Genomic DNA, 113,016 nt, shown 5'->3' with positions numbered 1-113,016 from the left:
AACGAACCGCGCGACGTCCTGGGCACCACGGTGTGGGCGTTGCTGGCCAACCCGGATCAGCTGGCCCAGGTGCTGGCCGATGAGACGCTGTACGCCCGGGCGTTCGAAGAATCAGTGCGCTGGGTGGCCCCCATCGGCATGTACCCGCGGGAGACCACCGCCGAGACAGTGCTCGAAGGCGTGCAACTGCCGGCCGGCGCCCGGCTCGGCATCGTGGTGGGCGCTGCCAACCGCGATCCGGCGGTCTTCGAGGATCCGGAGTCGTTCAACATCAACCGGGAGAAGAAACCGCATCTGGCCTTCGGCGGCGGCAACCACTTCTGCGCCGGCGCCTGGGTGGCCCGGGCCTCGGTGGCACAGATCGCCATGCCGCAGGTCTTCCGCGAACTGCCGAACCTCCGCTTGGACCCGGACAACGCGCCGGTAGACGCCGGCTGGGTCTTCCGCGGCATGACCAAAATGCCGGTGCTCTGGGGTTAAGGCCCGGTGCTTCTTCACTTCCCTCCCCAACCTCCCCGCCTACAGCAAGGACAATTCCCCATGGCAAAGATCAGCTTCCACCACTCCGACGGCAACGTTGATGTCCTGGACGTGGACCCCGGCACCTCGCTGATGCGGGCCGCGGTTACCAACGGCGTGGCCGGCATCGTCGGCGAATGCGGCGGCCAGGCCATGTGCGCCACGTGCCACGTCTACGTTCGGCCGGAGTACCTCGACGGGCTGCCGGAAATCGGCGACGACGAAGAGGAAATGCTCGACTGCACCGCTGGTCCGCGGGACGAGACGCGCAGCCGGCTGGGCTGCCAGATCACGGTCGGCGACGAACTGGAGCAGATCGAAGTGGACGTCCCCGACGACCAGATTTGAGCCCTGCGGGCCCGGCGGGCGCCGGCTGGCGCGAGCGACCCGCAACCTAAGCTGGCCTAATCCGCCTCTGCTACCGCCAACCGTCGCGCCATGCTGCACCTACGATCAAGGTTCAGACCCAAACAAGGAGAAGAATCTTGGCGAAGATCACCTACCACCAGGCCGACGGGAACGTCGATAGCCTGGACGCCGAGGCCGGCATGACAGTCATGATGACAGCGGTGATCAACGGTGTTGGCGGAATCATCGGCGAATGCGGTGGCCAGGCCATCTACGCCACCTGCCACGTTTACGTCCGGGACGAATGCCTCGACGGACTGCCCGCCATCAGCGCCGCCGAAGAAGAAATGCTTGAAACCACCGCTTCTCCCCGCGATCCGGCCCGCAGCCGTCTTGGCTGCCAGCTCACGGCCGGAGACCACTTCGATGACATCGAAGTCGACATTCCCGACGAACAGAGCTGACCCGGCCGCCGGCCGGCCCGCCCCTAACCGAAAGGCCCTCCATGAACGCGATGAGTACTCCCGAGAACGTGGTTGTTGTTGGCAACGGCCAGGCCGGCATCCAACTGGTGGATTCACTGCGCAAGGAAGGCTACACCGGGGCCATCACGCTGCTCGGCGAGGAAATCCACCACCCGTACCAGCGCCCGCCGCTGTCCAAGGACTACCTCGCCGCCGGCAAGGACCCGGTCCCGCTGCCGCTGCGCCCGGAAAAGTTCTTCACCACTAACGACGTCGATGCCCGCCTCGGCGTGCGTGTCACCACCATCAACCGCGCGGCCAAGACCGTCACCCTCGACGACGGCACTACGCTGGCGTACTCGACCCTGGTGTTGGCCACCGGCGCCGCCAACCGCGAACTCGCCGTACCCGGTGCCGAGCTGACCGGCATCCACGGCCTGCGCACCCTCACCGACGCCCAGGTCCTGCACGCCCGCCTCGACACGGTGCGCTCCGTCGTCGTCATCGGTGCCGGCTTCATCGGCCTGGAGTTCGCCGCCGCCGCCCGCGCCCGCGGCCTGGACGTCACCGTGCTCGAGTTCGCCGACCGGCCGATGGGACGCGCCCTGACCCCGCTGATGAGCGGCTTCTTCGCCGACGCCCACCAACGCCTCGGCGTCACCCTGCGCCTGGGCGAGGGCATCGCCTCCTTCGGCGGGGACAACGGGCACGTCACTGCCGCGGTGTCCACCGCCGGGCACCGCTACCCGGCGGATCTGGTGCTGGTCGGCGTCGGCGTCATCCCGCGTACCGAACTGGCCGCCGCCGCCGGCCTGGAGGTGGAGAACGGCATCGTCGTGGACGGCTGCCTGCGCACCTCCGACCCGGACATCTACGCGCTCGGCGACTGCGCGTCCTTCCCCAACACCCACGCCGGCACCCGCACCCGGCTCGAATCGGTGCAGAACGCCACCGACCAGGCCCGCCACGCCGCCGCCTCGATGGTCCGCTCAGGTTCCGGCAAGGCCGAGACCGGTTCCGGCGCCGGTGGCGAGTCCAATGGCTACGCCGACCTGCCCTGGTTCTGGTCCAACCAAGGACCACTGCGCCTGCAGATCGCCGGCCTGACAGCCCCCGGCGACCAGACCGTGCTCCGCGGAGACCCCGCGGAAGAGAAGTTCTCCGTCTTCTGCTTCCGCAACGGTGCCCTGGCCGCCGTCGAATCGGTCAACCAGCCCGCCGACCACATGGCCGCCCGCCGTCTGCTCGCCGCCGGACGCACTCTCACCCCCGAACAAGCCGCCGACCCCGACTTCGACCTCAAGACCTACTCCAAACAACAACCCGCCACGGTGTAACACCGCGGCGGGAACGTAGGTCAAGCGCGCACGCGGGCGTGGCCGGTCTTGCGCGGACGCGGGCGTGGCACGGTTTAGCGCGAACTCGGGCGAGGCACGGCCCAGCCCTGCCGCGGAGCCGGCATGGTCTTGTCCCGACGAGGGAACCTCGCGCGGGATTGCGTCACTCGGGCACGCTACCGCTGAGCGCCCGCACCGCATGGCCCAGCACTGCCTCCGCCCGCGGGCTGAGGACCATGGTCTCCGGCCAAATGGCACACATCGTGGTTGGGGATACCGGCGGCGACAACGGGCGGACCGCCACGTCCCTGCCTTCCACGGTCACGGCCGGAGCTTCCGGCCGTGACATCAGCAGCGCGTAGCCCAGTCCCCGGCCGACCAAGGCCTGCACCAGCACCACTTGGGGCATCGAGGACACGATGCGCGGGCGAAGTCCCCGGTCCGCGAAGACCCGATAGGTATTGGCGGTGCTGGGACTCGATTCGTACATGATCAGTGGTTCGTCGGCCAGATCTGCCAGATCCACCGTTGGCCGGGCGGCCAGTGGATGCTCCGGGGGCAGCACTGCCTGCAGCTCAGTCCGGTAGATGGTGCGCTGGTGATAACCGGCCGGGAGTTCCATGTCATAAACCATGGCCAGATCCAACTGGCCGGCATCCAGCGCAGGGAGCAGCTCGTCATGCGAACCGACCGTCACCTCCACGCTGATTCCCGGGTATTGTTCCGGCAGCTGATCGAGTACCGCAGGCAGGACTGTGCTGGCAAAGCTCGCGAAGCAGCCCAGCCGAACCGGCCCCTTGAGCTCGCCGGCGGCACCCGCCAGGTCGTTGATGAGCGCATCAGCATCTCGGAGCAGCAGTCGGGCACGCTGGGCAAAAAACTGCCCGGAAGGGGTCAGCTGTAGGCCGCGCGCTTTCCGCCGAACGCAGAGCTGTTCGCCGGCGGCACGCTCCAGCGCCGTGATGGCCTGCGAGAGCGCTGACTCGGAGATACTCAAGCTGGCTGCTGCTGAGCCCAACGTCGGATGATCCGGCAGCGCCGCAAAGAGCTCGAGCTGCCGCAGCGTGAAGTCAGCCATTGTTCTGCAGTCCGATCAAAAATGTTCATCTGTTTTCTGAAGTTTACTGATAGAAGTAGTGCGTGTCACAATGAATGATAAGTTCAATAGTTGCGCGCGTCACAGATGGAGGATCCCTTCTGCGCCGCCGCCGCCTCAAACCGTTCACGATCGGTTCCGAACACGGACCTGATCGGCGGCGACTGCCACCGGCGTCGTCGTTCCTCTTCCCCTTGCACCATCACCATGCCGATCTCCTCGGTGTGACCGTTCCTGAAGGACATCATGAGCACTGCAGTTTCAGGGCGCTCGACTGCCGCGAACCAGCGTCGCGTCGCGTTTGCCACCATCGTCGGCACCACCATTGAGTGGTACGACTTCTTCATCTACGCCACCGCGGCTGGCCTCGTGTTCGCGGAACTTTTCTTCAAACCCGCGGGTGATTCCATCGGCCTCCTGCTGGCGTTCGCGTCCGTCGGCATCAGCTTCCTCTTCCGCCCGCTGGGCGCCTTCCTGGCAGGCCACTACGGCGACAAGATTGGCCGCCGCGCCATGCTGGTGCTGACGCTGATCCTGATGGGCGGCGCCACTACCCTGATCGGCTTCCTGCCCACCTACGCGACGGCGGGCGTGCTCGCGCCGATCCTGCTGCTGCTGCTGCGCATCCTGCAGGGCATGTCCGCGGGCGGCGAATGGGGCGGCGCTGTGCTGATGGCTGTTGAGCATGCGCCCCGGAACAAGCGCGGCCTCGCCGGTTCCTACCCGCAGATCGGCGTGCCGCTGGGCATGCTGCTGGCCTCGGGCGTGATGGCGCTGATGACCGGCGTGATCTCCCCCGGCCAGGCATTCATCGAGTGGGGCTGGCGCGTACCGTTCCTGCTCAGCGTCGTGCTGATTGTGGTCGGCTACATTGTCCGCAAGACCGTCGAGGAAAGCCCGGTCTTCCAGGAGATTGCCGAGGCCAAGCAGCAGCGCAGCGTTCCCGTGGTTGAACTCTTCAAGAAGCACTGGCTGCTGGTCATCTTGGCCGCGATGGTCTTCGCGGGCAATAACGCGGCGGGCTACATGACCACCGGCGGTTACATCACCAACTACGCCACCAACCCGGACGGACCCATCGGGCTGGACCGCACCCCGGTGCTGCTGGCCATCACCGCGGCTGCCGCCGTCTGGCTGGTCTTCACGCTCGTGGGCGGCATCCTCTCCGACGCGATCGGCCGCAAGAAGACCTACCTGATCGGCTACGCAGCGCTTGCGCTGACCGTCTTCCCGCTGTTCTGGCTGGTCAACACCGGCAGCATCTGGATGCTCCTGCTGGCTCTGGTCCTCTTCAGCGTCGGCCTCGGCCTGACCTACGGACCGCAGTCGTCCTGGTACAGCGAGATCTTCCCCGCCTCCATCCGGTTCTCCGGGGTTTCGATCTCCTACGCCCTCGGCGCGATCATTGGCGGCGCCTTTGCCCCCACGATCGCCGCCGCACTGGTGCAGGCCACCGGCACCACCACCTCGGTCTCGGTCTACCTGCTGGTCATGATCGTGATCTCCGTGATCGGCGTGTCGCTCCTCCGCGACCGCAAGGGTATCGACCTGAGCATCAAGAACCAGGCCGAGCAGGAAGTCGGAGCCACCATCATGGACAAGCGGCGCGGCGTATCCACCGACGACGCCGTCAAGGTGGGTGTCTGAGCAGACATGCTGCGCTGACTCAACGCCGCTAGTCAACAGGCTGGTTGCGCTGATCCAGCGCCGCTAATCAACTCATCAGGCGGGTGCCTGGCCGGAAGCAATTCCGGCCGGGCACCCGCTCTTTTTGTCCGGTCTTTCGTTCGTTCTGCCATCCGTGCCTTTACCTGTCAGCGTCTGCTGTCCGCGCCCTGCTGTCGCTCGCGGATTCGCGTCTGTTGCTGGCTGCACGCCGTCATTGTCGCGGCAGTGATCCGGGGCCGGTCACCTACCGGCAGTTATCGGTGGCCTGGTCAGGCGGCGTCCTCTTGGCGCCATCCGCGTGCACGGAGCGCCACCGAGATTTTCTCGACCGCCCGTCTGGCGCCGTTGGCCATGTGCCGCTTGGAGATCCGCACTTCGTCCCAGTCGGCAGCCCGCGCGCGTTCTTCCCGCTCAATGTCCCGGGCGATCTGGCCGGAATCGCCGTGACCCTCGCCGTCGTACTCAATCGCGATGCGGTACTCAGGCAGCGACAGGTCCGGGCGGTGCAGGATGTCGCCGTCTTCGTTCCTGATGGGCTGGTTCACAGCGGGTTCCGGCAAACCCGCACGCGCCATGGCCAAACGCAATCTGGTTTCAGGCGGGGAGTCCGCTCCGACACGGGCCAACGACAAGGCTTCTCTGGCTTTGCGCAGGCCGCGTTTGCCAGGGTGGCGGCGCAGCATCCCCTGAAGCTCTTTCTGGGTGGCGTACGGCTCCGCCCGCCCTTCGAATGCCGGCCGTGGAATCCGGACGAGGTAGTCCGCAATCACCACCAGATCGTCCAGATCAAGGGTTTCCGCCAAGTCCAGCCATGTCCTCGTGCGCGTCGTGACGCAAATCCCATCCACATAGACGACTTCTTCTGGCAGAAGCCCGGATCGGTGGCCCATCACGCCGGGTCGCTGCATCCGCGCGCCGCCGCTTGGTCGCGAGATGTGAATGCGCCGATCGAAGCGATGTCTAACCGGCTCGGGAAAGTCCCACAGGCGTGCAGCAGTGTCATGCGACGCCGCGCTGGAATCAATGACGCGGGTGAACGGCCGGACACGGCTGGCGAGATCAAGTTCGGCCGGCTGGACGGCGCAAATCCCGCGGCTCATTCGGATGAAGCGCGGATGGCGCAACTGGCCCTCGCTAAGTCCCGATATCAGGCCGTCCTGAAACGTGAAGGCGGAGTCCTGCAAGTGTGGCGGGAGCGGCTGCGCTCGGGGAAGGCGTCCTTCGGCTCCTGACCGTCGCGCTGGGCTCATGCGGACATTATGTGCAGCAGGCGGGATTCGGTGCCGAAGCTATCCACAGGTCATCGAGTGGAGAATAGTTGCAGCGAGCGCCAGCGTGTCGCTGCAACGTTCCGCCAGCCGATTGTCAACAATGACGGCGGTGCTGATGCTGGACATAACGCCAGCTGCCATCAGGCAAAGCGCCCGGAATCGGCAAGAAGGCGGCATCCCGGACTGGGACGCCGCCTTCCTGAGTCTCTGCCGGAGGCTTAGCTTGCCTGGCGTTCGGCGGCTTCCACCACGTTCGCCAGCAGCATCGCGCGGGTCATCGGGCCGACGCCGCCGGGGTTGGGCGAGAGCCAGCTGGCCACGTTGCGGGCCTCGGGCTCCACATCGCCGGTCACCCGGGCCTTGCCGTCTTCGTCCTCGACCCGGCTCACACCCACGTCCAGCACCACGGCACCCGGCTTGAGGTCGGCAGCCTTGATCATGTGCGGCATGCCTGCGGCGGCAATGACTACGTCGGCCTCCCGCAGCTCCGCGGCCAGGTCCAGGGTTCCGGTATGGGCCAGGACCACCGTGGCGTTGATTGTCTTGCGGGTCAGCAGCAGCCCGAGCGGACGGCCCACGGTGACGCCGCGGCCCACCACCAGCACGCGCTTGCCAGCCAGTTCGATGTCGTGGCGGAGCAGCAACTCCACGCAGCCGTGCGGGGTGCAAGGTAGCGGCGAGTCCAGCGGCTCGCCCACGTTGAGCACCAACCGGCCCAGGTTCATCGGGTGCAGCCCGTCGGCGTCCTTGGCCGGATCGATCTTCTCCAGGATGCGGTTGGTGTCGATGTGCTTGGGCAGCGGCAGTTGGACAATGTAGCCGGTGCAGGCCGGATCCGCGTTCAGCTCGTCGAGGACCGCTTCCAGTTCCTCCTGCGAGATGGTGTCCGGCAGGTCGCGGCGGATGGACTCGATACCCACCTCGGCGCAGTCCTTGTGCTTGCCGCCCACGTACCACTTGCTGCCCGGGTCATCCCCGACCAGCACGGTGCCCAGACCGGGCACGATACCCTTGGCTTTGAGCGCCAAGACCCGCTCGGTGAGTTCGCTCTTGATTTGCGCGGCGGTGGCTTTGCCGTCCAACACGCGCGACGTCGGCGGGGTTGAGTACAGGTTCATATCACCACTCCTCGTGGCCCGGGTAGAGCGGGAAGTCGTCGGCCAGTTTCTTGACGCGGGCGCGCAGCGCGGCAATGTCAGCCCCGCCCTTGAGCGCGGTGGCGATGATGTCGGCAACCTCGGTGAATTCGGTGGAGCCGAAGCCGCGGGTGGCCAACGCCGGGGTACCGATCCGCAGGCCGGAAGTGACCATCGGCGGGCGCGGATCGAACGGCACGGCGTTGCGGTTGACCGTGATGCCCGCCTCGTGCAGCAGGTCTTCGGCCTGCTTGCCGTCCAGGTCGGAGTTGCGCAGGTCCACCAGGACCAGGTGCACGTCGGTGCCGCCGGTGAGCACCGAGACGCCGGCCTCGGCCACATCGGCGGCGGTCAGTCGTTCGGCCAGGATGCGGGCGCCTTCCAGCACGCGTTCCTGGCGCACTTTGAATTCCTCGCCGGCGGCAATCTTGAAAGCCACGGCCTTGGCCGCCACCACATGCATCAGCGGGCCGCCCTGCTGGCCCGGGAACACCGCGGAGTTGACCTTCTTGGCAAAGGCTTCCTTGCCCAGGATCACGCCGGAGCGCGGGCCGGCCAGGGTCTTGTGCACCGTGGAGGTGACCAGGTCCGAGTGCGGCACCGGGTTCGGATGCAGGCCGGCCGCGACCAGCCCGGCGAAATGCGCCATGTCGGTCCAGAAGTAGGCTCCGACCTCATCCGCGATGGAGCGGAAGGCTTCGAAGTCCAGCTGCCGCGGGTAGGCGGACCAGCCGGCCACGATCACATTCGGGCGCTCGGCCAGCGCCTGCTCGCGGACCTTGTCCATGTCCACCCGGAACGTCTGCGGGTCTACTTCGTAGGCGGCCACTTGGTAGAGCTTGCCGGAGAAGTTCAGCTTCATGCCGTGCGTCAGGTGTCCGCCGTGCGCCAGCGACAGGCCCATCATCTTGTCGCCCGGTTGGATGAGGGCGGAGAGGGCGGCAGCGTTGGCCTGGGCACCGGCGTGCGGCTGCACGTTGGCGAATTCCGCGCCGAAGAGCGACTTGGCCCGCTCAATCGCCAGGTTCTCGGCGACGTCCACGTGCTCACAGCCGCCATAGTAGCGGCGTCCCGGGTAACCCTCGGCGTATTTGTTGGTCAGGACCGAGCCTTGGACTTCGAGCACCGAACGCGGTGCGAAGTTCTCGGAGGCGATCATTTCAAGGGTGTCGCGCTGGCGGCCGAGTTCGGCATCGATCACAGCGGCGATTTCAGGATCAACCTGGGACAACGGCAGATCGGTCACAGAGGGCGTGGAAGTCACGGGGAGAATCTCCTGGGTGGTGGGCTTATCTCACTGCTACAGGCCAGATTACCGGGTGCACGTACCGCACGCATGACGCGTTACCAGCCCCGGACACACTCCGGCCCAAACGTGACCTTACGTCCCAGGCGTGCGATCCGTGGTCTGCATCTGCAGGAGCCGGCAACCGAGGTATCCCGTCCCTGCTGCCGCTTCCTGGTGGTGTCCCACCTAACGCCAGTCGCGGCGAGCCAATCCTAACAGCCGGTCATCCCGTGGGCCGGTCCGAAAGCGTGACCTTCACCGTGCTGGTGTCGCTGCCGCGGCGGATTTCCACGGTGACCACATCGCCCGGATCGTGCTTCCGCAGGACGGCCAGCAGGTCCTCGGCCGTTTCCAGGTCCTCTCCGTCCACGCTCACCAGCACGTCTGCGGGCTGGATTCCCGCCTTGTCGGCCGGGCCGCCGTTGGTCACATTGAGCGCCACAACGCCGCCGGCCTGCGGCATCCCCAGCTGCTGTGCGATCTCCGGCGTGATGGTGGCAGGAGCCAGCCCCATGAAAGCGTGCGTGGCGGCACCGTTTTTGAGCAGTTCCCCGGCAACTTCCTCAGCGGTTGCGGCGGGAATGGCGAAGCCCAGCGACACCGCACCGGCTTCCGGCGGAATGTAGGCCTCGCTGATACCCACCAGCTGGCCCCGGGCATTGACGACGGCGCCGCCCGAGTTGCCGGGGCTGATCGCGGCGTCGGTCTGGATTAGGTCCACCAGCGCCAGGCTGGACGAGGATGAGCCGGGGATGGAACGGTGCAGGCCGGAGATGATTCCGGCTGTGGCAGTATTCTCGAAGCCCAGCGGCGAACCGATCACCACCGCCAGTTCGCCGATCCTCGGCAGTCCCGGCGCGAACGTGACGGCCGGGAGCCCGTCGCGCCCGGTCCGCACCAAAGCCAGATCGGACACCGCGTCCGTCGCCAGCACCTGCCCAGTGCTGCGCTGTCCATCGGCAAAGGCCACTTCCACCTTGGTGCTGTCGCCGACCACATGTTCGTTGGTCAGGATCAGCCCGTCTTTGGAATAGACCACGCCGCTGCCCAAGCCGCCCTTGGTGAAAATTGTGACTACGGACGGCTGCACGCGCTGCACGATGTCCGGAATGCCGCCGGCAGCCTGCGCTCCCCCGGTTTGCCCGCCCTCGCCGCCCTGCGTCTGGGTGGCCCCACCGCTTGTAGCCGGCCCTGGACTGCCGCCGCCGGTGCAGCCGGCCAAGGCTACGACTACTGCGACGGCCAGCATGACCCGCATGGGTCTGCTGCGCAGCGGGTTTCGACGTTCCAGATGCGTCATGGCACGGCCCTCCGTCATCGCTGCTGCCACCCTAGCGCCATCGGGGCCGGGAGAGAACGGTTTCGCGGCATCAGGGACGGGCACCGGAGACGGCCCGGCTCCCGCCGCCCGCCGCGTACTCGGCCGCCAGTTCAACGCGGCACGCCTTACCTCGCCCCGCGCGCGCCCCGCCCCGCCCGGCCCGGCGAGGCGAGGCCCGGCCCGACCCGGCGAGGTGAGGCCCGGCCCGCCCCGGCGAGGCGCGGCGCGGCCCGGCCCAGCCCGGCGAGGCCCGGAATACCCTGCCGCCCGCCGCCGTTACAGCCCATAGAAGTTGAAGTGTCAACAATCTAAGGAGCACCGTGGCGGACCAGGCAACAGGCAGCGGCCATCAGCTGCAGACCGTGGTGATCGGCGCAGGCCAGGCAGGGTTGAGCGCCGCCTACCAGCTTCTCCGCCGCGGACTGGTTCCCGAACGCGACTTCGTGGTCCTGGATGCCAATGACGGCCCGGGCGGCGCCTGGCGCCACCGCTGGCCCTCGCTGACCTTCGACGCCGCGCACGGGCTGCACGACCTCCCCGGCCTGCCGCTGGGGGTTCCGGATCCGCATGAGCCGTCCTCCGCCGTCGTCCGCCGTTACTACGGTGCCTACGAGCAACAGTTCCAGCTGCCCGTACGCCGCTCCGTCCGTGTCACCTCAATTGACGACGACGGTGACTTCCTGCGGGTACGCAGCGACACCGATGGCGAGTGGCTGGCACGCACGGTGATCAGCGGCACCGGAACCTGGGACAAGCCATACTGGCCGCACTACCCCGGGCAGGAAGGCTTCCGCGGCCGCCAGTTGCACACCCGGGAATTCTGGTCGGCCGACGACTTCCGCGGGCAGCGCGTGCTGGTGGTCGGCGGCGGCACTTCCGCGCTGCAGTTCCTGCTGCAACTGGATGCCGCCGGGGCCGGCACCCTCTGGTCCACCCGCCGCGCGCCGGACTTCACCGCCACCCCGTTCGACAAGGAGTGGGGCGTTGATGTGGAGCGCCGGGTCAACGAGCGCACCCGTGCCGGCCTGCCCACCCTCAGCGTGGTTGCCGCCACCGGCCTGCCGCTGACCGAGACGTACCAACGCGGCATTGACGCCGGCATCCTCGTCTCCCGCGGGAAGCTGGAGCGCATCACCGAACACGGCGTCGAATTCGCCGACGGCTCCACCGAAGACGTGGATGTGATCCTCTGGGCCACCGGCTTCCGGCCGGCGCTGGACCACCTGGTGCCGTTGCGGCTGCGCGAACCCGGCGGCGGCATCATGATGGCCGAGGACGGCGTCTCGGTGCTGAAGGAGCCGCGCCTTTTCCTGGTCGGCTACGGGGCGTCCGCGTCCACGGTGGGCGCCACCCGCGCCGGCCGCGCTGCCGCCGTCGCGGCCACCAGGCGCCTTGCCGCCGAAGACGAACGGCAGCCGGTAGCCTAGGACTCGTGACTGACGCCGCCAATCCCACCGCTTACACCCTCACGCTCTCCTGCCCGGACCGCCCCGGCATAGTGCATGCCGTTGCCGGCGCGCTGGTGCAGGCCGGAGGAAACATCACCGAATCGCAGCAGTATGAGAGCCCGCAGTCGGGACGCTTCTTCATGCGGGTGGCGGTGGCGACCCACCAGTCCTACACAGGACTCCACGAACGGTTGCAGCCGGTGGCGCTGGAGTTCGGCATGACCTGGAAGCTGCGCCGCGAGGGCGTCAAGATGCGCACGCTGCTGATGGCGTCGAAGTCGGCCCACTGCCTCAACCACCTGTTGTTCCTGCAGCGCTCCGGCACACTGCCGATCGAGATCCCGGCCATCGTCTCCAACCACCCGGATCTGGCCGATCTCGCCGCGTTCTACGGCATCCCCTTCCACCACATTCCCGTCACGCCGGACACCAAGCCGCAGGCCGAGCAGGCGCTGCTGGACCTGGCCGCCGAACACGACGTGGAGCTGGTGGTCCTGGCCCGCTACATGCAGGTGCTCAGCAACGAACTCTGCACCGAACTGGCAGGCAAGGCGATCAACATCCACCACTCCTTCCTGCCCAGCTTCAAGGGCGCCAAGCCGTACCACCAGGCGCATGCCCGGGGCGTGAAGCTCATCGGCGCCACCGCGCACTATGTCACCGCGGACCTGGACGAGGGCCCGATCATCGACCAGGAAGTCATCCCGGTCCGCCACTCGCATACCGCCGAGCAGTTCGTGGCGCTGGGCCGCGACGTCGAAGCCCGCACGCTGGCCCGCGCGGTGCAGTGGCATGCCGAACACCGCGTGCTGCTGGACGGTAACCGCACCGTCGTCTTCAACTAGTCCGGCACCCGCCCGGGGCGTACCGTCGTGAGTCCGGCATCCGCTGACCACGACGGCGGCGCCCGCCCCTGTGCCGCGGCCCGCCCGGGGCGTACTCTCGACGGATGGGCAACCACGAGCCGGAGCTGAAGGCGTTTTATGACCGCCAAGCCCCCGCCCGCGACCGCCGCGCTCGGGATCCGAAACGGGACGCTGCCAGGCAGACGTTCATCGCGTCCCTCGTCGCGGCGCACCGGCACAGCGTGTTGGAGATCGGCTGCGGCACCGGCGCGGACGGGCTGGCGTTCAAGGCTGCGGGAATCCACTACACCGGCATCGATCTGTCCGAGGAAAACGTCCGGATCGCCCGTGCCAAGCATTTGGAGGCGGTGGTCGGCTCGGTACGCGAGTTGCCGTTCGCCAGCGGCACGTTTTCGGCCGGCTGGACCATGAGCACGCTGCTGCATATTCCAGACCGGGACCTGCCGGATGTTTTGGCCGAGACGATGCGCGTCCTGGCCGAGGGAGCTCCGCTGGCGGTCGGGCTCTGGTCCGGCGACGACGAGGAGGTCAACGTTGTCGGCGACGAAATCCAGCAGGACCGTTTCTTCAGCCGGCGCCGCGACGACACCGTCCGCCGGCTCTTCGGTGAGCACGGACTGGTCTCCGGCTTCACCACGTGGGACCGGCCGGGCACCGACCGGCACTACCAGTTCTTCGTCGTCACCAAGCCTTGACGGGGCGGCTACCGGCGCGGCACGTCCGTCACGAACCCGCTGAAGCGCCGCGCACTGGCTAGGCTGGTGCCATGGCCCACATCATCACCATCGCCGGCATGCTGCCGGCCGTCGACCTGTCCGCCTTTGTTGCGCCCACGGCCACGCTCAGCGGGGACGTGGCCCTCGCCGCCGACTCCAGCGCGTTCTATGGCGTGAGCGTGCGCGGTGACACCGCTCCGATCCGGGTCGGCGAACGCAGCAACCTGCAGGACAACGTGGTCCTGCACGCCGACCCCGGTTTTCCTTGCACGGTAGGCGCCGGCGTCAGCGTCGGCCACGCCGCAGTGGTCCACGGATGCACCGTCGAGGACAACTGCCTGATCGGCATGAGCGCCACCATCATGAACGGCGCCGTAGTGGGCGAAGGCTCGCTGGTGGCAGCCGGCGCCGTCGTGCTGGAGGGCACGCAGATTCCGCCGCGCTCCCTCGTTGCAGGTGTCCCCGCCAAGGTCCGCCGCGAGCTGACCGAGGAAGAGTACCAATCCGTCCTCGACAACGCCGCCCGCTACGTGGAGCTCGCTGCCCTGCACCGCGATGCGATCGACGACGCCAGCGAGCTGTAGGAGCTTCACCGCCGCCGGCACCCAATGACGGTGCCGGCGTCGCATTCAGGGCGAGATTGCGTTAACTTCTTGACTACAAGTCGCAGCTGACGCACTCTTTTGAGTATGTCAGCCGATCCGCCGTCCACGCTCGATGCCTCGTCGCGCTCCGTTCCGCGCGACCCACAGCTCCGGCCCGGCTCCCAGAGCGCTTTGCGCCGGCGCAACAGCCAGCGGATCCTGCAGTCGCTGATGGCCCGCGGTCCGCTGACGCAGGCGGAGCTGTCCCGGCAGACCGGGCTATCCACCGCCACCGTGTCCAACATCGTCAAGGCCATGGCCGAAGACGGATTGATCAGCACCGAGCCGACCACCAGTTCGGGCCGCCGGGCCTTGTCGGTCCGGATCGACGGCCGCGGCGCCGTCGCGGTCGGAGTGGATTTCGGCCGGCGGCACGTGCAGGTTGTGCTGGTGAGCCTGGACCACCGCGTGCTGGCCGCTGACGCCGTCGAGCTGCCGCTCGGCCACGACGCCGAGCAGGGCATCGACGCCGCAGCCCGGCTGGTCCAACGGTTGCTGGATGAAAATTCGGTTTCCCCCGGGGCGGTGCTCGGCGTCGGTGCCGGAATCCCGGGACCGATCGATCGCCGCACCGGCACCGTGATCCACGGCGCCATCCTGCCCGAATGGGTGGGCATCAACCTGCTGGCCCGGCTGCAGGAACGGTTCGGCGCGGACGTTTTCGTGGACAATGACGCTAACTTGGGCGCACTCGCGCAGGTCAGCTGGGGACCGTACCAGCACGCCCAGAATCTGGTGTTCCTGAAAATTGGATCGGGCATCGGTGCAGGCCTGGTCCTCAACGGCGAACTGTATTACGGCCATATCGGGGTCACCGGCGAGATCGGCCACGCCACCGTGGCCGAACACGGAGTCATCTGCCGCTGCGGCAACCGCGGCTGTCTGGAGACCGTCGCGTCCACGTCCACCATGATTGATTTGCTCAGCCACGGCCGCAACGCACCGATTGGCACGGAGGATATTGTCCGGATTGCCCTCGACGGCGACCCGGCCGCCCTTCGGGTGATAGACGATGCGGGCCTGGCCGTGGGGCGTGCACTGGCCAATGTCTGCAACCTGCTCAACCCCGAATTCATCGTGGTCGGCGGCCCGCTCACCGGCCTCGGCGGCATCCTGCTGGACCCGGTGCGGCGAGGGCTACTGCGCCACGTGGTCCCCGTCGTCGGCGAATCTACCGAACTGGCAATGTCCACCCTGGGCAGCCGCGCAGAGGCCTTGGGAGCCGCCACACTAGTGCTCCAACAGGCCGAACTGCCCTTCGTCTGAGCCTGCCGCCGACCGACAGTTGGGTAACGCTTTGCGTTCAACTCTTGACGACAAGCCCTGTGACGGAGTTAACTTCGTTCAAGCCACACATCCGTGTGCGGGTCATGCAGACCCCGTGGCCACAGACTGTTGATTGATGGAGGCGTTATGCGACGCATAGCTATGCTCGCCAGCGTTGCGGCTGCAGGTTTGCTCCTGTCCGCTTGCGGCGGTGGAAGCGCGGTTGAGGATGCCAATCCCTCAGAAGCGTCGGGTTCGGTGGGAGTCTTCACCTGGTGGGCGGACGGTTCCGAGAAGGTCGGACTGGATGCACTGGTGGATATCTTCTCCGAGCAGTACCCGGACCTGAAGTTCGACAACCTGGCCGTCGCCGGCGGCGCCGGCAGCCAGGCCAAGAGCGTCCTGGCCGCCAACCTGAAGTCGGGCAATCCACCGGATTCGTTCCAGGCCCATGCAGGCGCCGAGCTGCAGGACTACATCGCCGCCGACCAGCTCGAGGACCTCACCTCTTTCTACGAAGAAGCCAAGCTGAACGAGGCCTTCCCGAAGGACCTGTTGGACCGCCTCACCGTTGACGGAAAGATCTACTCCGTTCCGTCGAACATCCACCGGGCCAACGTGGTGTGGGCCAACGTGGACGTGCTCGAGAAGGCCGGCCTTGACCCGGCCAAGCCGGCGGCCGATCTGGACGCCTGGTTTGCGGACATGGACAAGATCAAGGAGTCCGGGGTCACCCCGCTGGCCGTAGCCGGCACGTGGACCCAGGTACAGCTGTTCGAGAACATCCTGCTGGCCACTCTGGGTGCCGAAGGGTACAACGGGCTCTGGGACGGCACCACCGATTGGGCCGGCGCAGACGTCACCAAGGCCATCGAGAACTACAAGAAGGCGCTCAGCTACACCAACTCTGACCGGGACACCCTCAGCGACTGGGGTCCGGCCACGCAGCTGGTGGAGGACGGAGCAGCCGCCTACAACGTGATGGGCGACTGGGCCGAAGCCAAGTTCTCCCAGGACGGCAAAAAGCCCGGCGAGGACTACGTCTACTTCCCGACCCCCGGGACCGACGGCGTCTTCGACTTCCTGGCCGATTCGTTCACACTGCCCAAGGGCGCTCCGAATCCCGACGGATCGAAGGCGTGGCTGACCACCATCTCCAGTGTTGACGGCCAGCAGGCCTTCAACGCGGCGAAGGGCTCCATCCCGGCCCGCACAGACGTGCCGGCCGACAAGTTCGGCGAGTACCAGAAGAGCGCCATCGAGGACTTCTCGTCCGACACGATCGTGTCCTCGCTGGCCCACGGAGCCGCAGTGCCCGTGGCCTGGCTGAACGAACTGAGCACCGCGGTGAGCAAGTTCGGCGGCCCGCAGGATGTTGCGGCGCTGCAGGACTCCGCGGCGTCCATCGCCGAGAAGTTCCAGCAGTAACCAGGACACCCCCCGGATGGGCGGGCGCGGCAGAACCTCCGCGCCCGCCCTTCCACGTCCCACCCGGTGTGCCGGCGGCACAAGGAGAATTCGATGTTCAAGAAAGTCAAGACCTGGGGCCCGGCGCTAGCCCTGATCTCCCCGACCCTCGTCCTGCTGGCCGTCTTTGTCTACGCTCTGATTGCGGAGAACGTCCGCATCTCGATGACGAACCAGCATACTGCCCGGCCGTCGTCGGACTTCGTCGGCTTGGAGAACTACTTCCGGCTGTTCGGGGACGCAGATTTCCAGCACGCGCTGCGCAACCTGCTCCTGCTCACCGTGGTGTTCCTGGCCGGCACGCTGATCTTCGGTTTCCTCTGGGCATGGATCCTGGAGCGGCCCGCTTTCGGCGAGGGATTCTTCCGCTCGGTCTACCTCTTCCCGATGGCAGTGTCCTTCATCGCCTCCGGCGTGGTGTGGCGCTGGCTGCTTTCCAGCCTGCAGACCGACCAGTCCGGAGGTGAGCGCACCACCGGACTGAACCGGCTGCTGGACAGCGTGGGACTCGGCTTCCTACAGAACAGCTGGTGGTCGGACCCCAACTGGGGCATCGCCGCGATCGCCGTACCCGCCATCTGGCAGCTCTCCGGTTACGTGATGGCACTGTTCCTGGCCGGCTTCCGCGGCATCCCGGAAGAATTGCGCGAGGCGGCGCGGATCGACGGCTGCAGCGAATGGAAGCTCTACCGGCACGTCATCTTCCCGCAGTTGAGCCCGGTAATGCTTTCGGCCGTGATCATCATCGGCCACATGTCGTTGAAGTTGTTCGACCTAATCCGCGCCATCGTTCCGGATGCCAACACGTACGACATCCAGGTGCCGGCCACTATGATGTGGGTCAAGTACATCGGCAGCGACTACGCCGACTCGGCGGCCATCGGCACCATCATGCTGGTGCTCGTGGCGCTGGTGGTTGTTCCGTACCTCGTCTACACCTCGCGGCAGGAGAAACGCTGATGACCACCGCAACCGTCCCGCCGCCCGTCGAGGTCGCCCGGCCCCGGCCGCCGGCACCGCGCACCGGCCGGCAGCGAATGAACCGGACGCTCAAATACGCCATCCTGCTGCTGTTCGTGTTCGTGGTGCTGATTCCGGCCTACGTCCTGTTCATCACCAGCTTCAAGGGCCCGTCCGACGCCGATCCCTCCACCGCCTGGCTCCTGCCCACCACGTGGGAAACCACGGGCTGGGAAAAGGCCTGGGACACCCTGGCGCCGGCACTGGGCCGCACCTTCGCCATGGTGATTCCGGCGTCGATCATCTCCGCCTTCCTCGGCTCGATGAACGGCTTCGTGCTCTCGCGCTGGCGATTCCCGTACGCCAACGTCGTCTTTACGCTGATCCTGTTCGGCATGTTCATCCCGTACCAGGCAGTGATGATCCCGCTGACGCAGTTGATGCAGGGCCTCGGGGTACCCAACGGCATTCCCTCGCTGCTGGTGCTGCACATCGTCTACGGCCTGCCCATCTGCACGCTGATCTTCCGCAACTACTACGAGTCGGTTCCGGGCGAGCTGATCGAAGCCGCGCGAATGGACGGCGCGGGCCTGCTGCGCACCTACGCCTCGGTGATCCTGCCGATCTCCACCCCGGGCTTCGTGGTGGTGCTGATCTGGCAGTTCACCTCCGCGTGGAACGACTACCTGTTTGCAGCGTTCTTCTCCTCCGGTTCCAACGGGCCGGTGACCATCGCGCTGAGCTTCCTGGCCGGCGGGCAGCTGACCGACTACGCCGCCTCGATGGCCGGCGCGCTGATCGCCTCGCTGCCCACGCTGCTGGTCTACATCATCCTGGGCAAGTACTTCGTCGGCGGCCTGATGAGCGGTTCGGTCAAGGGCTGACTCCGGCGCTTGAGGGGGCGGTGTCTTTGGGCCGGGGCTAAACCGCGGCGGCGGTTCATGCTGAAGAATGGGGAGCGTGACTTTGAACCGGGCGTGGCAGACGGCCGCCTCTTCCGTGCTGCTGTTCCTGGGACTTTCCGCCTGTTCCGCAGACCCCTCCCCATCCACCGCCGCACCGTCTGATGCCGTGTGCGTTGCCCGCGATGGCGCATCCTTGGCCCCGAGGTCAGGGGCGCTGGCCGGCGTGAACCTGGACTGGGAGCAAGAGACACTGCAGGAATACGGCAAAAACCTGGGCCGCAGTCCGGCCGTGGTGGTCAGCTTCGCATCCTTCCCGTTGGGCACCGATGCCAAGGCAAACCTGGAAGCGGCGTTTGAACAGGTCCGAACCGAAGGCGGGATTCTGCTCCTGACCCTCGAGCCGCGGGCCGGACTGGCAGCGGTGACCTCCCAGGTCACGGATGACCTCGCCACCACTCTTGACCGTTACAACCGGGCCGGCGTGCCCGTAATCGTCCGCTTCGCCCACGAGATGAACGGATCCTGGTACGCATGGGGCCAGCAGCCGGACGCGTACAAGGCAGCGTTCCGCCGGGTGGCGGAGTCGATCCACCGCCTTGCCCCGGGCAGCGCCACGATGTGGGCACCGAACTATGGCGGCGGTTATCCGTTCGCCGGCGGACAGCACCAGTCCGGGCCGAAGAGCCGGGACTTCCTGGACTTGGACACCAACAAGGACGGGACGATCACCGGCGATGACGATCCGTACGCCCCGTACTATCCGGGCGATGAGGCCGTCGACTGGGTAGGGATGTCGCTCTACCACTGGGGCAACACCTACCCCTGGGGCGCCAACGTTGTGCCGGAAGAAGGAAAATTCCTGCAGCAGCTGACCGGGACGTATAACGGCGCCGGCGGCAACGACCTGGCCGTGCCGGATTTTTACGCCGAGTACGGCGCGGAACGCGGCAAGCCGGTGGCCGTTCCCGAAACGGCAGCGTTGAGCATTCCCGGTACGGGCGGCGCCAAGGAACTGGCGATCAAGCAGGCCTGGTGGCGTCAACTGTTCGATCCGCGCATCCCAGAGGATTACCCGCAGCTCAAGATGGTCAATTGGTTTGAATGGAACAAGCACGAGGTAGAGGTCGACGCCGTGGTGGACTGGCGCTCCATCGGCACCTCCCCCGTTGCCGAAGCTTTCACCGCAGACCTACCGGAGTGGTTCCGGTTCGCCGACCAGCCGCAGCCTTGCGTGCCCGGATCGTGAGCCATCCAGGCTCCGCTGACTGCTGGTTTCCAAAAGGGCACCGGGCGCGGCCGCACTGATCGGATTCGTGGGCTACCGACGGTTGATCCTCGCGGCCGCCGCCGGCTGCCTGCTAAGTATCCTGCCGATGCTCAGCAAGGCCGGCCGACGGACGGCGTATGAACCGGCTTCCGCTTAGATGTTGTGGCTGCCGCCTTCGCCGCGGCGAGGGTCGTCATTGCGAGGGTCATCAGCATTCCGGGTGTCATCGGTATACCGCGTCTCGTCGATGTGGCGGCCGGTTTCGTCGCCTTCTGTGGGGTAGGCGTCCCCCTCGCGGGCGGTGTCCGTGCCCGGGTCCGTGCCGCGGGTCGTATCGGTGCCTGCCGGACGGCCGGTGCCGGCGTCGCCGTGCTGGGAGCCGTCGTCGTGGTGGCGGTCCGACCTGCTGGCACGATCCTTGGTATTGATGTCCGGGTCCAGATCGTCGGCCTTGCGCAGCGTCTCCTCGCTCTCGCGCCGGATTCCCTGCGCGTCCTGCTGCCGCCGCTCGGCGTCCTGGCGCAGGCGCTCGGCCTCAATTTTGGCCCGCTCCGCCTCGGCGTCCGCGCGCTGGGCCTCGGCCTGCGCCTGCATGGCGTCCGCCTCACGCTCCCGTGCCTCCACCGACGACGCCTGCGCGCCCTGCCGCATCTCCGCTGCCTGCCGGCGGTGCTCTTCCTGCTCTTCGAGCTTGCGCTGCGTGCTCCGCTTCCGAGCAAAGAAGACGATGACTCCGATGATGATCAGGAGTACAACTATCGCGACGATGATGCCGACAATCATTCCGGTATCCATGTGCTGCTCCTCCTCGTAGTGTCGGAAATACTGAGCCTACTTACTTTGTACCATCCATAGGTCCACACCGGTAGGGCTCAGCTGCCGCGCGGGAGCGATGGGACAAAGGTTGAGCGTCCCCATGGACGTCCCAGCCGGTAGGCGGCCAAGATGGAGCCATGACACAACTTCCCCGCATCGCGCCGCCGCCCTGCCTCGCGCCCGGTTCGCCCGGCCCGCTCCAGGCCACCGGCCGTCCGCTGCGCTGGGGCGTGGTGTCTACCGGAGCCATTGCCACCCTGGTCAGCGAAGACCTCGCCCGGTTGGCCGACGCCGTGCTGCAAGCCGTCAGCTCGCGCAATCATGCCAACGCCGCGGCCTTCCGGCGGCGCTTCGGTTTCGCTACCGCCTATTTCGACGGCGATGCCGGAGCCGGCTACGACCAACTCTTCGCCGACCCGGAGGTGGACGTGGTCTACGTGGCCACGCCGCACGGCCAGCACTACGGGATCGCCCGGCGCGCCTTGGAAGCCGGCAAGCACGTGCTGTGTGAAAAATCGCTGACCATCAATGCGCGGGAAGCCCTGGAGCTGACCGAGCTGGCGGCCGACCGCGGGCTGTTCCTGATGGAAGCGGTCTGGACGCGGTTCCTGCCCATCATCAACCGTGCGTGGGAGATCCTGGCCTCCGGCGAGCTCGGCGAGGTCCGCTGGGTGCAGGCCGACCTCGGGTTTCCTGCCGTCTACGACCCGGCAGCCCGGCTCTGGAACCCTGCCGCAGGCGGCGGTGCGCTGCTGGACCTGGGCGTCTATCCGCTGACCTGGGCGCTGGGATCGCTGGGCTTCCCGCAGACGGTCTCCGCCACCGGCCTGGTCAACGACGACGGCGTGGACGCCCAGAACGCCATGACGCTCAGCTACGGCTCGGGCGCGCAGGCGCAGTTGGCCTGTTCGTTGCAGGCGGCCTCGCCGCGCACGGCCACGGTGGCCTGCACCGGCGGCTGGCTGCGGAGCAACGCGCCGCTGCACCACCCCACCGAGGTGACCATCGAGCCGCATCTGGGCGAGGCACGGGTGGAAACCTTCCCGAAGGTCGGCCACGGCTACGTTTTTGAACTGCGGGAGGTCACCCGCTGCATCCAGGCCGGCCTGCAACAGAGCCCCACCATGCCGTGGGCGGACACCGTGGACACCATGCGGCTTTTCGACGGCGTGCGCGCCCAGCTAGGCGTGAGCTACGCCAATGACCGAGCCGTCCCGGTCACGGACTGAGCTGCTGAAGCACGACGGCGGCCGGCGCACCTTCACGCGGAAGGTGCGCCGGCCGCCGTCGTTATTCAGGGCCGTGAGCCGGGCGCAGCCGCCCGGCTCCGATGGCTACGCTTCGGTCAGCGTGGCCACAATGCGGTTCAGCGTGGCCGACGGGCGCATGACCTCGGCGGCCTTGGCCTCGTCCGGCCGGTAGTAGCCGGCCAGGTCCACCGGGGAACCCTGCACGGCGTTGAGTTCGCCGACGATGGCCTCTTCGTTCTGGGCCATCTCGGAGGCAAGGCCGGAGAAGGCCGCGGCCAGCTCGGTGTCGGCGGTCTGCTTGGCCAGCTCCTGTGCCCAGTACAGGGCCAGGTAGAAGTGGCTGCCGCGGTTGTCCAGCTCGCCGGCCTTGCGCTTGGGCGACTTGTTCTCCAGCAGGAACGTCCCGGTGGCTGCGTCCAGCGTGTCGGCCAGGATCTGGGCACGGGCATTGTCCGTGCTGGTGGCCAGATGCTCGAAGGACACCGCCAGGGCCAGGAACTCGCCCAGCGAATCCCATCGCAGGTGGTTCTCGGAGAGCAACTGCTGGACGTGCTTCGGAGCGGAGCCGCCGGCGCCGGTCTCGAACAGGCCGCCGCCGTTGATCAGCGGCACGATCGAGAGCATCTTGGCGCTGGTGCCCAGCTCCAGGATCGGGAACAGGTCGGTCAGGTAGTCGCGGAGCACGTTGCCGGACACCGAGATGGTGTCCTCGCCCTTGCGGATGCGCTCCACGGTGAAGGCGGTGGCCTCCACCGGGGACATGATCTCGATCTGCAGGCCCTCGGTGTCGTGCTCCTTGAGGTACTCGGTCACCTTGGCGATCAGGTTGGCGTCGTGCGCGCGGGTCTCGTCCAGCCAGAAAACGGCAGGGGTCTGGCTGGCGCGGGCGCGGGTCACGGCCAGCTTCACCCAGTCGCGGATGGGCAGGTCCTTGGTCTGGCAGGCGCGCCAGATATCACCCGGGAACACCTGGTGCTCGATCAGCACGGTTCCGGCCGCGTCAACAATCTGCACGGTGCCGGCGGCCTGGATCTCGAACGTCTTGTCATGGCTGCCGTATTCTTCGGCAGCCTGGGCCATCAGGCCCACGTTGGGAACGGTGCCCATGGTGGTCGGATCGTAGGCGCCGTTGGCGCGGCAGTCGTCGATCACCACTTGGTAGATTCCGGCGTAGGAGCTGTCCGGCAGCACGGCCAGCGTGTCGGCTTCCTGGCCGTCCGGTCCCCACATGTGGCCGGAGGTGCGGATCATGGCCGGCATCGACGCGTCCACAATGACGTCGGAGGGGACGTGCAGGTTGGTGATGCCCTTGTCGGAGTCCACCATGGCGATCGCGGGGCCCTGGTCCAGGCCCTTGTTGATCAGCTCCTGGACACCCTTGCGGTCCTCGGGATCCAGCGCGTCCAGCCCGTTCAGGATGGAGGCCAGGCCGTTGTTCGGGCTCAGGCCTGCTGCCGCCAGCTTGTTGCCGTAGGTCTCGAACAGCTCGGAGAAGTAGGCCTTGACCACGTGGCCGAAGATGATCGGGTCGGAGACCTTCATCATGGTGGCCTTCAGGTGCGCGGAGAAGAGCACGCCTTCTTCCTTGGCGCGGGCAACCTGGGCGGCCAGGAACTCGTCCAGGGCGGCGGCGCGCATCACGGTGCCGTCGATGACCTCGCCGGCCAGCACCGGGAAGGAGTCCTTCAGCACCGTGACCGTGCCGTCCTCGGCCACCAGCTGGATCTTGATCTTGCCGTCGGCCGGGATCACCACGGACTTCTCGTTGGAGCGGAAGTCGTCCGCGTCCATGGTGGCCACGTTGGTCTTGGAATCCGCGGTCCAGGCACCCATGCTGTGCGGGTTCTTGCGGGCGTAGTTCTTCACCGACAGCGGCGCGCGGCGGTCCGAGTTGCCCTCGCGCAGCACCGGGTTGACCGCGGAGCCCTTGATCTTGTCATAGCGGGCGCGGATGTCCTTCTCCTCGTCGGAGGAGGGATCGTCCGGGTAGTCCGGCAGCGCGTAGCCGTGGTCCTGCAGTTCCTTGATGGCCGCCTTCAGCTGCGGCACGGAGGCGCTGATGTTCGGCAGCTTGATGATGTTGGCTTCCGGCTGCTTGGCCAGTTCGCCCAGTTCGGCCAAGGCGTCGCCGATCCGCTGTTCCGCGGTGAGGTAGTCGCCGAAAACGGCGATGATCCGGCCGGCGAGCGAGATGTCGCGGGTCTCCACTTCCACACCCGCCGTGGAGGCGTAGGCCTCAACGATCGGCAAGAACGAATACGTGGCCAGCATCGGCGCTTCGTCGGTGTGGGTATAGATAATCTTGGCCATGGGTGAGGCGTCTCCCTGCAAAAAGTGGGTCTTCAGTGTTTACTCAACTCCTCCAATTTACCCGAGGAGGCTGAATCGGTCCCGGTCGAAGACGCGCACCCTTCATGCAGAACAGCGGCGGGCAGGCGCAGTGCGGCCCATCTCACCCACCTTTGGGCCGCTCCCCTGCCGCGTCCCAAGCACGACGGCGGCGCCCAACCTCCCCGAGGCGGCTTGCCTCAGAGTCCGGTGCCGGGACCAAAGACCTGCGAGCGGTGCGCGGCGTTGCCTTGTTCCAGATGGGTGTCCTTGCTGCCGCCGCCCGGCCGGGTTGCCTCGGCCTCCCGCACGGCATCATGCCGGCCGGCCGACTCATAGGAGCGCGGTTTGCGCAGTTTGGATGCCAGGAAGAAGGCCACGGCCCCGGCCACGAGGACCACCACAATCACCACGCCCAGCCAGATGTCGCCCGTTCCCGCCGCCGTGGTTTGCATCGCCAGCACAGTGTGCCTCCTTTAACCGCCGGTGCCGGACACACCGGTCCCCCTTGAACCTATGTGTCCGGCACTGTACTGGCAAGCATTCCGCCTATGGTCTTCGGATCCGTTCCCGCGCGGAAGCCGCCGGGGACGGCACTTGCTAGTGGAAGAAGTGGCGCGCTCCGGTGAAGTACATGGTGATGCCGGCCGCCTGGGCCGCCGCCACTACTTCCTCGTCCCGGACGGATCCGCCCGGCTGCACCACGGCGCGGACGCCGGCGTCGATGAGGATCTGCAGCCCGTCGGCGAACGGGAAGAAGGCATCGGAGGCAGCCACGGCACCGCGGGCCCGCTCGGGCGCTCCGGCGTCCTGCACGTTGGCCGCCCCGCCGGCAGCGTCGGCTCCGCCGCCGACCGCCACGCCCAGGGTGTTGGCCCGCTCCACGGCCAGCCGGCAGGAATCGAGCCGGTTGACCTGGCCCATCCCGATGCCCACTGCTGCACCATTGGCTGCGACCAGAATGGCGTTGGACTTGGCCGAGCGCACCGCGTGCCAGGCGAAGGCCAGATCAGCCAGCGTCGCGTCGTCTGCGGCCTCGCCGGCGGCCAGCGTCCAGTTGGCGGGGTCGTCGCCGTCTGCGTCGATCCGGTCCGATGCCTGCAGCAGCATGCCGCCGGAGACCTGCTTGTATTCGACCGTGTCCCGGGCGAAGCCCTCGGGCAGGACGAGCAGTCTGATGTTCTTTTTCTGCGCCAGGATCTCGACGGCTTCCGGATCAAAGCCCGGGGCCACGACTACCTCGGTGAAGATGTCCTTGACCGTGTTGGCCATGCCGGCCGTCACCGTTCGGTTTGCCGCGATGACGCCGCCGAACGCGGACACCGGGTCGGTCGCGTGCGCCTTGGCGTGTGCATCGGCGATCGGATCCGCGGCGCCCGGGGAGGCAACGGCGATGCCGCACGGGTTGGCGTGCTTGACCACTGCAACGGCGGGCTGGGCGAAATCGAATGCTGCCCGCACGGCGGCGTCGGCGTCCACATAGTTGTTGAAGCTCATGGCCTTGCCGTGCAACTGCACAGCCTGGGCGATGCCGGGCTCCGCGCCGGCCTCCACATACAGAGCGGCGGCCTGGTGCGGGTTTTCGCCGTAGCGCAGCGACTCCGAGCGCTCCAGCGCCAGGCCTGCGTAGGGCGGGAATTTCGGCGCCTCGGCCGCGCCGGATTCGGCAGCCTCGGCGTCATCGCCGAACTGCTCGGCGGTCCACTTGGCCACAGCGGTGTCGTAGGCGGCGGTGTGCGCAAACGCCAGCGAAGCCAGCCGGCGGCGGGTCTTCAGGTCGAAGCCACCGGATGCGGCAGCCTCCACCACATCGCCGTAGCCGGCCGGATCGACGACCACGGCCACGCTCGGATGGTTCTTCGCGGCGGCGCGCACCATCGAGGGTCCGCCGATGTCGATCTGCTCGACAACCTCGTCCTGGCTGGCGCCGGACTTCACGGTCTGCACGAACGGGTAGAGGTTGACCACCACCAGGTCGAACGGCTCGACGTCGAGCTCCTTGAGCTGCCTGATGTGGTCGTCCAGCCGGCGGTCGGCCAGGATGCCGGCGTGGACGCGCGGGTGCAAGGTCTTGACCCGCCCGTCCAGGCATTCCGGGAACCCGGTGACCTCGGAGACTTCGGTGACCGGAACGCCGGCGGCGGCAATCTTCTTCGCCGTCGAGCCGGTGGACACGATGCTGACCCCGGCGGTGTGCAGGCCCTGCGCCAGCTCCTCCAGCCCGGTCTTGTCGTACACCGAGATCAACGCACGGCGGATGGGAACACGGTCAAGCTGCTTCAAGCTCACGCAAATCTCCAAGGATGGATGGCTTCGGGGATGGTCCAAGTCTAGCGTCGGGCCCCTCTCCGGCACCGACTGTGAAGCCGGTCCGCGGTGTGGGTAACCTCATGAAGGGCAGCAGAAGGAGAACAGAAGAACATGTCAGCACCGGCGGCGGAGGACGCGGCACTGCGGATCGGCCGCTTTTCACTGGCGGTGTGGCTTGTCGGGCTGCTGATCCTCGGCGGAGCGCTGGCCTTTGCCGCGCCGCGGCTGCTGCCGCACCTGTTCAGCGCCGACTGGGACCAAGGTTCCGCCGCACAGTCGGCGGCGGAACCCGAGCCGGCAGGGGGCGACGCGGGTGCCGCACCTTTCCCCGGCGACGCAAGCAGCGGGGGCGACGGCGGCAGCGGGACTGCTGCGAGCGCCGGGCCGGCGCCGGAGGACGAAACTCCGGTGCAATCCGACCGGGCCGGCAGCTACTCGGGCTCCGGCAACGCCGCCATCGATTACCAGCGCCCGGCCGGCTACGACGGGCCGTTCGAGATCGTGGTCAACAGCGGCGTCGATGTCAGCGTGGCGGTGGACGACCCGGACAATCCGGAGTGGCCAGTCCACTTTCTCTACAGCTCCGCCGACCGGGCCGAACCGGCCGCCGGGCTCCTGGCCCCGGCACGGGATGAGTTCACCCTCACCATCGAGGCTGAAGGCGACTGGCAGCTGGAGGTCCGGCCGGTCCCCTATGCCGAGTTGGAAGACGGAACGGTCTCCGGCAACGGACCGGCACTGGTGCGCTATGAGGGCGAGGAAGTGCTGGCCGAATTCACCTACAAGGGTGAATCCAACATCGCCGTCTACACCTGGCAGGAATCGCGCCGGAACCTGGTGGTCAACAAGATCGGCAGCAACTCCACCAGGTTCTCCTGGCAGCCATACCCGGTGACCTATTTCCTGGTGGACACCACCGACGGCAGATGGAGCTTCCGTGTTGGCCACTGAGGACCGCGCCTGAAGTGTGCCTAAAGTAGAGCCAAATCCCGATTCAGTTCCTTCAAAGGGAGACCACCATGTCGTTTGCCGAAACGCTTGACCAAGCGTTCAAGGCCCGCATCCCCGTGCTGTACGTGGAAAGCCACGAGGAAGCACGGGTGCACGCCGAAGTGCTCAAGTGCGCCGCCGCCCTGCGCACGCCGCGGCCGGTGTGGACCTGGAACGCCAGCAGCGGGCTGATCTCCCCCGGCGACGGCCAGCAGTCCAACACCACCGCCCCGGCCCGGGCCTTGGACCGGGTGCTCGGCGCGCACGACCCCGGCGTTTTCATCTTCTTCGACCTGCACGCCTACTTCGGCACCGACCAGCGTCCGGCGGACCCCGAAGTGGTCCGGAAGGTCCGCGAAATCTCCGCCGCCTTCCGGCAGGGCAGCGCCGGGCGGGTGCTGATCATCGTGGCGCCGCTGCTGCGGATTCCGCCGGAACTGGACAAGTCCGTCACGCTGGTGGATTTTCCGCTGCCCAGCCATGCCGAGATCCAAGCCATGCTTACCCACATGATCAGCCAGAATTCCGACGGCGGACGGATCAAGGTCGAGCTCAGCGACGCCGACCAAGAGAACATGGTCCAGGCGGCGCTCGGCCTGACCATGGCGGAGGCAGAGAACGCCTTTGCCCGCGCCATGGTCGACGACGGCGAGCTGACCGCCGATGACGTGAAGGTGGTGCTGGACGAAAAGCGACAGACCATCCGCAAGTCCGGGCTGCTGGACTATGTGGACGTCAAGATCAGCCTCGACGAGGTCGGCGGCCTGAACAACCTCAAGCGCTGGCTGGCCAAACGCCAGGGATCCTGGCTGGATGCGGCAGCGGACTTCGGCCTCCCCTCACCCAAGGGCGTGCTGATCACCGGCGTCCCCGGCTGCGGGAAGTCCCTGACCGCCAAGGCGATGGCTTCGGGCTGGGGGCTGCCGCTGCTGCGCATGGACATCGGCCGGGTCTTCTCCGGGCTGGTCGGCTCCAGCGAGCAGAACATGCGGAACGCCATCGCCACCGCCGAAGCCATCTCCCCGGCCATCCTGTGGATCGACGAGATCGAGAAGGGCTTCGCCGGCACCAACGGCGAAGGCGATTCGGGCACCTCATCCCGGGTCTTCGCGTCCTTCCTGACCTGGATGCAGGAGAAACGCCATCCGGTCTTCGTCGTCGCCACAGCCAACAACATCGACCGGCTGCCGCCGGAGTTCATGCGCAAGGGCCGGTTTGACGAGATCTTCTTCGTGGACCTGCCCAGTGACGCCGAACGCCGGGTGATCTGGCAGATCCAGATGGCCGGACAGGCCACCACGGCCAACCAGCTGGGCGCCATCGCCAACGATCCAGCCGCCGTCGAACTCCTCGCCGACGCGTCGGAGAACTACTCCGGCGCGGAGATCGAACAGGCCGTGGTCGCCGCGCTCTTCGACGCTTACGCCGAACGCCGCCACGTGCTTCTGGCCGACCTGCAGCGCGCAGTCGCCAACATGATCCCGCTGGCCATCACCCAGGCGGAGGAGGTCAGCGCCATCCGGCAATGGGCGGCGTTGCGGGCGGTCGGAGCCACCGGCAGCGAGGATCTGGACACCGGCACCCGGCATCCGGCTGACCAGCAGCAACCCACCGGCCCCCCGCCGGCCGTAGCGTCGGGCCAGCCCATCCGCGGCGGCCGCACCGTGGACTTCTAGACAGCATTCGATTCCGCAGGAGAAGCGATGGACCAGCAACAGCTCATTGTCACGGTGGGGCCCGACGGCTCCGTTGCGGCCGAAACCCGCAACATCTTCGGCGCCGACTGCCTGGACTACATCACGGTGCTCGAGGACCTGCTGGAAGCGGAAACCGTCTCCAGTTCCTACACCGAGGACTATGCCCGCACCGCGGTCACCGCCAGCAACTACGTGCGCAATGAGTCGGCAGACTAGGCCCGCTGCGCCCGACCAGCCAGCCGGACTGGCACCGGAGGCACGGATCAACAACGGCACAGTCCCGACGCGGACCGATGCCGGAACCATCAGGTATGCCCGGTTCCTGCCGGCTACCGACGCCGAAGGACCCGGACGGCGGGCTGCGCTCTGGCTGCAAGGCTGCTCCATCAGGTGCCCCGGCTGCTTCAACCCCCACCTTTGGGCCGATCGCGGCGCAGACCTGGTCCCGACCGTGGAACTCGCCGCCGAGCTTGTTGCCCAAGCGGCGGCTGCCGGGTCCCAAGGGCTGACCCTGCTGGGCGGCGAACCCTTCGAGCAGGCGGCGGCCAGCACCGTCGTCGCGCGTGCCTTCCGGGACGCCGGGTTGTCCGTGATGACCTTCACCGGCTACCGGCACCAGGACCTGCAACGCTGGGCGGTCGGCCGGGAGGACATCGCCGGCCTGCTGGCTGCCACCGATCTGCTGGCCGACGGGCCTTATCTGCAGGACCGGCCTGAACTGCAGCGGCCGTGGATCGGTTCCACCAATCAGGGCCTGACCGCGCTGACCGGCCGCTACCGGCATCTGCTCGAGGACATCGGCGCCCAGCGGGACCGGATTGAAATCCGGATTGCTCCCGACGGCACCGTCGGGCTGAACGGCTGGGCCTCCGATGACCAATTGGACGCGCTGCTGGCCGGTCTGGGAACCCGCGCCGACCGGCCCGGCGCGGCTGCCACCCGCCGCACCGCCTCCCGCCAGACTCTTGACCCCATCATGTTCCGCCCGGTCCAGGCCGGCACCCGACCAGGAGAAACCCCGTGAGTGTTTCCGTGCTGCTGATCCCCGCGGCCATCGCCGCCGTCGCCGCCGTCAACAGCGCCATCGACAACAAGGCCAAGAACCGAGCGGAGAAGGTCCAGGAGGCAGCGATACCTCAGGTCCAGGTGCGCACCCGCATGCGGGACCTGGACTTGCTGCAGGCCGCCCTGGCGGACACCCAGGCCCAGGTCACCCGTGCCGCGGCGGACTCGCTCGAGGCCACCTGGGCGGACGCCACTGCGGTGTTCGAACGCGACGCCGAAGGCATCTGGCAGGTCCACTTCAGCGGCGAGGACGTTGACCGGCGGCGGGCGGGCGAAATCGTCCAGGCCATCGACGCCGCCTACGCCCGGAGGGTCCAGCAGGCGGTGGTCCGGAAGCTGCGCGAACGGGCGCACACCGCGGGCTTGGAACTCGCGTCGGAGACGGTCGAAGAAGACCAAAGCGTCACCATGGTCCTGAATGTCCGCCGCTGACCAAAACGCCGCACCCACCGGCCGGTCGGGCAAGCCGGCGGTCCTCTGGCTGGTTGCCGGCAGCCTGTGGTTACTGCTGCCGCTGCTCGGCATTGGGTTCCTGGGTTGGGCCGGCTTCGTGCTGATCGGCCTGCTGGCCCGCCGTGCAGCCTGGCTGTCCGCCGGCGGCCTCTATCTGGTGGTGCTGGTCATCTCGCTCTTCATGAATGAAGAAGCCGGGCGCACCGCCAGACTCCTGATCTGGGCCATCAGCTCGCTGCATGCGCTGGGCGTCAACCAGGTTTGGCTGCGCAACCGCTGGGCGGAGGCCTCCGGCTCCACCGGTAGCGTGTGGACGGCGCTCCTCCGCAAGTCGGCCGCGGACAGTGCCTTGGACAGCACGACGGCGATGCCCACCGTCCGCGCGCTGCTCCGCCGCCGCTCCGGCGCCGCCCCGGTCACCCGCGATCCAGCCCCGGCACTTGCCCCTGCCCCCGGCCGTGGCTTTGCCCCCGGCCCTGCCGGCCCGGCCGCCGAACTCCTCAACGCTCCCGGTCTCGACGCCGCCGGTTACTACGCCGGCACCGCCGCTTCCCGCACCGCCGCGTCGTCCAGCCGGCCGCCCGAGCCCGTTGACGTCAATAGTGCGTCGGCGGCTGCGTTGCAGAAGTTGCCAGGGCTAAGCCGGCATAAGGCGCGCAAGGCCGTCCGGCTTCGCAAAGAGCGGGGGCCGTTCCGGTCGGTGGAAGACTTCTGCGCCTCACTGGCCGTGCCTGGCCCGGAGTTGGCCCGGCTCCGCCCACTCATCGCCTGCAAGCTCCCGCCGGCCCAGCCGGTGTCCTTCGGAAGGTCGGTGGATTACTGATGGCAGCCGCACAGCCCCCGGTGGGATGGAATCTCCGCCAGAGCCTCTGGCTGCTGGTGCCCCTGGGCAGCTTTGGTTTCCTGGGCGGCGCCGCCTTGCTGGTGGTGGGTTCCAGGGCCAAGCGACCGTTGTGGTGGATCCTCGGTCTGGTTCACCTCACGCTCAGCGGTGTAGCGCTGGCCCTGCTCGACGGCGTCGGAGTACGCGAAGATGTCGCCACTTGGCTGCTGCTCACCTGCTGGTTGGCCGGGAGCAGCTTCGCCGTCGCCATCAATCCCGAGTACTTGCGGTTCAAGTGGGACCGCGACCGTGCCGCGGCCCAGCCGCCCCGCACCACCGGACGCACCACCGGTGCCCGCTCGGGCAGCCAGCTCAACACCCGGCGCCAACCGCGTGACCGGGCGCGCGGAGTCAACGGCAAGCCGGCGACCCGAGCCGGTTCCCGCAACAGGGCCAAGGCACCGGGAGCCGGAGGATCCGGGAAATCCCCCTCGGCTCGCCGCGGCTCGGCGGCTTCGGCCAGCGCGCAGACCGCTGCCGGCGGGCCCGCACTGCCCTCGAATCCGGCGGGTGCTGCCTCATCGGCACGTGCCGCCACAGCGGTCGAAGCCGTTGACGTCAACAATGCCACCGCCGGCGAACTGGAAACCCTACCGGGATTCTCCCCGGCACTCGCCAACAAAGCAGTCGAGGCCAGGCAGAAGCGCGGCGGCTTCACCTCCGAACAGGATTTTGCCGCCGCATTGGACCTGGCGCCGCACATCTTCCAACGGCTGCGTGGCCGCATCGTCTGCGGGCGCACGCCGCAGGCCCCGCCGTCGTTCGGCCGGATCGTCGACTACTGACACCGGCCAAACCGCGGCCGGGCGCGGGCGGTTTCAATAGCGCCAGGTCCCGATGCGCTAGGGGTGCAGTCGGGACCTGGCGGGTTCTTTGGCCGCTGGTCAGTCAGCGCTCTGTGCGCTCGGGGCGGATGCAGCAGATTGCGCGGAGACCGGCGACGGCGCGCTCTGCGCCGAGGCCGGGCTGGCCGCCGACTGAGCCGAAACCGGCGACGGCGCACTCTGCGCCGAGGCCGGGCTGGCCGCCGACTGAGCCGAAACTGGCGACGGCGCGCTCTGCGCCGAGGCCGGGCTGGCCGCCGACTGAGCCGAAACCGGCGACGGGGCACTCTGGGCCGAGTCCGGGCTGGCCGCCGACTGAGCCGAAACCGGCGACGGAGCACTCTGCGCCGAGGCAGCGCTGGCAGCCGACTGGGCTGTCACGGCCGACACGGCTGTTTTTACATCCTGCTGGTCGAGATTCACCGCAGCCGGGGAGACGGTGGTTGCCACGACGGGAGCGATGGCGGGTGTTTCCGCTGCCTGGACGATACCGGGACCCGCCTCAACGTTCCCGAAGGCCGAATCCGCGACGGCGGATCCTGCGCCGATTGCCATCACGCCTAGAGTTCCGGTCGCGATCCACAGAGTGCGCTTGTTCATGTTCTGCCTTTCACGGTGCATTGCGAGGTGCTGATGACTCAAGAATGCACACCGAAAGTGAGACGTTGAGGAGAACTCAATGAGAACCCTCTCATCTGTTGCACACGACTAGAGTGTGAATAGTTGCTCCGTTGGAAGGCCATGAATGACGCAGACCGCTTCCCTGCCCACCGGCGACCAGGTCGTGCAGGAACTTCCTTGGCGTTGGCGGGTTCAAGGCAAGATTTTCCTGCTCGGCGGACTCGGCTTCATGTTCGACGCTTGGGACGTGACGCTCAACGGCGTCCTGATCCCGCTGTTGTCCGACCACTGGGACCTCGTTCCGGCCCAAGCTGCCTGGATCGGCACGGCGAACCTGATCGGCATGGCACTCGGTGCCTTCATCTGGGGATCGATCGCCGACCTCATCGGCCGCAAGACGGCGTTCACCGCCACGCTGTTGGTCTTCTCGATCTTCACCGTCTGCGGGGCCTTCGCACCCGACATTGTCTGGTTCTGCGTTTTCCGGTTCATCGCAGGCTTCGGCTTGGGCGGCTGCGTGCCCGTTGACTACGCGCTGGTCGGCGAATTCACCCCGCGCCGGCTGCGCGGCCGCGTCCTCACCGCGATGGACGGCTGGTGGCCGGTCGGCGCCGCGCTTTGCGGTTTCGTCTCGGCCATCATCATGGCCACCGTGGCCGACTGGCGCTTCACCATGCTGATCATGGTCCTGCCCGCCCTGCTGGTCTTCTGGGTCCGCAGGTCCGTGCCCGAATCCCCGCTCTATCTGGTCAGCCGCGGCCGCACGGAAGAGGCCGAGCGGGTCATCAACGGCATGATCGAACGGACCGGCGGAACCGTTCGCGACTGGCGGCTGCCCGAACCGAGCGAGGCACCGCGCCTCTCCGCCGTCAACGTGCTGGTGCAGTTCAAAGCCGTCTGGAAATTCAACTGGAAGATCACGACGGCGGCCTGGGCCCTGTTCTTCAGCATCCTGCTGGTCTACTACCTGGCGCTGACCTGGATGCCCATCATCCTCATCGACGCTGGATTCGCCGCAGCGCGAGCCTTCCTCACCACGGCCGGCATGGCCGCCGTCGGTCTGGTGGGCGTCATCATCGCCGCGTACTTCGTCGAGAAGACCGGACGGAAGTGGATCCTCGCCATCACCGGTCCGTTGTCGGCGCTGGCGCTCGTCGCCGTCGCACTTTTGATTGACGTTCCCCCGGCGGTGGTGGCCCTGCTGCTGGTCTACGGGATGGTGGTGCAGATCGCCATTCCCGTGCTGTACACCTATGTCTCCGAGCTCTACCCCACCGAGCTACGCGGGTCGGGCTTCGGCTGGGCCTCGACGTTCTCCCGCGTTGGAGCCGGCTTCGGCCCGCTGATCTTCGCGTCGATCATGTGGCCGTATCTGGGCCTTGCATGGTCCTTCGCCATCGCCGGCGTCTTGGTGCTGATCGCGGTGCTGTGGATGGCACGCTTCTCCCCCGAGACCAAGGGCGCCGAACTTCTCTAATTCGGGCAGTGGCTCGCACGGCTCCCGAACCCATATGCGCCCTTCCACCATCTGGCGGAAGGGCGCACGCACAGCGGGGTTGTCTTAGTGCTTACTCCGGCAGCCCGGCATCCGGAGTCTCGTCGACAGACACCATCGCCCACGCGCCGTCGGCGTAGTTGGCAGTTACCGTCAGCGTGGTTCCGTCCGAATCCCACTCCTTGGTCTCCACGGTCTCGCCGTCCTTGTCCAAGGTGGTGCGGGCGTCTTCCATGTACGGAACCACGGCGCTGAGGTTGCCCTCGTCGTCCGTGGACTCTTCCAGTGCCACCACGTTCAGAGCCTTCGGCTGCCCGCCGGCAATCCAGCCACCGTCGGCGTAGACAGCCTCAATGGCGTCAGCCTCGGTCATGCAGCTGGCGCAGTCGGCAGCCACTTCGCGCATCAGGTCCGCATCGCCCGTCTGGATCGCATAGTTCTTGGCATCAAAGTAGTAGTACGTGAAGGACGCCAAGCCCTGGGCGGTGTCCTCAGCCATCCGGTCGTTTTTCTCCGGCGTCCGGACATTCTGCGCCGGCGCTTCAGTGGTTGCCGACACCGGCTTATTGCTAACAGCGGCCTTGTCCGAGGCGGTGTCGCTGCCGCAGCCCACAAGCGCAACAGCTGCCATAGTCACCATGGCGCCGGACATCATCAACTTCTTCATGGTCTCCCCTGGGATAACGGAATGAGAGGGAGCCGACCTCTTCGCATCTTGGCGGCGTCGGCACCGTCACACACCCTATCGCCGGCATGCACCCAAAACTCTGAAAAGAGTGCTTCAGGTGTGGCAGATCACACTCCATTTTCCGTCCAGGTTCAGCACCCCGCACCCTCCGGATTCTCCAGGCAGTTGTCCGCGTAGTTATTTACCACAGACCGCCAGACACTGAGGGGCACTGCGGCGCTATCTATCTGCGCTTCACCCGAAATCGCGATCCAGTCCGAACCGTTGATCGAATATTCGCCCCGGTAGGTAGTCGTCAACGAGACATGAACGTCACCAGTCTCCGTATATCGGTGACTTGTAGCCGTCTTCTCCCCCAAACGATCAGCTGGGAGCGGCCCTCCAGATTGGCTGGTCGGCCCGAACGAGGAGCCGTCACCATAGCTCCAGGTGTAGGACGTAGGAATCGCGCGAACAGTTACGTCAAAACCATCGATATCCTCAGTGAACGTCTGCTCATTCGGACTCGCGTAGACGTTGGTTTCGGCTCCGATCAAAGTATGCGGAACAGGCTCCACGGACAGGCCCGATGGAGCGATCGGCAACCGCCGGAAGAACTCGATGGTCACCACAGGCAATTCGTCAGCATCATTTGCGGTGCCTTCCAGAGGCCTATCTGAGTACTGACAGATTGTCCGAGTCGTATCCACCCACTGTGGCGGACTCTGACCCCCCGGCGCTTCAAGAATGCGCATGAGAGTCCCATCAGCGCCGATCGAACATTGTGAGTTAATGAGCACGCATTCAATGACAACATTCGACAGATCGGGCGCGCACACTGGCTCATATTTGCGTTGTGTAAGTGCAACGTTTTCGCCCACACTGTGCGCTGCTGGCTCCTGTCCTGCTGGCGCCTGTCCTGGCACTTGCTTTACGCCCCGGACGACCGCATCATTGTCCACCCAGTCGGTGGCGATGTTTGGATTAGCCGAACTTACGGTAGCTGGAAGTAGGAAAAGTGTTGCCAGCAACGCCGAGAATGTTAGCGCTCTCGCGCAGAGCTGTTCCGTTGAATGATTTGGGATCACGAGGCACCATCCGGACGAGCGACACCCTCGATGATCCAATGGTCTTCGACGTAGCGTACTGTAGCGACCCAAAGAAGCGGATCCACGAAACCATCAGCTTTTCCGACGACTTTGTCATCTTCATAGATGACCAACGGCTGCTGCGTAATGAAAACGATCGGCGCATATTTCCCATCAACAGTTTCCACGAACCGGTCTTCGATCTCCGTGGGCTCAATTTGTCCGCCCACTATCCATTTATCCCCATCATGGCCCGCTTGGATTGTCTTCTTAAATTCCTTACAGATGGCACACCCCGGGGCAGTGATTTGCTCGAGCGGCGTCAAGTCTCCAGTCTCATAGGCATAAGACACAGTCTCAAACCAATACGGTAGAAATGCCTGTAGCCCCTGCTGCGACTTCAAGGATGCTTCATCTGGCATCACCGGGACTGGAACGTTTTCGGCCGGGCCATTTTCGGACGCTGGCTTATAGGTGGGGTCTGGTCTTTGAGTGGCTGGCGCCGAGGCAGCGGGCGCGGGCGATGCGGATGGCTCGGCGCCGGCCGGCCCGGTGCAGGCGGAGAGGGCGAGGCCTGCCGCGGCGATGAAGAGGACGGTGATGCGGGCACGCGTTGTAGCAATGAGTGTTGGCTGCTGGCTCACTCAGACCCCCAGATGCTGGACGGGCTGGACGCTTGGTGCGAGCCAGTCTAGCCAGACGCATCGATAGGTGCGGAGGTTTTCCACAGGTTTGGTCTGCAGCGGGTGGAAAGTCTGCACGTCCCTTGACAGCAGCAGTGAATATCGGGGGTCTTGGCGCAGGAAAACCGCACCGACGCCCCATGGCGAGCACCGGCGTCGTTATTGGCGGTAGCTAGGCGAGCTTGGCGAGTGTCTCCACGAGGAGCCTTCGCTCCTCTACCTTGATCCGTTCGTGTAGCGACTCTTCGGTGTCTTCGTCCAGCACTGGCACCGCCGCCTGGGCAAGGATGGGGCCGGTATCGACGCCCGAATCCACCAGGTGTACGGTCACGCCGGTGATCTTGACGCCGTGGGCCATGGCGTCGCGCACGCCGTGGGCGCCTGGGAAGGATGGCAGCAGGGCCGGGTGGGTGTTGACCAGGCGCCCCTCGAAGCGGGCGACGAACTCGGCGTCGAGGATGCGCATGAAGCCTGCCAGCAGCACCACGTCAGGATTGTTAGCCGCAACGGCTTCCTCCAAGGCGCGGTTCCATTCGGGCCGGGTGGCGAAGTCGGCGGGGGCCACCGTGAAGGTCGGGATTCCCGCCTCGACGGCACGTTCGAGTCCGCGGCAGCCGGGAACGTCGCTGCCCACAGCGAGGATTTCGGCATTTAGCCGGCCGTCGCTGACGGCGTCGATGACGGCCTGCAGGTTGGTGCCGGAGCCGGAAACGAGGACCAGTATGCGCATGGAATCAACTTTATGCGCCCGTCTCGCCTAGGCTTAATCCATGCAGCAGACCACGCGCCCGGAGCCGACCGAGGAACAAATCAAGTCGGCGGGGCTCTTTGTCCGTGTGCTGCTGCTCTTGCTGGCCTCCACCTTTCTAGCCACAGCTCTCCCGCTCCCTTGGAAAGCGGTGGCCCCGGCGCTGGCTCTGGCAAGCATCGTGGTGGCCGTGATCGGTCTGGTCAAAGCGGTGCGCGCGGGGCTGCCGGGCTCGCTGCGGATCACCTATGTGCTGGGCGTTGGTGCCGGTGCGTTCTTCCTGCTGACCACGCTGGCGCAGGTACTGTTCTGGCCCGTGACTGCTGCTTTCGAAGACTGCAATCAGCTGGCAGTGACGCAGTCGGCCCGCGAAGCCTGCCTGGGCAACTATGAGGACAAGCTGCTGAACTTCACCGACCTCGTAAACCCGTAGGTCACTTCCGGCTGCGGACCCGGGCCGGTTCGCGCTCCAGCCAAGGGGCGACGGCGTGGCCGATCATGGTGCCGAGCGCCACTTCGCCGGCAACCCACAGCGCGGTCCACAGCGGGTCCGGACCGATCTCCGTCAGCCGGCCGATGCCCAGCGAACCGTTGGACAGCCACACCAGCGCGGCGGCCGCTGCTCCGGCGATGGCGCCAATGAACAGCCCCAGCAGCAGCGTGGACGCGGAGGCCGTAAACCAGCGGGCGCGGATCTTGATGGAGAGCCACTCGTCGAAGTGGTTCTCGCCTTCGCGCAGGAACCACCAGCCGGCCAGCACACCGGCCAGCACCGGCACACCGAGGGCAGCCAGCCCGTAGGTCAGCTCGCCGGATGGCAGCGCGCCGAGCACCGGCAAGGCGGGCATGGGGCCCACCGTGGTGGCCAGCGGGCCGATGGAACTGCCGGAGCCGAGGGCGAATCCGGCCCCCGAGCTCCACGACAGCGCCCACACGACGAAGTTGGGTACCAGCCCCAACTGCGCCACCGTCAGTACGGCGCCGCCGATGATGCCGGGGCTGAGCTGTTCGTAGATTTCCACGACTTCGGCCCAGTGCAGGCCCAGATCCACTGCCAGCAGCAGGGCGGAGAGCGCCACGGCAGCGGTCACCGCCAGCAGCCCGGCCCGGACGCCCGCCCACACGTAGGATCCGGCCCAGCGGGAATGCTGGCTGGTGCGGGCCACCCATGCGGCCGCGTCGACGCCGATCAACCGGGCCCAGGACCCGGCTTCCCTGTACGCGCCCACAATCAGCCCCGCCCCCGCCGGCAGCAGCGGGATGAGTGCCCCGGCCAGAATGGAGATCTCCACTTCGTTGGTCTGCACCAGATATGCGGTCGCTGCGCCCACGGCAGCGTAGGTTCCGAGCGCGCCGATGAGTGCCTGCCACAGCTGGTCCGTATAGGAGGCCCGGGCCAGCCGCCGTCCGGCCCGCCAGGACAGGAAGAACGGGATAAGGGCGAGTCCCAGCGGCACCAGCGACAACGTTCCGCGCATCGTTTCGGCCGAACTGGCGCCGGTTTGGATGGCCAGTTCCAGCGGGACGCCGTGGATGAGCAGCCAGGCCTGGCCGCCGAGCCGAGCCAGCGAATCGAAGCTGCGGTCGTCAAAACCGTCGGCAAACCACACGCCCACCAACGGCAACAGCACCACGATGGCCGAGAGCAGGGCGCACTGGAAGAACTCGAAGGCACCCTGCAGCCAGAGGGGCATCGGCAGTCCGGCCTGACCGCCCGGTCGCGACGTGAGTTTCATTGCTTCTATGGTGCCAGCCAGGTTGCCCCCGCCCGCTTAGCGACGCGGCGCCGTGGCCATCGGCACATGGCGGGCGCGCACCGGCGTCGTACTGTCGCAGAGCACGACGGCGGTGCCCGGCTCACGCTCCCGGGTCCGGACCTCGGGGCTCAGGCGGCGGGTTCGATGTTCTGGTTGCCGCGGAAAACATTTAGTGGATCGTACTGGTGCTTGATCCGGGCCAGCCTGTTGTAGTTCTCTTCCCCGAACGCTGCCTTGATCCGGTCCTGCCCCTCGTGGCCGATGAAGTTCAAATACACTCCGCCGGTGGCATAGCCGGAAATCTCCCGGCGGAAACTGCGCGCCCATTCGATGGCTTCCTCCGTCTGCGCGCGATCCTGCCACAGCGCGAAGGGGTGGCTCACCCAGGTGGCGTCGCGCCGGGCCATCGGCGTGCTGGTGTCGTCGACCTGTGCCACGGCACCGCCCCAGGGAAGCAGCAGCAACTGCGAGGATGGATGCGGCAAGTTGGCGCCGGCACGCAGGAAAACGTCAAGCGCCGGGTCCGGAAACTCGTCATGGTATTCGGCCGACCAATAGTTGAACTGGTCCGGCTGATCGTCGAGCATCGACTGGAACTCCGCGTACGGCCGCGGCGCCACAATGTCGACGGCAGGCCCCCAGCTGCGCACGGTCGCCAGCGCTTCCTCGCCGGTGCCGCGGTCTCCGGCGTGGACGAAGACCACGCCGAGCGCTGGTTTGTTCTGCAGTTCAGCGGGCACGAATTCCTCCGGCGGGGCGATCACGGACGCCAGCGCGGTTCCCACGCCCTCGGGGGCATCCGGTGCGAAGTCGCGGAATGACCGGGCCACCTGGGGTGCTGCTTCGGCGGGCCACAACATCAGACCGGCCAAGCTCTGCTCGCCCACCTGATGCATCCGGAAGGTCAGGGAGACCGCTACGCCGAAGTTTCCGCCGGCGCCGTGCAGTGCCCAGAACAGCTCCGGGTTTTCCTGCTCGCTCGCGGTGACTAGTTCGCCGGCCGCCGTGACCAGGTCCACCGAAACCAGATTGTCGCAGGCCAGGCCCCAGGTCCGTTCCATCCACCCGGATCCGCCGCCGAGTGTGAAGCCGGCGACGCCCGTGGTGCTTACCCGGCCGCCGGTGACCGCGAGTCCGTAGGACTGGGCCGCCCGGTCGAACTCACCCCAGGTCACGCCGCCGCCGACTGTCGCGGTCTGGGCCCCGGAATCCACCGTCACCGTCTTCATCGGGCGGACGTCGATGACCAGACCGCCGTCGTTCATCGACATGCCCGCCACCGAGTGGCCTCCGGACCGCACCGCCACGTCCAGCTGGTGCGCACGGGCGTAGCGCAGTGCCTCCCCCACGTCCTCCGGGTTGCCGCACTGGGCGATGACGGCCGGCCGCCGGTCGATCATCGCGTTGAATAGTTTCCGAGCCTCGTCATAGCCGGAATCCTCCGGCCGGATCCATTCCATGGCGCTGTCCTCTCCACGTGTTGGACCCCCAGCAAGCAAAACGGTACGCCGCTCAACGGCGACACGCCAGACGCTTGGACCCCAGAGCCGGAACACCGGTTAGTCGGGGTTCCGGCAACCGCGAGCCGTTTCTACCCGCCGGCCGGAAAGCGGCCGTTCGTTAAATGGAATGGGCGGCCGGATGATGTTGAAATCATCCGGCCGCCCGGCAGGCGGATATTCGCTCAACGGAAATTCAACGCAGGAAGACTAATTCCGCGGACTCTTTCCGTGGCTCCGCCAGTCAGCAGGAACCGCGTGTCCACGGCTCCGCCGGCACCATCGCTCCGTGCCCCCCTCGAAACGTCAGCCCCGCAAATGGGCCGCCGTTCCCGCGGACGGCAATGGCTCCGGCGCGCTAACGCTTCCGGCGCTTGGGAATGGTTTCGCTTTCCAAGTTCGCCTTTTCGCGCTTTTCGGCACGCTTTTCCTTAATGCTTCGGCCTTGCTTTTTAGCGCTTTCGCGCGCAGGTGTTTTTCCGGACATTCTTGCTCCTCATTCTCAAGCGGGATGTCTTGCTACAGACCATACCTGCTTTAGAAAATAAAGCCAGCCCTTGTTAGCGGACCGAAAAGAAAGAAAAAGGCAGGGGCACTCAGGCCAGCAGGTCCACCAGTCCCTTGGCCAACGCGCCGGCCGCTCCCAGAAACGCCAGCACCACCACCGCGGTTCTGGCGTGCTCGTCCCCCAGCCGCCGGCCGAGCCGTTCGCCGGCGAAGATGCCCACGATGATCGCCAGCGCGATGACCGCCCACATCCACCACGCCAGCTGCGGCACGCTGCCGGGATCCACCGCCAGCTTCACGCCCACGGTGATGAGGCACAGTTGCAGGAAGAACGGCTGCAGCGTCGCCGCGAACGGTCGCGGCGGCCAGCCGGACAGGATGGCGTAGGCGCTCACCGTCGGACCGCCCACGCCGGCGAGCGCGTTGGTGAGTCCCGAGCCGACTCCGGCGAGCGCCTTGGGCAGCTGCCCCGACACGGTGACTTGGGCACGGCCCAGCACCACCGCGACGGCCAGCCCGGCCATCACCACCGCTCCCACCACCGTGGACAGCACGGCGGGCGGGACCTGGACCGCCAGCCAGGAGCCGACAACCGTACCGGCCACGGCGGGAACGGACAGCCACAGCAGCAGATTCCAGTCGATCTCCCGCCACACGCGGGGCACAATCAGCCCGCAGGAGACCACCGCGCAGATGTTGATCATCATGATGCCCTCATGTGGCCCCAGCAGGATGGCCAGGATGGGCGCCACCAGCAGGGCGAACCCGATGCCCGCGATGCGCTGGGCCACCGAACCGAAAAAGATTGCGCCGGTGATCAGCGCCAGGAGTCCCATGGTCACCCGACCACCCTGCCAGAGCGGAGTTAGGCCGCCGTTCACCGACACGATCACGACTGCTCGCCTGCTCGTTGCCGGCCGCAGGCAGGCTGGGTGGCGTGAGGATAGCTATCGTCGCCGAATCGTTCCTGCCACACATGAACGGGGTCACCCATTCCCTGCTGCAGGTCATCGCCCACCTGCGGCGCCGCGGCGACGACGTCCTGGTGGTGGCACCGACGTCGTCGTGGCTGGAGGACACCGCACCGGCAACAGTAGAGGGCTACCCGGTCTACCGGCTGCCCTCCATCCCGCTGCGCGGCTACCCGAATGTGCGCGTGGCGGCCGGAACCGTGGCACGGATCCGCCGGGTGCTGGCCAGCTTCGGGCCGGACGTGGTCCACGTGGCCTCCCCCTTCATCCTGGGCTGGCGCGCGGTGCAGGCCGCCCAGCAGCTCGGCCTGCCCACCGTCTCCGTCTACCAGACCGAGGTGCCCGCCTATGCCGCCCGCTACGGTGCGCCCTGGTTGCAGGAACTGCTCTGGCAGCGGGTGGAGAGCATCCACAAAGCGTCCACGCTGACCCTGGCACCGTCGTCGTTCGCCATGGAGCAACTGCGCAGCCGCGGCATCCGCGTCCACCTGTGGCGGCGCGGGGTGGACACCACCCGCTTCCATCCGGAGAAGTACGACGCCGGCTGGCGGGCTTCCGTGGCACCCAACGGCGAACGGATCATCGGCTACGTGGGCCGACTGGCGGCGGAAAAGCAGGTGGCGGATCTGGCCGTGCTGGCCGACCTCCCCGGGACCCTGCTGGTGGTGGTGGGCTCCGGCCCGCTGAAGGAGGAGCTGCAGGCCAAGTTGCCGGGCGCTCACTTTGCCGGCTTCCAGACCGGCGAAGAGCTGGCCCGACGTGTCGCCTCGTTCGACCTCTTTGTGCACCCGGGCGAATCGGAGACCTTCTGCCAGACCATCCAGGAGGCGATGGCCAGCGGCGTGCCCGTCGTGGCCGTTGGCCGCGGCGGCCCGCTGGACCTGGTTGACCCGTCGAGAACCGGGTGGATCTACCGGCCCGGGAACCTGGACAAACTGCGCGACTACGTTCGCGACCTGACGGGCGACGACACCAAACGCCGGGCGTTGGGCGAGGCCGCTCATCGCTCGGTGCAAGGCAGGACGTGGCCGGTGCTCTGCGAACAGCTGGTGGACTATTACCGGCTTGCCGCCAGGGTCAAGCGCCGGGAGCTGAATCTGGAAGCCCGGGGCGTGCTGGGTTTCCTGGCCGGGTGAATGCTTCAGCCGGAAACCCGGCCGTTCAGTGTCTTGACTCGCTCCACTAGGATGTGGCCATGCCCACAGAAACCGGATCCGTCTCGCCCGAAGCTGCTCCGTCATCCCGGCAGGGGCAGCGGCCCTCGGCCGGCCCGTCCGTACCGGAGCGGCTGGCCGAACAACTCAAGTCGCTGGGCGTTGCCCGGACCTTCGGAGAACCGCTGCAGCTGGGCGGCGATACCGTTGTCCCGGTGGCCCTGGTGCAGTACGGGTTCGGCGGCGGCGGCGATGCCGAGGGAGCTGCCGGAGGCGGTGGCGGCGGTTTAGCCCTGCCGGTCGGCGCCTACGTTGGGCGCGGCGACGGGCCTGCGACGTTCCGGCCCAACACCGTTGCGCTGCTGGCTGTGCTGATTCCCTTGGTATGGACCGCCGGCCGGGCCGTGGCCCGGGTTGTCCGCGCCGTCAAGAAGTAGGCAGTGCTCCCGGCGGGGGTCTCCACGCGTTCGCTGGCGCTGTCGGTGGTCGAAGGAGGCGCGCCAGCGCCGAGTAGAGACCGGTCGACCACCGTGAGGCACTAGCGGACGCTGCGGCTGAACCGTAGGCTCGAACGTGACAGCGGACAACACAGATTCGAGGACTCCCGATGAAACTGAGCCATATTCCGTTGCGCCTCTCCACCGGCGCGTTCATCCTCAATTCCGGCCTGGGCAAACAGAAGCTGGATAAGGACACCGCTGCCGCCATGCAGGATATGGGCAGCCGCGCGTTCCCCTCCCTGAAGCAGATGGATCCGGAGAAATTCGGCAAGCTGCTGGCCTACGGCGAAACCGCCTTGGGCGCGGCACTGCTGCTGCCGTTCGTGCCCAGCAGGCTGGCCGGACTGGGTCTGGCCGCGTTCTCCGGTTCGCTGCTGGCCATGTACTTCAAGACGCCGCACATGACGGCCGAGGACAACGTCCGCCCGAGCCCCGAGGGCACGCCGTATGCCAAGGACGTCTGGATGCTCGGCATCGCCTTGGCACTGATCCTTGACCCCAAGAACAAAAAGCCGGCGGCGCTGCAGACCACCTAGCATTCAGCAACGGAGCACTACGGCGGAGCCGGGCCTCCCCCGCCGTCGTCCTCCCTCTCCACAGCCTCGCCTGCCCGTGCCGGCCGCCGCTTCCACCGTGAGATGATGGAGGTCATGGCCGCACACACTTTTCCGCTGGTTGACGTCAGCGAAATCATCAGGCTGGTGGGCGGCGCCGCCTTCGCCCGCGGCAAGATCTATTCCTCCGATGGTTCCGTGGCCGAACTCGACTGGGACCCTTCCGTCCGTCTCCTGACCGCCAAAGTCATCGGCACGGCCGCCCTACCGTACCGCTGCCGTATCTATCTGGAGACCGGCACCAGCGGCCAGTGGCGTCCGGCCTCGGCCTCCTGCAGTTGCCCGGTGGGCTCCGACTGCAAGCATGTGGCCGCCGTGCTCCTCAACAGCAACGGCAAGCACCTGATCACCAACCAGGCCTTTGCGCGCGAACCCGAACCGGAACCGGCCGGCTGGCAGGATTCGCTGGCGGGACTGATCGGCGGCACGCCGGACGGTGCCAAGGGCGGCGCGGGCAAACCGGCAAAGGCCAAGGCGAAAAGCACGTCCGGGCTGGGACTGCAGTTCGATTTATTGGAGCCGGGCCGCCGAAACGACCGCCAGTACCGGCCCTCGGGCCTCTCCCTGCCGCAGGCCTCCGCGGCGGGCCCCAGCTGGACGCGCAAGGCCGGCAACCGGCTGCGGGTGGGCGTCCGCCCCGTGCTGCAGAACGAGACCGGCCGGTGGGTCCGCAGCAAACTCCGCTGGAACACCATCAGCTACAAGACCTACGGCCTGCCACTGGACGCCGAACAGCACCGCTGGTTCAGCCAGTTCGCGCCGCTGCACCGGGCCACCGGGCTGACCTACTTCGGCGAAGACAACGACTGGCTCTTCCTGGACGAATTCAGCAGCCCGCTGCTCTGGGAACTCTTCGCCGAAGCCAAGCGGCTGGGCATCGCGCTGATCGGCGCCAAGGCGGACACCGTCGTCGAGATCCGGGACCAGGCCGTGATCGGTCTGGACGCCCATCTCGACGGCGTGGCTCCGGCGGCCACCGCTACCGGCGGTCCAGCCGAGGCGAGCGACGGCGAGGCCGGAGACCACCCGGTAACCGCCGACCTGGTGCTCACCCCGTCACTGCGGATCGACGGCCAGGAACTCCCCACGGACACGGCGGGCATCGTCGGAACCCACGGCGTGTATCACTATGCCTTCGCCGGGCAGACCGTCATCACGCTGGCTCCCACAGCGCATCCGGTCACGGACCAGGAAGCGAACCTGCTGCTCTCCGGCGCCCCGTTGACGGTGCCGGCCACCGACGTCGAGCAGTTCATGGAGCGCTACTATCCGGCGCTCAGCCAGCGCATCGCGGTGGCCAGCAGCGACGATTCGGTCAATTTCCCAGAGATCGTTCCCCCGGCGCTGGTCCTGACCGCGTCCTACCGCAAGGGCAACGTCCTGCAGCTCGGCTGGCACATCGAGTACCGCCACGGAGACAAGCCGCTGCGGCTTCCGGTCGACGGGGAACCGGAGACCAGCCACTACCGCGACCTGCCCGCCGAGCAGGACCTACTGGAGGCCGCCGCGGCGGTGCCGGGCGTGGGTACGACGGCGGCGCGCACCCTGCGGGATATGGCCACCGTGGACTTCACCCGCTACGCGCTGCCTGCGCTGGAGCAGCTGGACGGCGTTCGCGTGGACATTGTGGGCGAGAAGCCCGATTACCAGGAGCTGACCGAAGCCCCCGAACTGACCATCAGCACGGTGGAGACGGAGGAGAGCGACTGGTTCGACCTCGGCGTCATGGTCCGCGTCGCCGGCCGCACCGTGCCGTTCGGAAACATCTTTAAGGCGCTGGCCCGCGGCCAGACGCGGCTGCTGCTGGTGGACAAGTCCTACCTGTCGCTGGAGCAGCCGGTCTTCGACCGTCTCCGCCAGCTGGTAGACGAAGCCCGGCAGATGCAGGACCGGGAATCCGGGGAACTGCAGATCAGCCGCTACCAGGCTTCGCTCTGGGAGGACCTGGAGGAAGTCGCCACCGAAACGATGCAGGCCCGCACCTGGCGCGATTCCGTCCAGGGCCTGCTGGCGCTGGAGTCGGTGGAACAGACTCCCCTGCCGGCCGGTTTGGACGCCGAGCTCCGCCCGTACCAGGCCGAAGGTTTCAACTGGCTCGCCTTCCTGTGGCGGCACCGGCTGGGCGGCGTGCTGGCCGACGACATGGGGCTGGGCAAGACGCTGCAGGCATTGGCGCTGCTGCTGCACGCCAAGCAGCATGGCGAACCGGCACTCGCCCGCCCGTTCCTGGTGGTGGCACCCACCTCCGTGGTCTCGAACTGGGTCCACGAGAGCCGGCGCTTCGCCCCCGATCTGAAGATCGAGGGCATCACAGACACGCAGGTGCGTGGCCGCCGTCCGCTCTCGGAGATCACCGCGGAAGCCGACGTCGTGGTCACTTCCTACACGCTGTTCCGACTGGACTTCGAGACCTACCAGGAGACGGACTGGGCCGGGCTGATTCTGGATGAGGCACAGTTCGTGAAGAACCGCGCCACCAAGGTCCATCAGTGTGCCCGCGACCTGCGCGCGCCCTTCAAGATGGCGATCACCGGCACGCCGATGGAAAACAACCTGATGGAGCTGTGGTCCATCTTCTCCATCGTGGCGCCGGGGCTGTTCCCGTCCGCGGTGCGGTTTGTTGACCAGTACCAGCGGCCGATCGAACGCAACCAGGACTCCGAACTGCTACAGAAACTGCGCCGCCGGATCAAGCCGCTGATGATGCGCCGCAGCAAGGAGGCGGTGGCCCGGGATCTGCCGGAGAAGCAGGAGCAGGTCCTGGAGGTGGAGCTGACGCCCAAGCACCGGCGGATCTACGACACGCACCTGCAGCGCGAGCGGCAGAAGGTCCTGCGCCTGGTCGAGGACATGGACAAGAACCGGTTCACCATCTTCCAGTCGCTGACCCTGCTGCGGATGCTGAGCCTGGATCCCTCGCTGGTGGATGCGAAGTACTCATCGGTGCCCTCCAGCAAGCTCGGTGTCCTGTTCGAGCAACTCGAAGACGTCATCGGCGAGGGGCACCGGGCGCTGATTTTCAGCCAGTTCACCAGCTACCTGAAGAAGGCCGCCGAACAGTTGGACGCGGCCGGCATCGAGTACTGCTATCTGGACGGCTCCACCCGGCGCCGTGCCGAGGTGATCGAGAAGTTCAAGAACGGCAGTGCGCCGGTGTTCCTGATCAGCCTCAAGGCCGGCGGCTTCGGCCTCAACCTGACCGAGGCCGACTACTGCTTCCTGCTGGATCCGTGGTGGAACCCGGCGACCGAGGCCCAGGCCGTGGACCGCACGCACCGGATCGGCCAGACCAAAAACGTGATGGTCTACCGGATGGTGGCCCGCGGGACGATCGAGGAGAAGGTGATGGCCTTGAAGGAGCGGAAGGCCAAGCTCATCTCGTCGGTGCTCGAAGACGATGCCATGTTCTCCTCCAAGCTCACCGCCACCGACATCCGCGGCCTGTTCGGCGATTAGCCTGCGGCCGGAGGAACGGCCCGCGCCGGCCATGCGGGCGGATGCGCGGGCCCGGTGGCTGGCGGGTTGCTACTGGGCGGTTACCTATTGCACGGTTACCTGCAGCAGGCGCCAGCCTTCCGGCACCTGCGCTTCGATGGCGGCCCGGGCGTCGACATAGGACTCCCCTTCGGCCGACAATTCCTTGGTTTCGACCGGCTGGATGATTCCCACAACTTTGACCACGGACTAAAGATATCCCCGTCCCCGCCGGGGCCGCGGCATCCTCGACCATGGTTCCGGTCACGTCCGCCGACAAACGGCCGCATCCCTTCAGACCCGACGCCTAGCGCCGCAGCCGGGCGCCGCTGCCTTCCAGCATTGGCCGCCCCCGGACCGGGCCCGACGGGCTCGGGCTAAGGTGGTAGGCGGGATCGTCCGTCTCCACGGGCCGTCCCGTCCACCGGACGAAGGGGGCAGGGTGCTGGCACTGGTTCGCCACGGACAGACCGATTGGAATGCAGCGGGCCGGCTGCAAGGACACACCGACGTGCCGCTCAACGGCTTGGGCAGGCAGCAGGCGAACGACGTCGGCGCCTCGCTAGCCGCGGGCGGCTGGGACGTTTTGGTGTCCTCGCCTTTGGGCCGCGCCGTGGAAACCGCGCAGATCATCGGCGGCCAGGTGGGTCTGGAACTGGCGGAAACGGTCCCGGAGCTCCTTGAGCGCGATTACCGCGGGATCGAAGGCACCGTGCTGCGCGGGATGGACCGGCCGCGCATCGACGAGCTGATGCGCCAGGCCGAACCGGAGGCGGACGTGGCCGTCCGCGGTATCGCCGGGCTGCAGGCGTTGGTCCGCACCTACCCGGAACAAAACATCATCGCGGTGGCGCACGGGACCATCCTGCGGCTCACGCTGAATGTGCTGCATGGAACGCCGCGGGACTACATCCTCAACGGCCAAGCAGTGGAACTGGACCCTGACGTGGTGCTCGGCTACCGCGCGGATCCGGACCAGTTGGCTGCCAACCGGTCCTGACGACGGCGGGGCGTGCGGTGCCCGCGACCGTCCGGCCGGCGTCCTGCTGCTATTCGCCATCCAAACGCTGATGAAGGGTAGCCACGTCGTGCGCGGAGAGTTCTTCGCGCGGGGCGCACCAGTCCACCCAGCGGTGCAGGAACGCGGTGAGTTCGGCGGGGTCAACCGGCTCCATGCCGCCTTCCGCCATCAGGGTCTCGCTGATCAAATCCAGCTTGACCGGGCTCACCCGGGTCAGCCGCCCGCCGTCGTAATCCCAGCTGTAGCCAAGGATCAGGTTCACCATGCCGCGTTCCGACGCTGACTCGTGCCCGGTCTCCCGCAGATAGCGGGCGGCCATCTCGTCGATTTCCTCCTGCCGGACGGACTCGATTTCCTCATCCAGGCTGCCGGCATCCGGGTCCGTGTCTTCGCCCTGCCGCGCCGCGCCGGGGCCTGCCACAGCGTCGTCGAGCTCTGCGTAGTCCTCGTCGGAGAGCCAGTCCTCGCTCTCGTCCTCCGTCTCGTCCGCCAGCTCGATGATAGTGCGCAGCCAGGCCTGGGCCACCCAGCGGCGGGCGCCAAAGTCTTCATCTACCATGTGTTCGGGCAAATCCAGCGAAGCGTCAAGCCCTTCCCACGCATCCAGCGCGGCGCCGGTCAGGTCGGCGTCGGCGTCGAGTACCAGCCCTTCTTCCTGGGCGTCTTCATTCAGGTCCTTGAGCGCCGCGGCCGGGTCATCCACCAGCCCGGTTTCCATCACCGTCCCGCCGAAAATGTTGCCGTCCAGCAGCACCAGCAAGCCTACTTTGTCATTGCCGGCCGTGAATTCGAAGAGCATGTTGGCCTCGTCGCCGAAAGCGTCCGCATAGCGGTGCAAAGCCGTCACCGTCACCGGGTGTTTAGCCCACTCCGGTTCGGTGAAGCCGTCGGCCACCATCCGGTCCGCCAGCGTTTCGGCGTCGCGCCGCATGTCCGGGCGGTCGATCAGGAACGCCAGCGCACGCAGCATCGGCACCGCGCCGGGGCCGTTCCGGTCCTCGGCCAGGTCCAGCCACGCATAGAACAGCTCATTGCGGCGCTGCCGGCCGGCGTCGTCCTGGGTGTCCCACAGATCCAGCAGGTAGCCGCCCAGCGAATGGGCTTCGATCGGACTGGCCGTCTCCAAGGTGTCGGCAAACGGACGTTCCAGCTCGACATACAGTTCCAGCAGCGGGTCGCTGCCCGGCCCGGCCTGCCCGCCGGAGCCGGGCTGCCGGTTCTTCAGCTTTTTCGGCTTGCGTTTGCGGCTCACAGGACTCATGCCACGAGTCTGCCATGCCCTCGCCGCGAAGGTAACCGCCGGGGCGGGCACTGCGGTCAAAGCAGGGACTGGATCACCAGCCGCCATTTCTCCAGCCAGGCGGCGCTGCTTTCCGGATCCTGCCAGGACTTTTGGTTCAAATACAGGCCCTGGACCGGGACCGTGGCGCCCAGTTCCACCAGCACCGGCTTAAGCAGCAGCTCCGGCGCCAGCGCGTGGGCCGGTCCGGCGCCGAGCATCAGCGGCACGGCCACCACTCCGGCCAGCCCGTCACCGGTGGCGAACTGGTCGAGGAACAACTTCAGCACGCCGGAGTAGGTGGCCTTGAAGGTGGGCGACGCCACGATGACCAGTTCGCTGCCCTGCACGGTCTTGACGGCGGCAGCCACGCCCTCATCGCCCCATCCCAACAGGCCCGGGCCCAACGTCACCACATCCACCTGATGGTCCGCCGGCGCTCCGGTGATCTGTTCGGCCAACGCTCCGGCGGCGGCCAGCGTCCGGGAGCCGGGTTTGGGGTTTCCTGCCACAACTGTCACGGTCATGCTCCGGACGCTACCGCGCCGGAAGGCCGAATCGCCAGCACGGGTCCGGTCATTGCGGTCCGTGGCGCGGCGTTACCCCATGTTGCCCATAGGAAACGTCTGCCCCGAATGTCACACTGACCGCATGCCGTTTTACCAGGACGCCGCCGCCACCGAACCCCTAACGGCCATCCATCTGGTGCAGCGCACCAAGAGGTGCTTCCAGTTGGTGCAGCCGATCTACTACCGGGCGGATCCGGCTTCCGCCGTCATCCGGATTGCAGCGCACGATCTCTCCGCCGGGCTCAAGAACAACTCCACGGACTTGGCGTCAGTGCCCACCTGGATGTGGGGGCTGATCGCCAGCTACGGACGGCAGACTGCGCCGGCCCTGCTGCATGACCAGCGCATGGCAACGTGCGCCGAACTACCGCCCAACGAGGCGCTGCGGCGCCGCCGGGGCTATGACGAGGAATTCCGCCGCGCGCTGCTGGACACCGGAGTCGCCGCGTTGCGAGCCCGGCTGATGTGGGCGGGCGTATCGGTGCAGGCCTATCTGGAACATTCCCGGGGCCGGGGGCTACTGCTGGCGGTCTCCATCGGCGTGGCGGCGCTCGCGCTCATCGCCGGCATCTGGCTGGCCGCCGCGGGCGCCGGCCAGCTGCCGTTGGCAGGAGCCGTGCTGTTGACCGCCGTACTGAGCCTGGCGTGGACCCGGGACTGGCCGGTGGTCGCCGTCCTGGTTCCGGCCTTCGCCCTGTTCTCCCCCGTGTTCGCGGCAGCCGCGGCCGGCTCACTGCTGCTGTGGCTCTGCGAAAGCGGCTGGTGGGCCGTCAGCAAACCCTTCACCCAGCACCCCGGCCCGCCACCCGTCATCGGCCCCTTGACCAGCACCCCTCACCCATGATTCAGGTCACAATCTTTGGCCCAATCATGCCGAAAGCGGCCCTCCGGAACACCCTCGAAAGCCGGCAGTTGGTTTGATTGGCACAACCAAACGGAATCGACTATGATTGAGGCATGCCCCCCAACCCCCGCAAGCAGCCCGATTCGGGCGTCATGATCCGTGACGCCGTGGCTCAGGTGGTGCGCTGGGCCTCCCATGCCGACACGCGGAAACAGCTGTTTGATCCGCGCGAAGCCGGGCTGACGCCGACCGACGTCGCCCTGCTGGAGTACATCGACGACAAGGGCCCGGTCCGCGTTTCGGAGCTGGCCACGCAGCAAGGGGTGGACAAGTCCACCATGACTCCGCAGGTCCGCCGCCTTGAGGACAAGGGGCTGGTGGACAAGCAGTCGGATCCGGACGACGGCCGGGCCACCCTGCTGACGGCCTCCACGGCCGGCCGGCGGATGCACCGGAACATCGGCAAGGCCGGTGCGGCAGTCGTCGATGAGATTCTGGCGGATTGGACCGACGAGGACCGCGAAGCCTTTGCCCAACTCTTTACCCGTTTCGCCGAACAGCTCATGCGCGGTGAACCTTCACAACGAACCGACTCGGAAAGGAACACGACAGGCGATGTCATCAAAGGCTCTTGAGCAGGGTGGCAAACACGATCTGCTTTCGCTTTCTTCACGGCTGTCCGCCACCCGGCAGATGCTGGTCAGGAAAGTACGTACCGCCGGTCTGCTGTTCCCCTTGCTGACCCTGGCAGGCACCGCGGTGTTCTGGTCCATCGTCTGGCTGCTGGACACCACACCGGTCCATGCACTCTCCCCGGTCAACGCGCTGCTGCGGATCTACGGCACGGGCATCGCGGTGATAGCCACCATGCTCATCGTCGGCGCGTCCCTTTGGCTGATTGCCAAGCGGCTGGGCTACGCGGACAGGTTCACCGGTGCCCTTTTCGAGCATTCCGATGACATCGGCCCCGTTCCGTCCACCGCCGGCAGCCTGCTCCAGAGTGCCGCTGCCCCGGCCCCGGTGGCCGACTACATTTTTGCGGCGCTGCCCGCTGCTCCGGCCCGACTCCCCCTGGAGGCGGCCCCGAACGACGACGCCGCGCGGCCGGCTTTCACCGCCACCGCACCGGCCCCGCAGGCCACGTTTACTCCCGCTGCCGATACGGAACCGGACCTTCAGGCAAGCACTGCGATCGAAGGGGAAGCCCTCCTCGCCGAGCCGCAGGCACCGGAAGACAGCGGCCAGGATACTCCGGCCCGGCCGCTCACCAAGGCCAATCCACTCAAGAAAACCAAGGGCCGCAAGAAGTAGCAGCCCCTTAGACCAATGACCGGCGCCAGCGAACGGGCGCCGGTCATTTTCTTGCCCTCTCACGCGGGCTAGGCCCCCCCCCGCCCGGGCCTTCTGCGCGCGGGATCAGGCGCTGGACGGATCCAGTTGGGCGGCCGCCACGGACTGGTGATCGGGGTGGCCCGTTTGCAGGGCATACATGCCGTAGACCACCGGGCCGGCGGCAACCAGTTCCGCGCAGTGCTCTCCGAGCCGCGGCGGCACGCGGCCGCCCTCGTCCCGAAAGGCCCGCACGGTCAGATCGAACGCCAGGGGCGTGGACATCATGTGGTGGAGGCTGAAATCAGCCGCCGGATCGCCCACCCTGGCCGTGGTCCAATCCAGCACTGACCGGATTTCGTTTTCCTCGTCCAGCAGCAAATGGGCGGGGTAGAGCTCTCCGTGTACGAATGCGGTGAAGTCCGGCCAGTAGCTGTCGTCGCCGAGCCAGGCCGTCCAGCGCTCCATCAGCTCATCGGCAATCCGGAACTCGGCGCTGACCGCGGCCAGATTGCTGCGCCATTCTGCGCGCAGCTCCGCAGGGGTCAGCACCGGGACGCCCTTGGCCCGAGCTTCATCAGCACCGATCCGCTGCAATTGGGCGATCAGACGCCCCAGCGAGGCACAGTAAGCCGGCGACTCGCGGTCGAAGTGCCAGACCGGCTCGCCGTCTTCCACCGTGAGGCCCAGTTCGCCGGGCAGTTCGGGATAGGCGATCAGGGAGCGGTTCCGGATCCGCCAGTCGGGGACCGCGGCGGAGATCTTGTTCTTGACCAGCTCCAGGATTTTCGCTTCATCCGAGATCTTGGCCGAGACGTCGGGCCGCCGCGGAATCCGCAGCACCCACCGTCTGCCGTCCTTGGCCGTCGCGAAGGCCACCAGGTAGTCCAGTCCAGCCTCATTGAACCGCACGGATTTTGGCTGGATCGTCATCCCGTTCTGGGAAGCAAGATCGGCCACGTAGTCCGGCGTGAATTCGTCCGCAGTAATCATGGGCACCTTCCTCGCACCTTGGTGCAACTGTAGCCACGAAGGCAACCGGGAGCCATGGATAACGCGTCCAAGAGTACGACGGAGGCGCCCCACCCCACCCGGGGATGCGACACCGCCGTCGGCGGCCCTGGCCTCAGTGGCGGTCCGCCAGGTCGTCCGCCGCGACACCCTTGCGCAGGGTCGCGCCGCGGAAGAACTCCGGGTTGCGCCGATACATCAGCACCATCAGCACTGCGCCCAGCAGGATCACGCCGCAGCCGAGCACAAACACCAGGCCCACTCCCCCGATGGAGGAGCCGGAGCCGTAGGAAGGGTCCAACGAGTCGACCGCTGTCTGCACGAACATCACCAGCAGGATGATTCCGCCCAGCAGCGGAGCCAGGAACTTCAGGCCAAAGTTCCGCAGCGAGGAGAAAGCCTCGGCCCGGAAATACCAGACGCAGGCCAGCGCGGTGACGCCGTAGTAGAAGCAGATCATCATGCCCAACGCGGTGATGGTGTCCCACAGTGCGTTCTCGGACAGCACCCGGGTCACCGTGTAGAACCCGCCGGCCGCGATCGCGGCGGCCACGGTGGCGTAGCTGGGCGACTTGAAGCGCGGACTGATCTTCCCGTAGCCGGCCGGCAGCGCCTTGTAGTGTCCCATGGCCAGCATGGTCCGGGCCGGGGAGACGAAGGTGGACTGCAGCGAGGCCGCAGAACTGCTCAGCACAGCCAGCGACATCAGGATGGCGAACGGTCCCATGACCGGCCCGGCCAGCGCGGCGAAGATGCTTTCCTGGTTGTCCGGGTTGCCTGCGCCGAGCCCCTCCGCGCCCACGCCGGCATAGGCCAGCACCGCCAGGGCCACGGTCATGTAGATGACGACGATGACCAGGATGGTGGCCGTGGCCGCCCTGCCCGGAGTCTTCTCCGGGTTCTTGGTCTCCTCGTTCATGGTCAGGGTGACGTCCCAGCCCCAGAAGATGAAGATGGAGAGCGAAATTCCGGCGGCGAAGGCAGAGAAGGACTCCACACCGAACGGGTTGAACCAGTCGGCCGAGATTTGCAGCGCGTCGAATGCCGTACCGCCGGCCACATGGCCAAAGGCGGCCACCGCAAACCAGACCAACACCACCAGCTGGAACGCCACCAGCACATACTGGAAGGTCTTGGTGGTCTCCATGCCCCGGTACGAGATCCAGCAGGCCAGCCCGATGAACACCCAGGTGGTGGCGATGTTCAGCGGGAGGTTGTTGGTCAGGTCGGCGAGCGCTTCGTTGCCGGTGACCTGGGCGAGCATCAGGTAGAAGAAATCCACCGCCACCGCCGCCAGGTTGGACAGCACGATCACGGTGGCGGCGATCAGCCCCCAGCCGCCCATCCAGCCCACCCACGGGCCGAAGGCGCGGGTGGCCCAGGTGAACGACGTGCCGGAGTCGGGCATGGCATTGTTCAGTTCCCGGTAGCCCAGCGCAACCAGCAGCATCGGGATGAAGCCCACCAGGAAGATCGCCGGCAGGTGCACGCCCACTTCGGCGATGGTGGGGCCGAGCGCCCCGGTCAGCGTGTAGGCCGGGGCGATGCAGGAAACGCCGATGACGACGGCGCCCAGCAGGCCGACCGATCCCGACTTCAATCCCTTGCGGCTCAATCCGCCGGGGGTCTTTCCGGCCTTTTCAATGGTGCTGGTCATGGTCATGCCTCCTTGCGGCCGTCGCCGTTGGAAAGAACCGGGGCATCGGACAGCCCGGGGTTGTCATCAGCTAGTGGCACGCTCCGGTAGCCGCGAGGCACCACCACCATGGGCACCGGCAGGGCGCGCAGCACCTTGCCAGCGGTCGCGCCGAGGAACAGGCGGCTCTGGGGCGCCAGCCGGCTGGAACCGATCAGCATTACTTCCCCGTCGTCCCACTCCAGCGCATCGATGGCGTCCTCGATCGAAGGGCCTTGCGCAACGTGGGCCGTGACCTGCCCGGCCAGCACGCTTTCGGCAAGGGCCAGCCGCTCCTTCACGTGGGTTTCGGCGCGCGACGCCGCGTCCGGGTCGGACGAATCGAGCGCCACCAGCGACAGCAAGCGCAGTTCCAGTCCGCGCAACCGGGCCGCATCCAGGGCAACGTGCAGCACATCCTCGGCGCCGGCCCGGTTGCCTACCCCCAGCGTGATCCGGGTGGCCGGCTCGGTGCGGCGGTAGCCCCTGGGTGCCAGGGCCACCGGCACCGTCGAGGCATGCAGCAGGCCGCTGGCCACGGTCCCCACGCTGAAGCGGCGGAACACACTGTTGCGTCCGGTGCCGATTACGATCAGTGCGGCGCCGAATTCCTCGGCAGCGGCAATCAGGCCTTCGGCGTTCGATTCGGCCGGGCGCACATGGGCGCGGGCCGTCACGTCGTCGGGAACCAGGTTCAGTCCCTCGGCCAGCCAGTCCCGGATCTGGTCGGAGAGAATCGCGTCGTATCCGGATTCCGGCCGCGGGTAGGCAGCCGAGTACGGCGAGGACTCCGGCAGCACCATGACCAGGTCCAGGCTGGCGCCCTGCCGGCGCGCCAAGGCCGTGGCCAGGTTGACCGCTTCGCGTCCGCTGTCGGTGGCCGTGTAGGCAACAACGTACCGGCGCACGCCCCTAGCCCTGCCGTCCGGCCGCACCGGCCAGCTCGCCGCGGGACGCTGCACCTTCCGCAAGGACGCGGGCGGCAGTCGCCCGGCCCATCCGCACGGCGCCGTCCACGTGCTGGTAGCCCGCGCCGGCCAGGTCGGAGCAGGACCAGAAAATCGGCCCCACCGGCGCCAGCTGGTCCTTGCCGTACCGGGACAGCCCGCCCAGGTCGTAGCTGGCGGCGTAGGCGCCGCGGGTCCACTCCTCGGAGCCCCAATCGGACTCGTAGTACACCACCGGGTCCAGTGCCGCAGGGCCCAGGTAGTCGGCGATGGCGGAGAGGATCGCGGCCTTGCGCTCCGCGGCGCTGAGCTCGAACATGGCGTCGGCCTTTTCATCGCTCACAAAACCGACCAGGGTGCCGCGGGAATCTCCGTGGTTGGTGTTGTCGTAGACCTCCTGCACTACCGCCCCGGCGCCGAAGCAGGTGCCGGAGAGGCCATCGGCCCGCCAGAACGGGGTCTCATAGACGGCGTGGACCTTGATCACCAAGCCCAGCGACTGGTGCTGGTGCATCTGGTGCTGCCGGCGCGGCAGCGGCGGCTCGAAGGAGACCCGCGAATAGAGGTTCGGCGGCACGGCCATGACGGCATACCGCGCTTCCACGGTAACGCCGTCCGCGACAGCGGTCACGCCGTCGTCGTTCCAGCGCAGCGTGCGCACCGGAGCGTCCAGCAGGACGTCCTCGCCCAGCTCGGCGGCCATCCGGACGGACACCTCCTGCATGCCGCCCAGTACGCGCTTGTCCAGGATGAAGTCGTCGTCCACCAGGTTGCTGAACGAGCCGGCCGATGCGGCCATCAGCACCGCCTGCAGCACGGAGAATGAATGGGCGGGCTTGGTCAGCATGCCGCCGGCCACGAACAGGCCGATGTTGTTGCAGGCTTCCTCATCGGCAGACTGCCGGCGCAGCCAGTGGTGGAAGGAGATGGTGTCCAGTTCACGGGCCCGCGGATGCGCCCACGGCTCCCCGGCGCCCACCTCGGCCGCCAGCGCGTCCAGCAGGCCGATCAGCCGGTTCATTTCCGCCTCGGTGGAGTCGCTGACCGGGAACATGGCGCCGGTGTAGCGCTTGGCCTCGCCGGCGGGATCCAGATAGACGCTCTGGCCCTCGCGGTAGCGGCTGTAGGTCTCCAGGCCCAGCTCCTCAAGCAGCTCCAGCAGGGCCGTCTGGTCCGGCGACACCCATTGGCCGCCGATCTCGAGCATGGCGCCATCCACCACATCGGTCCAGGTGCGGCCACCCACCCGGCCTCGTGCCTCCAGCACCGCCACGGACAGGCCGGCCCGCTTCAGATCGCGCGCCGCGGTCAGTCCGGACGGTCCGGCGCCGATGACCACTACATCCCGCTTCAACTTGCTCACTGTTATTCAACTCCCGTTCGTCCTGCTGCGGACCGCGGCTTAAATTCCCGGCCCGCTTAAATGAACTGCATTCATTTAAGACAACTGTAACCGGCGCCACATGATTTTGAAAAGCGGTGCGTAGGATGGTTACACGGGTTGTACCGCCGCAGCCCCGAGCGGACAAAGAAGAAGGAGATTGTCGTGACAGCACGCCTCGCGCCCGACGATGCCCCTGCCCCTACCTCGAACGGCCACCGGCCAGCCGGCCGCCCCACAGAGAAGCTGCTGTCCAAGGAACTGATGACGACGGCGGCGCTCGGCTTGATCGAGGCGCGCGGCTACGAGGCACTCACCATGTCCGGCCTGGCCCGTAGCCTGGGCGTTGCCCCGTCGGCGCTGTACAACCATGTGGCCTCCAAGCACGACGTCCTGCTGCTGCTCCAGGACCACCTGATGGCCCGCGTGGACGTGGCTGCTTTCTCCGAACTTCCGTGGCCGGACGCAGTGCGCCGCTGGGCCTGGTCCTACCGCGACGTCTTCACCCATCACGCGCCGCTGATTCCGGTCATTGCGGTGCTGCCCGTCACCGGCGCTCCGCACACGCTGGCCATGTATGAGGCCGTCGCCGCCGGCTTCCTGCAGGCGGGCTGGCCGGAGCCGCAGGTGGTGCCCGCGATCGTGGCTCTGGAGTCCTTCATTTTCGGCTCGGCGTTCGATGTGACCGCGCCCGCCGACATCTTCGAATCCGGCGGGCTGGCTGCGGCGAACCCGGTCTTTACCTCCGCGGTGAGGGCGCAGGGTACCGGCACTGCCGGGTCCGCGGCGGACGCCGCGTTCCAGCTGGGGCTGGAGGCCCTGATCGCCGGCCTACAGGCACAGCTCAAAGCCGCCCAGTCCGCCTGACCCGGCGCCGCCCCTGCCACCCTCCCATCGAGGAGTCAGATAACGCCCTTTTCAGGCCTGAAAAGGGCGTTATCCGAATAGTCGATGTGGGCGGAGCGTCGGCTTAGAGCAGCCGTCGGGCGCCGTCGGCCGGCTGCACGGTGAACAGCTCCGGTTGCCGGAACCCGCGCGAAGCGAAAGCCCTCAGGACCGCATCCCGCACCGCGTCCACCTCGCCCGCCGGGACCAGGGCGATGGCCGATCCACCGAATCCCCCGCCGGTCATCCGGGCACCCAGGGCGCCGCCGTCCCGGGCGGCCTCCACGGCCAGGTCCAGTTCCGGGCAGGAGATCTCGAAGTCGTCGCGCATCGAAACGTGGCTGACGTCGAGCAACCGGCCGATCGCCGCGGGCCCCTCGGCGCGCAGCGCTTCCACGGTCTCCACCACGCGTTGGTTCTCGGTCACGATGTGCCGGGCGCGGCGGAAGGTCTCATCGTCGAGCAGCCGCTGGGCTTCGGGCAGCCGGTCTGGCGGCACGTCGCGCAGAAGCGGAACACCCAGGGCTTCCGCTGCCCTGGCGCAGGAGTCGCGGCGGCTGGCATAGTCGCCGGTGGCGTGGGCGTGCGAGACCTTGGTGTCCATGACCAGGCAGACCAGACCGGCGGCGGCCAGGTCCAGCGGCACCAGTTGCACCTCTTCGCTGCGGCAGTCCAGGAAGACGGCGGACCCGGCGGAACCGAAGAGGGAGGCGTACTGGTCCATGATGCCGGTGGGAGCGCCGACCATTTCGTTCTCGGCCCGGCGTCCGACGGCGGCTAGTCCCCGCCCGTCCAGCGTGGCACCGGCCAGCTCGGCCAAGCCCACCGCCACGGCGCACTCCAGCGCGGCGGACGACGACAACCCCGCGCCGACCGGCACCTCGGAGTCCACCAGCAGGTCGAATCCGGGCAGCCGCACTCCGGCCTGTTCCAGCGCCCACGCCACGCCGAGCGGATAGGCGGCCCAGCCGGTCACGCTGCCCGGCCCCAGGCCATCCAAGCCCACTTCCACGGACTCGGTCCCGGACAGGGCGGAAGAAACCCGAACCGTGCGGTCGCCACGGACGGCGAGCGCCGCCGTCGTTGTTTTGTCGATGGCAAAGGGCAGCACAAAGCCGCCGTTGTAGTCGGTGTGCTCGCCGATCAGGTTTACCCGTCCGGGCCCGGCCCACACCCCGGCGGGCGCGCGGCCGAAGCGTGCGGCGAAGGCGTCGGCGGTGCGGGCAACCTGCGCGCCTTCGGCCAGGGCGCCGGCGCTCATTGCCCGCTCCAGGCGGGGACACCGGAGCCCGCCTCGCGCAGCACCGCGGCGACCTGTTCGGGCAGCGTGTCGTTGATGAAGGCACCCATCGCGGCCTCGGAGCCGGCCAAATACTTGAGCTTATCGGCCGCCCGACGCGGCGAGGTCAGCTGCAGGTGCAGGTAGCCGGATTCGCGCAGCGCCGGCTCCACGGGTGCCTGGTGCCAGGCGGCGATGTAGGGAGTGGGACTGTCGTAAAGCGCGTCGAAGCGTCCCAGCAGCCGCGGGTACAGCTCCGCCAGTTCGTCCCGCTCGGCCCCGGTGAGCCCGGCCAGGTCCGGCACCGGCCGGTGCGGCACCAGGTGCACCTCCAGCGGCCAGCGCGCGGCGAACGGCACGTAGGCGCTGAAGTACTCGCCCTCCAGCACCATCCGCGAGCCGTCGGAACGCTCCTTCGCCAGCACCGATCCGGTCAGCGTCTGCCGCCCTCCGGCGGCGGCATAGTGTTGTTGCGCGGCCGCCGCCATGACCGCCCCGCGCGGCGGCAGATAGGAATAGGCATAAATCTGTCCGTGCGGGTGGTGCAGCGTCACACCGATCTGGGCACCGCGGTTCTCGAAGCAGAATACCTGCGCCGTCCCGGGCAGCGCGCTCAGCGCCGCGGTCCGGTGCGCCCACGCGTCGATCACGGTCCGCACGCGGCGGAACTCCAGCCCGCCGAACGATCCGGTGTGCCCCGAGGTGAAGGAGACCACCTCGCAGCGCCCGGCGGCGGTGTAGGCCCGGCCCCACTCGGGGTGATCCGGCACCGCCAGCAGGTCCGGTCCGAGCGAGGGGAACCGGTTCTCGAACACGGCCACGTGGTAGTCCGCGGCCGGGATTTCGGATGCATACTCGGGCGTGCTCGGGCACAGCGGGCAGGCATCGGCCGGCGGCAGATAGGTGCGGGCCTGCCGGTGCGCGGCCAGCGCCACCCACTCCCCGGTCAGCACGTCGTACCGCAATTCCCCGGCCGGCGGCCGCCCGGGCAGGTCGCGGGTGTCCCGCGCTGCCCTCGGAATCGGCTGCGCGCCGTCGTCGAAATACAACAGTTCCCGGCCGTCCGCCAAGCGCGTGCCGGTCACCGCGGTGACCGGCTCGCCGTCGGGAACAACGACGCCGGTGCCCGCCGTGGGCGCTCCCCGTTCCGTCACGCCGGCTCCCCCGCGCCGGAGGCCACCAGCAGGTTGAAGCCGAGTCCGGCGTAGCCGGAGCGGACCTCGTCCGGGATGCCCGCGTCGGTGATCAGCGTGTCCACCGCGGCCAGCGGGACGATCGGGGCCAGGGCGCGGATGCCGAACTTGGTATGGTCGGCCAGCACCACCAGCCGGTCGGCCGACTCGGCGAGCGCGGCGTTCGTGTCCGCCTCGGCCAGGTTGGGTGTGCTCAGTCCACCCTCGGGGTGGATGCCGTGCACGCCCAGGAAGCAGATGTCCACGTGCAGCGACCGGATCGCCGCGGTGGCAACGGGGCCCACCAGCGCCTCCGACGGCGTGCGCTCGCCGCCGGTCAGGATCACCGTCGCCTCGCCGCCGGTGGAGCGCCGGGCCACGTCCGCCCCGGTCAGCGAGTTCGTGACCACCGTCAGCCCCTCCAGCCCGGCCAGCAGGCCGGCCAGGCAATACGTGGTGGTGCCGGCCGAGATGGCAATCGTGGCACCGGGCCGCAGCAGGTTCCGGGCGGCCCGGCCGATGGCCAGCTTCGCCTGCCGCTGCCTGCCCAGATTCACGCTGAACCCCGGCTCCGCCTCCTGCGTGCCGCGCAGCCTGGTGGCGCCGCCGTGGACCTTGCGCAGCACGCCCTCGCCGTCGAGCGCATCGATGTCCCGGCGCACGGTCATCTCGGAGACCTGCAGCGCGTGAGCCACTTCGGAGACGCGCACGGTTTCGCGGACGCTGAGTTCCTGCAGCAAATAGCGCCGCCGTTCCGGTGCCAACATGGACGGGCCTCCCCCAGATCGATCAAATCCGCACTTTCTCCCTCAAAGTAGCACAGAAAAGCACAACGACGCCGGTGCCCCGCCTGCGGAGGGCGGGGCACCGGCGTCGTGCAGTCCTGGGGTGAGGGTGCCGGGCGGGGCGGCCTAGGCGGTCTGCTGGATCTTGGGCGCCCTCGCCACCGCGTCGCGCGCCGCGGCCGCCGCAACGGCCAGGGCGTCCTCGTCGATGCCCGTCTGGTGTCCGGCTTCATGCATCGTCCGGACCAGTGCCTCGGTGGCGAGGTTGCCATGGGCGCCCGGCGCGAACGGGCAGCCGCCGAAACCGGCCAGTGCGGCGTCGAAGCGGGTGACGCCGATTTCCACCGCGGCGAGCGCCGTCGCGAGTGCCTGCCGGTGCGCATCGTGCAGGTGCAGCGACAACTCTGCATCCGGATGCCCCGCGCGCACGATGCCGAGTGATTCGATCACCCGGTCCGTCGGCGTGGTGCCCAGCGTGTCGGCGAGCCCGATCTCCGTCACGCCCATCGACGCAAAGCGGTCGACGACGTGCGCCAGGCGGGCCGCCGGGATCTCGCCCTCGAACGGGCAGGTGAAGGCGGTGGACACACCGGCGAGGAAATGCACGCCGGGGTGCCGGCGAACTGCTGCCTCCAGCCCGTCGAGCGCATCGTCGATGGTCTGGCCCGCGTTAGCTCGGCTGTGGGCCTCGCTTGCACTGGTGACGATTTCGACAACCGCCGTGCCTGCGGCAACAGCACGGTCGATGCCCCGGTCGTTGAGGGTGAGCGCACTGACCGTGACCCGCTCGGTCAGGCCTGTCGCGACGAGGCCGGCAAGCACCGCCTCCGCGTCCGCCATCTGCGGAACCTTCTTGGGGTTGACGAACGAGGCCACTTCTATGGCTGGCACGCGGGCCTTGACCAGGAGGCCCGCGATGCGCAGCTTCTCCTCGGTGGGGACGACGCCGTCCTCATCCTGCAACCCGTCCCGCAGGTAGACGTCGGTGATCCGGATGGTGCTCATGCGCCCAGCCCCGCCCGCGCGCCGGCCGGCTGGTGCGGCTCTTGCTCCGCAGCAACGCCGGAGATCCGTGCAACGTCCGCCGCGTCGTAGCCGGCGACCTCGGTGAGCACCTCGTGGGTGTGCTCGCCGAGCTCCGGTCCCAGCCAGCGGACGCTGCCCTCGGATCCCTCGATGATGGGCACGACTCCCGGGAAGCGCACCGGTTCAGGGTCGCCGTCAATAACGACGTCGTGTGTCTGCACCATGCCGCGCGCAAGGTAGTGGCGGTCGTCGGCGATGCTCGGCGCGTCGTACACGGGGGCGGCCGGAACTCCGGCGTCCTCGAGCGCGTCAAGTGCCTGCTCCAGGGTGCGGGAGCCCGTCCACGCCGAGATGATGCCGTTGAGCTCTTCCTCCCTGGCACTGCGGGCCTCGGTCCGGCGCAGCGACTCGTCCTCGGCAAGGTCAGTCCGGCCGACGGCCTCCATGAGCCGCGCGAAGACCGAGGCGGAGTTGCCGCCGATCACCACCTCCAGGCCGTCGCCGCATTCATAGGAGCCGGTGGGCACCACGCCGGGGAGCTTTCCGCCGGTGCGGGTGCGGACCATGCCATAGGCGTCGTAATCGGGCACAAGCGATTCGAGCAGGCTGAAGACGCCTTCGTACAGCCCGACATCAACAACCGAACGCTGGGCGATATCGCGGCCGCTTGCCCGTTCGAAGAGAAGCATCAGCGCACCGATGGCGCCGTACAGGCCGGCAACGGTGTCGCCCATGCTAGCGGCGGCGCGTCCGGCCGGACGGTCCGGCTCGCCGGTCAGGTACCGCAGCCCGGCGAACGCTTCGGCCGAGCTGCCGAAGCCTGCCCGGTCGCGGTACGGGCCGGTCTGTCCGTAGCCGGAGATGCGCACGACGATAAGATCCGGGTTGGCGGCCTTGAGCACCTCAGGTCCGATCCCCCACCGCTCAAGCGTGCCCGGCCGGAAGTTCTCGATCACCACATCGCAGTTGGCGGCGATGCGGCGGACCGCTTCCTGGCCTTCCGGAGTGCGCAGGTCCAGGGTCACCGAGCGCTTATTGCGGGCTACCGTGCGGAACATCATCGAGGTCGACCCGCGGGTCTTGCGCCAGTCGCGCAGCTCGTCGCCGCCTTCCGGCCTTTCGACCTTGATCACGTCGGCGCCGAAGTCGCCGAAGAGGCGCGCGGCGAAGGGCGCGGCGATGAAACTGCCCAGTTCGAGCACACGGATGCCCGCGAGGGGTGCTGCTTTCGTCATTGAGTCGCTCCTTCGAGAGCTGTTGTGGTGGATGTCCTGGCTCGCGTCATCAGTGCAGCGCGGCGTCCGCGAGCAGCGGGGTGTTCTCCGCTCGTTTCGCCGCCGTGACGACCCCGGTCGGGATGGCGCCGTGCAGGACCGCGTCGAAGTTCTGCCATACGGTCGCGATCCTGCGCTCGACGTTCTCCCAACCAACGCCCGCCATATGGGGCGTGCACACTACCTGCTCCAGATTCAGCAGTTCACTGGTAGGGTCCAACGGCTCCCTCTCATAGACGTCCAGTCCGGCCCCTGCGATGCGTCCTTCGCGCAGGCATTCGATGAGGGCGTCCTCATCGACCACCTCACCGCGCCCGACATTGACGAGGACGCTGCTCCGCTTCATCAGCGCTAGTTCGTCCCGCCCGATCATCTTCTGGGATTCCGAATTCAACGGAACATTCAGGCAGACGATGTCGGAGATCGCCATGAGCTCCTCCAGCTGGACGGGTCGAGCTGGGATGAGCTCGGAAACAGTCAGCGGGATCTCCGCGTTGTCATAGAAGACCACGCTGGCACCGAAGCCGTGGTGCAAGACCTTGCCGACCCAGCGCCCTATATTCCCCAGCCCGACGATGCCGACCGTTTTGCCGTACAGCTCCGAGTAGGACATCTCGTCCAGGTCGTGGCGCCATTTCCCTTCGCGCATCAACTGCATGGACGCCGGGATTCGCCGCAGCAATGTCAGCATCAACGTAATTGCATGTTCCGCGACGGAGATGGAATGGGTCTTCATCTGGGCCACCGGGACGCCCAGTTCGTTCAGGACATTCAGCGGCAGCTGTCCATAGCCGGAGCTCATGTACTGAATGAACTTCACGCTCTTCGCGGCCCGGAACACCTCTTCGGGAACATCGACGCCGGAGATGAGGAAGTCGGCATCCTCAGCTTCACGGCACATGTCCGCAACGTCCGCCCCTGCCGGCATCACGGTGACACTAAAGCCCTCCGGGGTGGAATCCACAAGGCGGTCTATATAGTCCTTCAAAGGGTTTACGAACAGAACCTTATGAGTCAATTGGTGCGCACCTTTCGTACGTCAAGAGCTGGCAACTGCGACACGAGAATCTGACTGGTCAGAGCGTGGGTGTCGGTGGAGGACGACCTTCCGGCCATAGCGGGGGCCAGATGTTCCTGGCCCCCGGTTTCAACTACGCCGGCAATGCCCGGACGACGGCGTCCACCACTTCCTGGGTCCCCGCCGTGCCGCCGAGGTCGCGTGCACGAGGGCCTGTTGCCAGTGCCGACTCGACGGCCCCTTGAATGCTTTGTGCCGCCTTGGCGCAATCGTCGTCCTCGCGGCGTTCGCCCAGCCATTCCAGCATCATTGCGGCGGACAGGATCATCGCCGTCGGATTTGCGATTCCCTGGCCCGCGATATCGGGGGCGCTTCCGTGAGATGGCTGGAATACGCCATGCGTCAGACTGACGTCGGCAGATGGGGCGACGCCGAGACCGCCGACGAGCCCAGCTGCAATCTCTGAAACGATGTCGCCGAAAATATTCTCCGTGACGACAACGTCGTACCGTTCCGGATCGGTGACCATGTACATCGATCCCGCGTCGATGTAGAACTTTGCACTGCCGATGTCATCGTTCTTCGCGGCGACCTCGTCGAATACCTTCTCCATCAGCACGTTGCTGCGCAAGGCATTGGACTTATGCAGCAGGGTCACGTGCCCGGGCGTTCCGCGCTTGCGTCGCGCACGGGCCTGGGAAAACGCAACATCGAAAAGCTTCTCGCAGGTGGCCCGGGTGATCGTCATACGATCACTCGCGCTCTCATTACTGGGCTCATGCTCATCGGCCAGCCCCGCGAACATCCCTTCGGACGTTTCGCGGATCACGAGCATGTCGACGTTCTTCGCCTTGACAGGGCTCTCCACTCCCGCAAAGAGCCGAACCGGCCGAAGGCTTGAGAAGAGTCCGTAGTGGGCCCGCATTTCAACCTGGGCACCCAATTCGAGACCCTCCGGTCCGCGCACATCGGGCAGTCCCATGGCTCCGAAGAGCACAGCATCCGCCTTGCCGATTTCATCCATATCGGCAGCGGTGATCTTCCGCCCGGTACGGCGGTATAAGTCTGCGCTGAAGTCATGGAAGGTGTAGTTGATCTTCAGCCCGTACCGGGTTTCGCATTCCTTCAGCACGCGCAGAGCGGCTTCAACGACTTCAGGTCCGATTCCGTCCCCGGGGATTACAGCAATTTCGTATTGCGTCATTGGTTTCCTGCCTTGCTAATAAAAAGCGCTTCCGCGCAGGGTGTTCGCCACGATATTGAGAGCCTCACTCAGGGCGATGCCTCCTCGTGACGTTCCCCTCTGATGGAACATAGTTACTGCTAATTGGGAGGACTAGAGGTGGTAGGCGCGCCGGCTCCCGCCGTCCCTGCTAGTCAAGGGGCTTCCGATCGGGTGCCTCATTGTCAGCCGCCAGCCCCTTCGATGCCGGCAGCAGCTCATTCCCGTCATCTTCGGCTGTCTGGCCTTCGGGCGCAGGTGGCTGCCCGTCTGGTCGGGGCGCCTCGGGCTCCTTTGCGTACCCGAAACCTGTTGGGACGTGGAGGTCCGTACCGGGATCCTTGAGTTTGTCGGTGGCCACCTGGCGCCGCGAATTCAGACCCCTGGCGAGGACGCCGCTCCGGCGGAGCAGCGGCAGCAGGAGGGGTGCAAGGATCACCAGGGCGATCAGCGCCGTCAGCGTTATGGCCAGCGGCCCGTCGATGAACGTCGCCGGATCGCCGGCAGAGATCTGGAGCGCCCGGCGCAGGCTCGACTCAAGCATCGGCGCCAGCACAAGACCAACGACGGCCGGGGCCAGCGGGAACCCGTACTTCTGCATGCCGTAGCCGACCAGACCGAACACGAACATGGTCCCCATGCTGAACAGGTCGAAGCCGAGGGCGTAGGCACCGAGCGCCACGAAGGCCAGCACGCCGCTGTAGAGCTTGGCGTCCGGGATCTTCAGCAGTTGGACGAAAGCTCCCACGAGCGGGAGGTTGAGCACCAGCAGGAGGACGTTGCCGATGTACATGCTGGCGATGATGGCCCAAATCAGGCCGGACTGTTCCGACATCAGCTGAGGTCCAGGCTGGAGCCCATACATGGTGAAGACAAAGAACAGCAGCGCCAGGGTGGGCGAGCCGGGGATGCCGAGCGTGAACAGCGGCACCAGCCCGCCGCCGACGCCGGCGTTGTTCGCAGCCTCGGGACCGGCAACGCCTTCGATCGCGCCCTTGCCGAACTCGGCTTTGTGCTTGCGGGACAAGCGCTTCTCCAGTGGATAGGAGAAGAAGGAGCCGAGAGTTCCCATGCCCGGCAGCAGGCCGACGAAGAATCCCAGGAACGTGCCGCGGAACCACGGTACCGTCGAGCGGCGCCAGTCCTCCTTGGTCATGAAGAGCTTGACCTTGCCGATTCCCGGTGTCGCCTCGGTGTGGCGGCGGGTCAGGTTCGCGAGCGCCTCAGGCACGGCGAACAACGCCATGGCGAAGATTGCGAAGTCGATGCCGCTGTTCAGTTCGAGGACGCCGAGGGTCATGCGCGGCATGCCTGCCTGGGGATCCATGCCGATCATGGCGACTGCCATGCCGAACAAAGTCGAAATTCCGGCCTTGAGCCGGGAACCACCGGTCAAGTTGGAGAGCATGATCAGGGCCAGGAGCAGCAAGAGGAAATAGACGTTTGAGCCGAATGCCACCGACACGGCAGCTAGCACCGGGGCCATCAGCATCAGCAGGATGGTCGAGATGGTACCGGCGACGAAAGAACCGATCGCGGCTGTCGCCAGCGCTGGCCCGCCTCGTCCGCGCTTTGTCATCTCGTAACCGTCGATGGTCGACATCACTGTGCCGATTTCGCCGGGAGTGCGGATGAGGATCGAGGTGATCGATCCGCCGTACATGGCGCCGTAGTAGATGCCGCACAGCAGGATGAGTCCAGTGACCGGATCGAGGCTGAACGACACCGGAATCAACAGCGCGATGGCCGTCGTCGGGCCGATGCCCGGGATGACGCCCACCATCGTGCCGATCAGCACGCCCAGGAAGGCGAACAGCAGGTTCATCGGGGAGAGTGCCGTGGCGAAGCCGTCACCGAGGTTGGCGAGGATATCCATTCCTACAGCACCCCCGACAGCAGGCCCTGCGGCAGCGGCACTCTCAGCAGGTACTCAAACATCACAAACACGATCAGGGGAAACGAGATGGCGAAAATAAGATTGCTCTTCCACTTGGTCGGCGAGAAGTACGTCGCGAGGCCCATGAGGAACGCGATCGTCGACAGCAGGTAGCCGACAGGAATAAAGGCCAGAACGTACGCCCCGAAGATTGCGATGGTGACCCACAATCGCAAGCCGCCGCTTTGGGCCGGTTCCGTCGTCCCGGCTGGATCCGCCTTGCCCTCGGCCGGGCGGAGCCGCAGGCCGCCAATGGCGACCGCGGCTCCTCCCAGGGCGAGAAGGACACCGAGAAGCGTCGGAACGATGGCCGGACCGATAACCGATGCGGATGAATTGGCCGCCGGGGTTTGCAGCGCGACGATCGTGTACGCCACACCAACAGCGGCCACGACCCCTCCAGCGATAACGTCTGCCGGATTCCGTCCGAGATTCTCAGCAGCCATGATTACTTCAGCGCGCCGACGCTCTGAAGCGCGGAAGTGAGCTGGGTGTACGAGTCCTCGAGGAATGCATCCAGTTCATCGCCGGCCAGGTAGGCCGTGCCCCACTGGTTGCGGTCCGCGATCTCTTTCCAGGAGTCCGACTGCAGAAGTTCCTGCAGCTTCGACTCCCAGTACGCGACAGCTTCTTCCGGCATATTCGGCGGGCCGTAGACCCCGCGCCAGTTGTTCAGCGTGACGTCGTATCCAAGCTCCACTGCAGTCGGGATGTCGGCCAGCGGCTCCTCAAGGCGGTCCTCGGAAAGGACCGCGAGGCCGCGGAGTTCGCCGGCTTCGATCTGCGGTCCGTACTCCGTGACGCCCGAAACGCTGGCGAGCACGTCGCCATTCATCAAGGCGGTGAGGTATTCGCCGCCGCTTTCGAAGGCAATGAAGTTGATCGAGGAGGGATCGCCGCCGGCTGCCTCGACCAGCAGGGCGAGGGGCAACTGGTCGTCGCCGTCGGCCGCAACCGGCACCGACTTCGGATCCTTAACGATGGCCTCGAGCAGGGAATCGAGATCCTTGTACTTGGAGTCCGCGGGTACCGCCACCAGGAAGTTCTCGATCAGCAACCGGGCAATGACGGTCACGTCCTTGTAGTTCACGTCGCACATGCCGCGCAGTTCCATCGACTGCAGCGGCACCGAGGTCATCGCGATTTCGTTGGAGGCATCGGCATGCTTGTTGATCATGTCGTTGAGCAGCACGCAGCCCACAGAACCGGGGCGGTTCTGCACGTTGACCTGCACGGGCACAGCGTCCTCACGCTCCATCACCTCGACCAGGGCACGGGCGGTGCCATCCCACCCCGAGCCGGGCTCGGAGCCGACGCTGAAGCTGATGGGACGGTCAGGATAGCTCTCGCCGGATGCTGCCCCTTCGGCGGAGCAACCGGTGAGGGCGACAGCGGCGACAGCAAGCAGTGCTGCGCCGGATGTCAGGAGACGCTTCATCGAGTTTCCTCTCTAGTGGGACCGGAGGAGATCCGGTCTTGCAACTCTCATATTTTGAGAGTACATTTCAATCTGTGACAACGGACACAGTAACAGGGGTCGGCGTGCTCGACAAGGCCATGTCGATAGTCGACGCGGTCGAGTTCCAGCCGATGACCGCAACCGATCTGGCCCAACTCCTCAAGATGAACCTCTCGACGACCCACCGTCTGGCGACTGCCTTGACGCAGCACGGGCTGGTCAGCCGCAGCGGGGACGGCCGCTACGGCCCGGGCGTCAGGTTCGATATGAGCAACATCGCCTGGGCTTCCCGCCCCCTGCTGACGCAGTTGCGCGACGAGACGTCAGAGACCGCCCAGCTGTGGGTGCGGCGCGGAGATTCGCGCCTCTGCCTTGAGTCAGTCGACGCCGCGCAGGAGTTGCGGGTAACACTGCCGGCGGGATGGATGCTGCCGCTCTCGGATGGTGGTTCTGCGGCGTCCGTCCTTCTTAATGAGTCCACGCGGCGCGAGGATGGCATGGACCTCGGCTGGATCGAGGCCGTGTCGCAGCGTACCGTCGGGCTGTCTTCGGTGAGCGCGCCTGTGCGGGTAGGCGACAAGGTCGTAGCAGCTGTCTGCCTGGGAGTGCCGTTGCCTCGAGTCCAGACCTCGCCTGGCCAGCAGTGGGGCGACCGCGTGGTGGCAATAGCCAACGAGCTGGCGCGGCGTCTCAGCCGCTAAATGACGTTGCCCGATTCGGTCCAGCCACGGCTGGAACATCCTGCACCGGGCATGATTCAGCCGCGGTGTTTTGCGGCGCAGCTGACGCAGTACTGCGCTTCCGGCCTGATCTCCAGCCGTTCGCGCGGAATCGGGTTGCCGCAGGACGTACACCGGCCATAAGTCCCGGCCTCCAGCCGTTCGCGGGCAGCGGCAATGTTGGCCAGCGCCTTTTCCGTGCTGACCAGCAGCGCCACCTCGCGGGCCCGCTCCAGCGTGGCCGTGGAACCTTCGGGGTCATGCTCGTCGTCGGCCGGGATGTCGCGGGTCGCCTCGGTGACTTCCGCAATGTCCACGGTGAGACGTTCTACTTGTGCCCGGTCGGACGCCTCCCGCGCATCCAGCAAGGCAGCGAAGTGCTCCACCTCGTCCTGGGTTAGCTGGTCGCTCATGCTGGCCTCCCATCCTCGCGCAGTCCGGTGGTTTCCGAACCGGAGTGCCCCTAGAATACGCCGTTGCCGCAGACCCGGCGCGGTCGGCCGGAGAAAAGGGCGGGTTACTGCGCCCGGTCAGCCGTTGAGCTTGCCGGCCATCCGCTCGCGCATCGCCACGCTGGCGGAGTTCAGCCCGATGATCTGCACGTTCTTTCCGTGCTGACGGTACTTCTCCGTGATCGCATCGAGCGCCGCCACGGTGGAGGCGTCCCATAGGTGGGAGGCGTGCATGTCGATGACCACTTGGTCCGGGTCCAGCGCATAGTTGAACTGGGTGTAGAGGTCGTTGGAGGAGGCGAAGAACAACTCGCCGTCGACCACGTAGGTGGCCGTTTCTTCACCGTTCAGCTCCAACACCGTCCGCTCCACCGTCACCAGGTGGGAGACCCGGTTGGCGAAGAGCACCGTGGCGGTCAGCACGCCGAGGCCCACGCCGATGGCCAGGTTGTTGGTCGCTACGGTGGCGATGACGGTGACCAGCATGACGGTTGTCTCACTCTTCGGCATCATCTTGAGGGTCGAGGGCTTGATGCTGTGCCAGTCGAACGTTGCCCAGCAGACGAAGATCATCACGGCCACCAGCGCGGCCATCGGGATCAGCGCCACCACGTCGCCCAGGGCCACTACCAGGATCAACAGGAACACGCCGGCCAGGAACGTGGAGATCCGGGTCCGGCTGCCCGATGCCCGGACGTTGATCATGGTCTGGCCGATCATCGCGCAGCCGCCCATGCCGCCGAAGAAGCCGGTGATGATGTTGGCCGCCCCCTGACCCCACGACTCGCGGTTCTTGGACGAACGGGTGTCGGTGATGTCGTCCACCAGCTTCGCCGTCATCAGCGATTCGAGCAGCCCCACGAAGGCCATCGCCAAGGCATACGGGAAGATCACCCCGAAGGTGTCCCAGGTCAGCGGCAGCTGCGGAAAGAACAGTGCGGGCAGGCTGTCCGGCAGTTCGCCCTTGTCCCCCACCGTCGGCACGGTGATGGATGCGAACACCGTGATCAGCGTCAGCACCACGATCGCCACCAGCGGCGCCGGCACCACCGTGGTCAATTTCGGCAGGCCAAAAACAATCACCAGTGCCAGCGCGGTCAACGGGTACACCAGCCACGGAACGCCCAGGAGTTCGGGCACCTGCGCCAGGAAAACCAGGATGGCAAGCGCGTTGACGAAGCCCACCATCACCTGCCGCGGAATGAACCGCATCAGTTTGGCCACCCCGAGCAGCGCCAGCAGCACCTGGAACACGCCCGCCAGGATCACGGCGGCCACTAGATAGTCCAGGCCGTGGCTGTCCACCAGCGGGGCGATCACCAGCGCCACCGCACCGGTGGCCGCGGAGATCATCGCGGGCCGGCCGCCCAGGAAAGCAATCGACACGGCCATGGTGAAGGAGGCAAACAACCCGATGCGCGGGTCCACGCCGGCAATGACGGAGAACGCAATGGCCTCCGGTATCAGGGCCAGCGCAACCACCAGCCCGCCGAGCACTTCGGTCTTCAGCAGCCGCGGCGATTTGAGCGCCCGGAGTACGGACTGGCGCTCCTCGGGGGTCAGCTCCGGCTGCGCTGTCGTGGTGGGCACCAGTGGGCTCCGATCTTTTTGCGGGGGACCGATCAATTCTACCGGCGGCCCTTGCCCGCTGGGCTTCCATCCCCCTGCCGCTGCCGCACCGCCAGCGGTACCCTCGGTTCAGGAGGTACCGCCATGGCAGCCGAACTGCAGACCGACGTGCTGGTCATCGGGGCCGGCCCCACCGGACTCATGCTCGCCAACTGGCTGGCCAAGCTGGACATCAAGCACATCATCGCCGACAGCAAGTCGGGCCCCACCCGGGAATCGCGGGCCTTGGGCGTGCAGGCGCGCAGCATGGAAATCTACGACCAACTGGGCCTCGCCGGGACCGTGGTGGCCGAAGGAAATCTGGCGGAGGCCATCATCATCGGATTCGGGCCCAAGCCCCGGGGTAGGATCCCGCTGGGCCGAATGGGCCGCGGCATCACGCCGTTCCCGGGCGTCATGTTCTACGAACAGAGCAAGAACGAAGAGTTGCTGCTGCGAAACCTGAAGGCACTGGGCGGCGAGGTGCTCTGGCAGTGCCGGCTGGCCGAGCTGGACCTGGTGGACGGAGGCGCGCACCCGGACTACCCCGTCCGGGCCCGGCTGACAGGCCCGGCCGGCGAGGCCTCGGTCCGTGCCCGCTACTGCGTCGGGGCGGACGGGGCTTCATCCACCGTGCGGGCCAGCCGCGGCATCGCCTTCGAAGGTTCCACCAGTCCGCACACGTTCTTCGTCTGCGACGCCACCGACGTGCACGGCCTGTCCCATGAAGAGGTCAACGTCCGCGCCGGGATCGACGAGTTCCTGCTGGGGTTCCCCATGACGGGTTCCGGCCACGAGCGGCTTATCGGTGTGGTCAGCGACGACTCGTCCGCCACGCAAGGGCCCAACAACGACGGCGGTGCGGACGTTTCGGAGGAGGCCATCCGGGAGCGTCTGGCCCAGAAGTTCAACGTCGGCTACGGCGGCTCGAATTGGTTCTCCACCTACCGCGTGCATCACCGGATCGCCGGGCAGTTCCGCGACGGCCCGGTGTTCCTCGCCGGGGACGCCGCGCACGTGCACTCCCCCGTGGGCGCGCAGGGCATGAACACCGGCCTGCAGGACGCCCACAATCTGGCCTTCAAGTTCGCCGATGTCCTGGGCGGCCGGGCCGCGGACTCCTATCTGGACCGCTACCAGGCCGAGCGGCGGCCGGTCGCGGTGCGGCTGCTGCAGACCACTGATCGGGTGTTCGGGTTCATCACGTCGACCGCGCCTTGGGCCATCGCCGCCCGAAAATGGGCGCTGCAGTTCCTCATCCCGGTTGTCACACGCATCGTGCCGCGGTCCCGGGGCGCCTCCCGCATGTTCGGCTACATATCGCAGACCCGGATCCACTACTGGATGAGCCCGGATGCGAAGGAAGCGGCCGGGGGCCGGCGCGGCAAGGTCGTGGGACGGCGGCTGCCGTACGCAGGCAGCAATTTCGATACGCTGCGCAGCCTGCAGTGGCAGGTGCACTCTTACGGTGAGCCGGGCCCCGCCGTCGTCAATCATGTGCAGTCGGCACTGGGGCTGGCCATGCACGTGCTGCCGCGCGAAGGGAACACCACACTGGATCCGGAGCAACTGTATTTGGTGCGGCCGGACGGATTTGTTGCGGCCCAGGCGGTGCCCAGTTACGCCGTGTCAACGTTCGCCCAGGCGCTGCGGCGCGGGCGCCGGTCTGCCAAAGTCTGACCCGTCGTCCCGCCGCGGACCGAACAGTTCGAAAGGAATGAAGATGGCGCTCTATCTATCGAAGTTCAGCTACACCCCGGAGGCCTGGGCCAGGATGGTCAACAACCCCGAGGATCGGCGGAAGGCGGCCAAGGCCTACATCGAATCCGTCGGCGGGAAGCTGCACGGCTTCTGGTACGCCTTCGGCGCGCACGACGGCTATACGGTCTGGGAGGCCCCGAACAACGTGTCCATGGCCGCAGTGGCGCTGGCCATCAGCGGCGGCGGCGCCATGAGCTCCTTCGAAACCATCCTGCTGCTGACCGTCGAGGACACCATCGATGCCTTGCGCATGGCCGGAGAAGTCCGGTACCGGGCCCCCGGCACCGGAGGCACCGGCTAGACCTCCACGCCCTTGGGGACCACCATCATCGGGCACATTCCGTGGTGCAGCACGGCCTGGCTCACCGAGCCGAGCAACAGCCCCGGAAAGCCGCCGTGGCCGCGCGTTCCCAGCACCATCAGTTCGGCTGTGCGGGTGGCGTGGATCAGGATCTGGGCAGGTTTATCCAGGTAGAAATTCCAGCTGGCGTCCAGGTCCGGGAACCGGCCCCGGACCTCGCCCAGCGCGGCGTCCAGTTCGGCGGTGACTTCCTCGCGGAACCGCTGCGCCCCTGCCACGTTGTCCAGCCAGAGCGAGTCGCGGTAGAACGGCGCCCGGGCGGATAGCATCCGGAGCGGGATGCCATGCCGGCCGGCTAATTCGGCGGCCGCCCACAATGCCGGATTGGAGCTGCCCGCGGCATCGACGCCAACCACCACCTGGCCGGCATAGCTGAACTTCTCGTTGGGGTCCGGCGGATGCAGCCCCTGGTCCGTTCCGCCCTGCGGCGACGGGACCAGCCACGGCACCGGGCCGCCGGGCAACGCCGCGGCGGCGTCGCCGGAGACTTCGGCGGCCGTTGTGCCGGGCGTCCACCGCTCCGGTACCACTACCGTGGGACACTCTCCGTGCGCTGCCAGCCCCGAGGAGACGCTGCCCAGCAGCCGGCCCGCGAAGCCGCCGCGGCCACGTTTGCCCACCACGGCCAGCCCCGCGGACGCCGTTTCGTCCACCAGCACCTCGCTCGGGTCGCCCGCGACCACGTGCCCTTCTGCCCGCAAGCCCAAGGCTCCCGCTCGGTCCAGCGCGGTCTGCAGCACACCCTCCCCGCCGCGCCGGGCGGACGCCAGATACTGGTGGTCCACCTGGGGATCGTCAACACCGGCGGACGAGATCACGGTGACCAGACGCACCGACCATCCCCGCGAATGCGCCTCGGACAGCCCCCAGTCAAGCGCCCGGCCGCTGGTTTCCGAGCCGTCGAACCCCACCAAGACGACCTCTTCCATGCCCCCACCTTAGGGGAAGCCGGCGGCGCTGAGTAGGTGTTGCCGCAAGGACCACGACGGGTGTCCGGTGGGCGGCGCAGTTTGCGTCGGGCCGGTTACTCGCTGCCATTTTTCTGATAGACGTCCGGGATGCCGTCGTGGTCCGCGTCGACCTGCTCTTCCGCCTCGATCCGCCGGTAGTGCCGGTTACGGGTACGGAGCACCACCGAAGCGAGCAAGGCGGCCAGCAGCGACGCCGCAAGAATCGCGACCTTGGCATGATCATTCGCGGGCGTGCCCAGGCCGAAGCTGAGCTCGGCCACGAGCAGCGAGACGGTGAAGCCGATGCCGGCCAGCACGGAAATTCCAAGCAAATCGACCCACTTGAATGATCTGTCCAGTTCGGCCCTGGTCAACTTGCTCATCAGCCACGTGGTTCCGACGATACCGATCGGCTTGCCCAGCACCAGACCGGCAATAATGCCAATGGCCACCGAGTCGCCCAGCGCGGAGACAAAGCCGTCGACCCCGCCGATGGCCACCCCGGCGGAGAAGAAGGCGAACACGGGAACCGCGATTCCGGCCGATACCGGCCGGACCCGGTGTTCGAATATTTCGGCGAGTCCAGGGCCCGCCCCGGGCCCCCCACTGGCCTGGCTGCGCCGCACCGGTACCGTGAAGCCGAGCACCACGCCGGCGATGGTGGCGTGGATGCCGGAGGCATGGACCAGCGCCCACGCCACGAGACCGATCGGCAACAGGATGACCCACATGGCGATTCGGTGCTTGCCGAAGAAGGCGCGGAACTTCTGCACCAGGAAGGCGTAGAGGACGATCGGAATTAGCGCCAGCAGCAGTGCAGTGGTATGGATTTCCTCGGTGTAGACGAAGGCGATAATGGCAATCGCGATCAGATCGTCAACCACCGCGAGCGTGAGCAGGAAGATGCGGAGCGCGCTGGGCAAATGCGAGCCGATGACTGCCAGGACCGCCACCGCAAAGGCGATGTCCGTCGCCGTCGGAATGGCCCAGCCGTGGAGGGTTTCCGGACTGCCCCAGTTGATGGCTGCATAGATGAGCGCAGGCACAACCACTCCGCCTACAGCGGCTGCGACAGGAACCATGGCCTTGCGCGGGCTGCGGAGGTCCCCCGCAACGAACTCGCGTTTCAGCTCAAGCCCCACCAGGAAAAAGAACACCGCCAGCAAACCGTCTGCGGCCCACGCGCCGAGACTCAACTCCAAGTGCCAGGGCTCATAGCCGACGGTGAAGTCGCGCAGGGCGAAGTAACTGTCTGCCGCCGGTGAGTTTGCCCAGATCAGGGCGACGACCGCGGCGAATACCAGCAGTGCGCCGCCGACGGTTTCCTTCCGCAGAATTTCGCCGATTCGCAGCGCTTCGGCATAGCTTCCGCGGCCCAATACTTTGGGTTTGGCGGACGATTCAGGGGTTTTAGCAGCCACAACGGCTCCTCAATGGTCGACAACAGAAATTGCCGACCAGACTTCCCGGCGCACCTCTTCCATCCTAACCGCCGCTTCCGTTAGGCATCAAAACGAAGCCGAGCGCAAGCGGTGCTAATCTTTCCGCTATGCAAGCCGGGGCCGGTTGGCCGCAGAAGGTGACATCGTCCATCCGGCGCACCTTCAAGCGCGTGCCGGGAACGGCCGCATCCGCCCTCCGACGGCTGCGGTGGGCGCCAAAGCACCCGGCGCAGGTAATCGTGCTCGGCTTCATCGGCGCCATCGTGGCCGGTACCGGCATCCTGATGCTTCCGCTGGCCAAGCAAGGAGCAGGTGGGGCCGGCTTCCTGGAGGCCCTGTTCACAGCCACTTCCGCCGTCTGTGTGACCGGGTTGGCCGTGGTCGACACCCCGGTGTTCTGGACCCCGTTCGGCCAGATGGTCATCATGGTCCTGATCCAGCTGGGTGGTTTCGGCGTCATGTCCTTCGGCGCCCTGCTCGGCGTCCTGCTGGCCGGCAGGCTGGGACTCAGGTCCCGCATCTCCGCCGCGGCGGAAACCAAAAGCATCGGGTTCGGCGATGTCCACGCCGTGCTGCTCGGCGTCCTGCGCATTTCCCTGCTGACCGAGGCCGCCTTGGCCATCATCCTGATGTTCCGCTTCATCGTCGGCTACGGCTACTCCCCCGGACGCGCCCTCTGGGAAGGCGTATTCCATGCGGTATCCTCGTTCAACAACGCCGGGTTCGCCTTGTACTCGGACAACCTGATGGGGTTCGTCGGCGACCCGTGGATCTGCCTGCCGATCGCCGCGGCGATCATCATCGGTGGCATGGGTTTTCCCGTGCTGGTGGAGCTGTCCCGCCAATACCGCCGCCCCATCCACTGGAGCATGAACACCAAACTGGTTCTCAGCGGCACGGCCGTGCTGCTGGTACTCGGCACGGTTTTCATCACTGCCGTCGAGTGGGGCAACCGGGCGACCCTAGGCTCCATGCCTCCCGGCGAGCGCATCCTGGCAGGCTTTTTCCAGTCGGTCGTCACCCGCACCGCCGGGTTCAACAGCGTGGACATCGCCCAACTCCACCCGGTGAGCTGGATGGGCATGGACATCCTGATGTTCATCGGCGGCGGCCCGGCCGGGACCGCGGGCGGGCTGAAGATCACCACCTTTGCCGTGCTGTTCTTTATTCTGTACACCGAGGTCCGCGGCGGCGCCGCGGTCAATATCTTCGGCAAGCGCCTCTCCCTCTCGGTGCACCGTCAGGCCATCACGGTGGTGCTGCTGGCCATCGCCGTGGTGGTCGCCGCCACCATGGCCCTGATGTTCCTGGCCCCCTTTGGCCAGGAACGATTGTTGTTCGAGGTCGTGTCCGCTTTTGGCACCGTGGGGCTCTCCACCGGCATCACCGCCGCCCTTCCGCCCGCGGGCCAGGGCATCCTGATCGCGCTGATGTTCATCGGCCGGCTTGGTCCGGTGACGCTGGCGTCGGCCCTCGCCCTGCGGCAACGACCCATCCTCTACGAATATCCCAAGGAAAGGCCGCTCATTGGCTAGGACTCATCCCCTCTTCCCCCGCACCAGCGAGCGAAGCCGTGAGGTGCAAACGATGGCCGTCATCGGGCTCGGCCGCTTCGGCGGAGCCGTGGCCCGTGAACTCGAAAGCCAAGGAACCCAGGTCCTGGGCATCGACAACGACGCGGACAAGGTGCAGGCTTTCAACGGTCTGCTCACACACGTGGTCCGCGCCGACTCGACCAAAGAAGAAGTCCTGCGCCAGCTCTCGGTGCATGAATTCGACCGGGTGGTAGTGGGCATCGGCACGGACATCGAGGCCAGCATCCTGACCGCCTCCAGACTGCTGAAGTTCGTCACACCCATCATCTGGGCCAAGGCGATCAGCGAGCCGCACGCGGAGATCCTCGAGCAGCTCGGCGTCCAGCACGTGGTCCGTCCGGAAAATGACATGGGCAGGCGCATCGCACACCTGGTCCGTGGCGCCATGCTCGACTACGTGGAGTTCGAAGACAACTTCGTGATGATCCGTACCTCGCCACCGTCGATCGCCCAGGACCGCCCGCTCGAGGTGCTGCAGTTGCGCTCGAAGTTCAACATCACCGTGGTGGCGGTCAAGCGCCGGGGCGGCGTCTGGGAGCACACCACCGGGCAGACCGTGCTGTACGACGACGACCAGATCATCGTGCAGGGCAGCAAGGGCAAGGCGGAGGCTTTCAGCGCCCTCGTCTAGCCGGCAAGCACCATGGCGAGCAGCCCGACCAGGGCGGACAGGAGGCCAACCCCGCTAAGGATCTTGCCCAGCAGCAGCACAATCCGGCCCGGAGGCTCCGGTTCGGAAACCTGCCATCGGTCGGGCCGTCGGGCGTCGTAGTAGACCAGCACGTCCGAGCCGGCCGCCACATCGGAGCTGGTTCCGGCCGGGAAAACACCTTCCAGGAAGCCGTGCCGGGTGTCGAACCAGCGCACGCCCCGGCGGCGTCCGTCGTCGAACGCAACGCCATCGGCTCTGTGCCACCGAATCCCGGCCAGCCGCAGCACCGCGGCCACCAACAGCAACAGCACTCCCGGAACCAGGGCAGCCCACGTCAGCACCTCGGTGACCAATCCGATGGACGTGGCAAGATCTGGCATGGACAGATCGTATGCCACGCTGCGGAATCCCCGGGGAAAATTTTGCTGAACATTGCACGGCCGAAGCCATCTAATGACGACGGCGCTCAGCCGGTCTCCGCGCGGGTCTCCACGCGCTCGCTGACGCTCGCTTGGTCGACCACCGTGCGCGCTAGGGCAAACCGAGGATGCCGGCGAATACGTCCAGATGATGCTCAAACAGCAAGCCGGGATCGGTGAAGGTTTCCCGCCCGTACTGGTCGAACACCTCGAAATTCACCGCACCGAAGAGGGAAGTCCAGACCAGCGTGCCGCGGGCCACCAGCGCGTCCGGAACCGCCAGAGCAAATTCGCGGCGAATAGCTGCGAGGTCATGCTGGAGCGGGTCGGACAGGGCCGCTCCAGGCTGCGCGGAGGCTGGCGGCGTCGGCTCCTGCACCAGCTGCGGTCCGCTGCCCGCCGGATTGGCCGCGAGTGCGCCGGCGCGGTAGGCGTCGTCGATAAGCCGCACCAGCGCGACCACCACGCGGATACCGGGACCCGTGGTGCGCTCGGCCGGGGCCTGGTACCCGGGTACCGGCGAGCCGAACAGCAGGGCGTAGCGGGCCGGTTCTCGCAGGCCCCATTCCCGAACCGCCCTGCACAGGGCCCGGAACCTGCCCCCGGCGTCGTGTTCCCCCGCAGCCGCGACCGCCTGCTCCACTGCCTCGCCCAGTTCGTTGTAAGCCTCCACCACCAACAGAGTCAGCAGCTCGTCCCGGCTGCCCACGTAGCGATAGACCGCAGAGGACACCACGCCAAGTTCACGGGCCACTGCGCGCAGCGACAAAGCCGCGGCACCGACCTGGCTCAACTGTTCCCTGCCAATCCGGACAATGTCGTTGATGGTTTGCTCGCGGGCGCGTTCGCGCGGGGTCCCTGCCATGTCCCGATCCTGTCGCACCCGTGAGAGCAGTGTCAACTTTCGAGAGCACCGCTCTTGACAAGCGCGTGACTTGAGGTCCACAGTGGTTTCGAGAGCACTGCTCTCTCAGCCAGCGGAACGGCGAAATGCCCGCCGCGGCCGCGGCGAACCAGACTTTGGACACGAACAGGAAGATCATCATGAGCAACCTCTACATCGTCACCGGCGCCGGCCCGGTTGGCACCACCATCGCCGAGCAACTGGCCGGGCAGGGGCACCGGGTGCGGATCCTGACCCGTTCCGGCAGCGGGCCGGACCACGCGCTGGTGGAACGCCGGGCCGTGGATGTGTCCCGGCCGGAGGAGTTGGACGAACTCTTCGCCGGTGCTGCCGCGGTCTTCCACTGCATCCACGGCAGCGCCTACAGTGCCGCCGCGTGGCAGGCCGAACTGCCGGCGGCCGAGCAGACCGTCCTGGCCGCGGCCGGCCGGGCCGGAGCGGTGGTGGTCTTCCCGGAAAGCCTCTACTCCTACGACCGGCCGGACCAGGTGATGACCGAAGCCAGCCCGCGCCGGGCCGACGGCGGCAAACGGGGCGTGCGCACCGAGCTGCTGGCCGCCCGGGCTGCGTCGGCAACGCCGACCGTGAGCGTGGTGGCCTCGGACTTCTTCGGCCCACATGTGCTCAACGCGCACGCCGGCGAGCGCATGGTGCCGCTGGTGCTGTCCGGGAAGACCATCCGGGTGCTGGGCAAGCCGGACCAGCCGCACTCCTTCACCTATGTCCCGGACCTGGCCGCCGCAATGATTGCCGCCGCCGGCAACCGGAAGGTCTGGAATACGGTGCTGCACGCCCCGACGCTTCCGGCGGTCACGCAGCGCGGCATGGTCGAGGCCTATGCCCGGGCCGCCGGGTCCCCGGCTCCCAAGGTCGGCTCCATTCCGGGCTGGCTGCTGCGCGGCCTAAGCCTCTTTTCAGCCGGGATGCGCGAACTGGCGGAGATGACGTACCAGTTCGAGCGGCCGTTCGTGATGTCCTCGGCGCGGAGCGAAGAACTGCTGGGGCTCCGGCCGACGCCGCTGGACAAGGCCGCAGCGGAGACCGTGGGCTGGTGGCGGGACCGCCTGGCGTCCCGGCAGGAAGCCGGATCCGCCGCCTGAGCCGGACCGCCGCCGTCGTCATTTCAGCGGATGGAAATGGTCCGCAGGTCCAGCTGCCGCAGCACATGGTCAACGACTTCCGGATCCATGTCCGGTTCGCTGCGGGCCGCCACCACTTCTGCCGGGCGGCATTAAGCGCAATGGTTTGGGCGGTGACCAGCACCTCGCGGCCGGCCTTGCGCGACTTGGGATACTTGCTTCCGGCAGCGCTCAGCAGGTCGGTGCCGAGCCGGTGCATCCGCTGCCGGACCGCTTCCACTTTTTCCTCCGGCAGGTTCTTCATTAGTTCGGAATCGCGAAGCGCGGCGATGGCCGCCTCCTGCGCGCGGCCGGCCAGGACGCGGGCCGCTTCACGTTCTACCGTGCCGGTGTCCTGGGCTTTGAGGATGCGCATCAGCCACGGCAGGGTCAGGCCGGGCAGCACCAGCGTGGCCAGCAGCACGGCGCAGGCGACCACCAGGATCTCGTGCCGGCCGGCGAAGGCCGTGCCGTCCGGCAGCGTTACCGGGATGGCCAGGGCCAGCGCCAGGGTCGCGAGCCCGCGCATGCCGCACCAGGTCAGGATCAGCACGTCCTTGGTCGAGGTCGGCGGCAGCGCATCGTCCTTGCCGCGGGATAGCCAGGCCAGCCCTGCCATCCACAGGAACCGCACCGCAACCACCAGGACGCAGACCGTCACCGCCAGGCCGAGCATGCCGAAGACGGCTGTGCCTTCCTCCACGACGACCTGCCGGATCTCCAGCCCCATCAGCCCGAAGGCCAGGCCGGTGGCCAGCAGTTCAACCACGTCCCAGAACGCCCGCCGCGTGACCCGCTCGGCGGCATCCTGCGGTCGGGAACGCCGTTGGATCTCCAGCGCCGTCACCACTACCGCCACCACGCCGGACGCGTGCAGTTCTTCGGCCAGGATGTAGGCGGCAAACGGCACCACCAGCGTAATGGCGCTGCGGGCCACCAACGAGGTGACGAAGTGGGTCATCATCATGGTGATCCAGCCCATCAGGATGCCGAGCGCGACGGCGAGGGCAGCCCCCAGCAGGAACTGGAGCAGCAGCCGCACGCCGATCTCGCCGCCGGACAGCGCCGCCTCTACGGCGGCTTGGAAGATCACGATGGCCGCGGCATCGTTGAAGAGACCCTCGCTCTGCAGCACCGTGATCAGCCGCCGCGGCATCCGGACCCGCCCGGCAACGGATTCCACCGCCACCGGGTCAGGCGGCGCGATCACGGCGCCCAGCGCGATGGCCGCGGGCAGGCCAATGCTGCCGATCATCAGCCACGCTGCACCGGCCACCACCGCCGTGGTCACCGCTACCAGGGCCACCGCCAGCAGCACGATGGTGCGCCAGCGGATCCGGAACACCGCCCAGGAACTGCGCTGTGCTGTGGCGTAGAGCAGGGGCGGCAGGAAGAGCGGGAGGATCAGCTCCGGCGGAATGTGGATTTCCGGGAACCCCGGGATGAAGGTGAGGGCCACGGCCAACAGCAGCATCAACACCGGATAGGGCAGCCGCAGTCTTTCGCCAAGGCCAACCGCCACCACTGTGGCAAAGAGCAGTCCGATGATGAGTGCCAACTGGTCCACTGTCCCGCTTCCGTCGAGGTGTGCTGAGGATGAGCCGGGTCTGTGAACGCGGTTCCGGGTGCTACAAATCTACCGCTCCGCGCCGGACGCCCGGAGGCACCAGCACGGCCAGGTGGGTCCTTGTGGCCAGCCGCTGGCGGTGAGAAAGTGATTCCATACCCGCCGATTCCGCCGCCGTGCGCCGTGGCCTCGCCGGACCCTAACTCGATGTACGGTCGCAGTAAGGTTCCTTACTGCCACGTAGTGCGGCGCCGCACCGCGCAGCGGCACCGCCCGTCAACCCATCCGCCCACGTCACCCATCGGTGGCACCAGCCCCACAACCGGCTGGCGCCACCATTTTCCGGAGGTTTAATGACCAGCATGCCTGCACCACAGGACGCGTTCTACGCCGAGCCCGAACCCGACCTCGCACCCGAGGCGGCGGTCGAGATCAACTCCCCCGCCGCCGTCGTGCGCCTCACCGAGCGCGCCGATGTGGCCAGGGTCAAGGGGGTTTACGCACTGGTCAACACCTCCCTCACACCGCACCAGGCGATGGTGGAAGACCTGCTGTTTGTCCGCAGGGTCCTTGACCAGGCGCAGATTCCCTACCTTCTGGTGCGTGGCAACGACGCCCGGCCGGTCATGGCTGTCAACTGGGAGCAGCGCGACGAGCTGCGGGCGGCCCTGGTGGCGGCCTGCGCGGACGAACCGTTCTATTCGCTGACCATGGACGCGAAAAAGAAGACCGCCCGGCTGGTGGCCGACGGTGAACTCGCCGACGGCGACCAGACGCGCGCCATCCGGTTGTACCGCCCGCGGATCGAGCCCACCGGCGGGCTGCGGTATGGCCAGGGCACCGGTGTGCAGGTGGAGCTGTGGCGCTGGGACAACGGGCTGATCCACCTGCCGATCGAGAACTCGCTAACCCGGCGCACGCTGCCGGCCGCGGAGGCTGTCCGCGGCGAGGTGGAGCGCTACGGGCACCGCTGGCCGACCATCGAGAACATGTTCGCCGACCATGCCACAGACATTGACTTCGAGATCGACATTGTCTTTTCCTGGGTGGACGGGAACAACCGGGAGTACCAGCAGTACCGGAACAGCTTCATGGAGAACGCGGTGCTGGGCGAGGGCGACGACGCCGATGCGCGCTTCCGCCAGATCGACGAGCTGCGCTATGCCCTGCGCTCGGTCTACATGTTCGCGCCGTGGATCCGGCGCATCTTCATCTGCACCGACTCACCGCTGCCGGACTGGCTGGACGCGGAGCATCCGGACATTCGGGTGGTGCGCAGCGAGGAGCACTTCCGCGACTCCTCCGTGCTGCCGGTCTTCAACTCGCAGGCGATCGAGGCGCAGCTGCAGCACATCGAGGGGCTGGGCGAGCACTTCCTCTACTCCAACGACGACATGTTCTTTGGCCGGCCGGTGGGCCCGGACATGTTCTTCTCCCCCGGCGGGATCACCAAGTTCGTGGAGGCCGACACCCGGATTGGGCTCGGCGACAACCACCTGGACCGCTCCGGCTTCGAGAACGCGGCCCGGGTGAACCGCAAGCTGCTGCACGACCGCTTCGGACGGATCACCACCCGGCACCTGGAGCACTGCGCGGCGCCGCTGCGCAAATCCGTGCTGCTGGAGATGGAGGAAGAATTCGCGGACGAGTTCAAGTCCACCGCGGCCAGCCGGTTCCGTGCCAAGGACAACATTTCGGTGACCAACTCGCTGTACCACTACTACGCCCTGCTGACCGGGCGGGCGGTGACGAATCCCGGAGCCGAGGTCCTGTACGTGGACACCACCATGTACTCCGGCCTGAAGAAACTGGAGAAGCTGCTGCAGAAGCGCAACCGGGACTTCTTCTGCCTCAACGACGGCAGCTTCCCGGAGGTCCCCGCCGAGGAACGCCAGCGCGTGGTCACCGACTTCCTGGCCCGCTACTTCCCGTTCCGCGCACCGTGGGAGAAGGCACCGGGCGCCTAGCCGACGGCCCCGGCGTCAGGCCCTGGCCTCATCTCCGTGCCGCGGTTCGCCGGTCAGAGGTGGGCGGGGATCCTGCCCGGCCGCACGGCGTCGGGAATGACGACGCCGGCGGCCTCCAACCGCTGCCGGGTCTGGGCTGCGGTGACCTGCCGTCCCACCGGCGGCCCGCCGCGGGCCGGAACCACCGAATGGACCACTGTGTCCTCGTAGACGTGGACCATGTTGTAGGCCTGCGCGGCATCGCGGCCGCGGGTGCTGCCGGCGTCGGCGGCCAGATCCTGGGTGTAGCAGGTTGCCGAGGCGACGGACACCGGGATGCCGGCGAACGTGGCGGTGGTGGAATAGTGCAGGTGGCCGGCGATGATCCCGTTCACGTCGCTGCCGCGCAGCACCTCGGCCAGCTCGGCTTGGCCCCGCAGCTCCACCAGCACCGAAAGGTCCTGCACGCTGGGCACCGGCGGGTGGTGCATGGCCAGGATGGTTCCGTGCGGTGCGGGTTTGGCCAGCTCGTCGGCGAGCCACTGCAGCTGCTCCTCCTCCAGCCGGCCGTAGTGGGCACCCGGAACGGTCGAATCCAGCGTCATCACGCGCAGACCGTTGACGTCGTACACCCGGTCCAGCGGTTCGGCGCCGGCGGGCTCGTCCAGCAGCATGGTCTTCAGCCCGGAGCGGTCGTCGTGGTTGCCCATCGCCCAGATCACTTGGGCGCCGAGGCTTACCGCCGCCGGTTCGACGATTCTCCGCAGTCTGGCGTAGGCCTCCGGTTCGCCCTTGTCCGCCAGATCGCCGGTAAACACCAGGGCTTCGGGCCGGGAGCCGGAGTCTTGCAGATCCTCGAAGATCTGCCCCAGTCTTGCTTCGCTGTCCACCGCCCCGTAAAGCCGGCCGTCGCCGCCCACCAAGTGGGTGTCGCTGATGTGGAGTAGGAAGTGGTTGGGCCGTGGATGCTCGGCCTGACGGAGGTCCATCATCTACCTTCTGCTGCTCGCCGGACGTGTGCTGTCCGGTCCACTACAAACCATACAAACAGAAAAACGCTGAACTGTGGGTGAATTTGGCGCGGCAATTACGTATATTCGGGCTAAGTTTTCTCCACGATGCCGAAATGGGCCGCGAACAACGGAGCTAGTTCACCGATCTGGAACGATGTCATGGCCGCCCCGCGCAGGCCCTCCAACCCGGCCAGTTCCCGCATCTCCAAGCCCCGCAGGTCGACCTGCTTCAGCTTCGCCGCTGTCAGGTCCAGTCGCCGCACCCGGCTGTCGGCGAAGGCCAACCGGTGGGCCGTGGCACCGCAGAGATCCAGTTCGTCCAGGATGCAGCCGGTGAACAGCACATCCTGCAGTTCGGCACCGCGTAGGTTCACATAGCCCAGTTTGCAGTTGCGGAACTCGACCGATTCCCACTCGGACTCGTATACCTCGGCCGAACCGAACCGGGAACCGTCGACCACCACCCGCCGGAACTGCGAGCGGGGAGCGCTGAACACCGGCGCGTTCAGCCGCTCGATCGCCACGTCCACGAAGCCGGCGGACCGCAGGTCGGCACCGTCAACCGAGACGTCTTGGAAGGTGCACTCGCTGAACGAGGCACCGGCCAGCCGCCGGCCGTCCAGCTCGGAGCCAACAAAGCTCAGGCCTGTCAGGCGCCCTTCCGGTGCCAAAGCCGACGCATCGCCGTCGGTCATCAGCCCCAGGTCCGGGGCATCGATACGGGGAGTGAAGTCGGTGGGTCTGGCCATCTTGGGAGCATAGCGGAGAAGGCGTTGGCCCGGAGGCGGCCTGGCCGGTTGGCGGAAGCGGCCGGGATGCCGTCGCAGGTGACCAACCCGCCAATTCCAGGTCTGTTCTCTGCGCTGGGTGAAGAACAGGTGCGCTGGCCGTCTAATCCGTGTTCGATGGGCATCATGCAGATTCTCATCCTGGGCGGTACCGCCTGGTTAGGACATGAAATCGCCGCCGAAGCACTGCGCCGCGGCCACCAGGTCACCTGCCTGGCCCGCGGGACCTCCGGATCGGTGCCGGCCGGAGCACGGCTGGTCCGTGCCGACCGCGATGCCCCGGACGGCCTGGACACCGTCGCGGAAGAGCGCTGGGACGCCGTGCTCGATGTCTCCCGTCAACCGGGCCAGGTCCGCCGAGCCGCGACCACCTTGGCCGGCAGGGCGGAGCATTTCACCTTCGTATCCTCCGGCAGCGTCTACGCCGACCACGGCAGCCCCGGCGCGGACGAAACGGCCGAATTGCTGCCGCCACTGGAGTCCGACGTGATGACCTCCCCGGACGTCTACGGCGCGGCGAAGGTCGCGTGCGAGGACGCAGCCCGGAACGCGTTCGGCCCCGGCCGCAGCCTGATTGTCCGGCCAGGCCTGATCGCCGGTCCCGGAGACATCACCGACCGCACCGGCTACTGGCCGCTGCGTTTCGCCCGGCCCGTGGCCGACGACGGCGCCGTCCTCATCCCCGACGCGCCGGGCTTGGACGCCCAGGTCATTGACGCCCGAGACCTCGCCGCCTGGCTGGTCGCCGCAGCGGAAAAGCGGCTGACGGGCGAGTTCAATGCAGTGGGCGACACACTCACCTTGGCCGAGCATCTGGAGATCGGCCGCGGCGTTGCGGGCCACACCGGTCCGGTCTTCATGCTGGACCAGCAAGAACTGGCCGCTGCCGAGGTCAACCCCTGGGCCGGCGAGCGGTCCCTGCCGCTCTGGCTGCCGTTGCCCGACTTCGCCGGCTTCATGTCCCGCAGCAACGCCGCCGCCAAAGCGGCCGGCTTGGCCTTGCGCCCGCTGGCGGAGACTCTGGCTGACACGCTGGCGTGGGAGCTGGCGACGGGACCCGAGCGCCCGCGCAGCGCCGGACTGACAGCGGAGGAAGAGCGCCGGCTGCTGACCATCGCGCACCCTCGGACGTGAGGAACTGACCCTTGAGACGTCGCGCCTGCGGTTGTAGCGTGACAGGACAGCAGGCCGACAGGCCCGCCGCTTCCCAAGGAGGCTGCCATGACCATTCCCACGCCGCCGGATCCGCCCGATCCGAACGAGCCCCGGCCCACCCCGCCGTTTCCGCCAGAACCGAACCCGGATCCCATGGCGCCGCCGGAACCGAATCCGGATCCCTTTGCGCCGCCGGACCCCGGACCTGGCCCTTTCCCCGATCCCGGGCCGATGGTTCCGCCGCGCGGACCCTAGGCTTGGCCCACCGCACCCAGTACCGTGGCTCCGCTCTGCCGCCCGCGGCAACATCCGGCAACACAGCGGGGAAACAACGGCGGACCACCTTAGAATGAGCGGGTGACCGCTACTTTTTGGGCCGCATGAGTTCGCGCCTGCACAGCCTCGTCATCGAGACGCTCGGCAAGCGTATTGTCTCGGGGGAACTGGCGGCCGGTGCCACCACCCATTCCGAGCACTTCGAGTCCGAGCTCGGGGTCTCCCGCTCCGTGATGCGCGAGGCCGTCCGCGTGCTGCAATCGCTGGGCTTGGTGGAGTCGGTCAAGCGGATCGGAATCCGTGTGCTGCCGCCCGAGCGGTGGAACAAGTTCGACCCGTCGGTCATTCGCTGGCGGCTGGCCGCCGACGGCAAGGGCGTCCAGTTGCGCTCCCTCACGGAGCTGCGCTCCGCCGTCGAACCGGCCGCCGCCGAACTGGCAGCACAGCACTCCCCGGAGGAGATGTCCGCCGAGCTCATGGCTATCGCCGCGAAGATGCGCGCGGTGGGCCGGGCCGGCGATCTGCAGCACTTCCTGGAATTGGACATCCAGTACCACGCGCTGGTTTTGGCGGCCTCCGGCAACGAGATGTTCGCGCAGATGCACTCGATGATCGCCGAAGTGCTGCGCGGCCGGACCGATTACGGTCTGATGCCCGCACACCCGCACGAAGAAGCGCTGCAGCTGCACGTGGACGTCGCGGACGCCATCCAGTCCGGCCGACCCGAAGCTGCGCGGCAGGCGATGGACCAGATCATGCGCCGGACCATCGAGGAAGTCCGCGGTGTCTGGGATGAGGAGCCCCGGCTGTTCGAAGAGGCCGACTCCTAGACCCGGCAGCCGGGCATGCGCGGGCCGCCCCCGCCCCGCCCAGGCCTGCCCCACTCCCTGCATCGACTATTCAACAGGCGCCCTTCTCGCGTGTGAGAAGGGCGCCTGCTGAATAGTGAATCCCGAGCGGGATCCTGGCCAGAGGGTCCCGGCCGCCAGGCGGCTACTCCGCGTCGTTGAAGCGCAGCAGCACCTTCCCGCTCTGCGACGAGTCGCGCGCCATCCCGAACGCCACCAGCGCGTCGGCCGCGGCGTATTCGTGGGTCATCACCGGATCCGCGTAGAGCGATCCGTCGGCCAGCGCCGCAATGACCTCGTCGATCTCGTCATTGAAGCGGAAGGAACCCACCAGCTCCAGCTCGCGGGTGATGGCCAGCGAAATCAGCGCCGGCTGCTCCCCCGACGGCAGCAACCCCACCATCACCACGCGGCCGCCGCGGGCAGCGCCGCGCACCGCCGAGGCCAGGCCGTAGTGGTTGCCGGAGGACTCCAGGCAGATGTCCGCCTCGACCGCGGCGATCGCCTCTGCGTCGGTGGCCAGCAGCGTCCGGCTCGCGCCGACCTGGCGCGCGATCTCCAGCGGCTTATCGTGCATGTCGACGGCGACAATCTCGGCCGCGCCGGCCCGCTTCAGCACGGCGATGATCAGCGCACCGATCGGACCGGACCCGATCACCAGCACCCGCTTGCCGGCCACGTCTCCCGCCCGAGAGACCGCGTGCCAGGCCACGCTGGCCGGTTCCACCAAGGCGGCCCGGCGCAGCGGCAGGTTCTCCGGCAGCGCGCGCAGCATCCGGGTGGACAAGTTGATGTAGCGCGCGAACGCTCCCTCGGTGTGCGGGAATCGGGCGGCGCTGCCCAGGTAGGTGCAACCCGGGGACAGGTTGGGGCGCTCCGACGGGTACTTGGAGCCGTCCCCCGGCCCGGGCGTCGCCGGGTGCACGGCCACCGCGGTGCCCGCTGCCGGGCCGCTGCCGTCGGCCGCGGCTGCCGCCACGGTGCCCACCACTTCGTGGCCCAGGAGCATCGGTGCCTTCAGGATGGATTCGCCGGCTGCGCCGTGCTGCCAGTAGTGCAGGTCGGAGCCGCAGATCCCGCCGTAGGCAATTTCCACCACTGCCTCGTCCGGCTGGGCGGGCGCCAGCGCCACCGGTTCAACCCGCAGGTCTCCGGCCGCATGGGCCACAACGCCAAGGGACTGGGTGGGAAGGGTTGTCATGGGAACTGCCTTTCAATCTGAAAAAGTACGACGGCGGCGCGCCGCCTGGGGTGCCCGGGTCCGGCGCGTGCCACGGAGCCGCGTCCCAGACGTGGACCGGTTCGTCTGGCCCGGTTCGTCTGGCCCGGTCGGATCCGGATCAGACGACGGTGGTCATGCCGCCGTCAATAAAGACCACCTGGCCGTTGACAAAGTTGGACGCGTCGGACGCCAGCCAGATGGCCGGTCCCACGATGTCCTCCACCGTGCCCCAGCGGTGTGCGGGGGTCCGGCCCAGGATCCAGCTGTTGAACGCCTCGTCGTCAACCAGGTTCTGGGTCATCTCGGTGTGGATGTAGCCCGGCGCGATCGCGTTGATCTGCAGCCCTTGGGCCGCCCACTCGGCGGTCATCGCCCGGGTGAGGTTGCGGATGCCGCCCTTAGAGGCGGTGTACGGAGCGATCGTCGGACGGGCCAGGTCGGTCTGCACCGAAGCGATGTTGATGATCTTGCCCGCGCCGCGTTCAATCATGTGCCGGGCGGCCTCGCGGCCCACCAGGAAGGCACTGGTCAGGTTGGTGCGCAGCACGCGTTCCCAGTCCTCCACCTCCAGATCCAGCATCGGCACCCGGTGCTGGACGCCGGCATTGTTGACCAGCACCCACAGAGGTCCCACTTCGCGCTCGACCCAAGCCACGCCGTCGGCCGCTGCCTGCGCATCGGTGACGTCAAAGGCGCGGGCAAAGATCTTTTCCTCGCCGAACTCGGCCGCCAATTCCGCCCGGGTGGCTTCCAGCCGATCCTCGTCCAGCCCATTGAGCACCACGACGGCGCCGGCGGCGGCCAGCCCGCGGGCGATGGCCTTGCCGATGCCGCGGCTGGAGCCGGTCACTAGGGCTACCCGGGAGGAAATGTCGAACAGGTTCACAGTCATCTAACTCTCCAAATGCGGACGGGACGGCCGCAGCCGCCCCGCCCTTGATGCTCAGGTTGGTACTAGAACGACGAGGCGATCAGGTAGATGGCCAGGGCCAGCACGAAGCCGACGATGCCCACCAGCGCCTGTCCCACGGTCCAGGTCTTCAGCGTGGTCTTAGTGTCCATCTGGAAGAACCGGCTGACCAGCCAGAAGCCCGAGTCGTTCACGTGGCCGGCGAAGACCGAGCCCGCGGCAAGCGCCAGCACGATCGCGGCCAACTCCACCGGGTTGAACTCGGGGTTGCCCATCACCACCGGCTGGACCAGCGCGGCAGCGGTGGTCAGTGCCACCGTGGCGGAGCCCTGAGCCAGCCGCACGACGGCGGCGATCACGAAGCCCGCCACAATCACCGGCAGGCCGATGGCGTCCAACGAGTCGGCGATGGCGTTGCCGATACCGCTGGCACGCAGCACGCCGCCGAACATGCCACCGGCACCGGTGATCAGGATGATCGAGCAGACCGGGCCGAGCGCGCTGTCCACGACTGTTTCAGTCAGGCTGCGTTTCTTGCCCTGTCGGCCGCCCAGCAGCCACATGGCCATGAGCACCGTGATCAGCAGCGCCACCGGGGTCTCGCCCAGCATGCGCAGGATCTGCACCCAAGTGTCCTCCAGCGAAACCACCTTGGCGGTGGCCAGCATGTTCAGGCCGGTGTTCATGAAGATCAGCACCAGCGGCAGCAGCAGCAGGAAGAAGATGGTGCCCAGCTTCGGGGCGGAACGGAACTCGGATTCAACCGAGCCCTTCGGGGCGTCCAGGATGTCCGGCACGGCGATGTTGAATTTGCGGCCCAGATAGTGGCCGAACAGGTAGCCCACCACGTACCAGGTGGGAATGGCTATGACGAGGCCCAGGATCAGGACCAGTCCGACGTCGGCGCCCAGCAGGCCGGTGGCGGCCACCGGACCCGGGTGCGGCGGCACGAAGATGTGCATGACCGAGAAGGCGGTAGCTGCGGGGAACGCATAGGTCAGCAGCGATCCACCGAGGCGGCGTGCAACGGTGAAGATGATCGGCAGCATGACTACCAGGCCGGCGTCGAAGAAGATTGGGAAGCCGAACAGCAGCGATGCCACGGACAGCGCCAGCGGTGCGCGCTTCTCACCGAACTTGTTGATCAACGCCTTGGTCATCACATCCGCGCCGCCGGAGACCTCCAGCATGCGGCCAAGCATGGCGCCCAGCCCGACCAGCAGGGCCACACTGGCCAGCGTCCCGCCGAAACCGCCCAACAGTGTCGGCATAATCTCTGCGGTCGGAATGCCAGTGGCGACGGCGGTGAGCAGGCTGACGATAATCAGCGACAGGAAGGCGTGCACCCGGAACCGCATGATCAGCACCAGCAGCAGCGCGATGGCTGCCACGGCGACAAGCAAGAGGCCCGGCGTGCTCAACGTCCAGTTGAGCTCGAGTTCGGTCATCATTGTCCTTCGTTATTTCGGATGGTTATCCGTTTAGTTGTGTGTTGAGCCTTAGGCGCCGGTAGAACCGGCTGTTTCCCGCAGATAGTTCTCCACCCGCACCGAGATCTGGTCCGGCGAATCGGTGACGGGCACCTCCAGCCCTGCCTCGTCGTCGCCGAGCGGTTCCAGGGTCTGGAACTGCGAATCCAGCAAGGTCGGCGGCATGTATTCGTGGTCGCGCCCGCTGATCCGTGCGGCGATCAGTTCACGGCTGCCGGTGAGGTGGATGAACCTGGTCCCCGGCGCAAACGAGCGGATCAGGTCGCGGTAGCTGCGCTTCAACGACGAACACGCAACGACTGCGGTGGTTCCCTCCGCCAGTTTGTCCGCCATGACCTGGCCGATCGCGGACAGCCAGGGCTGCCGGTCAACGTCGGTGAGCGGGTGCCCGGAGGCCATTTTTTCCTTGTTGGCAGCGCTGTGCAGATCATCGCCGTCGATGAATTCCAAGCCCAGATGCATTGCCACGGCGGCGCCCACCGTGGATTTTCCGCATCCTTGGACACCCATGACCACCAGTGGGGGATATTGCAGAGACATGGGTCAGAACTCCTCAGACGCACCATTACATCTGATTTGGTGACCAATCTCTCGCCAATAAATCAGATTTATCCGAAACAAAGTACCACTGGCTGACGGACTCCGGCAAAACACGAAACACTGATCAGGACGGGATATCCGCCGGACCGTAACGAATTGGCCCCCGCTTGCTTCCGGACCGTACCGCAGGCTCCATCCCGGGGCTAGATTGGTCTATACACGGTGTCCCGGCGCGGCACCATCTGCGGCGCCGCTGAGCCCGAGGAGGTCGGTATGTCCTTATCGGATGAAGAACGGCAGCGCCTGGACAAACTGGGGCATGAACTAGAGGACGACGATCCCCGCCTCGCCCGTTCGCTGTCCGGTCGCGGAGTCGTGGTGTTCGGCCACATCATCAGCGCCGGAACGCTGTGGGCCGTTGCCGGCGCACTACTACTGTTTATCGGCATCGCGGGAAATTCACTGGTTCTGGCCATGCTGGGACTCATCGCCCTGGCTGCTGGCGCCATCCGCGGCGGAGTCGGCTTTGCGGCCCGCCACCGCCGGCTCTAACACGGTCCTGATTGGCACAGTACGGATTGGCCCAGTACCGATTGGCAGGGTCGGACTGACACGTTCTCCAGCATGCCTTCGCTGTCCGGATTAGCTTGCACACCTTGTCCGGCCGGGCACAGGCCGAGCTTGGCAGACCGACTATGCCCCGCACCGGCTGCTGGTGACTCACCGTTGCTGAACGGAGCGGGACCCAACATCTTTCCGCGTCTTCCCGCTCCACACCCCTCGCCCTCCCTCTTCCCGAACAGCGCCCGGACCCGGCTTCCCGGCGGGAAAACCTGAATTCACCAATGCGAACCACGTCACGTTCGTTACCTCGCCGTGTCACAGGGACGGTGGCATAACACACCTCATCATGTACTTTTGCTCAAGCGCATTCGTCGTGGACCGTGCACCCGCACGAGAAGAATGCAGCGGTTGAGTTCGATTCAAAGGTGAAAGAGGTCTCCCTGTGACACAGGTTCAAAAGGAAGCAGTCGCAGCTGAGCAGCAGCCCGGCCGCAAGTCGGCAGGACATGTCATTGTCGATTCGCTGATTGCGCACGGCGTCGAACGAACCTACGTCGTTCCCGGCGAGAGCTACCTGGAAGTGTTGGACGGCCTCCACAACTCCACCATTGACACCATCGTGTGCCGGCACGAAGGCGGCGCGGCCTACATGGCCGAGGCGGACGGAAAGATGAACCAGCGGCCCGGCATCGCCATGGTCACCCGCGGGCCCGGTGCCGCCAACGCCCATGTCGGCCTGCACACCGCGTGGCAGGACTCCACCCCCATGGTGCTGTTCGTGGGCCTGATCCCCTTCGAGCACCGCGACCGCGAAGCCTTCCAGGAATTCGACATCAAGTCCTGGTTCGACACCGGCGCCAAGCGCGTGATGGTCCTGGACCACCCCGAACGCGCCTCCGAAATCGTCGCCGAGGCGATGTTCGCGGCAACCAGCGGCCGGCCGGGCCCGGTCGTCGTCGGCCTTCCGGAAGATGTCATCCGCGAAGAAACGGACGCCACGCTGCACCCGGTGATTCCCGTTGCCCAGGGCGGCATGACGGTCACCGACTGGAAGGCGCTGCAGGCTGCCCTGAAGGAAGCCGAGAAGCCGCTGTTCGTCGTCGGCGGCAATGACTGGACCCAAGAAGGCTCCAGCGCCCTGACCACCTGGCTCGAAGAGCACAACATTGCGGCCGCCGTTGAGTGGCGCTGCGAGGGAACCATTCCCTTCGACTCCCCGTCCTACGTCGGCCCGATCGGTTACGGCCGGCCGAAGCCCACCTACGATCTGCTCGAGGAAACGGACCTGCTGGTCTTCGTCGGCACCGTGCCCGGCGACGTCATCACCGACGGCTTCCTGGTCCGCCAGGACTGGTCCAAGAAGAACTTCCTGGTCACCATCGACCCGTCGCTGCGCGGGCGCTCCGGCCCCGTCTCCTACCAGATCGTTGCCAAGCCCGACGTGTTTGTCCGCGACCTGATCATGATGGACCTGCCGCTGAAGGAAGAGTGGAAAGACTTCACCCAGCGCATGCGCGGCGAACAGGAGAAGTTTGCTGCCCTGCCGCCGGCCGAGCCCACCGACGGGCCGGCCCGGATGGACACCATGATGGCCAACCTGGTCGGCGGCCTGCCGCGCGACGCCATGATCACGCTCGGGGCCGGCGAACACACCAACTGGGCGCACCGGTACTTCCCCACCCATGACTACGCCTCCATGCTCTCCGCACGGAACGGATCGATGGGCTACTCCGTTCCCTCCGCCATCGCGGCATCGCTGGCCTACCCCGGACGCCGCGTGGTGACCATCGCCGGCGACGGCGAGTTCCTCATGAACGGCCAGGAACTGGCGACCGCCGCCCAGTACGGCGCCACCCCGTTGGTCATCGTCATGGACAACCAGGAATACGGCACCATCCGCACCCACCAGGAACGCTGGTACCCCGAGCGCATCTCCGGCACCCAGCTGAAGAACCCGGACTTCGCGCTGATGGCACAGGCCTTCGGTGGCTTCGGTGTAAAGGTGGAGCGCGATGCCGATGTGCCCGCCGCCCTCGAAGCTGCCCTGAAAGCCATTGATGAGGACAAGACCTTCGCATTGATCCACCTGGTGGTAGAGCAGCGGGTCAGGGCCTACTGATTCTGAGCGGATGACCGCTATGCCGGTGGTCGGGACGACTTGTCCCGGCCACCGGCATTTTCTTGTCCCGGGTGAGTTTCGCTCGGGTCATCCCCTGGCTTGCAAGGTGTGCGGCCTGCGCATCAATCGTGTCAGACGGCTGTCGCGAGTTCTTCGCCGTTCCACCTGGCCCCTGAGGCGGCCAGCGTCGTGTCTGGCTCCGGTCTCCCCCGTTTCGCGTCCTTCCGGCGACTGGCGCTCGGGCTGCTCCACCGGCGTCCGTTGATGCCATTCCGGCTCGGGCGTGGACACGCCGGGAAGCGGCGGTGCGTTGGAGGTGTAGACGTGGCCGGTTGGGGTGGTCGTCGCGACGCTGTGCGCCGGGCCCCCGACGGTTCTGGCGGACCAGCCCTCGGCTTCATGGGCATAGTTGCATTCTTCACAGAGACCGCGCCCATTGCTCAGCGTGGTCTCCCCGCCTTCCGACCACGCAACGATGTGGTCAATATGCCGGATCGGGGCATCGCACCACGGGCCGGTGCAGGAGGCGTCTCGGGCCACAATCATCCGGCGCAGCCCGTCCGGGAACTTCCGCGCCTTCGAGTCCATCCCCAGCAGCTGCCCCGTCCCCGGAGCTGTGAACAGGCGCCGGACCCAGACGTCCTCCAGTCCGCCGACCCTGAGGGTTTTCATTCTCACCTGACGTGCTTCTTCGCGCGCGGTCTTCCAACCCGGTTCAGTTCCCGCTGGCGGTGCCTTCTGTTCGGTGCCGGGCGGCCCGGTTTTCGCGAGTGGGTTGGACGGGAGACGGATGAGGTCGCGGACATACTGAGCCGGGACGATGCCGTACCCTGTCAGCCAGGCCGGTTCGCTGTCGCCCTGCAGCAGCGAACGGTCTGTCATCACCAGCTGTATTTCGGTGCGCGCCGGATCTTTAGTGGAGGCGCCTGTGAGGCGTTCAAACACCGTATCCGCCATCGCCTGGCCTCGGGACCTAGGGTCCCCGGCATTGCGCAGCCGGTCCGCTTCCCGGTTCAATGCCGCCATCACTGCAACCCCCTGGACCACGGGCAACAAGGTGCGAACCGAAACCATGGTGTCGGGTTCGGGCCGCGAGGAAACATGTCGGTCGGCTTCGGCCTTCGCGGCGCGATTCACCACCGAGTGCGGGTCCAACCGGTAGGCCATCCGCTTCGCCTCCGCCGTCAGGGCCTTATCGCCCAGTCCGTGGAGGCGTGCCGGGGTACCGGCCAATTCTTCATCCACTCGTGCCCGGTCCTCACGCCTCAGGCACATGGTTTCGCTGACTAGGATCGAGGCACGCCGCTCATTCAGACGGCCCCTTTCCAAGGCTTTCAACGTGTGCGGCATCTCGCTGACGAGGGCCTTGGCTATACCCAGCAGGAGTCCGCCGCGGTGCGGGGATTGCCGCCTGGCCAACCCGATCTGCTTCGCAATCCCGCGGCCGCACCGGTCCTTCGGCACCCCGGCTGCGGCCCGCCGAGCGCGGATATAGGCATCCACTGCAGCCGAGGCCTTCGCCTGCGCGGCGGCAGCGGCGTCCTTGCGGGTCTCCAAGGCCGTGATCCGGTCAATCCGTTCCGCATCCGAAACGTCAAGGTCAAGGCTGGCCAAGGAACGGGCAAACGCGTTAATCCCAGCCGCATCAACGGCGGGCGGCCCTTCAGGTACTCCAGGTGATGCGGGAGCCAACATCAGCGCCTCAATCGTCAGCATGCCCACAGGGCACGGCATCGAACACGAGCGGTCGTGGAACACGAGTCCACAGACGCCACCAGAAAACGCGAAAAACCGGTGGCCAACGTATGGTGCTGAACTGCTACTAAAAACAGCCTATCCGCCGGCACTGACGGTCTGGAGCCAGCGGAACTGCAACTAAATACAGCCTATGGATTGCTCCGGCTAGTTTCCGAAGCGAGTTCACGGATGTGGCCAATTCACCCTTCGACACGGGTTGTGGAGGACAGGACAGCCGTTGGCAGAGGCTGGGGGCTAACAGGCGTCTGGCGGGGGCTGAGGGATGAGACAACTTCGGCTGGCGCATGGCCCTGCATAAGGCTGGCGCGAGGTCCTGCGCCAGGGCTGGCGCGTGCTCCTGCGCCTCGGCTGGCGCGTGGCCCTGCATAAGGCTGGCGCGTGCTCCTGCGCCTCGGCTGGCGCGTGGCCCCTGCATCAGGCTGGCGCGTGATCCTGCGCCTAGAGACGCCCCGCCAGAGCCAGACTCGGCCCCATCGGTGGGGGCACCGCCGTCGTCGTCGGGCCGAGGTCGAGTAGAAGCCCCTCAAAAAAAGTAATCTCGGAACCGTAACCTTTCACCTCCCCGGCTCGATGACAGAGGTGTACGGGCGCGCTGCGGGCTTCGGCCAGCCGCGCGCCAAGCACCAATCGAGGAGATCCATGATGAATCGTTTCCGTACCCTGAGCCTGCCCGCCAAGGGAGCCGCCTTGGCCGCCATCATCGCCGTTGGTGGGGCCGGCGCTGCCGTTGCCGCACCCGCGCTGACCGCCGGGGACACCGCGAGCGCCATCACCACTCCCGCCGTTCCGGCCGCCCCCGCTGTTCCCGCCGTTGAGGGCGAGCAGGCCGTGCCGGCCATTCCGGCAACCCCCGCTGTGCCGGGCGACAAGTCTGCTGCCGACATTGAGGCCGACGCGGACGTGAGCGCAGAGGGCACCGAGACTGAGGCAACGGCCGACGCGGGTGCAGAGGCCGAGGCCGGAACCGAAGAAGCCGGAGCCGCCGCAGAGCTTCGCTCGGGTGCCGTGGTGACCCCGGCCGTTCCGGCAACCCCGGCCATTCCGGGAGCCGACGGCGAGCCGGCCATCCCCGCCGTCCCCGCCGTGCCGGCCGTTCCGGAACTGCCGGACACCGCCAACGCCGATGCCCAGGCCAAGATCGACGCCCGCACCAAGGCGGCAGAAGCCCGCGCCGAACTCCGCGGTGGAGCTACGGTCAAGATCGACGCCGGGCAGTAATTTCGCACGGTGTCGGGTGCGGTGGCTACACTGAAGCCGCCGCACCCGACGCCCGCAGTTTGAAGGACCTTAGTTTGCTTCGCATGCTCTCCGACGACGTTGTTTCTGCAGCGCAGTCAGGAAAGGCCGAGGCCTTCAGCGACATCTATGCGGCACTGGCGCCCGGGGTCAACGGGTACTTGAAGATGCGCGGTCTGGAGGACCACGAAGGCGCGGTGCAGGAAGTCTTCCTCGCCCTCTTCACACGGATTGGATCTGTGCGCGGTGGCTTCAACGGACTGCGCACGCTGGCCTTTTCCATCGCCCACGCCCGGTATGTGGACGACGTCCGGCGCCGTGCCAGACAACCGCAACTCTCGCCCTATGATCCCGACGCCGATCGGCGGGCGGTGGAATCGGCCGAGACGGCCCTGCTGGAGACGCTGGGCCAAAGCGAGATCGGCCGCCACCTCAAAGAGCTGAAACCGGACCAGCAGGAAGTGCTGCTGCTTCGCGTGGTGGCGGATCTGTCGCTGGAACAGGTCGCCGAAATCATGGGCCGGAGCACCGGCTCCATCAAGCAATTGCAGCGACGTGCCCTGTTGAAACTGAAATCCGTTGTGGAAAGGAAGGAGGCCCTACTGTGAAACACCTTGAGATTTCCGACGACGATGCGGTCCGCCGGTTGCTGGATGAAGCTGAAGTGGCCCCTTCCGAACAGCTCGAATCCTCCCTGCTTGCACTCCGCTCCGCCGGTAAAGTCAGTCCGGTGCCCGAACCGTCTGGCGAGCTCATGGCCTTCATGACGACGACGCCGGCGCCTGCGCCGGTGGTCCCGCTGCGGCGGCACCGCAACGTTCGCGGTGCCCTGATGGTTGCCGCCGCATTGGCCGGGACCGGCTTGGGCGTCACGGGCGTGGCCGCGGCCAACCCCGATTTCCGGTCTGCCGCAGACCAGGCGGTTCAGAACGTCGTCGGTTTCTTCGCGCCGACCGCGGCCGGTAAAACCGAGGCGCCCGACCACGCCGGGCACGGCGTTCCCGCCGACGTCCCCGCGGCGCCGGATGGAGCGAAGCCGAACGACGCCGGCCGCGACACCGGCCGCGACTCCGGCTCCGGCTCCGGCTCCGATGCAGACGCTCCAACTGACCCCGCCGCAGACCGCGCCACGGACGCAGCCAATCCGGCTCCCCCGGGACATTCCACGGCGCCCGGACAGCAACCCGAAACGCCTGGCGGCAACCGGTCCGTCAAGAGCGATCCGAACGGGGCGGAACGCAATCCGGCCATGCCCTTCCACGGTCTCCTGCCGGGAGCGCCGTCGCATGACGGCACGCTGCCCGATCCCTCCACACCAAACCTGCCGCCGGACAGACCCGGCAAGGGCTTGCCGCTGGAGGACGGCGGCCTGCCCACGACCGATCCGGCCCGGATCCCGGAATTGCCGGTGGTGCCGGAACCGCCAGGCTAACCGGCCGGCCTGCCGCATTCTGCTCTTCCGGCACACCGCGGATAATGGCAGAGTGTCGCCCAAGGGGACACGTTTCTGTCGGAGCAGGCAGGAGGATTCATGGCTTCATCGCCACTGGTACTCGGCCCGATGCTGCGTTATGTGGATCAGACCACGGCCAGCATCTGGGTGGAAACCCGAGAAGCCGCCCAGATCGCCGTCGTTGTTGCAGGCCGTTCATGGCAGGCACTTACCTTTGCCGTCCATGGCCACCACTATGCGTTGGTTGAAGTCGACGGGCTAGAGCCCGGCAGCGCCGTGCCGTACCGGCTTGAGATCGACGGCGTTCCAGTTTGGCCGGAGCCGGACTCGCCGTACCCGGCTCCCATGATCCGAACGCTCGCACCGGGGCGCCCGCTCAGCCTGGCGTTCGGGTCCTGCCGCACCAGCATCGAGCATGACGCGGCGGGCAACCGGAAACATGGCGTGGACGCGCTGCGGGCCTACGCGCTGGACCGGGCGGCCGGCGGCAAGGCGCCGTCCGATGCCGGCGGCCCCGCCGCAGACGATGCCAGCGGAAGTCCGGCGGACCCGGCTAGGAACAACAACTCCGGCTGGCCGGACCTGGTCCTCTTCCTCGGCGACCAGGTCTATGCGGACTCCACCACCGAAGCGATGCAGGATTTCATCCGCTCCCGGCGCGACATCAAGGAGCCGCCGGGCGAGGAGCTGAAGGACTACCAGGAGTACGCCCACCTGTACATGCTCGCGTGGTCGGACGGCGCCAACCGCTGGCTGCTGTCCACCGTGCCCAGCGCCATGATCTTCGATGACCATGACATCCGCGACGACTGGAACGCTTCGCTGGCCTGGCGGCGGCAGATGGAGGAGACGTCGTGGTGGCACGGCCGGATCGTTTCCGGCCTGACGTCTTATTGGGTCTACCAGCACCTGGGCAACCTGTCCCCGGAGCAACGCGCCCAGGACGAACTGTGGCAGCAGGTGGCGAATTACTCCGGCGACGGCGAGCTGGACCTCACCGACGCGCTGGAGGCGTTCGCTGAGCGCTCGGACCAGCAGCCGGAGACCTACCGGTGGAGCTTCACGCGCGATATCGGTGATGCCCGCCTGGTGGTGCTGGATTCGCGCGCGGCCCGGGAACTCGAACCGGAACGGCGGTCATTGCTGGACCAGGAGGAGATGGCCTGGCTGGACGGCCAACTGCAGGGCGGCTTCAAGCACCTGCTGATCGGAACCTCGCTGCCGTTCCTGCTTCCCAAGGGCCTGCACCATATCGAGTCGTGGAACGAGGCCCTGAGCGAAGGAGCCTGGGGCAGGTTCCCGGCGGCCATCGGCGAGCAGCTTCGGCAGGCGGTGGATCTGGAGCACTGGGCGGCCTTCCAGCGCAGCTTCCGGATGGTGGCAGAAATGGTGCAGGAAGTGGCCGACGGCGAACGCGGGCCAGCGCCGGAAACCGTCACGTTCCTCTCGGGCGACGTCCATTTCTCCTACGTGTCCGAGGTCCAGCGGTCGTCGGGAAGCCGGATCGTCCAGGCTGTCTGCTCCCCCGTCCGCAACCCGCTGCCGCGGGTTCTGCGCTACTTCACGGCGGTCATGTCCTACGGCGTGGCCGCCCCGGTGGGCGCGCTGGTGGCTAAAGGGGCCAAAGTTCCGAAACCGCCATTCGATTGGAAGGGACTCAAACGTCCCTGGTTCGACAACAATCTGGCCAGCCTCCAGGTTTCCGATGATGGCTTAAGGATCCGGTGGGAAACAGGTGTGGTGGACGACGGCGATCACCTGCACCCGCGGCTTCAAGAGGTCGCCGCCATGACCATCGCCCCGCGGGAGCCCGCCGGCCGCTGAGCCGTGGCTCACAGCCGACCCGGGATCCCGCCGCCGTCGGTGGCCACCGTTGACCCCGGCAACCGCCGAAGCCGCTGCCACCGCCGTCGCAGACCACAGAGCCGCAGCTCACAGCCGGACCCGACGCACCGCCGTCGCTCCTTAGACTGGTGGGCATGACTTCAACGCTGGTGGCCAAAGACCTCTCGGGCGGCCACGGCCACCGCGCCCTGTTCGCCAACCTGAACCTCACCGTCGCGCCCGGGGATGTGGTGGGCGTGGTCGGTGCCAATGGCGCCGGCAAAACGACGCTGCTGCGTATCCTCGCCGGCGTCGATGCCCCGCTGGCCGGGACGGTCAGCACCGCGCCCTCGGACGCGTTCATCGGCTGGCTGCCGCAGGAACACGAGCGGATTCCCGGCGAGACCATCGCCGCGTACATCAGCCGGCGCACCGGAGCGGCCGACGCCACCGAAGCCATGGAGTCCGCCGCCGAAGCGCTGGGCTCCGGCTCCAAGCAGGCCGACGACGAGTACGCCGCCGCGCTGGACCATTGGATGGCCAGCGGCGCCGCGGATCTGGAGGACCGGATTCCGCCGGTGCTCGCCGAACTCGGGCTGGAGGTTGGCCCGGACGCCGCCATGACCAGCCTGTCCGGCGGCCAGGCCGCGCGGGCGGCGCTGGCGGCCTTGCTGCTGAGCCGGTTCGACGTGGTGCTGCTCGACGAGCCCACCAATGACCTGGACTTGGCCGGACTGGCCCGACTGGAATCCTTCGTGCAGGGCCTGCGCGGCGGCGTGGTGCTGGTCTCCCACGACCGCGAATTCCTGGCCCGCTGCGTCACCACCGTGGTGGAGCTGGACCTGGCCCAGAACAAAGTGGCGGTGTACGACGGCGGCTACGACGCCTTTTTGGAAGAGCGTGCCGTAGCCCGCCGCCATGCCCGCGAGGCCTACGACGAGTTCGCGGAGAAGAAGGCGGATCTGGTGGCGCGGGCACGCACCCAGCGCGAATGGAGCTCGCAGGGCGTCCGCAACGCCATGAAGAAGAACCCGGACAATGACAAGATCCGCCGCAGGGCCAGCATGGAATCGTCCGAGAAACAGGCCCAGAAAGTCCGCCAAATGGAGTCCCGGATCGCCCGGCTGGACGAGGTGGAGGAGCCGCGCAAGGAGTGGCAACTGCAGTTCAGCATCGGCGCCGCCCCGCGCTCCAGTTCCGTGGTCGCCACGCTGAACCAGGCCACTGTCCGCCGCGACGGCTTCACGCTCGGCCCGGTCTCGCTGCAGGTCAACGCCGGCGAGCGCATCGGCATCACCGGCCCCAACGGCGCGGGCAAATCCACCCTGCTGCGCCTGCTGCTGGAGCACCAGGAGCCCGACGACGGCGCTGCCGCCTTGGGTGCCAGCGTCGCCATCGGCGAGATTGACCAAGCGCGCGGCCAGCTCGCGGAGGACCAGCCGCTCGGCGCTGCCTTCGAAGCGCTGGTGCCGGACTACAGCCAGGCCGAGGTCCGCACCCTGCTGGCGAAGTTTGGGCTCAAGGCAGACCAAGTTGCCAGCACCGTCGGCGCCCTCTCCCCCGGCGAGCGCACCCGTGCCGCGCTGGCCCTGCTGCAGGCCCGCGGCGTGAACCTGCTGATCCTCGACGAACCCACCAACCACTTGGACCTGCCCGCCATCGAACAGCTGGAGCAGGCGCTGGACAGCTACGACGGAACCCTCCTGCTGGTCTCGCACGACCGCCGGCTGCTGGAGAACGTCCGGCTGGACACCCGCTGGGACGTCGACGCCGGCCAGGTTTCGATCAGCTGACCGGCGGGGCCTTGCAGCGCTGCGCATTCCCAGTGTTGGGCTGTCGGCTATTCGAAGTCGGCCAGCCATAGGTCCGGGCCGAACACTTCGTACTGGATGTCCTTGGCGGGAATCCCTCGGGCAATAAGGGCGCTCCGCACGGCCTTCATGAAGACCAGCGGGCCGCAGAGATAGAATTCGGCGTCGGTGGGCAGCTCGGTGTTGGTCAGGTCCATAAAACCCACCTGTACACCTTCCACCTGCTGGGTCCGTTCGCCAGGCTGCTCGTACCAGGTGCCCATTGAGGCATAGGGCAGTTTCGCCAAATCCGCCCTGACCTGTTCGCGCAGCGCAAACGTCTCTTCGGAGTGGTCCGCGTGCAGCAGGACCACCGTGCGCTGCGATTCGGACTGGACCAGGTGCGACAGCATTCCGGCCATGGGAGTGATGCCGATGCCGGCACTGGCGAACACGATCGGACGGTCTGAGTACTCCAACACCACGTCGCCGAAGGGAGCGGAAAGGACTACTTCGTCTCCTACCTGCGCGTCGCGGTGCAGCCAGGTCGAGACCTCCCCGTCCGGCTTGCCGCTGTCGTCGTGCACACGTTTGACCGAGAACTGCCGATGCTGGCCATCATCGGCCCGCGTCAGAGAGTACTGCCGGGGCTGGTGAACACCGTCGGACATTCTTGCTTTCAGCGTGACGTACTGGCCCGGCAACGACGGCTTCACGTCCCGCGCGTCGGTCCGCTCCACCACAAAGGTCACCACGTCCGGCGTTTCCTGGATCCGTTCCGCCACCCGCCAGGTGCGCCAGACTTCGTCTGGTCCCAGATGCACGGCGTCGTAAAGTCCGCGTTCCTTATTGATCAGCAAGTTCGCCATCAGCCAGTAAACCTCATCCCAGGCTGCCGCGACCGGCGGAGTCACCGCCTCCCCCAGAACGTCGCCGATGGCCCACATCAGATTGTCGTGGACAATTTGGTACTGGTCCGGCCGCAGGCCCAGCGAGACGTGTTTATGCGCGATGCGCGACAGCAGGTGGTCCGGCAGGTCGTCCGGCTTTTCAATCAGCGTGGTGGCAAATGCGGCGATGGAACCGGCCAGCGCTTGCTGCTGCTTCCCGTCGGCTTGGTTGCCCCGGTTGAAAAGGCCGTCCAACAGTTCCGGCCGTTCCTCAAACATGTGCCGGTAGAACCGCTGGGCAATCTCCTGGATGTTCTCCCCTACCACGGGGAGGGTTGCCTTGATGATGGGTGTGGACGTATCTGACAGCATCGTCCCTGCTCCTTCCGGTTGTCCCCGACAACTCCCACCTTTCTCGGACTGCGGAGAAAATGCCACCCCCGGCGGCCTCTGCACCTACTGAAATTTGCGCCGGCCTACCCCTTGACCAGCCCGGTTGACTGTATTCCTTCCGAAGGCTTCCCGCCCCTGGAAATTCCCCATTGCGTGCCGACAAATCGGCGCTTACCCTGATGCCAAGGGTAGGAGCGCGCCATGGAAGTCACCCTTTTTGTTACCGACGTCGTACTCGCCTTCGTCCCCTTTGTGGTGCTGGTGTTCGGCCCCAAGCGGCGGATCGACAGACCCGTTGCATCGCGCCGCCGCCACACTTCCGGCTTAGCAGCTTACCGACGGGCCAGAAAGAAGGTAGCCCCGGAAATAGCGGGGGTTTCATTCCTTCCGCCTACTCCGGGTGTCGGTGGAGGAGCCGGAACTCCGGTGAGACTGCGGGCAGCCCGGCGGCCCACTGGACCGAGGCCCCACCGGGCTCCCAAACGTCATTCCCCGGGACCGCGATGAGGCCCTCGCGATGCCGGCTGGGCAGGATCGCCGCTGGTTTTGCTCCAGCCGTTCGCAACTAGGTCGTGCCCGGTCCTCGGCTGCGCGGCTTGGACCTTGTTCCGTCGTAGACGATGCAGCTCACGGCGGCCTTCCGCACGATCTATTGCCAGGGCTTGCAGCACGTCCGCCAGCCCTTGACCGCGCCTGCAACCCAAGAGTAGGTTGTAATCAACCGAAAGGTTGATCAAGGGAAGAGTTGAATACAGTGACAGATCGCAGCGGCGAGGAACTTCTGGATCGGGCCTTCATGGCCCTGGCAGATCCGGCCCGCCGCCGCATCATCGCCCGGCTCAGCCGCGGACCGGCAACGGTCAACGAACTGGCCGAGCCCTTCGAGATCACCAAGCAGGCGGTCTCGAAGCACATCCAGGTCCTCGAGCAGGCGGAATTGGTCACCCGCACCCGGGATGCCCAGCGCCGGCCCGTCCACCTGAACGCCGCACGGCTCGAAGCGCTCACGGCATGGATCGACCAGTACAGGCTGGTCCGCGAGGCGCAGTACCGCGGGCTGGATGCCGTGCTCAACCACCTATCCAAGGACAAAACATGAGCAACGCACTCAAAGTCTCCGTCCCGGACGGCGTCCCGTTCATCGAGACCGAACGAGAGTTCGACTATCCAGTCGCCGAGGTCTTCCGCGCACACAAGGACCCGGAGTTGATCAAGCAGTGGCTGGGTCCACGCGGAATGAAGATGGACATCGACCATTACGACTTCCGCTCCGGCGGCAGCTATCGCTATCTGCACACCGGCCCCGACGGCGTTCAGTACGCCTTCACCGGCGTCTTCCACACCGTCCGCGACAACGAGTTTGCCATCCAGACCTTCGAATTTGGCGGTTATCCGGATGTTGTCAGCATCGAGTTCATGACGTTCGAGGACCTCGGCAACGGGCGCTGCAAGCTGATCGGCCACTCGGTCTACCCCACGCTCGAGGCACGCGATGGCATGGCCCAATCCGGAATGGAAGGCGGCATGAGCGAGGGCTACGAACGGCTGGACGAACTGCTCGCCGGCGTCCGGACCGCGTAAAAGCAGGACAGAATCAGCTCGGCCAAGGGGCCGGGGCCCGCGGGCTCCGGCCCCTTCGGCGTGCCCTTCGCGGCCCCTTCGGTATCCCCTTCGCTGCGTCTTCGCTGTACCCTCGCCGTGCCCTTCTCGCGACCTGCGGCCGCACCTCCGCCTGGTCGTCACCCTCCGACCATTGGCGTCCTCCAGATTAGAAAGTATGCTGAGGATTCCCTGCACCCGAGACGGAAGGTGGTTCCATGGCCAACGATGATGAAGGACGCACGGAAGTCGCCAAGATCCTGAAGGACGCGGATATCTGCATCCTGACCACGGTCAATGCCAGCGGTCAGTTGTTCAGCCGCCCGTTGGCACTGCAGGAAGCCGAGTTCGACGGCGACCTGTGGTTCGTGACGCAGGATCCCTCGCCCAAAGCCGACGAAATCCGCGGCAACCCGCACGTCAACGTTTCGGTCAGCGGCTCGGACGGTTATCTGTCCCTCTCGGGAACGGCCCGGATCGTCCGCGACAAGGCGAAAATTGACGACCTGTGGGGTCCCACGCTGGAACCCTGGTTCGAGCACGGCAAGGACGACCCGGCGGTGGCGTTGATTCACGTCGAGGCGCACACGGCCGAATATTGGAGGCCGGATTCACCCAAGGTGGTCACGCTCTTCAAGCTGGCCAAAGGCATGGTCACCGGCAAGAAAGCTGACGACATCGGCAAGAACGACGTCGTCGACCTTTAGTGCGGCTCCGGCCGCACGGCACTCACCGCACACACACTAGAGGAGTCAGCAATGTCCGGAAATCTCTTGGCCCGTTCTGTACACGACCTCACCGCTGCCGCCTGGTTCGGCGGTTCGCTGATGGGCGCCGTGGGCCTTAACGGAGCGGCCGCTGCCGCCAAGGACCCGCGCGAACGCACCCGACTGTCCAGCGCCGGATGGATGAAATGGGCTCCGGTCCAGACCGCTGCATTCGCAGGGCACCTTGCTTCCGGCCTACCCCTGCTGATGGGCAATAAGGGCAGGATGCTCAAGCAGGAGGGGGTCATGCGGTACACCGTCATCAAGAGCGCCGTCACCTTGGCGGGTGCGGCGGTTACCCTTTACGCCGGCATGTTGGGCAAGAAGGTGGAACGGCTGTCCGAGGAAGGAGCCCAGGGGGCAACCGAGCCCTCCCCCGCGGCGTCCCCGGAGCTGAAATCCGCTCAGGTGCAGCTCAAGGCGCTGCAGTGGACCATCCCCGTCTTTGCCGGCGCCGTCATCGTGCTGGGCGCCAAACACGGCGAGATGCAACGGCCCGTCACCTTCCTTGAGGGCCTACTGAAGCACGGCGAGATGCAACGGCCCGCCGCCTTCCTTGAGAGCCTGCTGAAGCACAGCGAGATGCAACGGCCCACCGCCTTCCTCGGCGGCCTGCTGAAGCACAACGAGATGCAACGGCCCACCAGCTTCCTCGGGGGGCTGCTGAAGCACTAAGTGAGGGACGCTTGCACCGAAAGATAAGGGCACTGGCGGGGGTCACCGCTCCCCTGCTGCTCGTGACCGGCTGCAGCACCGGGCTGGCCGAACCGCTGGGACAGTCCGCCAAGGAGGCATCGGCGGCAGTGGGATCGGCGGCCATGGTGCTGCGGCTGGAAACCGAGGGCAAGGCCACGGACGCGCTGGCGCAGACCACCCTCGGCGACATGGTCGCCCAGAGCTCGGCGGCCTACAAAAGTGCCGCCGAGCTGACGCCGAAGACGCCCGGCGATCTGGCGCTGCAGCAGAACGTGCTGAAGAACCTGGACGAGGCTCTGCGCAGTCTGCACAGCGCCGAGGTGGCGCAGGAAACCGGAGACGACTCCGCTTTCCAGGCCGCGGTGGACCAGCTGCAGGCGCAGGCGGCGGAGCTGGCGGAACTGGGCAAGGAGCTCAAGCCGTGAGCGGCAAGGACGCCGGTTCGGTTGCGGACCAGGCCACGGGCAAGTCGTCGGCCAATCTCAGCATCCTCGGCGTCGCGCTCGGCATCCTGACCGCCATCGGCGGCTTCGTGGACATCGGCGACCTGGTGACCAACGCCGTCGTCGGATCCCGCTTTGGGCTGAGCCTGGTCTGGGTGACGGTGCTGGGCGTGGTGGGCATCTGCATCTTCGCGCAGATGTCCGGCCGGGTGGCGGCGGTGAGCGGCCGGGCCACGTTCGAGATCATCCGCGAACGGCTGGGACCGCGGGCGTCCCTGCTGAACCTGCTGGCGTCGTTCTTCATCAACCTGATGACGCTCACGGCGGAGGTGGGCGGCGTGGCGCTGGCGCTGCAGTTGGCCAGCAGCGTGCACTACCTGGCGTGGGTGCCGGTGGCCGGATTCGCCGTGTGGCTGGTGGTGTGGCGGGTGAAGTTCAAGATCCTGGAGAACGTGACCGGCCTGCTGGGCCTGACGCTGATTGTGTTCGCGGTGGCCCTGTTCCTGCTGAACCCGGACTGGAACCACCTGTTCACCCAGGCCACGCAGCCGGCCGTGCCGGAAGGCGAGGCACCGGCGACGTACTGGTACTACGCGGTGGCGCTGTTCGGGGCGGCGATGACGCCGTACGAGGTGTTCTTCTTCTCCTCGGGCGCGGTGGAGGAGAAGTGGACGGTGAAGGACCTGTCCCAGTCGAGGCTGAACGTGCTGGTGGGCTTCCCGCTGGGCGGGTTTTTGTCCATCGCCATCGCCGCTTGCGCCGCCGTCGTGCTGTTGCCGGCGGGAATCGGCGTGACCTCGTTGTCCCAGGTGGTGCTCCCGGTGGCCGAGGCAGGCGGCAAGCTGGCGCTGGCGTTCGTGATTGTGGGAGTGCTGGCGGCAACCTTCGGTGCGGCACTGGAAACCACGCTCTCCAGCGGCTACACGCTCTCGCAGTTCTTCGGCTGGTCCTGGGGAAAGTTCCGGCGTCCGGTGCGCGCAGCGCGGTTCCACCTGGTGATGATCCTGTGCCTGCTGGTGGGCATGGGGGTGTTGGCCACCGGCGTGGATCCGATCAAGGTCACCGAGTTCTCCGTGGTGTTCTCCGCGGTGGCGCTGCCGCTGACCTATATCCCCATCCTGATTGTGGCCAACGACCCCGAATACATGGGCGAGCACGTGAACGGCAGGATGCTGAACTTCGCGGCGATCGTGTTCATGGTGATCATTCTGCTGGCCGCCATCGCCGCCATCCCGCTGATGCTCCTGTCGGGAGCCGGCGCATGATTCCCGCGGGCAAGATGTTCGACGCCGTCATGCATCTGCTGGACCGGCAGGTTCTGGACGTGGACAAGATGCCGGTCACCGTGGCGGACGATATTGAACTCTCCGACATCCCGTCCGGCCGCATCCCGGCGGGCACGCCCGCACCAGTGATCACCAATCTGCTGGCGGGCTCGGTTCTCGGCACGCGCATGTTCGGCGGCCGCCCGCCGTCCTCCCGGCTGAACCGGATCCACTGGAAGCACGTAGCGGAACTGGGCACCGGGCTGCGGCTGAACATCCGCGGCGAGAACCTGGACGTGCTCTGGACCGAGCGCTGGGTGCAGCAGCGGATCATCGGCCGGATTCCGGGAGGCCGCCATGATCCTGAGTGACCTGTTGACTGCGAAGGTGTTCGACCACGCCGGCGCTCGGTTGGGGCGGGTGATCGACGCCCGGTTCGCGCTCGACGGGCGGCCGCAGGCGGAGGCATCGCTGGCCCAGGCACGGCTGGTGGGCCTGCTGGTCAGCCCCCATTCGCGCGGGTCCTACCTGGGGTATGAGAGGCGAGACCTCAACGCGCCGTGGCCCATCGCGAAGCTGGAGCAATGGCGGCACCGCGGCTCGTTCCTGGTGCTGTGGGAGGACCTGCACAGCATTGAGGACGACGGCGTGCACCTCCGCGCGGGATTCACCCGCCACGACATCCGGTTGAGTTAGGCAGGATTTCCACGCGGCCGGATCTCCACGCGGCCGCAAGCGGCCTTGGTCGATCACCGGCAGCAAACCCGGACGGCCCTTGGTCGATCACCGAAACCACGCCCGGGCCTCCGGTGGTCGACCAAGCGAGCGCCAGCGAGCGCGTGGAGACCAAGTGTCCACGGTGGTCGACCAAGCGAGCGCCAGCGAGCGCGTGGAGACCAAGTGTCCACGGCCGGATCTCCACGCGGCCGCAAGCGGCCTTGGTCGATCACCGGCATCGCCGCGGAGAGTCAGCGTTGATAGCTTGCATATCACAGCTACCATTGGTGAAACGAAAGCATCAGACGGCAGAAGTGGGGGAACGGAATGCCGGCAGTATCATGACGGCCACCACCAAAGCGGCGGTCGCCTTGTCGTGGGCTGCCATCGCCGGCATTTCCGCCGCGGGGCTGCTGGTACTGGTGCAGGTAGTTGCCGCCTCATTCGTCGCGCCGCCCCGCTTCAGCCTGGTGGCGGCTATTTCCGTGGTGGTCCTGATCCTGGCCTGGCACCTCCGCGTGGATACGCCCTTGATGCGGCGCCAGACCACTGCGGCGATGACCGCCGTGGTCATTGCCTGCAACGACCTGACCGCGCCACTTCATCAGACCGTGGCGGTGGTGGGAGTGGGGCTGCTGGCCACGCGGTTGGTGTTCCGGCGGTTCCGGTGGGCGGACCTGTATTGGTTCATCAGCCGCCTGCTTGCCTCCGCCATCCTGGTGGCGGTATTCCAGGATGCCCAGGCAGCCGGCATCTTCTGGCCGGTCGCGCTGGTGGCAGGCTGGCTTGCTTTCTTCCTCACGGCGATTGCGGTCGAGGGCGCGTTCACCACGTCGTCGAATCGGCGCAGCACGTTCCGCAACGGCATCGGCTGGCCGCCTGCGCTCGGCACGCTGGCCATCAACCTTCTCCTCTGCCTGGCCGGGCAGCACGCCGCGATGCAGTTCCACCGCGAGGGCGTCCAAGCGTTCTTCCTCGTCTTCTCCTCCGTCCTGGCGCTGGCCGTGACCGGCTGGCTGCGCAACCGGGACCTGCGCCGCCGCCTCACCGGACTGGTGGACGCTTCGTTGGAGCTGCCCTGGAATCCGGATGGACTCGACAAAACTTTGCTCGCCGCCGCCAGCGCCTCCGTGCGGGCGGACAACGTGACGCTGCAGCCCGAGGCTCCGGCGGACAAGGAAATCGGCGTCCGGATGCGCCGCTGGGACGACGGCGACAACTACCTGGTGGCCTCACGGAACGGCGGCGCCCAGTTCACCGAAGAAGACGAGCA

At 66.9% G+C, this 113,016-nt stretch carries 106 protein-coding genes and 2 pseudogenes (2 of these 108 running past the window's edge); 58 read left to right on the top strand and 50 right to left on the bottom strand.

The genetic code is table 11. The features are described from left to right. The 4 genes from AB0N75_RS06420 to AB0N75_RS06405 form a co-directional block, all read left to right on the top strand. Positions 1–480 carry the 3' end of a cytochrome P450 gene (locus AB0N75_RS06420; RefSeq protein ID WP_364646790.1) on the top strand. It extends 714 nt beyond the left edge of the window, so the window shows 480 of its 1,194 coding nt (coding positions 715–1,194); its start codon lies off the left edge, out of view; it ends in the stop codon at positions 478–480. Positions 481–540: 60 nt separating this feature from the next. Beyond that, a complete protein-coding gene (locus AB0N75_RS06415; protein ID WP_364646787.1) occupies positions 541–867 on the top strand; it encodes a 2Fe-2S iron-sulfur cluster-binding protein in 327 nt (108 codons plus the stop codon). A 137-nt stretch (positions 868–1,004) separates the two neighbouring features. After that, positions 1,005–1,331, top strand: coding sequence for a ferredoxin (locus tag AB0N75_RS06410; protein WP_364646784.1), 327 nt, complete (start codon positions 1,005–1,007; stop codon positions 1,329–1,331). 50 nt (positions 1,332–1,381) lie between these two features. Beyond that, a complete protein-coding gene (locus tag AB0N75_RS06405) occupies positions 1,382–2,668 on the top strand; it encodes an FAD-dependent oxidoreductase (protein ID WP_364646781.1) in 1,287 nt (428 codons plus the stop codon). 163 nt (positions 2,669–2,831) lie between these two features. Here the strand turns inward: AB0N75_RS06405 and AB0N75_RS06400 are convergent, their stop codons facing one another. Further along, positions 2,832–3,746: a LysR family transcriptional regulator gene (locus AB0N75_RS06400; RefSeq protein ID WP_364646778.1), complete on the bottom strand. Its 915-nt coding sequence runs from the start codon at positions 3,744–3,746 to the stop codon at positions 2,832–2,834. A gap of 264 nt (positions 3,747–4,010) precedes the next feature. Here AB0N75_RS06400 and AB0N75_RS06395 point away from each other — a divergent pair, with 264 nt between their 5' ends. Then, positions 4,011–5,411 (top strand): MFS transporter, encoded by a 1,401-nt coding sequence (locus AB0N75_RS06395; protein ID WP_364646775.1) that lies wholly within the window; start codon positions 4,011–4,013, stop codon positions 5,409–5,411. Positions 5,412–5,701: 290 nt separating this feature from the next. Here AB0N75_RS06395 and AB0N75_RS06390 read toward each other — a convergent pair whose 3' ends face one another. The 4 genes from AB0N75_RS06390 to AB0N75_RS06375 form a co-directional block, all read right to left on the bottom strand. Further along, entirely contained in the window at positions 5,702–6,616 is a 915-nt protein-coding gene (locus AB0N75_RS06390; RefSeq protein WP_364646772.1) for a hypothetical protein, read from the bottom strand. 305 nt (positions 6,617–6,921) lie between these two features. Further along, positions 6,922–7,821 (bottom strand): bifunctional methylenetetrahydrofolate dehydrogenase/methenyltetrahydrofolate cyclohydrolase, encoded by a 900-nt coding sequence (locus AB0N75_RS06385; protein ID WP_364646769.1) that lies wholly within the window; start codon positions 7,819–7,821, stop codon positions 6,922–6,924. Between the two features lies 1 nt (position 7,822). Beyond that, positions 7,823–9,112 (bottom strand): serine hydroxymethyltransferase, encoded by a 1,290-nt coding sequence (gene glyA / locus AB0N75_RS06380; RefSeq protein WP_364647035.1) that lies wholly within the window; start codon positions 9,110–9,112, stop codon positions 7,823–7,825. 238 nt (positions 9,113–9,350) lie between these two features. Continuing rightward, positions 9,351–10,427 (bottom strand): trypsin-like peptidase domain-containing protein, encoded by a 1,077-nt coding sequence (locus tag AB0N75_RS06375; RefSeq protein WP_364646766.1) that lies wholly within the window; start codon positions 10,425–10,427, stop codon positions 9,351–9,353. Positions 10,428–10,768: 341 nt separating this feature from the next. Between AB0N75_RS06375 and AB0N75_RS06370 the strand changes: the two genes are divergently transcribed. From AB0N75_RS06370 to AB0N75_RS06330, 9 genes are all read left to right on the top strand, one after another. Continuing rightward, positions 10,769–11,875, top strand: coding sequence for an NAD(P)-binding domain-containing protein (locus AB0N75_RS06370; RefSeq protein ID WP_364646763.1), 1,107 nt, complete (start codon positions 10,769–10,771; stop codon positions 11,873–11,875). 5 nt (positions 11,876–11,880) lie between these two features. Beyond that, complete coding sequence (gene purU / locus AB0N75_RS06365) at positions 11,881–12,741, top strand: formyltetrahydrofolate deformylase (RefSeq protein ID WP_364646760.1); 861 nt, start codon at positions 11,881–11,883, stop codon at positions 12,739–12,741. 104 nt (positions 12,742–12,845) lie between these two features. After that, the gene (locus AB0N75_RS06360; RefSeq protein ID WP_364646757.1) at positions 12,846–13,457 is read left to right on the top strand and encodes a class I SAM-dependent methyltransferase; all 612 of its coding nucleotides are present in this window, start codon (positions 12,846–12,848) and stop codon (positions 13,455–13,457) included. Between the two features lie 71 nt (positions 13,458–13,528). Next, the gene (locus AB0N75_RS06355; RefSeq protein ID WP_364646754.1) at positions 13,529–14,062 is read left to right on the top strand and encodes a gamma carbonic anhydrase family protein; all 534 of its coding nucleotides are present in this window, start codon (positions 13,529–13,531) and stop codon (positions 14,060–14,062) included. Positions 14,063–14,167: 105 nt separating this feature from the next. Beyond that, on the top strand, positions 14,168–15,388 hold the full coding sequence (locus tag AB0N75_RS06350; RefSeq protein ID WP_364646751.1) for an ROK family transcriptional regulator: 1,221 nt from the start codon (positions 14,168–14,170) through the stop codon (positions 15,386–15,388). Between the two features lie 147 nt (positions 15,389–15,535). Continuing rightward, on the top strand, positions 15,536–16,816 hold the full coding sequence (locus tag AB0N75_RS06345) for an ABC transporter substrate-binding protein (protein WP_364646748.1): 1,281 nt from the start codon (positions 15,536–15,538) through the stop codon (positions 16,814–16,816). Positions 16,817–16,909: 93 nt separating this feature from the next. Next, on the top strand, positions 16,910–17,815 hold the full coding sequence (locus AB0N75_RS06340) for a sugar ABC transporter permease (RefSeq protein ID WP_364646745.1): 906 nt from the start codon (positions 16,910–16,912) through the stop codon (positions 17,813–17,815). Then, entirely contained in the window at positions 17,815–18,699 is an 885-nt protein-coding gene (locus tag AB0N75_RS06335) for a carbohydrate ABC transporter permease (protein ID WP_364646743.1), read from the top strand. The genes AB0N75_RS06340 and AB0N75_RS06335 overlap by 1 nt, the downstream gene beginning before the upstream one ends. A gap of 76 nt (positions 18,700–18,775) precedes the next feature. Further along, a complete protein-coding gene (locus AB0N75_RS06330; protein ID WP_364646740.1) occupies positions 18,776–19,966 on the top strand; it encodes a glycosyl hydrolase in 1,191 nt (396 codons plus the stop codon). 174 nt (positions 19,967–20,140) lie between these two features. On the opposite strand, the gene AB0N75_RS06325 is transcribed toward AB0N75_RS06330, so the two are convergent. After that, positions 20,141–20,782: a hypothetical protein gene (locus tag AB0N75_RS06325; protein WP_364646737.1), complete on the bottom strand. Its 642-nt coding sequence runs from the start codon at positions 20,780–20,782 to the stop codon at positions 20,141–20,143. A gap of 158 nt (positions 20,783–20,940) precedes the next feature. Between AB0N75_RS06325 and AB0N75_RS06320 the strand changes: the two genes are divergently transcribed. After that, positions 20,941–22,032, top strand: coding sequence for a Gfo/Idh/MocA family oxidoreductase (locus AB0N75_RS06320; RefSeq protein WP_364646734.1), 1,092 nt, complete (start codon positions 20,941–20,943; stop codon positions 22,030–22,032). A gap of 105 nt (positions 22,033–22,137) precedes the next feature. Here the strand turns inward: AB0N75_RS06320 and AB0N75_RS06315 are convergent, their stop codons facing one another. From AB0N75_RS06315 to purH, 3 genes are all read right to left on the bottom strand, one after another. Further along, complete coding sequence (locus AB0N75_RS06315) at positions 22,138–24,363, bottom strand: NADP-dependent isocitrate dehydrogenase (protein WP_364646731.1); 2,226 nt, start codon at positions 24,361–24,363, stop codon at positions 22,138–22,140. Positions 24,364–24,581: 218 nt separating this feature from the next. Next, positions 24,582–24,845, bottom strand: a complete 264-nt coding sequence (locus AB0N75_RS06310; RefSeq protein ID WP_364646728.1) for a hypothetical protein — start codon at positions 24,843–24,845, stop codon at positions 24,582–24,584. Between the two features lie 136 nt (positions 24,846–24,981). Beyond that, complete coding sequence (gene purH, locus AB0N75_RS06305; RefSeq protein ID WP_364646725.1) at positions 24,982–26,670, bottom strand: bifunctional phosphoribosylaminoimidazolecarboxamide formyltransferase/IMP cyclohydrolase; 1,689 nt, start codon at positions 26,668–26,670, stop codon at positions 24,982–24,984. A 132-nt stretch (positions 26,671–26,802) separates the two neighbouring features. On the opposite strand from purH, the gene AB0N75_RS06300 reads away from it, so the two are divergent. The 7 genes from AB0N75_RS06300 to AB0N75_RS06270 all read left to right on the top strand — a co-directional run bounded on the left by AB0N75_RS06300 (position 26,803) and on the right by AB0N75_RS06270 (position 32,564). Next, entirely contained in the window at positions 26,803–27,642 is an 840-nt protein-coding gene (locus tag AB0N75_RS06300) for a hypothetical protein (protein WP_364646722.1), read from the top strand. A 68-nt stretch (positions 27,643–27,710) separates the two neighbouring features. Beyond that, entirely contained in the window at positions 27,711–29,357 is a 1,647-nt protein-coding gene (locus tag AB0N75_RS06295; RefSeq protein WP_364646719.1) for an AAA family ATPase, read from the top strand. 27 nt (positions 29,358–29,384) lie between these two features. Beyond that, positions 29,385–29,594 (top strand): DUF2997 domain-containing protein, encoded by a 210-nt coding sequence (locus AB0N75_RS06290; RefSeq protein ID WP_364646716.1) that lies wholly within the window; start codon positions 29,385–29,387, stop codon positions 29,592–29,594. Further along, positions 29,578–30,402 carry a 4Fe-4S single cluster domain-containing protein gene (locus AB0N75_RS06285; RefSeq protein ID WP_364646713.1) on the top strand — a complete coding sequence of 275 codons (825 nt, stop codon included), beginning with the start codon at positions 29,578–29,580 and terminating at the stop codon, positions 30,400–30,402. The genes AB0N75_RS06290 and AB0N75_RS06285 overlap by 17 nt, the downstream gene beginning before the upstream one ends. Beyond that, the gene (locus AB0N75_RS06280) at positions 30,399–30,875 is read left to right on the top strand and encodes a hypothetical protein (protein ID WP_364646711.1); all 477 of its coding nucleotides are present in this window, start codon (positions 30,399–30,401) and stop codon (positions 30,873–30,875) included. Before AB0N75_RS06285 ends, AB0N75_RS06280 begins: the two co-directional genes overlap by 4 nt. After that, positions 30,862–31,719: a helix-hairpin-helix domain-containing protein gene (locus tag AB0N75_RS06275; protein ID WP_364646708.1), complete on the top strand. Its 858-nt coding sequence runs from the start codon at positions 30,862–30,864 to the stop codon at positions 31,717–31,719. The genes AB0N75_RS06280 and AB0N75_RS06275 overlap by 14 nt, the downstream gene beginning before the upstream one ends. Beyond that, the gene (locus AB0N75_RS06270) at positions 31,719–32,564 is read left to right on the top strand and encodes a helix-hairpin-helix domain-containing protein (RefSeq protein ID WP_364646705.1); all 846 of its coding nucleotides are present in this window, start codon (positions 31,719–31,721) and stop codon (positions 32,562–32,564) included. The genes AB0N75_RS06275 and AB0N75_RS06270 overlap by 1 nt, the downstream gene beginning before the upstream one ends. Before the next feature lie 99 nt (positions 32,565–32,663). Here the strand turns inward: AB0N75_RS06270 and AB0N75_RS06265 are convergent, their stop codons facing one another. Beyond that, a complete protein-coding gene (locus AB0N75_RS06265; protein WP_364646702.1) occupies positions 32,664–33,203 on the bottom strand; it encodes a hypothetical protein in 540 nt (179 codons plus the stop codon). Positions 33,204–33,348: 145 nt separating this feature from the next. On the opposite strand from AB0N75_RS06265, the gene AB0N75_RS06260 reads away from it, so the two are divergent. Then, a complete protein-coding gene (locus AB0N75_RS06260) occupies positions 33,349–34,701 on the top strand; it encodes an MFS transporter (RefSeq protein ID WP_364646699.1) in 1,353 nt (450 codons plus the stop codon). Positions 34,702–34,792: 91 nt separating this feature from the next. Here AB0N75_RS06260 and AB0N75_RS06255 read toward each other — a convergent pair whose 3' ends face one another. The 4 genes from AB0N75_RS06255 to purN all read right to left on the bottom strand — a co-directional run bounded on the left by AB0N75_RS06255 (position 34,793) and on the right by purN (position 37,887). Beyond that, positions 34,793–35,386, bottom strand: coding sequence for a DUF6318 family protein (locus tag AB0N75_RS06255; protein WP_364646696.1), 594 nt, complete (start codon positions 35,384–35,386; stop codon positions 34,793–34,795). Positions 35,387–35,538: 152 nt separating this feature from the next. After that, entirely contained in the window at positions 35,539–36,015 is a 477-nt protein-coding gene (locus tag AB0N75_RS06250) for a hypothetical protein (RefSeq protein WP_364646693.1), read from the bottom strand. Positions 36,016–36,470: 455 nt separating this feature from the next. Beyond that, positions 36,471–37,118 (bottom strand): DUF6318 family protein, encoded by a 648-nt coding sequence (locus AB0N75_RS06245; protein ID WP_364646690.1) that lies wholly within the window; start codon positions 37,116–37,118, stop codon positions 36,471–36,473. A gap of 211 nt (positions 37,119–37,329) precedes the next feature. Then, the gene (purN, locus tag AB0N75_RS06240; protein WP_364646687.1) at positions 37,330–37,887 is read right to left on the bottom strand and encodes a phosphoribosylglycinamide formyltransferase; all 558 of its coding nucleotides are present in this window, start codon (positions 37,885–37,887) and stop codon (positions 37,330–37,332) included. A gap of 40 nt (positions 37,888–37,927) precedes the next feature. Here purN and AB0N75_RS06235 point away from each other — a divergent pair, with 40 nt between their 5' ends. Next, positions 37,928–38,338 (top strand): hypothetical protein, encoded by a 411-nt coding sequence (locus AB0N75_RS06235; RefSeq protein ID WP_364646684.1) that lies wholly within the window; start codon positions 37,928–37,930, stop codon positions 38,336–38,338. 1 nt (position 38,339) lies between these two features. Here the strand turns inward: AB0N75_RS06235 and AB0N75_RS06230 are convergent, their stop codons facing one another. From AB0N75_RS06230 to AB0N75_RS06215, 4 genes are all read right to left on the bottom strand, one after another. Beyond that, positions 38,340–39,641: a DUF6350 family protein gene (locus tag AB0N75_RS06230; RefSeq protein ID WP_364646681.1), complete on the bottom strand. Its 1,302-nt coding sequence runs from the start codon at positions 39,639–39,641 to the stop codon at positions 38,340–38,342. 149 nt (positions 39,642–39,790) lie between these two features. Next, positions 39,791–41,122, bottom strand: a complete 1,332-nt coding sequence (locus tag AB0N75_RS06225) for an FAD-binding oxidoreductase (protein ID WP_364646678.1) — start codon at positions 41,120–41,122, stop codon at positions 39,791–39,793. A gap of 397 nt (positions 41,123–41,519) precedes the next feature. Continuing rightward, entirely contained in the window at positions 41,520–41,648 is a 129-nt protein-coding gene (locus AB0N75_RS06220) for a hypothetical protein (protein WP_276606329.1), read from the bottom strand. A gap of 109 nt (positions 41,649–41,757) precedes the next feature. Beyond that, entirely contained in the window at positions 41,758–42,504 is a 747-nt protein-coding gene (locus AB0N75_RS06215; protein WP_364647032.1) for a sulfite exporter TauE/SafE family protein, read from the bottom strand. 101 nt (positions 42,505–42,605) lie between these two features. Between AB0N75_RS06215 and AB0N75_RS06210 the strand changes: the two genes are divergently transcribed. The 4 genes from AB0N75_RS06210 (at position 42,606) to AB0N75_RS06195 (ending at position 48,363) form a co-directional block, all read left to right on the top strand. Next, positions 42,606–43,775, top strand: a complete 1,170-nt coding sequence (locus AB0N75_RS06210) for a glycosyltransferase family 1 protein (protein ID WP_364646675.1) — start codon at positions 42,606–42,608, stop codon at positions 43,773–43,775. Positions 43,776–43,834: 59 nt separating this feature from the next. After that, positions 43,835–44,230, top strand: coding sequence for a hypothetical protein (locus AB0N75_RS06205; RefSeq protein ID WP_364646672.1), 396 nt, complete (start codon positions 43,835–43,837; stop codon positions 44,228–44,230). A gap of 170 nt (positions 44,231–44,400) precedes the next feature. Next, positions 44,401–44,829 (top strand): hypothetical protein, encoded by a 429-nt coding sequence (locus AB0N75_RS06200; protein WP_364646669.1) that lies wholly within the window; start codon positions 44,401–44,403, stop codon positions 44,827–44,829. A gap of 114 nt (positions 44,830–44,943) precedes the next feature. Next, positions 44,944–48,363, top strand: coding sequence for a DEAD/DEAH box helicase (locus tag AB0N75_RS06195; RefSeq protein ID WP_364646666.1), 3,420 nt, complete (start codon positions 44,944–44,946; stop codon positions 48,361–48,363). Positions 48,364–48,447: 84 nt separating this feature from the next. Here the strand turns inward: AB0N75_RS06195 and AB0N75_RS06190 are convergent, their stop codons facing one another. Beyond that, positions 48,448–48,588: a hypothetical protein gene (locus tag AB0N75_RS06190; RefSeq protein ID WP_364646663.1), complete on the bottom strand. Its 141-nt coding sequence runs from the start codon at positions 48,586–48,588 to the stop codon at positions 48,448–48,450. A gap of 235 nt (positions 48,589–48,823) precedes the next feature. On the opposite strand from AB0N75_RS06190, the gene AB0N75_RS06185 reads away from it, so the two are divergent. Next, the gene (locus AB0N75_RS06185) at positions 48,824–49,381 is read left to right on the top strand and encodes a histidine phosphatase family protein (protein WP_364646660.1); all 558 of its coding nucleotides are present in this window, start codon (positions 48,824–48,826) and stop codon (positions 49,379–49,381) included. Between the two features lie 49 nt (positions 49,382–49,430). Here AB0N75_RS06185 and AB0N75_RS06180 read toward each other — a convergent pair whose 3' ends face one another. Further along, on the bottom strand, positions 49,431–50,663 hold the full coding sequence (locus tag AB0N75_RS06180; protein WP_364646657.1) for a hypothetical protein: 1,233 nt from the start codon (positions 50,661–50,663) through the stop codon (positions 49,431–49,433). Positions 50,664–50,719: 56 nt separating this feature from the next. After that, positions 50,720–51,208: an NAD(P)H-dependent oxidoreductase gene (locus AB0N75_RS06175; protein WP_364646654.1), complete on the bottom strand. Its 489-nt coding sequence runs from the start codon at positions 51,206–51,208 to the stop codon at positions 50,720–50,722. 124 nt (positions 51,209–51,332) lie between these two features. Between AB0N75_RS06175 and AB0N75_RS06170 the strand changes: the two genes are divergently transcribed. From AB0N75_RS06170 to AB0N75_RS06160, 3 genes are all read left to right on the top strand, one after another. Beyond that, positions 51,333–52,094 (top strand): DUF1353 domain-containing protein, encoded by a 762-nt coding sequence (locus AB0N75_RS06170; RefSeq protein ID WP_364646651.1) that lies wholly within the window; start codon positions 51,333–51,335, stop codon positions 52,092–52,094. A 113-nt stretch (positions 52,095–52,207) separates the two neighbouring features. Then, positions 52,208–52,729 carry a MarR family transcriptional regulator gene (locus AB0N75_RS06165; protein ID WP_364646648.1) on the top strand — a complete coding sequence of 174 codons (522 nt, stop codon included), beginning with the start codon at positions 52,208–52,210 and terminating at the stop codon, positions 52,727–52,729. Next, a complete protein-coding gene (locus tag AB0N75_RS06160) occupies positions 52,710–53,405 on the top strand; it encodes a hypothetical protein (RefSeq protein ID WP_364646645.1) in 696 nt (231 codons plus the stop codon). Before AB0N75_RS06165 ends, AB0N75_RS06160 begins: the two co-directional genes overlap by 20 nt. A 105-nt stretch (positions 53,406–53,510) precedes the next feature. Here AB0N75_RS06160 and AB0N75_RS06155 read toward each other — a convergent pair whose 3' ends face one another. The 4 genes from AB0N75_RS06155 to AB0N75_RS06140 all read right to left on the bottom strand — a co-directional run bounded on the left by AB0N75_RS06155 (position 53,511) and on the right by AB0N75_RS06140 (position 58,419). Continuing rightward, positions 53,511–54,416 carry a macrolide 2'-phosphotransferase gene (locus AB0N75_RS06155; protein ID WP_364646642.1) on the bottom strand — a complete coding sequence of 302 codons (906 nt, stop codon included), beginning with the start codon at positions 54,414–54,416 and terminating at the stop codon, positions 53,511–53,513. A gap of 133 nt (positions 54,417–54,549) precedes the next feature. Further along, positions 54,550–56,091: an APC family permease gene (locus tag AB0N75_RS06150; RefSeq protein ID WP_364646639.1), complete on the bottom strand. Its 1,542-nt coding sequence runs from the start codon at positions 56,089–56,091 to the stop codon at positions 54,550–54,552. 2 nt (positions 56,092–56,093) lie between these two features. Further along, positions 56,094–57,017, bottom strand: a complete 924-nt coding sequence (locus AB0N75_RS06145) for a universal stress protein (protein WP_364646636.1) — start codon at positions 57,015–57,017, stop codon at positions 56,094–56,096. A gap of 4 nt (positions 57,018–57,021) precedes the next feature. Continuing rightward, on the bottom strand, positions 57,022–58,419 hold the full coding sequence (locus AB0N75_RS06140) for an NAD(P)/FAD-dependent oxidoreductase (protein ID WP_364646633.1): 1,398 nt from the start codon (positions 58,417–58,419) through the stop codon (positions 57,022–57,024). Positions 58,420–58,602: 183 nt separating this feature from the next. Here AB0N75_RS06140 and AB0N75_RS06135 point away from each other — a divergent pair, with 183 nt between their 5' ends. Next, on the top strand, positions 58,603–59,304 hold the full coding sequence (locus AB0N75_RS06135) for a TetR/AcrR family transcriptional regulator C-terminal domain-containing protein (RefSeq protein ID WP_364646630.1): 702 nt from the start codon (positions 58,603–58,605) through the stop codon (positions 59,302–59,304). 103 nt (positions 59,305–59,407) lie between these two features. Here AB0N75_RS06135 and galK read toward each other — a convergent pair whose 3' ends face one another. From galK to AB0N75_RS06085, 10 genes are all read right to left on the bottom strand, one after another. Next, the gene (gene galK, locus AB0N75_RS06130; RefSeq protein WP_364646627.1) at positions 59,408–60,583 is read right to left on the bottom strand and encodes a galactokinase; all 1,176 of its coding nucleotides are present in this window, start codon (positions 60,581–60,583) and stop codon (positions 59,408–59,410) included. Next, the gene (gene galT / locus AB0N75_RS06125) at positions 60,580–61,755 is read right to left on the bottom strand and encodes a galactose-1-phosphate uridylyltransferase (protein ID WP_364646624.1); all 1,176 of its coding nucleotides are present in this window, start codon (positions 61,753–61,755) and stop codon (positions 60,580–60,582) included. Before galT ends, galK begins: the two co-directional genes overlap by 4 nt. Then, entirely contained in the window at positions 61,752–62,540 is a 789-nt protein-coding gene (locus tag AB0N75_RS06120) for a DeoR/GlpR family DNA-binding transcription regulator (RefSeq protein ID WP_364646621.1), read from the bottom strand. The genes galT and AB0N75_RS06120 overlap by 4 nt, the downstream gene beginning before the upstream one ends. A gap of 144 nt (positions 62,541–62,684) precedes the next feature. Then, the gene (locus AB0N75_RS06115; RefSeq protein WP_364646615.1) at positions 62,685–63,563 is read right to left on the bottom strand and encodes a hydroxymethylglutaryl-CoA lyase; all 879 of its coding nucleotides are present in this window, start codon (positions 63,561–63,563) and stop codon (positions 62,685–62,687) included. Beyond that, a complete protein-coding gene (locus AB0N75_RS06110) occupies positions 63,560–64,819 on the bottom strand; it encodes a CaiB/BaiF CoA-transferase family protein (protein WP_364646612.1) in 1,260 nt (419 codons plus the stop codon). The genes AB0N75_RS06115 and AB0N75_RS06110 overlap by 4 nt, the downstream gene beginning before the upstream one ends. A gap of 49 nt (positions 64,820–64,868) precedes the next feature. Further along, positions 64,869–65,876, bottom strand: coding sequence for an NAD(P)-dependent oxidoreductase (locus AB0N75_RS06105; protein WP_364646609.1), 1,008 nt, complete (start codon positions 65,874–65,876; stop codon positions 64,869–64,871). A gap of 133 nt (positions 65,877–66,009) precedes the next feature. Then, entirely contained in the window at positions 66,010–67,080 is a 1,071-nt protein-coding gene (locus AB0N75_RS06100; RefSeq protein WP_364646606.1) for an isocitrate/isopropylmalate dehydrogenase family protein, read from the bottom strand. A 169-nt stretch (positions 67,081–67,249) separates the two neighbouring features. Continuing rightward, entirely contained in the window at positions 67,250–68,974 is a 1,725-nt protein-coding gene (locus AB0N75_RS06095; RefSeq protein WP_364646603.1) for a tripartite tricarboxylate transporter permease, read from the bottom strand. Positions 68,975–68,976: 2 nt separating this feature from the next. Continuing rightward, positions 68,977–69,480, bottom strand: coding sequence for a tripartite tricarboxylate transporter TctB family protein (locus AB0N75_RS06090; RefSeq protein WP_364646601.1), 504 nt, complete (start codon positions 69,478–69,480; stop codon positions 68,977–68,979). A gap of 2 nt (positions 69,481–69,482) precedes the next feature. Beyond that, positions 69,483–70,472 carry a tripartite tricarboxylate transporter substrate-binding protein gene (locus AB0N75_RS06085; RefSeq protein ID WP_364646598.1) on the bottom strand — a complete coding sequence of 330 codons (990 nt, stop codon included), beginning with the start codon at positions 70,470–70,472 and terminating at the stop codon, positions 69,483–69,485. Positions 70,473–70,546: 74 nt separating this feature from the next. Between AB0N75_RS06085 and AB0N75_RS06080 the strand changes: the two genes are divergently transcribed. After that, the gene (locus AB0N75_RS06080) at positions 70,547–71,194 is read left to right on the top strand and encodes a helix-turn-helix domain-containing protein (RefSeq protein WP_364646595.1); all 648 of its coding nucleotides are present in this window, start codon (positions 70,547–70,549) and stop codon (positions 71,192–71,194) included. A 56-nt stretch (positions 71,195–71,250) separates the two neighbouring features. Here the strand turns inward: AB0N75_RS06080 and AB0N75_RS06075 are convergent, their stop codons facing one another. Beyond that, positions 71,251–71,625 (bottom strand): TraR/DksA C4-type zinc finger protein, encoded by a 375-nt coding sequence (locus AB0N75_RS06075; RefSeq protein ID WP_364646592.1) that lies wholly within the window; start codon positions 71,623–71,625, stop codon positions 71,251–71,253. Positions 71,626–71,742: 117 nt separating this feature from the next. Continuing rightward, positions 71,743–73,254 carry a SulP family inorganic anion transporter gene (locus AB0N75_RS06070; protein ID WP_364646589.1) on the bottom strand — a complete coding sequence of 504 codons (1,512 nt, stop codon included), beginning with the start codon at positions 73,252–73,254 and terminating at the stop codon, positions 71,743–71,745. 123 nt (positions 73,255–73,377) lie between these two features. On the opposite strand from AB0N75_RS06070, the gene AB0N75_RS06065 reads away from it, so the two are divergent. Together AB0N75_RS06065 and AB0N75_RS06060 are read left to right on the top strand one after the other, a co-directional pair. Beyond that, entirely contained in the window at positions 73,378–74,952 is a 1,575-nt protein-coding gene (locus tag AB0N75_RS06065) for an FAD-dependent monooxygenase (protein ID WP_364646586.1), read from the top strand. 43 nt (positions 74,953–74,995) lie between these two features. Further along, a complete protein-coding gene (locus AB0N75_RS06060; protein WP_364646583.1) occupies positions 74,996–75,334 on the top strand; it encodes a GYD domain-containing protein in 339 nt (112 codons plus the stop codon). On the opposite strand, the gene AB0N75_RS06055 is transcribed toward AB0N75_RS06060, so the two are convergent. Together AB0N75_RS06055 and nhaA are read right to left on the bottom strand one after the other, a co-directional pair. Next, positions 75,331–76,323, bottom strand: coding sequence for a universal stress protein (locus AB0N75_RS06055; protein ID WP_364646580.1), 993 nt, complete (start codon positions 76,321–76,323; stop codon positions 75,331–75,333). The two genes, AB0N75_RS06060 and AB0N75_RS06055, sit on opposite strands and share 4 nt — an antisense overlap. Positions 76,324–76,418: 95 nt before the next feature. After that, entirely contained in the window at positions 76,419–77,765 is a 1,347-nt protein-coding gene (gene nhaA / locus AB0N75_RS06050) for a Na+/H+ antiporter NhaA (protein ID WP_364646577.1), read from the bottom strand. Between the two features lie 128 nt (positions 77,766–77,893). Here nhaA and AB0N75_RS06045 point away from each other — a divergent pair, with 128 nt between their 5' ends. Both AB0N75_RS06045 and AB0N75_RS06040 read left to right on the top strand, forming a co-directional pair. Beyond that, positions 77,894–79,321 carry a potassium transporter TrkG gene (locus AB0N75_RS06045; protein ID WP_364646574.1) on the top strand — a complete coding sequence of 476 codons (1,428 nt, stop codon included), beginning with the start codon at positions 77,894–77,896 and terminating at the stop codon, positions 79,319–79,321. A gap of 52 nt (positions 79,322–79,373) precedes the next feature. Then, the gene (locus tag AB0N75_RS06040; RefSeq protein ID WP_364646571.1) at positions 79,374–80,012 is read left to right on the top strand and encodes a TrkA family potassium uptake protein; all 639 of its coding nucleotides are present in this window, start codon (positions 79,374–79,376) and stop codon (positions 80,010–80,012) included. Here AB0N75_RS06040 and AB0N75_RS06035 read toward each other — a convergent pair. Then, positions 80,009–80,413, bottom strand: a complete 405-nt coding sequence (locus tag AB0N75_RS06035) for a hypothetical protein (RefSeq protein WP_364646568.1) — start codon at positions 80,411–80,413, stop codon at positions 80,009–80,011. The genes AB0N75_RS06040 and AB0N75_RS06035 overlap by 4 nt on opposite strands. Positions 80,414–80,564: 151 nt before the next feature. Next, positions 80,565–81,317: a TetR/AcrR family transcriptional regulator gene (locus AB0N75_RS06030; protein WP_364646565.1), complete on the bottom strand. Its 753-nt coding sequence runs from the start codon at positions 81,315–81,317 to the stop codon at positions 80,565–80,567. Between the two features lie 179 nt (positions 81,318–81,496). Here AB0N75_RS06030 and AB0N75_RS06025 point away from each other — a divergent pair, with 179 nt between their 5' ends. Then, complete coding sequence (locus AB0N75_RS06025; RefSeq protein WP_364646562.1) at positions 81,497–82,456, top strand: NAD-dependent epimerase/dehydratase family protein; 960 nt, start codon at positions 81,497–81,499, stop codon at positions 82,454–82,456. A gap of 23 nt (positions 82,457–82,479) precedes the next feature. On the opposite strand, the pseudogene AB0N75_RS06020 reads toward AB0N75_RS06025, so the two are convergent. Further along, positions 82,480–84,041 (bottom strand): annotated as a pseudogene (locus tag AB0N75_RS06020) (sodium:proton antiporter). Between the two features lie 362 nt (positions 84,042–84,403). Between AB0N75_RS06020 and AB0N75_RS06015 the strand changes: the two are divergent. Beyond that, positions 84,404–86,008, top strand: a complete 1,605-nt coding sequence (locus tag AB0N75_RS06015) for a stealth conserved region 3 domain-containing protein (RefSeq protein WP_364646560.1) — start codon at positions 84,404–84,406, stop codon at positions 86,006–86,008. Between the two features lie 53 nt (positions 86,009–86,061). Here the strand turns inward: AB0N75_RS06015 and AB0N75_RS06010 are convergent, their stop codons facing one another. Both AB0N75_RS06010 and AB0N75_RS06005 read right to left on the bottom strand, forming a co-directional pair. Beyond that, positions 86,062–86,976, bottom strand: coding sequence for a phosphodiesterase (locus AB0N75_RS06010; protein ID WP_364647029.1), 915 nt, complete (start codon positions 86,974–86,976; stop codon positions 86,062–86,064). 113 nt (positions 86,977–87,089) lie between these two features. Continuing rightward, on the bottom strand, positions 87,090–87,749 hold the full coding sequence (locus tag AB0N75_RS06005) for a pentapeptide repeat-containing protein (RefSeq protein ID WP_364646557.1): 660 nt from the start codon (positions 87,747–87,749) through the stop codon (positions 87,090–87,092). Between the two features lie 165 nt (positions 87,750–87,914). Here AB0N75_RS06005 and AB0N75_RS06000 point away from each other — a divergent pair, with 165 nt between their 5' ends. Together AB0N75_RS06000 and AB0N75_RS05995 are read left to right on the top strand one after the other, a co-directional pair. Then, positions 87,915–88,922, top strand: a complete 1,008-nt coding sequence (locus AB0N75_RS06000) for an NAD-dependent epimerase/dehydratase family protein (RefSeq protein ID WP_364646554.1) — start codon at positions 87,915–87,917, stop codon at positions 88,920–88,922. 401 nt (positions 88,923–89,323) lie between these two features. Next, positions 89,324–90,049 carry a FadR/GntR family transcriptional regulator gene (locus tag AB0N75_RS05995; protein ID WP_364646551.1) on the top strand — a complete coding sequence of 242 codons (726 nt, stop codon included), beginning with the start codon at positions 89,324–89,326 and terminating at the stop codon, positions 90,047–90,049. A gap of 163 nt (positions 90,050–90,212) precedes the next feature. Here the strand turns inward: AB0N75_RS05995 and AB0N75_RS05990 are convergent, their stop codons facing one another. From AB0N75_RS05990 to AB0N75_RS05975, 4 genes are all read right to left on the bottom strand, one after another. Beyond that, entirely contained in the window at positions 90,213–91,268 is a 1,056-nt protein-coding gene (locus tag AB0N75_RS05990) for an L-idonate 5-dehydrogenase (RefSeq protein ID WP_364646549.1), read from the bottom strand. A gap of 139 nt (positions 91,269–91,407) precedes the next feature. Next, positions 91,408–92,181: an SDR family oxidoreductase gene (locus AB0N75_RS05985; protein WP_364646547.1), complete on the bottom strand. Its 774-nt coding sequence runs from the start codon at positions 92,179–92,181 to the stop codon at positions 91,408–91,410. A 62-nt stretch (positions 92,182–92,243) separates the two neighbouring features. Beyond that, the gene (locus AB0N75_RS05980; RefSeq protein ID WP_364646545.1) at positions 92,244–93,650 is read right to left on the bottom strand and encodes a GntP family permease; all 1,407 of its coding nucleotides are present in this window, start codon (positions 93,648–93,650) and stop codon (positions 92,244–92,246) included. Between the two features lie 48 nt (positions 93,651–93,698). After that, positions 93,699–94,229 carry a gluconokinase gene (locus tag AB0N75_RS05975; RefSeq protein WP_364646544.1) on the bottom strand — a complete coding sequence of 177 codons (531 nt, stop codon included), beginning with the start codon at positions 94,227–94,229 and terminating at the stop codon, positions 93,699–93,701. A gap of 273 nt (positions 94,230–94,502) precedes the next feature. Between AB0N75_RS05975 and AB0N75_RS05970 the strand changes: the two genes are divergently transcribed. Both AB0N75_RS05970 and AB0N75_RS05965 read left to right on the top strand, forming a co-directional pair. Beyond that, on the top strand, positions 94,503–94,781 hold the full coding sequence (locus tag AB0N75_RS05970; protein WP_364646543.1) for a DUF3040 domain-containing protein: 279 nt from the start codon (positions 94,503–94,505) through the stop codon (positions 94,779–94,781). Positions 94,782–95,235: 454 nt separating this feature from the next. Next, positions 95,236–96,912 (top strand): thiamine pyrophosphate-dependent enzyme, encoded by a 1,677-nt coding sequence (locus AB0N75_RS05965; protein ID WP_364646540.1) that lies wholly within the window; start codon positions 95,236–95,238, stop codon positions 96,910–96,912. An 87-nt stretch (positions 96,913–96,999) separates the two neighbouring features. On the opposite strand, the gene AB0N75_RS05960 is transcribed toward AB0N75_RS05965, so the two are convergent. Beyond that, positions 97,000–98,628 carry a DUF222 domain-containing protein gene (locus AB0N75_RS05960; RefSeq protein ID WP_364646538.1) on the bottom strand — a complete coding sequence of 543 codons (1,629 nt, stop codon included), beginning with the start codon at positions 98,626–98,628 and terminating at the stop codon, positions 97,000–97,002. A 681-nt stretch (positions 98,629–99,309) separates the two neighbouring features. Here AB0N75_RS05960 and AB0N75_RS05955 point away from each other — a divergent pair. The 5 genes from AB0N75_RS05955 to AB0N75_RS05935 all read left to right on the top strand — a co-directional run bounded on the left by AB0N75_RS05955 (position 99,310) and on the right by AB0N75_RS05935 (position 104,976). Then, a complete protein-coding gene (locus AB0N75_RS05955; protein WP_364646535.1) occupies positions 99,310–99,888 on the top strand; it encodes a hypothetical protein in 579 nt (192 codons plus the stop codon). Positions 99,889–99,971: 83 nt separating this feature from the next. Next, positions 99,972–100,514, top strand: a complete 543-nt coding sequence (locus AB0N75_RS05950; RefSeq protein WP_364646532.1) for an RNA polymerase sigma factor — start codon at positions 99,972–99,974, stop codon at positions 100,512–100,514. After that, positions 100,511–101,338 (top strand): hypothetical protein, encoded by an 828-nt coding sequence (locus tag AB0N75_RS05945; protein WP_364646530.1) that lies wholly within the window; start codon positions 100,511–100,513, stop codon positions 101,336–101,338. Before AB0N75_RS05950 ends, AB0N75_RS05945 begins: the two co-directional genes overlap by 4 nt. Positions 101,339–101,437: 99 nt before the next feature. Continuing rightward, positions 101,438–103,183 (top strand): alkaline phosphatase D family protein, encoded by a 1,746-nt coding sequence (locus tag AB0N75_RS05940; protein ID WP_364646523.1) that lies wholly within the window; start codon positions 101,438–101,440, stop codon positions 103,181–103,183. A gap of 155 nt (positions 103,184–103,338) precedes the next feature. Further along, positions 103,339–104,976, top strand: coding sequence for an ABC-F family ATP-binding cassette domain-containing protein (locus AB0N75_RS05935; RefSeq protein ID WP_364646520.1), 1,638 nt, complete (start codon positions 103,339–103,341; stop codon positions 104,974–104,976). A gap of 47 nt (positions 104,977–105,023) precedes the next feature. Here the strand turns inward: AB0N75_RS05935 and AB0N75_RS05930 are convergent, their stop codons facing one another. Further along, positions 105,024–106,235, bottom strand: coding sequence for an FAD-binding oxidoreductase (locus tag AB0N75_RS05930; protein WP_364646517.1), 1,212 nt, complete (start codon positions 106,233–106,235; stop codon positions 105,024–105,026). An 817-nt stretch (positions 106,236–107,052) separates the two neighbouring features. On the opposite strand from AB0N75_RS05930, the gene AB0N75_RS05925 reads away from it, so the two are divergent. The 9 genes and pseudogenes from AB0N75_RS05925 to AB0N75_RS05885 all read left to right on the top strand — a co-directional run. Continuing rightward, on the top strand, positions 107,053–107,355 hold the full coding sequence (locus AB0N75_RS05925) for a metalloregulator ArsR/SmtB family transcription factor (RefSeq protein WP_127512170.1): 303 nt from the start codon (positions 107,053–107,055) through the stop codon (positions 107,353–107,355). Continuing rightward, positions 107,352–107,837 (top strand): SRPBCC family protein, encoded by a 486-nt coding sequence (locus AB0N75_RS05920; RefSeq protein WP_364646514.1) that lies wholly within the window; start codon positions 107,352–107,354, stop codon positions 107,835–107,837. The genes AB0N75_RS05925 and AB0N75_RS05920 overlap by 4 nt, the downstream gene beginning before the upstream one ends. Before the next feature lie 236 nt (positions 107,838–108,073). Next, entirely contained in the window at positions 108,074–108,562 is a 489-nt protein-coding gene (locus tag AB0N75_RS05915; protein ID WP_364646511.1) for a pyridoxamine 5'-phosphate oxidase family protein, read from the top strand. Between the two features lie 51 nt (positions 108,563–108,613). Further along, a pseudogene (locus AB0N75_RS05910) lies at positions 108,614–109,120 on the top strand (hypothetical protein); the annotation flags it as partial. Positions 109,121–109,308: 188 nt separating this feature from the next. After that, complete coding sequence (locus AB0N75_RS05905; protein ID WP_364646508.1) at positions 109,309–109,743, top strand: hypothetical protein; 435 nt, start codon at positions 109,309–109,311, stop codon at positions 109,741–109,743. A 62-nt stretch (positions 109,744–109,805) separates the two neighbouring features. After that, positions 109,806–111,026 carry an Nramp family divalent metal transporter gene (locus AB0N75_RS05900; RefSeq protein ID WP_364647026.1) on the top strand — a complete coding sequence of 407 codons (1,221 nt, stop codon included), beginning with the start codon at positions 109,806–109,808 and terminating at the stop codon, positions 111,024–111,026. Next, entirely contained in the window at positions 111,023–111,397 is a 375-nt protein-coding gene (locus tag AB0N75_RS05895; RefSeq protein WP_364646505.1) for a hypothetical protein, read from the top strand. The genes AB0N75_RS05900 and AB0N75_RS05895 overlap by 4 nt, the downstream gene beginning before the upstream one ends. After that, positions 111,384–111,722 (top strand): PRC-barrel domain containing protein, encoded by a 339-nt coding sequence (locus AB0N75_RS05890; RefSeq protein ID WP_364646502.1) that lies wholly within the window; start codon positions 111,384–111,386, stop codon positions 111,720–111,722. The genes AB0N75_RS05895 and AB0N75_RS05890 overlap by 14 nt, the downstream gene beginning before the upstream one ends. Before the next feature lie 362 nt (positions 111,723–112,084). Beyond that, positions 112,085–113,016 carry the beginning of an EAL domain-containing protein gene (locus AB0N75_RS05885; RefSeq protein WP_364646499.1) on the top strand. Its footprint extends 1,387 nt past the window's final position, so 932 of the gene's 2,319 nt are visible here — the first part of the coding sequence; the start codon lies at positions 112,085–112,087; its stop codon lies off the right edge, out of view.

The sequence above is a fragment of the Arthrobacter sp. NPDC089319 genome (genome assembly GCF_040684925.1).
Classification (GTDB): Bacteria; Actinomycetota; Actinomycetes; order Actinomycetales; family Micrococcaceae; genus Crystallibacter.
The sequence above is the reverse complement of the archived record's forward strand: the minus strand, read 5'-3'. Positions and strand labels throughout refer to the sequence as shown.

Coding starts and splice junctions, on each gene's coding strand:
- AB0N75_RS05940 (WP_364646523.1), top strand. CDS start 101,438: ATGGCTTCATCGCCACTGGTACTCGGCCCGATGCTGCGTTATGTGGAT.
- AB0N75_RS06320 (WP_364646734.1), top strand. CDS start 20,941: ATGACACAACTTCCCCGCATCGCGCCGCCGCCCTGCCTCGCGCCCGGT.
- AB0N75_RS06405 (WP_364646781.1), top strand. CDS start 1,382: ATGAGTACTCCCGAGAACGTGGTTGTTGTTGGCAACGGCCAGGCCGGC.
- AB0N75_RS05960 (WP_364646538.1), bottom strand. CDS start 98,628: ATGCTGACGATTGAGGCGCTGATGTTGGCTCCCGCATCACCTGGAGTA.
- AB0N75_RS06350 (WP_364646751.1), top strand. CDS start 14,168: ATGTCAGCCGATCCGCCGTCCACGCTCGATGCCTCGTCGCGCTCCGTT.
- AB0N75_RS05920 (WP_364646514.1), top strand. CDS start 107,352: ATGAGCAACGCACTCAAAGTCTCCGTCCCGGACGGCGTCCCGTTCATC.
- AB0N75_RS05975 (WP_364646544.1), bottom strand. CDS start 94,229: ATGTCTCTGCAATATCCCCCACTGGTGGTCATGGGTGTCCAAGGATGC.
- AB0N75_RS06060 (WP_364646583.1), top strand. CDS start 74,996: ATGGCGCTCTATCTATCGAAGTTCAGCTACACCCCGGAGGCCTGGGCC.
- AB0N75_RS06015 (WP_364646560.1), top strand. CDS start 84,404: ATGCCTGCACCACAGGACGCGTTCTACGCCGAGCCCGAACCCGACCTC.
- AB0N75_RS06265 (WP_364646702.1), bottom strand. CDS start 33,203: ATGAACAAGCGCACTCTGTGGATCGCGACCGGAACTCTAGGCGTGATG.
- AB0N75_RS06110 (WP_364646612.1), bottom strand. CDS start 64,819: ATGACGAAAGCAGCACCCCTCGCGGGCATCCGTGTGCTCGAACTGGGC.
- AB0N75_RS06165 (WP_364646648.1), top strand. CDS start 52,208: ATGCCCCCCAACCCCCGCAAGCAGCCCGATTCGGGCGTCATGATCCGT.
- AB0N75_RS06065 (WP_364646586.1), top strand. CDS start 73,378: ATGGCAGCCGAACTGCAGACCGACGTGCTGGTCATCGGGGCCGGCCCC.
- AB0N75_RS06325 (WP_364646737.1), bottom strand. CDS start 20,782: ATGGATACCGGAATGATTGTCGGCATCATCGTCGCGATAGTTGTACTC.
- AB0N75_RS06115 (WP_364646615.1), bottom strand. CDS start 63,563: ATGAGCACCATCCGGATCACCGACGTCTACCTGCGGGACGGGTTGCAG.
- AB0N75_RS06375 (WP_364646766.1), bottom strand. CDS start 10,427: ATGACGCATCTGGAACGTCGAAACCCGCTGCGCAGCAGACCCATGCGG.
- AB0N75_RS06075 (WP_364646592.1), bottom strand. CDS start 71,625: ATGAGCGACCAGCTAACCCAGGACGAGGTGGAGCACTTCGCTGCCTTG.
- AB0N75_RS06085 (WP_364646598.1), bottom strand. CDS start 70,472: ATGAAGCGTCTCCTGACATCCGGCGCAGCACTGCTTGCTGTCGCCGCT.
- AB0N75_RS06260 (WP_364646699.1), top strand. CDS start 33,349: ATGACGCAGACCGCTTCCCTGCCCACCGGCGACCAGGTCGTGCAGGAA.
- AB0N75_RS06230 (WP_364646681.1), bottom strand. CDS start 39,641: ATGAAACTCACGTCGCGACCGGGCGGTCAGGCCGGACTGCCGATGCCC.
- AB0N75_RS05995 (WP_364646551.1), top strand. CDS start 89,324: ATGAGTTCGCGCCTGCACAGCCTCGTCATCGAGACGCTCGGCAAGCGT.
- AB0N75_RS06215 (WP_364647032.1), bottom strand. CDS start 42,504: ATGGGACTCCTGGCGCTGATCACCGGCGCAATCTTTTTCGGTTCGGTG.
- AB0N75_RS06160 (WP_364646645.1), top strand. CDS start 52,710: ATGTCATCAAAGGCTCTTGAGCAGGGTGGCAAACACGATCTGCTTTCG.
- AB0N75_RS06205 (WP_364646672.1), top strand. CDS start 43,835: ATGCCCACAGAAACCGGATCCGTCTCGCCCGAAGCTGCTCCGTCATCC.
- AB0N75_RS05915 (WP_364646511.1), top strand. CDS start 108,074: ATGGCCAACGATGATGAAGGACGCACGGAAGTCGCCAAGATCCTGAAG.
- AB0N75_RS06155 (WP_364646642.1), bottom strand. CDS start 54,416: ATGATTACTGCGGACGAATTCACGCCGGACTACGTGGCCGATCTTGCT.
- AB0N75_RS06120 (WP_364646621.1), bottom strand. CDS start 62,540: ATGTTGGCACCGGAACGGCGGCGCTATTTGCTGCAGGAACTCAGCGTC.
- AB0N75_RS05980 (WP_364646545.1), bottom strand. CDS start 93,650: ATGATGACCGAACTCGAGCTCAACTGGACGTTGAGCACGCCGGGCCTC.
- AB0N75_RS05895 (WP_364646505.1), top strand. CDS start 111,023: ATGATTCCCGCGGGCAAGATGTTCGACGCCGTCATGCATCTGCTGGAC.
- purN (WP_364646687.1), bottom strand. CDS start 37,887: ATGCGCATACTGGTCCTCGTTTCCGGCTCCGGCACCAACCTGCAGGCC.
- AB0N75_RS06285 (WP_364646713.1), top strand. CDS start 29,578: ATGAGTCGGCAGACTAGGCCCGCTGCGCCCGACCAGCCAGCCGGACTG.
- AB0N75_RS06235 (WP_364646684.1), top strand. CDS start 37,928: ATGCAGCAGACCACGCGCCCGGAGCCGACCGAGGAACAAATCAAGTCG.
- AB0N75_RS06005 (WP_364646557.1), bottom strand. CDS start 87,749: ATGGCCAGACCCACCGACTTCACTCCCCGTATCGATGCCCCGGACCTG.
- AB0N75_RS06095 (WP_364646603.1), bottom strand. CDS start 68,974: ATGGATATCCTCGCCAACCTCGGTGACGGCTTCGCCACGGCACTCTCC.
- AB0N75_RS06315 (WP_364646731.1), bottom strand. CDS start 24,363: ATGGCCAAGATTATCTATACCCACACCGACGAAGCGCCGATGCTGGCC.
- AB0N75_RS06400 (WP_364646778.1), bottom strand. CDS start 3,746: ATGGCTGACTTCACGCTGCGGCAGCTCGAGCTCTTTGCGGCGCTGCCG.
- AB0N75_RS06040 (WP_364646571.1), top strand. CDS start 79,374: ATGGCCGTCATCGGGCTCGGCCGCTTCGGCGGAGCCGTGGCCCGTGAA.
- AB0N75_RS05890 (WP_364646502.1), top strand. CDS start 111,384: ATGATCCTGAGTGACCTGTTGACTGCGAAGGTGTTCGACCACGCCGGC.
- galK (WP_364646627.1), bottom strand. CDS start 60,583: ATGAGCGCCGGCGCCCTGGCCGAAGGCGCGCAGGTTGCCCGCACCGCC.
- AB0N75_RS06180 (WP_364646657.1), bottom strand. CDS start 50,663: ATGAGTCCTGTGAGCCGCAAACGCAAGCCGAAAAAGCTGAAGAACCGG.
- AB0N75_RS06225 (WP_364646678.1), bottom strand. CDS start 41,122: ATGGAATGGATCCGGCCGGAGGATTCCGGCTATGACGAGGCTCGGAAA.
- AB0N75_RS06055 (WP_364646580.1), bottom strand. CDS start 76,323: ATGGAAGAGGTCGTCTTGGTGGGGTTCGACGGCTCGGAAACCAGCGGC.
- AB0N75_RS06045 (WP_364646574.1), top strand. CDS start 77,894: ATGCAAGCCGGGGCCGGTTGGCCGCAGAAGGTGACATCGTCCATCCGG.
- AB0N75_RS06340 (WP_364646745.1), top strand. CDS start 16,910: ATGTTCAAGAAAGTCAAGACCTGGGGCCCGGCGCTAGCCCTGATCTCC.
- AB0N75_RS06335 (WP_364646743.1), top strand. CDS start 17,815: ATGACCACCGCAACCGTCCCGCCGCCCGTCGAGGTCGCCCGGCCCCGG.
- AB0N75_RS06345 (WP_364646748.1), top strand. CDS start 15,536: ATGCGACGCATAGCTATGCTCGCCAGCGTTGCGGCTGCAGGTTTGCTC.
- AB0N75_RS06395 (WP_364646775.1), top strand. CDS start 4,011: ATGAGCACTGCAGTTTCAGGGCGCTCGACTGCCGCGAACCAGCGTCGC.
- AB0N75_RS06035 (WP_364646568.1), bottom strand. CDS start 80,413: ATGCCAGATCTTGCCACGTCCATCGGATTGGTCACCGAGGTGCTGACG.
- AB0N75_RS06010 (WP_364647029.1), bottom strand. CDS start 86,976: ATGGACCTCCGTCAGGCCGAGCATCCACGGCCCAACCACTTCCTACTC.
- AB0N75_RS06360 (WP_364646757.1), top strand. CDS start 12,846: ATGGGCAACCACGAGCCGGAGCTGAAGGCGTTTTATGACCGCCAAGCC.
- AB0N75_RS06385 (WP_364646769.1), bottom strand. CDS start 7,821: ATGAACCTGTACTCAACCCCGCCGACGTCGCGCGTGTTGGACGGCAAA.
- AB0N75_RS05970 (WP_364646543.1), top strand. CDS start 94,503: ATGTCCTTATCGGATGAAGAACGGCAGCGCCTGGACAAACTGGGGCAT.
- AB0N75_RS06090 (WP_364646601.1), bottom strand. CDS start 69,480: ATGGCTGCTGAGAATCTCGGACGGAATCCGGCAGACGTTATCGCTGGA.
- AB0N75_RS06030 (WP_364646565.1), bottom strand. CDS start 81,317: ATGGCAGGGACCCCGCGCGAACGCGCCCGCGAGCAAACCATCAACGAC.
- AB0N75_RS06175 (WP_364646654.1), bottom strand. CDS start 51,208: ATGACCGTGACAGTTGTGGCAGGAAACCCCAAACCCGGCTCCCGGACG.
- AB0N75_RS06300 (WP_364646722.1), top strand. CDS start 26,803: ATGTCAGCACCGGCGGCGGAGGACGCGGCACTGCGGATCGGCCGCTTT.
- AB0N75_RS05990 (WP_364646549.1), bottom strand. CDS start 91,268: ATGACAACCCTTCCCACCCAGTCCCTTGGCGTTGTGGCCCATGCGGCC.
- AB0N75_RS05935 (WP_364646520.1), top strand. CDS start 103,339: ATGACTTCAACGCTGGTGGCCAAAGACCTCTCGGGCGGCCACGGCCAC.
- AB0N75_RS06275 (WP_364646708.1), top strand. CDS start 30,862: ATGTCCGCCGCTGACCAAAACGCCGCACCCACCGGCCGGTCGGGCAAG.
- AB0N75_RS06100 (WP_364646606.1), bottom strand. CDS start 67,080: ATGACGCAATACGAAATTGCTGTAATCCCCGGGGACGGAATCGGACCT.
- AB0N75_RS05985 (WP_364646547.1), bottom strand. CDS start 92,181: ATGACTGTGAACCTGTTCGACATTTCCTCCCGGGTAGCCCTAGTGACC.
- AB0N75_RS06220 (WP_276606329.1), bottom strand. CDS start 41,648: ATGTCCGGAAAAACACCTGCGCGCGAAAGCGCTAAAAAGCAAGGCCGA.
- AB0N75_RS05925 (WP_127512170.1), top strand. CDS start 107,053: ATGGCCCTGGCAGATCCGGCCCGCCGCCGCATCATCGCCCGGCTCAGC.
- AB0N75_RS06200 (WP_364646669.1), top strand. CDS start 44,401: ATGAAACTGAGCCATATTCCGTTGCGCCTCTCCACCGGCGCGTTCATC.
- AB0N75_RS06290 (WP_364646716.1), top strand. CDS start 29,385: ATGGACCAGCAACAGCTCATTGTCACGGTGGGGCCCGACGGCTCCGTT.
- AB0N75_RS05930 (WP_364646517.1), bottom strand. CDS start 106,235: ATGCTGTCAGATACGTCCACACCCATCATCAAGGCAACCCTCCCCGTG.
- AB0N75_RS06295 (WP_364646719.1), top strand. CDS start 27,711: ATGTCGTTTGCCGAAACGCTTGACCAAGCGTTCAAGGCCCGCATCCCC.
- AB0N75_RS05955 (WP_364646535.1), top strand. CDS start 99,310: ATGATGAATCGTTTCCGTACCCTGAGCCTGCCCGCCAAGGGAGCCGCC.
- AB0N75_RS06000 (WP_364646554.1), top strand. CDS start 87,915: ATGCAGATTCTCATCCTGGGCGGTACCGCCTGGTTAGGACATGAAATC.
- AB0N75_RS06195 (WP_364646666.1), top strand. CDS start 44,944: ATGGCCGCACACACTTTTCCGCTGGTTGACGTCAGCGAAATCATCAGG.
- AB0N75_RS06025 (WP_364646562.1), top strand. CDS start 81,497: ATGAGCAACCTCTACATCGTCACCGGCGCCGGCCCGGTTGGCACCACC.
- AB0N75_RS06170 (WP_364646651.1), top strand. CDS start 51,333: ATGCCGTTTTACCAGGACGCCGCCGCCACCGAACCCCTAACGGCCATC.
- AB0N75_RS06355 (WP_364646754.1), top strand. CDS start 13,529: ATGGCCCACATCATCACCATCGCCGGCATGCTGCCGGCCGTCGACCTG.
- AB0N75_RS06415 (WP_364646787.1), top strand. CDS start 541: ATGGCAAAGATCAGCTTCCACCACTCCGACGGCAACGTTGATGTCCTG.
- AB0N75_RS06255 (WP_364646696.1), bottom strand. CDS start 35,386: ATGAAGAAGTTGATGATGTCCGGCGCCATGGTGACTATGGCAGCTGTT.
- AB0N75_RS05950 (WP_364646532.1), top strand. CDS start 99,972: ATGCTCTCCGACGACGTTGTTTCTGCAGCGCAGTCAGGAAAGGCCGAG.
- AB0N75_RS06270 (WP_364646705.1), top strand. CDS start 31,719: ATGGCAGCCGCACAGCCCCCGGTGGGATGGAATCTCCGCCAGAGCCTC.
- AB0N75_RS06150 (WP_364646639.1), bottom strand. CDS start 56,091: ATGACCAGCACCATTGAAAAGGCCGGAAAGACCCCCGGCGGATTGAGC.